General features: G+C 67.9%; 71 protein-coding genes, 5 tRNA genes and 1 rRNA gene (1 of these 77 running past the window's edge). 37 read left to right on the forward strand and 40 right to left on the reverse strand.

The window, feature by feature from the left end:
* Both ilvD and T336_RS0124200 read right to left on the reverse strand, forming a co-directional pair.
* A protein-coding gene (ilvD, locus tag T336_RS0124195) for a dihydroxy-acid dehydratase (protein ID WP_019700096.1) crosses the window boundary here: on the reverse strand, window positions 1–1,761 show its 5' portion. It extends 99 nt beyond the left edge of the window; the window shows 1,761 of its 1,860 coding nt (coding positions 1–1,761); the start codon lies at window positions 1,759–1,761; its stop codon lies off the left edge, out of view.
* Window positions 1,762–1,890: 129 nt separating this feature from the next.
* The gene (locus T336_RS0124200) at window positions 1,891–2,133 is read right to left on the reverse strand and encodes a TIGR04438 family Trp-rich protein (protein WP_019700095.1); all 243 of its coding nucleotides are present in this window, start codon (window positions 2,131–2,133) and stop codon (window positions 1,891–1,893) included.
* A gap of 115 nt (window positions 2,134–2,248) precedes the next feature.
* Here T336_RS0124200 and T336_RS0124205 point away from each other — a divergent pair, with 115 nt between their 5' ends.
* From T336_RS0124205 to T336_RS26430, 3 genes are all read left to right on the forward strand, one after another.
* Window positions 2,249–2,554: a c-type cytochrome gene (locus T336_RS0124205; RefSeq protein WP_026434452.1), complete on the forward strand. Its 306-nt coding sequence runs from the start codon at window positions 2,249–2,251 to the stop codon at window positions 2,552–2,554.
* 361 nt (window positions 2,555–2,915) lie between these two features.
* Window positions 2,916–3,149, forward strand: a complete 234-nt coding sequence (locus T336_RS26425; protein WP_244884022.1) for a BPSL0067 family protein — start codon at window positions 2,916–2,918, stop codon at window positions 3,147–3,149.
* Window positions 3,140–3,391, forward strand: a complete 252-nt coding sequence (locus tag T336_RS26430) for an STY0301 family protein (RefSeq protein ID WP_084151517.1) — start codon at window positions 3,140–3,142, stop codon at window positions 3,389–3,391. The genes T336_RS26425 and T336_RS26430 overlap by 10 nt, the downstream gene beginning before the upstream one ends.
* Before the next feature lie 139 nt (window positions 3,392–3,530).
* Here T336_RS26430 and T336_RS0124210 read toward each other — a convergent pair whose 3' ends face one another.
* Complete coding sequence (locus tag T336_RS0124210; protein ID WP_019700093.1) at window positions 3,531–3,995, reverse strand: hypothetical protein; 465 nt, start codon at window positions 3,993–3,995, stop codon at window positions 3,531–3,533.
* Between the two features lie 143 nt (window positions 3,996–4,138).
* Complete coding sequence (gene acs, locus T336_RS0124215) at window positions 4,139–6,133, reverse strand: acetate--CoA ligase (protein WP_019700092.1); 1,995 nt, start codon at window positions 6,131–6,133, stop codon at window positions 4,139–4,141.
* Window positions 6,134–6,400: 267 nt separating this feature from the next.
* Between acs and T336_RS0124220 the strand changes: the two genes are divergently transcribed.
* The 7 genes from T336_RS0124220 to T336_RS0124250 all read left to right on the forward strand — a co-directional run bounded on the left by T336_RS0124220 (window position 6,401) and on the right by T336_RS0124250 (window position 14,962).
* Window positions 6,401–7,012: a TIGR00645 family protein gene (locus T336_RS0124220; RefSeq protein WP_026434453.1), complete on the forward strand. Its 612-nt coding sequence runs from the start codon at window positions 6,401–6,403 to the stop codon at window positions 7,010–7,012.
* Window positions 7,013–7,536: 524 nt separating this feature from the next.
* On the forward strand, window positions 7,537–8,811 hold the full coding sequence (proV, locus tag T336_RS0124225; protein WP_019700091.1) for a glycine betaine/L-proline ABC transporter ATP-binding protein ProV: 1,275 nt from the start codon (window positions 7,537–7,539) through the stop codon (window positions 8,809–8,811).
* Window positions 8,808–10,169 (forward strand): glycine betaine/L-proline ABC transporter permease ProW, encoded by a 1,362-nt coding sequence (proW, locus tag T336_RS0124230; protein WP_026434454.1) that lies wholly within the window; start codon window positions 8,808–8,810, stop codon window positions 10,167–10,169. Before proV ends, proW begins: the two co-directional genes overlap by 4 nt.
* Window positions 10,170–10,198: 29 nt before the next feature.
* On the forward strand, window positions 10,199–11,242 hold the full coding sequence (proX, locus tag T336_RS0124235; protein ID WP_026434455.1) for a glycine betaine/L-proline ABC transporter substrate-binding protein ProX: 1,044 nt from the start codon (window positions 10,199–10,201) through the stop codon (window positions 11,240–11,242).
* 138 nt (window positions 11,243–11,380) lie between these two features.
* Window positions 11,381–12,940 carry an ATP-binding protein gene (locus T336_RS0124240; protein WP_019700088.1) on the forward strand — a complete coding sequence of 520 codons (1,560 nt, stop codon included), beginning with the start codon at window positions 11,381–11,383 and terminating at the stop codon, window positions 12,938–12,940.
* Complete coding sequence (locus T336_RS0124245; protein WP_026434456.1) at window positions 12,930–13,628, forward strand: response regulator; 699 nt, start codon at window positions 12,930–12,932, stop codon at window positions 13,626–13,628. The genes T336_RS0124240 and T336_RS0124245 overlap by 11 nt, the downstream gene beginning before the upstream one ends.
* A 116-nt stretch (window positions 13,629–13,744) precedes the next feature.
* The gene (locus T336_RS0124250; RefSeq protein WP_026434457.1) at window positions 13,745–14,962 is read left to right on the forward strand and encodes a DNA topoisomerase IB; all 1,218 of its coding nucleotides are present in this window, start codon (window positions 13,745–13,747) and stop codon (window positions 14,960–14,962) included.
* Between the two features lie 12 nt (window positions 14,963–14,974).
* Here the strand turns inward: T336_RS0124250 and fumC are convergent, their stop codons facing one another.
* The gene (gene fumC / locus T336_RS0124255) at window positions 14,975–16,360 is read right to left on the reverse strand and encodes a class II fumarate hydratase (RefSeq protein WP_026434458.1); all 1,386 of its coding nucleotides are present in this window, start codon (window positions 16,358–16,360) and stop codon (window positions 14,975–14,977) included.
* A 241-nt stretch (window positions 16,361–16,601) separates the two neighbouring features.
* On the opposite strand from fumC, the gene T336_RS0124260 reads away from it, so the two are divergent.
* The 6 genes from T336_RS0124260 (at window position 16,602) to paoC (ending at window position 25,280) form a co-directional block, all read left to right on the forward strand.
* Window positions 16,602–18,812, forward strand: a complete 2,211-nt coding sequence (locus T336_RS0124260) for a putative bifunctional diguanylate cyclase/phosphodiesterase (RefSeq protein ID WP_026434459.1) — start codon at window positions 16,602–16,604, stop codon at window positions 18,810–18,812.
* Between the two features lie 81 nt (window positions 18,813–18,893).
* The gene (locus T336_RS0124265) at window positions 18,894–20,453 is read left to right on the forward strand and encodes a fumarate hydratase (RefSeq protein ID WP_019701355.1); all 1,560 of its coding nucleotides are present in this window, start codon (window positions 18,894–18,896) and stop codon (window positions 20,451–20,453) included.
* Window position 20,454: 1 nt separating this feature from the next.
* A complete protein-coding gene (gene murI, locus T336_RS0124270; protein ID WP_019701354.1) occupies window positions 20,455–21,321 on the forward strand; it encodes a glutamate racemase in 867 nt (288 codons plus the stop codon).
* A gap of 129 nt (window positions 21,322–21,450) precedes the next feature.
* Window positions 21,451–22,080 carry an aldehyde dehydrogenase iron-sulfur subunit PaoA gene (gene paoA / locus T336_RS0124275; protein ID WP_026434460.1) on the forward strand — a complete coding sequence of 210 codons (630 nt, stop codon included), beginning with the start codon at window positions 21,451–21,453 and terminating at the stop codon, window positions 22,078–22,080.
* Between the two features lie 3 nt (window positions 22,081–22,083).
* Window positions 22,084–23,034 carry an FAD binding domain-containing protein gene (locus T336_RS0124280; RefSeq protein ID WP_026434461.1) on the forward strand — a complete coding sequence of 317 codons (951 nt, stop codon included), beginning with the start codon at window positions 22,084–22,086 and terminating at the stop codon, window positions 23,032–23,034.
* A 5-nt stretch (window positions 23,035–23,039) separates the two neighbouring features.
* Complete coding sequence (gene paoC, locus T336_RS0124285) at window positions 23,040–25,280, forward strand: aldehyde oxidoreductase molybdenum-binding subunit PaoC (protein WP_026434462.1); 2,241 nt, start codon at window positions 23,040–23,042, stop codon at window positions 25,278–25,280.
* 73 nt (window positions 25,281–25,353) lie between these two features.
* On the opposite strand, the gene T336_RS0124290 is transcribed toward paoC, so the two are convergent.
* From T336_RS0124290 to T336_RS0124385, 20 genes are all read right to left on the reverse strand, one after another.
* Window positions 25,354–25,890, reverse strand: a complete 537-nt coding sequence (locus T336_RS0124290) for a M48 metallopeptidase family protein (protein ID WP_051647443.1) — start codon at window positions 25,888–25,890, stop codon at window positions 25,354–25,356.
* Between the two features lie 93 nt (window positions 25,891–25,983).
* Window positions 25,984–26,616, reverse strand: coding sequence for a DUF6806 family protein (locus T336_RS0124295; protein ID WP_026434464.1), 633 nt, complete (start codon window positions 26,614–26,616; stop codon window positions 25,984–25,986).
* Window positions 26,617–26,629: 13 nt separating this feature from the next.
* A tRNA-Leu gene (locus T336_RS0124300) sits at window positions 26,630–26,721 on the reverse strand.
* Between the two features lie 279 nt (window positions 26,722–27,000).
* Window positions 27,001–29,739 (reverse strand): type VI secretion system ATPase TssH, encoded by a 2,739-nt coding sequence (tssH, locus tag T336_RS0124305; protein WP_026434465.1) that lies wholly within the window; start codon window positions 29,737–29,739, stop codon window positions 27,001–27,003.
* A 71-nt stretch (window positions 29,740–29,810) separates the two neighbouring features.
* Complete coding sequence (gene tssG, locus T336_RS0124310; protein ID WP_019701346.1) at window positions 29,811–30,971, reverse strand: type VI secretion system baseplate subunit TssG; 1,161 nt, start codon at window positions 30,969–30,971, stop codon at window positions 29,811–29,813.
* A complete protein-coding gene (gene tssF / locus T336_RS0124315; protein WP_019701345.1) occupies window positions 30,968–32,842 on the reverse strand; it encodes a type VI secretion system baseplate subunit TssF in 1,875 nt (624 codons plus the stop codon). Before tssF ends, tssG begins: the two co-directional genes overlap by 4 nt.
* Window positions 32,843–32,915: 73 nt before the next feature.
* Complete coding sequence (gene tssE / locus T336_RS0124320; RefSeq protein WP_019701344.1) at window positions 32,916–33,437, reverse strand: type VI secretion system baseplate subunit TssE; 522 nt, start codon at window positions 33,435–33,437, stop codon at window positions 32,916–32,918.
* Window positions 33,438–33,453: 16 nt separating this feature from the next.
* Window positions 33,454–34,242: a type VI secretion system accessory protein TagJ gene (locus T336_RS0124325; protein WP_019701343.1), complete on the reverse strand. Its 789-nt coding sequence runs from the start codon at window positions 34,240–34,242 to the stop codon at window positions 33,454–33,456.
* Window positions 34,243–34,366: 124 nt separating this feature from the next.
* On the reverse strand, window positions 34,367–35,866 hold the full coding sequence (tssC, locus tag T336_RS0124330) for a type VI secretion system contractile sheath large subunit (protein WP_019701342.1): 1,500 nt from the start codon (window positions 35,864–35,866) through the stop codon (window positions 34,367–34,369).
* A 13-nt stretch (window positions 35,867–35,879) separates the two neighbouring features.
* Window positions 35,880–36,428 carry a type VI secretion system contractile sheath small subunit gene (gene tssB / locus T336_RS0124335; protein WP_019701341.1) on the reverse strand — a complete coding sequence of 183 codons (549 nt, stop codon included), beginning with the start codon at window positions 36,426–36,428 and terminating at the stop codon, window positions 35,880–35,882.
* A gap of 160 nt (window positions 36,429–36,588) precedes the next feature.
* Window positions 36,589–37,629: a type VI secretion system protein TssA gene (tssA, locus tag T336_RS0124340; RefSeq protein WP_026434467.1), complete on the reverse strand. Its 1,041-nt coding sequence runs from the start codon at window positions 37,627–37,629 to the stop codon at window positions 36,589–36,591.
* 44 nt (window positions 37,630–37,673) lie between these two features.
* A complete protein-coding gene (gene tagF / locus T336_RS0124345; RefSeq protein WP_026434468.1) occupies window positions 37,674–38,387 on the reverse strand; it encodes a type VI secretion system-associated protein TagF in 714 nt (237 codons plus the stop codon).
* Window positions 38,369–42,001, reverse strand: coding sequence for a type VI secretion system membrane subunit TssM (gene tssM, locus T336_RS0124350; RefSeq protein WP_019701337.1), 3,633 nt, complete (start codon window positions 41,999–42,001; stop codon window positions 38,369–38,371). Before tssM ends, tagF begins: the two co-directional genes overlap by 19 nt.
* A 3-nt stretch (window positions 42,002–42,004) precedes the next feature.
* Window positions 42,005–43,357, reverse strand: coding sequence for a DotU family type VI secretion system protein (locus tag T336_RS0124355; protein WP_081483756.1), 1,353 nt, complete (start codon window positions 43,355–43,357; stop codon window positions 42,005–42,007).
* Between the two features lie 14 nt (window positions 43,358–43,371).
* A complete protein-coding gene (tssK, locus tag T336_RS0124360) occupies window positions 43,372–44,706 on the reverse strand; it encodes a type VI secretion system baseplate subunit TssK (protein ID WP_013593954.1) in 1,335 nt (444 codons plus the stop codon).
* 47 nt (window positions 44,707–44,753) lie between these two features.
* Window positions 44,754–45,320, reverse strand: a complete 567-nt coding sequence (gene tssJ / locus T336_RS0124365) for a type VI secretion system lipoprotein TssJ (RefSeq protein WP_225977264.1) — start codon at window positions 45,318–45,320, stop codon at window positions 44,754–44,756.
* A 58-nt stretch (window positions 45,321–45,378) separates the two neighbouring features.
* Entirely contained in the window at window positions 45,379–46,167 is a 789-nt protein-coding gene (locus tag T336_RS0124370) for a PP2C family protein-serine/threonine phosphatase (RefSeq protein WP_013593952.1), read from the reverse strand.
* On the reverse strand, window positions 46,164–48,488 hold the full coding sequence (gene tagH, locus T336_RS0124375) for a type VI secretion system-associated FHA domain protein TagH (protein WP_026434469.1): 2,325 nt from the start codon (window positions 48,486–48,488) through the stop codon (window positions 46,164–46,166). Before tagH ends, T336_RS0124370 begins: the two co-directional genes overlap by 4 nt.
* A gap of 21 nt (window positions 48,489–48,509) precedes the next feature.
* Window positions 48,510–49,016 (reverse strand): TssQ family T6SS-associated lipoprotein, encoded by a 507-nt coding sequence (locus T336_RS0124380; protein WP_019701331.1) that lies wholly within the window; start codon window positions 49,014–49,016, stop codon window positions 48,510–48,512.
* A 105-nt stretch (window positions 49,017–49,121) separates the two neighbouring features.
* A complete protein-coding gene (locus tag T336_RS0124385) occupies window positions 49,122–51,080 on the reverse strand; it encodes a serine/threonine protein kinase (RefSeq protein WP_026434470.1) in 1,959 nt (652 codons plus the stop codon).
* Between the two features lie 575 nt (window positions 51,081–51,655).
* Between T336_RS0124385 and T336_RS0124390 the strand changes: the two genes are divergently transcribed.
* The 3 genes from T336_RS0124390 (at window position 51,656) to T336_RS0124400 (ending at window position 53,641) form a co-directional block, all read left to right on the forward strand.
* Complete coding sequence (locus T336_RS0124390) at window positions 51,656–52,138, forward strand: Hcp family type VI secretion system effector (RefSeq protein WP_013593948.1); 483 nt, start codon at window positions 51,656–51,658, stop codon at window positions 52,136–52,138.
* A gap of 292 nt (window positions 52,139–52,430) precedes the next feature.
* Entirely contained in the window at window positions 52,431–52,988 is a 558-nt protein-coding gene (locus T336_RS0124395) for a pesticin C-terminus-like muramidase (RefSeq protein WP_026434471.1), read from the forward strand.
* Window positions 52,985–53,641, forward strand: a complete 657-nt coding sequence (locus tag T336_RS0124400; protein WP_026434472.1) for a hypothetical protein — start codon at window positions 52,985–52,987, stop codon at window positions 53,639–53,641. Before T336_RS0124395 ends, T336_RS0124400 begins: the two co-directional genes overlap by 4 nt.
* A 43-nt stretch (window positions 53,642–53,684) precedes the next feature.
* Here T336_RS0124400 and hpnC read toward each other — a convergent pair whose 3' ends face one another.
* Complete coding sequence (gene hpnC, locus T336_RS0124405) at window positions 53,685–54,605, reverse strand: squalene synthase HpnC (RefSeq protein WP_026434473.1); 921 nt, start codon at window positions 54,603–54,605, stop codon at window positions 53,685–53,687.
* 81 nt (window positions 54,606–54,686) lie between these two features.
* On the opposite strand from hpnC, the gene T336_RS0124410 reads away from it, so the two are divergent.
* From T336_RS0124410 to hpnE, 12 genes are all read left to right on the forward strand, one after another.
* Entirely contained in the window at window positions 54,687–55,913 is a 1,227-nt protein-coding gene (locus tag T336_RS0124410) for an efflux RND transporter periplasmic adaptor subunit (protein WP_026434474.1), read from the forward strand.
* Window positions 55,914–55,922: 9 nt separating this feature from the next.
* Window positions 55,923–59,129: an efflux RND transporter permease subunit gene (locus T336_RS0124415; RefSeq protein WP_019701325.1), complete on the forward strand. Its 3,207-nt coding sequence runs from the start codon at window positions 55,923–55,925 to the stop codon at window positions 59,127–59,129.
* A 127-nt stretch (window positions 59,130–59,256) separates the two neighbouring features.
* A tRNA-Leu gene (locus T336_RS0124420) sits at window positions 59,257–59,343 on the forward strand.
* A 68-nt stretch (window positions 59,344–59,411) separates the two neighbouring features.
* A complete protein-coding gene (gene tig / locus T336_RS0124425) occupies window positions 59,412–60,722 on the forward strand; it encodes a trigger factor (RefSeq protein WP_019701324.1) in 1,311 nt (436 codons plus the stop codon).
* A 122-nt stretch (window positions 60,723–60,844) separates the two neighbouring features.
* Window positions 60,845–61,453, forward strand: a complete 609-nt coding sequence (clpP, locus tag T336_RS0124430; protein WP_011794600.1) for an ATP-dependent Clp endopeptidase proteolytic subunit ClpP — start codon at window positions 60,845–60,847, stop codon at window positions 61,451–61,453.
* 102 nt (window positions 61,454–61,555) lie between these two features.
* Window positions 61,556–62,821: an ATP-dependent Clp protease ATP-binding subunit ClpX gene (clpX, locus tag T336_RS0124435; protein WP_019701323.1), complete on the forward strand. Its 1,266-nt coding sequence runs from the start codon at window positions 61,556–61,558 to the stop codon at window positions 62,819–62,821.
* A gap of 138 nt (window positions 62,822–62,959) precedes the next feature.
* The gene (lon, locus tag T336_RS0124440; protein WP_019701322.1) at window positions 62,960–65,386 is read left to right on the forward strand and encodes an endopeptidase La; all 2,427 of its coding nucleotides are present in this window, start codon (window positions 62,960–62,962) and stop codon (window positions 65,384–65,386) included.
* 89 nt (window positions 65,387–65,475) lie between these two features.
* Window positions 65,476–65,551: transfer RNA gene (locus tag T336_RS0124445), tRNA-Gly, on the forward strand.
* Window positions 65,552–65,606: 55 nt separating this feature from the next.
* Window positions 65,607–65,680, forward strand: a tRNA-Cys gene (locus tag T336_RS0124450).
* Between the two features lie 112 nt (window positions 65,681–65,792).
* Window positions 65,793–65,868, forward strand: a tRNA-Gly gene (locus tag T336_RS0124455).
* Between the two features lie 167 nt (window positions 65,869–66,035).
* Window positions 66,036–66,878 carry a presqualene diphosphate synthase HpnD gene (gene hpnD, locus T336_RS0124460; protein ID WP_026434475.1) on the forward strand — a complete coding sequence of 281 codons (843 nt, stop codon included), beginning with the start codon at window positions 66,036–66,038 and terminating at the stop codon, window positions 66,876–66,878.
* Between the two features lie 69 nt (window positions 66,879–66,947).
* Window positions 66,948–68,267, forward strand: coding sequence for a hydroxysqualene dehydroxylase HpnE (gene hpnE, locus T336_RS0124465; RefSeq protein ID WP_026434476.1), 1,320 nt, complete (start codon window positions 66,948–66,950; stop codon window positions 68,265–68,267).
* Window positions 68,268–68,274: 7 nt separating this feature from the next.
* Here hpnE and T336_RS0124470 read toward each other — a convergent pair whose 3' ends face one another.
* Window positions 68,275–69,540, reverse strand: coding sequence for a YihY family inner membrane protein (locus T336_RS0124470; protein WP_026434477.1), 1,266 nt, complete (start codon window positions 69,538–69,540; stop codon window positions 68,275–68,277).
* A 21-nt stretch (window positions 69,541–69,561) separates the two neighbouring features.
* Here T336_RS0124470 and T336_RS0124475 point away from each other — a divergent pair, with 21 nt between their 5' ends.
* Both T336_RS0124475 and T336_RS0124480 read left to right on the forward strand, forming a co-directional pair.
* Window positions 69,562–69,987: a DUF2069 domain-containing protein gene (locus tag T336_RS0124475; RefSeq protein WP_026434478.1), complete on the forward strand. Its 426-nt coding sequence runs from the start codon at window positions 69,562–69,564 to the stop codon at window positions 69,985–69,987.
* A gap of 61 nt (window positions 69,988–70,048) precedes the next feature.
* On the forward strand, window positions 70,049–71,491 hold the full coding sequence (locus tag T336_RS0124480; RefSeq protein WP_026434479.1) for an FAD-binding oxidoreductase: 1,443 nt from the start codon (window positions 70,049–70,051) through the stop codon (window positions 71,489–71,491).
* Window positions 71,492–71,501: 10 nt separating this feature from the next.
* Here the strand turns inward: T336_RS0124480 and T336_RS0124485 are convergent, their stop codons facing one another.
* The gene (locus tag T336_RS0124485; protein WP_026434480.1) at window positions 71,502–72,044 is read right to left on the reverse strand and encodes an Ivy family c-type lysozyme inhibitor; all 543 of its coding nucleotides are present in this window, start codon (window positions 72,042–72,044) and stop codon (window positions 71,502–71,504) included.
* 149 nt (window positions 72,045–72,193) lie between these two features.
* Between T336_RS0124485 and T336_RS0124490 the strand changes: the two genes are divergently transcribed.
* The 4 genes from T336_RS0124490 to xth are packed head-to-tail and all read left to right on the forward strand — an operon-like array spanning window position 72,194 to window position 74,990.
* A complete protein-coding gene (locus tag T336_RS0124490) occupies window positions 72,194–73,033 on the forward strand; it encodes a thymidylate synthase (RefSeq protein ID WP_026434481.1) in 840 nt (279 codons plus the stop codon).
* Window positions 73,034–73,069: 36 nt separating this feature from the next.
* A complete protein-coding gene (locus T336_RS0124495; protein WP_019701314.1) occupies window positions 73,070–73,660 on the forward strand; it encodes a DUF4337 domain-containing protein in 591 nt (196 codons plus the stop codon).
* Window positions 73,661–73,669: 9 nt separating this feature from the next.
* Window positions 73,670–74,167 carry a dihydrofolate reductase gene (locus T336_RS0124500; RefSeq protein WP_019701313.1) on the forward strand — a complete coding sequence of 166 codons (498 nt, stop codon included), beginning with the start codon at window positions 73,670–73,672 and terminating at the stop codon, window positions 74,165–74,167.
* Between the two features lie 46 nt (window positions 74,168–74,213).
* Entirely contained in the window at window positions 74,214–74,990 is a 777-nt protein-coding gene (gene xth / locus T336_RS0124505; RefSeq protein ID WP_019701312.1) for an exodeoxyribonuclease III, read from the forward strand.
* A gap of 110 nt (window positions 74,991–75,100) precedes the next feature.
* Here xth and T336_RS0124510 read toward each other — a convergent pair whose 3' ends face one another.
* The 12 genes from T336_RS0124510 to rrf form a co-directional block, all read right to left on the reverse strand.
* Complete coding sequence (locus tag T336_RS0124510) at window positions 75,101–76,093, reverse strand: ferritin-like domain-containing protein (protein ID WP_019701311.1); 993 nt, start codon at window positions 76,091–76,093, stop codon at window positions 75,101–75,103.
* A gap of 187 nt (window positions 76,094–76,280) precedes the next feature.
* Window positions 76,281–77,939 (reverse strand): nitrogen regulation protein NR(I), encoded by a 1,659-nt coding sequence (gene ntrC, locus T336_RS0124515; protein WP_026434482.1) that lies wholly within the window; start codon window positions 77,937–77,939, stop codon window positions 76,281–76,283.
* Window positions 77,940–77,980: 41 nt separating this feature from the next.
* On the reverse strand, window positions 77,981–79,060 hold the full coding sequence (gene glnL / locus T336_RS0124520) for a nitrogen regulation protein NR(II) (protein WP_026434483.1): 1,080 nt from the start codon (window positions 79,058–79,060) through the stop codon (window positions 77,981–77,983).
* Between the two features lie 2 nt (window positions 79,061–79,062).
* A complete protein-coding gene (locus T336_RS0124525) occupies window positions 79,063–79,581 on the reverse strand; it encodes a hypothetical protein (protein ID WP_019701308.1) in 519 nt (172 codons plus the stop codon).
* Between the two features lie 202 nt (window positions 79,582–79,783).
* Window positions 79,784–81,199 carry a type I glutamate--ammonia ligase gene (gene glnA / locus T336_RS0124530; protein WP_013593927.1) on the reverse strand — a complete coding sequence of 472 codons (1,416 nt, stop codon included), beginning with the start codon at window positions 81,197–81,199 and terminating at the stop codon, window positions 79,784–79,786.
* A 157-nt stretch (window positions 81,200–81,356) separates the two neighbouring features.
* Window positions 81,357–82,178 carry a competence/damage-inducible protein A gene (locus T336_RS0124535; protein WP_026434484.1) on the reverse strand — a complete coding sequence of 274 codons (822 nt, stop codon included), beginning with the start codon at window positions 82,176–82,178 and terminating at the stop codon, window positions 81,357–81,359.
* Window positions 82,179–82,180: 2 nt separating this feature from the next.
* Window positions 82,181–83,065 carry an EI24 domain-containing protein gene (locus T336_RS0124540; RefSeq protein ID WP_026434485.1) on the reverse strand — a complete coding sequence of 295 codons (885 nt, stop codon included), beginning with the start codon at window positions 83,063–83,065 and terminating at the stop codon, window positions 82,181–82,183.
* 34 nt (window positions 83,066–83,099) lie between these two features.
* Window positions 83,100–84,086: a sterol desaturase family protein gene (locus T336_RS0124545; protein ID WP_019701305.1), complete on the reverse strand. Its 987-nt coding sequence runs from the start codon at window positions 84,084–84,086 to the stop codon at window positions 83,100–83,102.
* A gap of 39 nt (window positions 84,087–84,125) precedes the next feature.
* Window positions 84,126–84,962: a polysaccharide deacetylase family protein gene (locus tag T336_RS0124550; RefSeq protein WP_051647451.1), complete on the reverse strand. Its 837-nt coding sequence runs from the start codon at window positions 84,960–84,962 to the stop codon at window positions 84,126–84,128.
* Window positions 84,949–85,935: a YncE family protein gene (locus T336_RS0124555; RefSeq protein WP_026434487.1), complete on the reverse strand. Its 987-nt coding sequence runs from the start codon at window positions 85,933–85,935 to the stop codon at window positions 84,949–84,951. The genes T336_RS0124550 and T336_RS0124555 overlap by 14 nt, the downstream gene beginning before the upstream one ends.
* Before the next feature lie 65 nt (window positions 85,936–86,000).
* Window positions 86,001–86,747 (reverse strand): pseudouridine synthase, encoded by a 747-nt coding sequence (locus tag T336_RS0124560; protein ID WP_019701302.1) that lies wholly within the window; start codon window positions 86,745–86,747, stop codon window positions 86,001–86,003.
* A gap of 67 nt (window positions 86,748–86,814) precedes the next feature.
* Window positions 86,815–86,927 (reverse strand): 5S ribosomal RNA (gene rrf / locus T336_RS0124565).
* Between the last annotated feature and the right edge of the window lie 164 nt (window positions 86,928–87,091).

The following is an 87,091-nucleotide window of genomic DNA, read 5'->3' on the forward strand; positions in this document are numbered from 1 at the left end:
CGGCTTCGCGGGCTTCCAGCCCCTGGCATCCTGCTCGGCGCGGCGGCGGGCCAGTTCCTCGTCGGAAACCAGCACGTCGATGGTGCGGTTGGGAATGTCGATGCGAATGCGGTCGCCGTTGCGCACCAGGCCGATGGCGCCGCCAGCCGCAGCCTCCGGCGAGCAGTGGCCGATCGACAGGCCGGAGGTACCGCCCGAGAAGCGCCCGTCGGTCAGCAGCGCGCAGGCCTTGCCCAGGCCCTTGGACTTGATGTAGCTGGTCGGGTAGAGCATTTCCTGCATGCCGGGGCCGCCCTTGGGGCCCTCGTAGCGCACGATGACGATGTCGCCGGCCTTGACCTTGTCGGCCAGGATGTTCTCCACCGCTTCGTCCTGCGATTCGGTCACGTGGGCCGTACCCTCGAACACGTGGATGGATTCGTCCACGCCGGCCGTCTTGACCACGCAGCCATCCAGCGCGATGTTGCCGCGCAGCACGGCCAGGCCCCCTTCCTTCGAGAAGGCATGCTCGACGGAGCGGATGCAGCCCTCGGCGCGGTCCAGGTCCAGGCTGGGCCAGCGCGTGTTCTGGCTGAACGCCACCTGCGTCGGGATGCCGGCCGGGCCTGCCATGTAGAAATGGCGCACGGCCTCGTCCTGCGTGCGGGTGATGTCCCACTGCGCCAGCGCATCGCCCAGCGTGGGGGCATGCACCGTGGGCGCATCGGTGTGCAGCCGCCCCGCGCGGTCCAGCTCGCCCAGGATGGCCATGATGCCGCCTGCGCGGTGCACGTCCTCGATGTGGTACTTGTTGGTGTTGGGCGCCACCTTGCACAGCTGCGGCACCACGCGCGAGAGGCGGTCGATGTCGGCCATCGTGAAGTCGATGCCGGCCTCCTGGGCGATGGCCAGCAGGTGCAGGATGGTGTTGGTGGAGCCACCCATGGCGATGTCCAGCGTCATCGCGTTCTCGAAGGCCTTGAAGCCCACCGAGCGCGGCAGCACCCGCTCGTCGTCCTGCTCGTAGTACTGGCGGGCCAGCTCCACGATGCGGCGGCCGGCGCGCTTGAAGAGTTGCTCGCGGTCGGCGTGCGTGGCCACCACGGTGCCGTTGCCGGGCAGGGACAGGCCCAGCGCCTCGGTCAGGCAGTTCATGGAGTTGGCGGTGAACATGCCCGAGCAAGAACCGCAGGTGGGGCAGGCGGAGCGCTCCACCTCGGCCACGTCGGCATCGGAATACTTGTCGTCGGCGGCGATCACCATCGCGTCCACCAGGTCGAGCTTCTTGAACTCGATGGTCTTGGTGACGGGGTTGGCCAGGCGCGTCTTGCCGGCCTCCATGGGGCCGCCGGAGACGAACACCACGGGGATGTTCAGGCGCATCGCGGCCATCAGCATGCCGGGCGTGATCTTGTCGCAGTTGGAGATGCAGACCATGGCATCGGCGCAGTGCGCGTTCACCATGTACTCGACCGAGTCCGCGATGATGTCGCGGCTGGGCAGCGAATACAGCATGCCGTCGTGGCCCATGGCGATGCCATCATCCACCGCGATGGTGTTGAATTCCTTCGCCACGCCGCCCGCGGCCTCGATCTCGCGGGCCACGAGCTGGCCCAGGTCCTTCAGGTGCACGTGGCCGGGCACGAACTGGGTGAAGGAGTTCACCACCGCGATGATCGGCTTGCTGAAGTCTTCGTCCTTCATGCCGGTGGCGCGCCACAGGGAGCGGGCACCGGCCATGTTGCGTCCGGCGGTGGAGGTCTTGGAACGGTATGCGGGCATCGTGGATCGGAGAAAGTTTGGAAGGAGGCGGTCGCTCGGCGACGCGGAATTATCCTCCAGTGCCTTCCCCCGCCGGGCGGCATGCCTATCGCCGCTCTGCCGGCAGGCGCCCGGAGCCGGCCAGGGCCCTCAACGGGGCCTGCGCGGCTTCACGCCCATGGCTTCCTTGTGCCGGTCGATGCGGTCCTTGCGGCGCTGGTCGATCTTCTCCATGGCACGGCGCTTGGTGTAGCCCGTGGCATCCGCCCAGGCCCACCAGGCCGCGGTGACGGCGAACGGCGACAGCACCCACCACCAGCTCCACTGCGCGACCGGGCCGATCTCCAGGTACTTGAGCACGACCAGCAGGATTCCGAGGCCCAGGGTATACATGATGGTGGCAACTCCGGCAGGGGGCGCGGGCGGGCTGCGAAAGGCCGGCACGGCACGTCAACCCCGCCCACTACAATTTCATTGAGCCGCATACTAACCCACACGAAAGCACCCCATGAAGCGCACGCTCCCCCTCCTCCTGCTGGCCTTCTCCGCTGCCATGCCGGCCCTGGCCGACCAGGCCCTGGCCACGGCCAAGAACTGCATGGCCTGCCATGCCGTGGACAAGAAGCTCGTGGGTCCCTCCTACAAGGACGTGGCGGCCAAGTACGCCGGCCAGAAGGATGCCGTGGACAAGCTAGCCGCCAAGATCATGAAGGGCGGCTCCGGCGTGTGGGGCCCGGTGCCCATGCCGGCCAACTCCCAGGTGAACGAGGCCGAGGCGAAGAAACTGGCGGCGTGGGTGCTGTCGCTCAAGTAACGCAGGCCTGGCAGGCTGCTGAATACCCCCGCCCGCAGGCCACCGGGGCGCAACCGCCTCCAATCCGTGCGCGGCGCGGACGTCTTCAGCGAGCCGTTGTCCACGGTCAAGCCGCTGGATGGGTTTCATCCCTGGCCAACCGCCCATTGCGCCCGGTGTGGGAGACGGTCAACGATGCGCTGCGGCGCCTGGACCGGGTTGTTCGAGCGCATGCACGGGCCGAGCGACAAGGGAGGCCGTCCGGGCATCGCGCTGATCCAGGCCCGGGCTGGACGCAATAGTTTGCTTGTTTTTCGCTTCTGCACACCGCAGTCTGCGTTCGCTGGCGGCACACATTAAAAAGCCGGAGGATTTATGCCCTATGGCAGCCCCGGTTGGAAAGTGGACGTGCGCCCCGACATCGAATCTTCAGCCATTCGGGGAAGTTCCACCCAGCGACAAGACCAGGGGACCGAACCTCTGTGGCCAGTGCGTGTCTTACGTCAAAAAGGTTTGCCCGTCTCTGCCAAGCACCACGCACTGGCGCAAAGGCGCTCAAGTCAAAGACGATCAAAGCATAGCGCCCGGCACCGCAATAGCCCTTCTATGTCATTGAGTAAGCAAATTGCCGCTTTTCTTCTCTGCCTGCCATCGGACCTCGCAACGCTTGAACCTGACGTGGCAAAGGAGCGATATGGCCACTGGGTTCTCGGCTACATCTACGACAAGGGCCGGTTCGCAACCATACGCTGCAAGTACGCGGACAAGCAAACGCATGATGTAAAGCTGGCAAAACGCGTGGAGCAGTGCAGCTATTCCATCAATGCGAAGAATGTCCTTCGAGTAACTTGCAAATGAAAACGGAAGAAATCGCGCGCGTGCCCACCGTTGCCGCGGCGTAGCTGGCCGCCTTTTATTTCAAGCGCGACAGCACGTGCCGCTGCCCCTTGCGATCACTGCATGGCCAAGGGTTTTTCCAACGATAGAGGACGTTTGCTCACAGCACCGGATCACGGCGTGTACGCAACTGGTCTTCCAGCTGGCCCACATAAGCCGCCGTGGCGTTGTCGGACTCCTGCACCCGGGCCGCGACATGCGACTCCAGCACGTCGATGCGCGCCAGCAGCGCGGCCTGGCCCTGCTGGTGCTGCGATTCCAGGAAGGCCCGCAGTTCGGTGAAGCGCGATGCCTCGGCCCGGTCGGCCAGTTCGCGCTGGGCCTGGAGTTCCTTGGCATGGCGGCGGGTTTCCAGCAGCACGGAGCCCTGCAGGGACAGCACGTAGGCGATGAAGAAAATGCCCAGCAGCACGGTGAGCCCCAGCATCAGCAGGCCGAGCGGCGCCTGGAACGAGGTGAATCCGAGCGAAATGGCCGAGGGCGTGGCCAGGGTGGTCCAGTTGAGCGCGGCGAGCACGGCGATCGCCGCGACGATGAGCAGGATGACGATGGATCGGAAGGCCATGGTGTTCTCCGGGAAGGGTGTCGGGCGCCGCGCCGCGAGGGCCGCGGCGGCGTTGGCACCCGGTTGTAACCCGGCCATGGCCGTCCCGCCGACGCAAGGCCGGCGAAACAGATTCCGTCCTACAGGACGCGCCAGTCCCCGGGTCAGTTGGCCTGGGCCAGCTGATCCAGGATCGCCGGATTCTCAAGCGTGCTGGTGTCCTGCGTGATCGCCTCGCCCTTGGCGATGGAGCGCAGCAGGCGGCGCATGATCTTGCCGCTGCGGGTCTTGGGCAGGTTGTCGCCGAAGCGGATGTCCTTCGGCTTGGCGATCGGGCCGATCTCCTTGGCCACCCAGTCGCGCAGCTCCTTGGCGATGGCCCTGGCCTCGTCGCCAGTGGGGCGCGGGCGCTTGAGGACCACGAAGGCGCAGATGGCCTCGCCGGTCAGGTCGTCGGGGCGGCCCACCACGGCGGCCTCGGCCACGAGGTCGGTCTTGGAGACGAGGGCGGACTCGATCTCCATCGTGCCCATGCGGTGGCCCGAGACGTTCAGGACGTCGTCGATCCGGCCGGTGATGCGGAAGTAGCCGCGGTCGGCACTGCGCACCGCGCCGTCGCCCGCCAGGTAGTAGCCCTTGAGCTCTTCCGGGAAGTAGCTCTTCTTGAAGCGCTCCGGATCGTTCCAGATGGTGCGGATCATGCTGGGCCAGGGGCGCTTGATGACGAGGATGCCGCCCGTGCCGTTGGGAATGTCGTTACCGGACTCATCGACGATGGCGGCGGTGATGCCGGGCAACGGCAGCGTGCAGGAGCCCGGCACCAGCGGCGTGGCGCCCGGCAGCGGAGTAATGACGTGGCCGCCGGTCTCGGTCTGCCAGAAGGTGTCCACGATGGGGCAGCGCTCGCCACCCACGTTCTTGTGGTACCACATCCAGGCCTCGGGATTGATGGGCTCGCCCACGCTGCCCAGGATGCGCAGGCTCGACAGGTCGGAGCTGGACGGGTGGACCGCCTTGTCGGCTTCAGCCGCTTTGATGAGCGAGCGGATGGCCGTGGGCGCGGTGTAGAAGATCGAGACCTTGTGGCGCTCGATCATCTGCCAGAAGCGCCCGGCGTTCGGGTACGTGGGCACGCCCTCGAACACGACCTGCGTGGCACCGGCCGCCAGCGGCCCGTAGGCCACGTAGGTGTGGCCGGTGATCCAGCCGATATCGGCCGTGCACCAGAACACGTCCTCGGGCTTGAGGTCGAAGGTCCAGTCCATGGTCAGCCTGGCCCACAGCAGGTAGCCGCCGGTGGAATGCTGCACGCCCTTGGGCTTGCCGGTGGAGCCGCTGGTGTAGAGGATGAAGAGCGGATGCTCCGCGCCCACGGGCACGGGGGCGCACTCGGCACTCTGGCCAGCCAGGGCTTCATCGAAGGTCTTGTCGCGGCCCGCCACCATGTTGCAGGCCGTGGCCGTGCGCTGGAAGACGAGGATGCTGCGGATCGATTCGCAGCCGCCCATGGCGATGCCTTCATCGACGATGGCCTTGAGCGGCAGTTCCTTGCCGCCGCGCATCTGGTAGTTGGCGGTGACCACGGCCACCGCGCCCGCGTCGATGATGCGCTCCTGCAGCGCCTTGGCCGAGAAGCCGCCGAACACCACGCTGTGCGTGGCCCCGATGCGCGCGCAGGCCTGCATCGCCACCACGCCCTCGATGGTCATGGGCATGTAGATCAGCACGCGGTCGCCCTTCTTCACGCCCTCGGCCTGGAGGGCGTTGGCGAAGCGGCCGACGCGCTCCAGCAGTTCCCTGTAGGTGACCTTCGTCACGGCGCCGTCGTCGGCCTCGAAGATGATGGCTGTCTTGTTCTCGACCGGCGTGCCGATGTGGCGGTCCAGGCAGTTGGCGCTGGCGTTCAGTTCGCCGTCGGCGAACCACTGGAAGAACGGGGCGTTGGACTCATCCAGCGTGCGGGTGAAGGGCCGGGTCCACTGCACGTTCTCGCGTGCCAGGCGCGCCCAGAAGCCTTCGAAGTCGCGCTCGGCCTCGGCGCAGAGGGCCTCGTAGCCCGCCATGCCGGAGATGCGCGCACCCTTCTCGCAGGCGGCGGGCGGGGGAAAGACGCGGTTTTCCACCAGCACGGATTCGATCGTGGACGATGACGCACTCATTTGCTTGTGTCTCCTGGGAGTCGTTGGAACAGGTTTTCGCCGGTACTTTCAGGGGGCCCACTTACATGCCACTGACGCACGCCCGCATGGGGCCGCAGCCCGCTACCGGCACGGCCCACATGCTACTCCCGGCACGGCGCCGCGGCTGGCGCTTCCACCCGCCCGGGCAGGGCAGCAGCCCCACGGACCGCCGGCTCGACGGCAGGCCCTAGAATCCCGCCGCGATCCTCCCGCTCCCCGGTTTCCACCACCCTTTTCCCCACCGATATGGCCTTCCCCCAAGACTCCGCCCCGCGCCCGCAGGGCCCTGCCCTGAGCCCGCTCGCCTCGCTCATCTTCGCGAGCCGCTGGCTGCAGCTGCCCCTGTACCTGGGGCTCATCGTCGCACAGGGCGTGTACGTATGGCACTTCCTGGTGGAGCTCTGGCACCTCGTGGAGGCCGCCTTCGGCCACCAGCCGGCGCTGCAGGCGCTGGTCACGAGCATCGGCTACAAGCCGGGCTTGGAAGTCGTCGCGCTCAACGAGACCGTGATCATGCTGGTGGTGCTGGCGCTCATCGACGTGGTGATGATCTCGAACCTGCTCATCATGGTCATCGTGGGCGGGTACGAAACCTTCGTGAGCCGGCTCAACCTGCATACCCATCCCGACCAGCCCGAATGGCTGGGTCACGTCAACGCCTCGGTGCTGAAGGTGAAGCTGGGGCTGTCCATCATCGGCATCAGCTCGATCCACCTGCTCAAGACCTTCATCAACGCCGCCAACTACGACACCAAGGTGCTGATGTGGCAGACCATCATCCACGTGGCGTTCCTGGCCAGCGCGATCGCCATCGCCTATACGGACCGGCTCCTGCACGTCTCGCACGAGAAGCACTGAAATCCGCCGTGCGGCCGGTACGCGGGGCGCCACGGTCGCGCTCGCGATTAACACATCCGTAAAAACCGGTGTTTTGACTCAAAAACACCGAATGCTTACACTTTGTGGGTGTTTTACCACCTGCAGTGCAGGTAATCCGGTCTCCTCCTCCCATTGCGGAGTGCAGCAGGGCCCGGATCATTGAGTCGGCGCCGCCGCAGCCCTGCCTGCGGTCCGCCGGCGCCACGGCCGGTTCCGGCCCTGATGCCCCACGGGGCACCGGCGGAGTCCTCGCAGCCCCGACCTCTCCGCCGGGCGCCCCTCGCCCTTGCGCACCTTCTCGCGTGCCATGCGGGCCAAACCCCGGGCCACCGCCCATCTTTTTTCCGGCAACGCCGGCGCATGCTTTTTCGCGGCGCCGCGCGGGGCCGCCGCATCAGGTTGCAGCCGATCGACCGGCCCCGTGCCCGGAAGGCGATCCTGCGCCCAGGATCGCCGCCGGGCGTGTTCGTTCAACCCGTTCCAACCGAGGGAGGACCCACGACGTGGCCAAGCAAATCACCATCGACCATGTGTTCAAGGTATTCGGCGACGCGCCCGATACCGCGCTCGAACTCGTGCGCCAGGGCTGCAGCAAGCAGGAGATCCTGGAGCGCACGGGCCAATCCATCGGCGTCTTCGACGCCACCTTCACCATCGAGGCCGGCGAGATCTTCGTCGTCATGGGCCTGTCGGGCTCCGGCAAATCGACGCTGGTGCGCATGCTCAACCGCCTCATCGAGCCCACCGCGGGCCGCATCCTGGTCGAAGGCTCCGACATCAACGTGCTACCGGACCGCGCCCTGCGGGCGCTGCGCCGCAAGGACATCAGCATGGTGTTCCAGTCGTTCGCCCTGATGCCCCACATGACCGTGCTCGACAACACCGCATTCGGCCTGGAACTGGCGGGCGTGGCCCGCGCGGAGCGGGAGCAGCAGGCCGCCGCCGCACTGGAGCAGGTGGGGCTCGCCGCCTGGGCGCAGAGCTATCCGGACGAACTCTCCGGCGGCATGCAGCAGCGCGTGGGGCTGGCCCGCGCGCTGGCGTCCGATCCGTCCATCCTGCTGATGGACGAGGCCTTCTCGGCGCTCGACCCCATCATCCGCACCGAGATGCAGAGCGAACTGCTGCGGCTGCAGCAGATCCGCCGCCGCACCATCGTCTTCATCTCCCACGATCTCGACGAGGCCATGCGCATCGGCGACCGCATCGCCATCATGAAGGATGGCCACGTGGTGCAGGTCGGCACGCCGGACGAGATCCTGCGCAATCCGGCCAACGACTACGTGCGCAATTTCGTGCGCGGCGTGGACGCGGCCGCCGTGTTCAAGGCGGGCGACATCGCTCGCAAGCGGCTGACCGTGGTGCGCGAACACACCGACCGGGGCTGCCGCCCCGCGCTGCAGCTCATCGAGGGGCATGACGACAACTTCGCCTACGTAGTCACGCCGGCGCAGCGATACCTGGGCACCGTGTCCGCCGATTCGCTGAGGGCCGCACTGCAGGGCCACTCGGGTCCGCTGGGGCTGCAGCATGCCTTCATCCCGGAGGTGGGCACGATCCCGTCCGATGCCCCCGTGGCCGACCTGTTCGGCCAGGTCGCGCAGGCTCCCTGCGCCCTCCCGGTGGTGGAGCCCGACGGCCGGTTCCGGGGCGTGGTCAGCAAGACCACGCTGCTGCGCTTCCTGGACCGGGATACCCCGCCCGTGCCGCCGACGGTACCGTCCACCGCGCACGCGACCCGCCCCGCCGCATCCGAACCCGCCAGGAGCCACGCATGAACGCCACCCCGACGCTTCCTCCTTCTTCCACCTCCACGGGTAACGACGCCCTGCAGGCGACCCAGGTGGCCCAGGCCCATCCCGCTCCGGCGCCCGACACCAACCCCTGGGCGACAGCTGGCGACGGCCCCGCCACCGTGGCTCCGCTCGGCACGCAGGCGGATCCTGCCACCGGCACGCCCCCCGCAGCACCCGATGCAGACCCCTGGGCCGCCTCCTCGGCCACCGGACCCGATGCCGGCGGCGCGGACTGGCTGCACGCCGCGCCCGACGCGGCCACCGGCAGCGCCACGCTGCCCCATGACGCCCTGGGCGGCGCGGGCGACCCGTCGCAGGCCGCAGGCGGCCTGCACCTGTCCCAGCTCTGGGACGGATCGCTTCCGGTGGAACACTGGATCAACCAGGGCCTGACCTGGACGGTGGAGCACTTCCGGCCCGCATTCCAGGCCGTGCGCGCGCCCGTGGACGCCACGCTCGCCGGCGTGCATTCGGTGCTCACGGGACTGCCCACCCTGGGCATGGTCGCCGTCGTGGGCCTGCTGGCATGGCAGTTCGCGGGCCGCGCGCTCGCCCTGGGCGCGGTGGTATCGCTGCTGCTGGTGGCGATGCTGGGCATCTGGCAGGAGGCGATGGTGACGCTGTCGCTCGTGCTCACCTCGCTGGCGTTCTGCCTGGTGCTGGGCCTGCCCCTGGGCATCCTGCTGGCCAGCAGCGACCGGGCACAGCGCCTGCTGCGCCCGGCGCTCGATGCCATGCAGACCACCCCGGCCTTCGTGTACCTCGTTCCGGTGGTGATGCTTTTCGGCATCGGCAACGTGCCGGGCGTGGTGGTGACCATCGTGTTCGCGCTGCCGCCGCTGGTGCGCCTGACCAACCTGGGCCTGCGGCAGGTGCGCCCCGACCTGGTGGAAGCCGCCCGCGCCTACGGCGCCTCGCCGCTGCAGATGCTCTGGAAGGTGCAGCTGCCGCTGGCCATGCCGTCGATCATGGCCGGTATCAACCAGGCCCTGATGCTGTCGCTCTCGATGGTGGTGATCGCCTCGATGATCGCCGTGGGCGGCCTGGGCCAGATGGTACTGCGCGGCATCGGCCGGCTGGACATGGGCCTGGCCACCGTGGGCGGCCTGGGCATCGTGCTGCTCGCGATCACGCTGGACCGCATCACGCAGGCCATGGGCCAGCCGCGCCGCGGCGCACGCCACTGGTGGCAGACCGGCCCCGCCGGCCTGGCGGTGGCCGCCTTCACCGCGCTGCGCCCCTCCACGGGGCAAGCCCCCCGCGGCCGCACCGCCGCCGCGGAGCCCGCCCCCGCCCTGCCCGCCGCGGAACAGCCCGCGCTGGCGGGGGCCGCCCGCTGATGCACTCCATCCAGGAACCACTTCACACCATGCACATCACTTTCCAACGCTCCTTTCCCACTCCGGCGGGCATGCCGGCCTTCGCCCGTGCCGCCGCCTGTGCCTTCGCCCTGACCCTGGCCGCGCTGCCTGCCGGTGCGCAGTCCCTGCCCGGCAAGGGCATTTCCGTGCAGCCGCTGCAAAGCTCCAATGCCGAGGAAACCTTCCAGACGCTGCTGGTGTCCCGCGCGCTGCAGAAGCTCGGCTACGAGGTGCAGCCCATCAAGGAGATCGAGTACGCCACGGCCCATCTCGCGGTCGCCAACGGCGACGCCACCTTCATCGCCGACCACTGGGATCCGCTGCATGCCGACTTCTACAAGAATGCCGGCGGCGACGCGAAGCTCTGGCGCAAGGGGGCGTATTCGCCCAATGCGGTCCAGGGCTACCTGATCGACCGCAAGACCGCGGAGCAGTACAGGATCACCCACATCGACCAGCTCAAGGATCCGAAGCTCGCCAAGCTGTTCGACGCCAACGGCGACGGGCGCGCCGACCTCACGGGCTGCAATCCGGGCTGGGGCTGCGAGGCGGTCATCGAGCACCAGCTCAAGGATTTCGGCCTGTCGGGCACGGTCACGCACGTGCAGGGCAGCTACGCGGCGCTGATGGCCGACACCATCGCGCGCTACAAGCAGGGCAAGCCCATCCTCTACTACACCTGGACGCCCTACTGGGTGAGCGGCGTGCTGCGCCCCGGCCGGGACGTGGTATGGCTGCAGGTGCCCCGCTCCTCGCTTCCGGGCGAGCAGGCCGGCATCGACACCAAGCTGCCGGACGGCAAGAACTACGGCTTCGTGCCAAACGTGCAGAAGATCGTGGCGAACAAGGCCTTCACCGGGAAGAACCCGGCTGCGGCGAAGCTCTTCGAAGTGATGCAGTTGCCGGTGGCCGACATCAACGCGCAGAACCTCGCGATGCAGAAGGGCGAAAACCGGCAGACCGACATCGAGCGCCACGTGGACGGCTGGATCCGGGCGCACCAGCAGACCTTCGACGGCTGGATCGCGCAGGCGGCGGCAGCCGGCCACTGAGGCGGTCGCCCACGGGGGCCCGGGTCCATTTTTTCTCCTGAATCGGCGGGCACAGTCGAACCCATCCATACTGGAGGAACACAGACACCCGGCCGGCCCCGCGCCTGCCGGCACCCCTGGACCACGCAGCCCGAACCGATGCCACGACTGACCCTGCAGAGCAAAGCCTTCCTCGCGCTCAGCATCCTGCTGGCCGTGCTGCTGGCACTGTTCGTGGGGTTCTCCCGCCTGGGCCTGCAGCGGGGACTGGGCCCCTACATCGCGGAGATCGAACTCGGCCGGCTGGACTGGCTCGCGGGGCGGCTGGAACAGGTCTACGTGCTGCACGGCGGCTGGCAGACCCTGCGCACGCAGCCCGAGCTGTGGCGCCAGATGCACAAGCCCGGCGTGGCGCTGCCGCGGGCGACCTTCGGGCCCTCCCGGCCCACCCCAACTGCAAAGCATGGTGAGACATGCGACGTGGATGCCTATGCATTCGGCGACGGCAACCCGCCGTCCCCCGCCGGGGCGCCGTCCGGTAACGCCGCGCTCCCTCCCCCCGATCCCAACCAGCACGCGCTGTCGGTCCGCCTGGGGCTGATCGACAGCAACCGCCAGCTGGTCGCCGGCGTCCAGCCGGTGCAGGGCACGGCCCGGCGCGTGCTGCGCGGCCCCCGCGGCGAGGCCATCGGCCAGCTCGTGCTGCTGCCTCCGCTGGATGTGGAAACCGAGGCGGACCAGGCCTTCCTGCGCGAGCAGCTGGTGTTCGTCGCCTGGACGGGCGCTGCCGGCCTGGTCCTGGCGCTCTGGCTGTCCTGGTGGCTGGCGCGGCGCTGGCTGGCCCCCATCGGTGCGCTGGTCCACGGGGCACGCCGGGTGGCCGGTGGACGGCTGGACACGCGCGTGCCGGTGCAGGGCGACGACGAACTGGCGCGACTCGCCTCCACGTTCAACGACATGGCGGAGCAGCTCGCGAACATGGAAGCCTCGCGCCGCCAGTGGATCGGCGACGTGGCGCACGAACTCCGCACGCCCCTGGCGGCCATGCGCGCGGAAATCGAGGCCGTGCAGGACGGCGTGCGCACCTTCGATGACAGGACGGCGCTGCGCCTGCACCGGCAGGTGATGCGGCTGATCCAGCTGGTGGGCGACCTGCGCGCGAGCCTGGACGCCGCGGGCGACGCCACGCCCACGGCCCCGGAACCCGTGCAGCCGCTGCCCCTGCTGTCGGAGGCCGTCGCCTCGATGCAGGCGCGCTTCGACAACACCGGCATCGCCCTGGACACGTCGGCCGTGGACGCCTGCGCGGGCAGCCATCCGCCGCCGGTGGTGAGGGGTGACCCGGCGCAACTGCACCGCGTGTACCTCAACCTGCTGGAAAACAGCCTGCGCTACACCGAGACGGGCGGCCGGCTCTGCATCGCCGCGCGCACCGAACGCAAGGCGGGCGATGGTGCCTGGCTCGTGCTGCAATGGGACGATACGGCCCCCGGCGTCCCCGCACCGGAGCTGCCGCGCGTGTTCGACCGGCTCTACCGTGCCGAAGCCTCCCGCACCCGCGCCGCGGGCGACACCGGCGGCTCCGGCCTCGGGCTGGCCATCTGCCGGGCCATCGTGCAGGCGCACGGCGGACGGATCACCGCCGAGGCCTCGCCGCTGGGCGGCCTGCGCATTCTTCTCACCCTGCCCTTGCTGGAGACACCCATCCATGAACGATGAACCCCAACACATTCTGGTGGTCGAGGACGAGCCCGACATCGCGGATGTCGTCCTGGACTACCTTCGGCATTCCGGCTTCGAGGCCGAACACGTGGCCGACGGCCATGCCGCGATCGCCCGCCTGACCGGGCCCACGCCGCCCGACCTCACCCTGCTCGACATCATGCTGCCCGGCATGGATGGGCTGGAAGTGCTCCGGCAGGCGCGCCGGCGCACCGACCGCCCCATCATCATGCTCACGGCGCGGGTGGAGGAGGTGGACCGGCTGATCGGGCTGGAACTGGGCGCCGACGACTACATCTGCAAGCCTTTCTCGCCCCGCGAGGTCGTCGCCCGGGTGCGCACGGTGCTGCGACGCAGCACGGCCCATCCCTCGCCGGCCTCACCGGACGCGCCCCTGGTGCTGGACGAGGCGTTCTGGCAGGTGCACCTGCGTGGCACCCCCGTCTCGCTCACGCCGCGCGAGTTCCGCCTGCTGCAGGCCCTGGCGAGCCACAGCGGCCGGATCTTCTCGCGTGCCCAGCTGCTCGACATGGCATACGACGACACGCTCGACGTGAACGAACGCGCGATCGACAGCCACATCAAGAACCTGCGCCGCAAGCTGCGCGCCGCCGACGGCAGCGACCACGAATGGATCCGGTCGGTCTATGGCGTGGGCTTCTCGCTGGAGCCGCCGCAGGAGTGACGGGCCGGCCCGCCTGCGCTTCACGCTTCTTTCCCACCGGCGGGCTCTGGCGCTTCCTACAGCGCCGCGGCGCGAAACCGTGTGTGATGGTCCCAGATCCGCACACAGGCCCGTCCATGTACCTCCCTGCCGACCCATCCGCCCGCTCCCGCGACGCCGGGCCCCGCCCCGCCCCGCCGCAGCGCCTGCCCGGCGGCCTGCGCTACGTCCACCCCGACACCCTGCCGGGACTCACCCGGGTGTTGCGCGGCAAGCACTTCAAGTTCCGCACGCCCGACGGGCAATGGGTGACGGACGAGGAGGAGATCGCCCGCATCCGCAAGCTGGCGATTCCCCCGGCCTACACGAATGTCTGGATCTGCCCGCTGCCCGAAGGCCACCTGCAGGCCACCGGGCTGGACGCGCGCGGGCGCCGGCAGTACCGCTACCACCCCGAATGGCGCCAGCAGCGCGACGAGGCCAAGTTCGAACGCATGCAGGCCTTCGGCCGGGCCCTGCCCCGCATCCGGGCCCGGGTGGCGCGGGACCTCCAGCCGCGGCGCGGCGAGCCAGCGCTCTCGCGCGCGGTGGTGCTGGCGACCATCGTCCGGCTCCTGGACACCACCTTCCTGCGCGTGGGCAACGAAGAGTACGCGGCCGCCAACCGCTCCTACGGCCTCACCACGCTGCGCAACCGGCACGCGGGCGTGCGCGGCAGCACGCTGACCCTGCGGTTTCGCGGCAAGAGCGGCGTGGAGCAGCAGGCGACCGTGGACGACCCGCGCGTGGCCCGCGTGGTACGCCGGTGCCAGCAGCTGCCGGGGCAGGAACTCTTCCAGTACGAGGACGAAGACGGCACGCGGCACACCGTGGGCTCGGGCGACGTGAACGACTACCTGCACGAGATCGCAGGCACGGACGACAGCGCGCCGGGTGGCGGCATGCGCTTCACCGCCAAGGATTTCCGGACCTGGCACGGCACGGCGCAGGCCCTGGAGCTCACGCGCATCGCCTGTACCCAGCCCGAGGGCGCCCCGGTCGCGACCGCCAAGCACATCCTGGCGGAAGTGGCGCGCCAGCTGGGCAACACGCCGGCGGTCTGCAAGAAGTCCTACATCCACCCCGCCGTGCTGGAACTCGGTTCGCGACTCGCGTCGGACGCGGGGCCCGGCATGCAGGCGGTGTGGGAGCGCATCGGCGAGCGCGCCGCCGGCGCCCGGGGCCTCAGCGCCGTGGAGCGCCGGCTGATGGCCTTCCTGCAGGACACGGCCCGGGCCCGGGCACGCGCCGACAGGAGAGGCCGCGCCCGGCCTGCCACGCCGGCCCGGCGCACGCGCCGCAAGGCGCAGGCCTGAGCGGCTGCCGCGTCAGCGGCCCACCATGTTGCCGGGCACCACCCACTGGTCGAACTGCTCGCCCGTCACGTGGCCCGAAGCCACGGCCGCCTCGCGCAGCGAAGTCCCTTCCTTGTGGGCCTTCTTGGCGATGAAGGCGGCCTTGTCGTAGCCGATATGGGTATTGAGGGCCGTCACCAGCATCAGGGAGCGCTCCACCAGTTCGCCGATGCGCTCGCGGTTCGGCTCGATGCCCACGGCGCAGTGGTCGTTGAAGCTCACCATGCCGTCGGCGAGCAGGCGCACGCTCTGCAGGAAGTTGTGGGCCACCATCGGGCGGAACACGTTCAGCTCGAAATTGCCGGAGGCGCCGCCGATGTTGATGGCCACGTCGTTGCCGAAGACCTGCGCCGCCAGCATGGTCACGGCCTCGCTCTGCGTGGGATTCACCTTGCCCGGCATGATCGAGGAGCCCGGCTCGTTCTCGGGGATGGTGATCTCCCCGATGCCGCTGCGCGGGCCGCTGGCCAGCCAGCGCACGTCGTTGGCGATCTTCATCATGCTGGCCGCCAGCGTCTTGAGCGCACCGTGGGCATGCACCAGCGCGTCGCACGACGCGAGCGACTCGAACTTGTTGGGCGAGGTGACGAAGGGCAGCCCCGTCAGCCGGGCCAATTCCTTCGCCACGCCCTCGGCGTAGCCCTTGGGCGCGTTCAGCCCCGTGCCCACGGCGGTGCCGCCCAGCGCCAGTTCGCAGAGGTGTGGCAGCGCGTCGCGCACGTGCTTTTCGCCGTGCGCCAGTTGCGCCACCCAGCCGGAGATCTCCTGGCCGAGCGTGAGCGGGGTCGCATCCTGCAGGTGCGTGCGCCCGATCTTCACGATGCCGTCGAACTCCGCCGCCTTCTTCTCCAGGGTGGCGCGCAGCTTCGCGATGGCGGGCAGCAGGCGGTGGGTGAGCGCCTCCACGGCCGCCACGTGCATGGCCGTGGGGAACACGTCGTTGCTGGACTGGCTGCGGTTCACGTCGTCGTTGGGATGGACCGCCCGGCCCTCGCCGCGCTCGCCGCCGAGGATTTCGCTCGCGCGGTTGGCCAGCACCTCGTTCATGTTCATGTTGGTCTGCGTGCCGGAGCCGGTCTGCCAGACGACGAGCGGGAACTCGTCCGGATGGCGGCCGGCGGCCACCTCGTCGGCGGCGGCGATGATGGCCTCGGTCTTCTTCGCGTCCTGCAGGCCCAGGGCATGGTTCACGCTGGCCGAGGCACGCTTGACCAGGGCCAGGGCGTGGAGGATCTCGCGCGGCTGGCGCTCGCCGGAGATGTCGAAATTCTGCAGCGAGCGCTGCGTCTGCGCGCCCCAGAGCCGGTGGGCCGGGACCTCGATGGGGCCGAAAGTATCGCGTTCCGTACGGGTGGACATGGATGGATTTCCGCTGGATGGAAGATGTGAAGACTGGTGCAGCCACGCTGCGTGGGGTGCACCCCGGCAACGGCTGGCGCGTTCTCTACGGGGCCGCGCTGGCGAGGAAGCCTCGCCGCGCAGCATAAGCCAACGGAACGATTCTCATCCCGACCCCTCCTGCCAAGCCCCGGTGGCCTGCAAGGTCTGTAACCAATCGATACACTAATGGACCGCGCTGCATGCTGCGGCCGCCCCCACCATGTCCGCCCTCTCCAGTTACGCCGTCACCGCATTCATGCCATCGCGCTACGATCCGCTGGTGGTGGCGGCCTCCTTCGCCATCGCGGTGCTGGCCAGCTACGTGACGCTGGACCTGGCGCGCCGGGTGCACGTCTCGCAGCGGCACATCGGTGTGGTCTGGTGGGCCGCGGGCTCGGCGGTGATGGGCACGGGCATCTGGGCCATGCACTTCCTGGGAATGCAGGCCTTCCAGCTGCCCATCGTGCTGGGCTTTTCCGGCGGCCTCACGCTGCTGTCCTGGTTCGCCGCGGTGCTGGCCTCGGCCCTGGCGCTGGGACTGGCGAGCCTGCCGCGGTTCGGCCGGTGGCAGATCCTCGTCGGCGCGGCCTTCATGGGCGCGGGCATCAGCGGCATGCACTACATCGGCATGGAAGCCATGAAGATGTCCATCGACATCGTGTGGGACCCGGTGCTGGTCGGGCTTTCGATCGCTGTGGCCTTTTTCGCGTCGGCCACCGCGCTGTACATCTTCCAGTGGCTCATCCACATCCGGCAGGACCGGCGCCGGACGTGGTACCAGGCAGCCTCTGCGCTGGTGATGGGCATCGCCATCTGCGGCATGCATTACACGGGCATGGCGGCCGCATCCTTCCCCGAAGGCGCGATCTGCCTGAGCGCCAACGGCCTGGGCGGGCCCGGCCTCACGGCCATGGTGGTGCTGTCGTCCGGCATGCTCCTGCTGAGCACGCTGTTCACATCCGTGCTGGATGCGCGCCTGCAGAGCACCGCGCGGCAGCTCAACGCATCCCTGCAGGAGAGCAATGCCCGCCTCACCGAGGCCAATGCCCAGCTGCAGAAGCAGGCCTTCGCGGACCCCCTGACCCTGCTGCCCAACCGGCTGCTGTTCGAGGACCGGCTGTCCCACGCCCTGCTGCGCCTGGACCGCCTGCGGCGCCGCGACGCCGGCCAGCGCCTGGGCGTGATGTTCGTGGACCTGGACGGCTTCAAGCCCATCAACGACTCCTTCGGCCATGCGGCGGGCGACGCCATCCTGCGCAGCGCCGCCGAACGCTTGCGGCTGCAGGCCCGCGAGAGCGATACCGTGGCCCGCGTGGGTGGCGACGAATTCCTGCTCCTGCTGGAAAACGTGAACGGCCCGGCCGACTGCCTCGCGGTGGCGCACCGGCTGCTCAACTCCCTGGGCCAGCCGTTCGAGGTGGCCGGCAAGACGGTGCAGATCGCCTGCTCCATCGGCATCGTCGTGTACCCGGACCACGGCGAGCGCGACAAGCTCGTCGCGAACGCCGACGCCGCCATGTATGCCGCCAAGCGGGCCGGCGGCAACGGCTACGCGATGTTCGAGTCGCACATGGATTCCGACGCCACGGCCCAGCTGTCGCTGCAGCACGACCTGCGGCAGGCGATCCCCCGCGGCGAACTGGCCCTGCACTACCAGCCCAAGATCGATGCCCGGCGCGGCCGCATCAACGGCGTGGAGGCGCTGCTGCGCTGGCGGCATCCGGAGCGGGGCAATGTCAGCCCGGTGGAATTCATCCCGGTGGCCGAGCGCTTCGGCCTGATCGCGCAGCTCGGCAACTGGGTGATCGAGGAGGCCTGCCGGCAGATGGCCGCGTGGACCTGGGACGGGTTGCGCATGCGCGTGGCCATCAACCTCTCGGCCTACCAGCTGCGCGAAAGCGGGCTCGCCGACCGCATCCGCGACGCCCTGCAGCGGCATGGCGTGCCGGCCTCGCACCTGCTGTGCGAGATCACGGAATCGGTCGCGATGGAAGACACGCGCGCCACCCAGCGGGCCATCGAGGAACTGGGGCGCATCGGCGTGTACCTGTCGATCGACGACTTCGGCACCGGCTACTCCAGCCTGCACTACCTGCGCAGCCTGCCGGCGCGCCAGCTGAAGATCGACCGCAGCTTCGTGCGCGACCTGGAAGAGCAGGAAGACGCCCGTGCCGTCGTGGATGCGGTGGTGCGGCTGGCGCACGCCCTGGGCCTGCGCGTGGTGGCAGAAGGCGTGGAAACGGAAGGCCAGCGCGACATCCTGGCGGCCATGCACTGCGACGAGCTGCAGGGTTTCTACTTCGCCCGGCCCATGCCGGCCGACACCCTGCTCGCCTGGGCCGTAGGCGACAAGCCCGAAGGCGCGGCGGACTTCAGCCCCTCGATCATCGACCTGCAGGCGATCGGCCCGGCTGCGGACGCACCGGCCTGAGGTTCCACCGCCCGCACGCCCCTCGCCGGGGCGCGGCGCGATAATCACGGCCGTCAGTCCTACCTACAACGCATCCCCACCATGAGCACCACCATCCGGTACCACGACCTCGTGGAATCCGTCGCCGCGTCCCTGCAGTACATCAGCTACTACCATCCCGCCGACTTCATCGCCCACCTGGCCCGCGCCTACGAGCGCGAGCAGAGCCCGGCGGCCAAGGACGCTATGGCGCAGATCCTCACCAACAGCAAGATGAGCGCCACCGGCCAGCGCCCCATCTGCCAGGACACCGGCATCGTCAACGTGTTCCTGAAGATCGGCATGGACGTGCGCTGGGAAGGCTTCCCCGCCGGCCAGGGCCTGGAAGATGCCGTCAACGAGGGCGTGCGCCGTGGCTACAACCACCCGGACAACACGCTGCGCGCGAGCGTCGTGGCCGATCCGCAGTTCCTGCGCAAGAACACGAAGGACAACACGCCCGCCGTGATCTTCACGCAGATCGTGCCGGGCAGCACCGTGGACATCACCGTCGCGGCCAAGGGCGGCGGCAGCGAGAACAAGTCCAAGATGGTCATGATGAACCCCAGCGACAACCTGGTGGACTGGGTGCTCAAGACCGTGCCCACCATGGGGGCCGGCTGGTGCCCTCCGGGCATGCTGGGCATCGGCATCGGCGGCACGGCCGAGAAGGCCGTCCTGCTGGCCAAGGAAAGCCTGATGGACGACCTGAACATGTACGAGCTGCAGGCCAAGGCCGCGCGCGGCGAGAAGCTCGACCAGGTGGAGGAACTGCGCCTGGAGCTGTTCGACAAGGTCAACGCCCTGGGCATCGGCGCGCAGGGCCTGGGCGGCCTCACCACCGTGCTGGACATCAAGATCAAGATGTACCCCACGCACGCGGCCTCCAAGCCCGTGGCCATGATTCCCAACTGCGCCGCCACGCGCCACGCGCACTTCGTGCTGGACGGCTCCGGCCCCGTGTACCTGGAGGCCCCGTCGCTGGACCTGTGGCCGAAGATCGACTGGGCACCCGATTACAACAAGAGCCGCCGCGTCAACCTCGACACGCTCACGCGCGAAGAGGTCGCGAGCTGGAAGCCCGGCGACACGCTGCTGCTCAACGGCAAGATGCTGACCGGCCGCGACGCCGCGCACAAGCGCATCCAGGACATGCTGGCCAGGGGCGAGAAGCTGCCCGTCGATTTCGCCAACCGCGTCATCTACTACGTGGGCCCGGTCGATCCGGTGCGCGACGAGGCCGTGGGCCCTGCAGGCCCGACCACGGCCACGCGCATGGACAAGTTCACCGAGATGATGCTGGCCGAGACCGGCCTCATCGCGATGATCGGCAAGTCCGAGCGCGGCCCGGTCGCCATCGAGGCGATCAAGAAGCACCAGTCGGCCTACCTGATGGCGGTCGGCGGCGCCGCCTACCTCGTCAGCAAGGCGATCAAGACCGCGAAGGTGGTCGGCTTCGAAGACCTCGGCATGGAAGCGATCTACGAGTTCGACGTGGTGGACATGCCCGTCACCGTGGCGGTGGATGCGGGCGGCACCAGCAAGCACATCACCGGCCCGGCCGAGTGGAGCCAGCGCATCGCCACCGGCGAATTCAAGTCGATCGGTCTCGTGGCCGCCTGACGTGCCGTCCGCCACGCAGCGCCCCATCGGTGTGTTCGACAGCGGCGTCGGCGGCCTGAGCGTGCTGCGCGCGCTGCGGGCCGAGCTGCCGCACGAGCGATTCGTCTATCTGGCCGACAGCGGCCACGCACCCTATGGCGAGCGTGGCGATGCCTACGTGGCTGCACGCACCCATGCCATCACGACGCACCTGCAGCAGGCGCACGGCATCAAGGCCCTGGTGGTGGCCTGCAACACCGCGACCGCGGCCGCCATCCATGAGGTGCGAGCCAGGCATGCCGGCATGCCGCTGGTCGGCGTGGAGCCGGCACTCAAGCCTGCGCTGGCGCTCACGCGCACCGGCCGCGTGGGCGTGATCGGCACGCGCGGGACACTGGCGAGCGCGAAGTTCCAGCGCCTGCAGGCCTCGCTGCAGGGTGCCGTCGAGTTCGTGGTGCAGCCCTGCGACGGGCTGGCCCACGCCATAGAGCGCAGCACGGCCGACACCCAACCCGACGCGCCGGCCACCGCCGAGATCCGCGCGCTCTGCGCCCGGTACACCGCGGCGCTCGGCCCGTTCGGCACCGCCCCCGGCGAGATCGACACGCTCGTGCTGGGCTGTACCCATTACATCTTCGCCGAGGATGCGCTGCGCGCGCACACCGGCCCGCAGGTGCGCCTGGTGGAAACGGGCGAACCCGTGGCGCGCCAGACACGCCGGCTGCTCGAGGCGACCGGCACCCTGGCCGCAGCCCACGGGCCGGCCTCGGGCACGGCGAGCCTCTTCACGACCGGGTCCCTGCCCCTGCTGCAGGCGGCGGCACACCGCTGGCTTCAATTGCCCGCATCGGCATGCGCCATGGTGGAGATGCTCCAGGAAGCGGCCTGAACCAGAACCCACGGCGGTTTCAGCGCACGGCCTACACGGCGGGGCCAGGGACTGTACGAGGCTGTGGAATCCGCGCGTGCCGTGTGCACGCAGCGCTTTCCCGGCCTTGCAGCACCCCACGGAACCACGATGGAACACCACGCCCAGCCCCCCCTCTCGCGGCGCGATCTGCTGATCGCCAGCGCTTCATCGGCGGCGGCATCCGCCATGCCGGCCTCCGCGGCAAGCGCGCCGGAGGCGGCCCCGGCGCCGGTCCACGCCGCAGTCCGCCTCAGCGTCAACGGTACGGCGCATGAGCTCCACCTCGATACCCGCACCACCCTGCTGGACGCGCTGCGCGAGCATCTGCGCCTGACCGGAACCAAGAAGGGCTGCGACCATGGCCAGTGCGGAGCCTGCACGGTGCTGGTGGACGGCCGGCGCGTGGTGTCGTGCCTCAGCCTGGCGGTGATGCACCCGGGCGCGAGCGTGACCACCATCGAAGGCCTGGGCACGCCCGCCGCGCCGCACCCGTTGCAGGCCGCCTTCGTCAAGCACGACGGCTACCAGTGCGGCTACTGCACGCCGGGCCAGATCTGCTCTGCCGTAGGCGCGCTCGACGAGTTGCGCCGCGGCGCACCCAGCCATGCCAGCGCCGACATCGTGGCCCAGCCCGTGCTGTCGGCCGAGGAGCTGCGCGAGCGCATGAGCGGCAACCTCTGCCGCTGCGGCGCCTATTCCAACATCGTGGATGCCATCACCGAAGTCGCGGAGGCTTGAGACATGAAGCCTTTCAGCTACGAACGCGCGACCTCGCCCGCGCAGGCCGCGGCCGCCATCGCCGCCCGGCCAGGCGCCAAATTCATCGCCGGCGGCACCAACCTGCTGGACCTGATGAAGCTGCAGATCGAGGCGCCGGCCCACCTGGTGGACGTGAACGGCATCGGCCTGGACACCGTGGAGCCCACGCCGCAGGGCGGGCTGCGCATCGGCGCGCTGGTGCGCAACAGCGACCTGGCCGCCCATCCGCGCGTGCGGCGCGACTACGGCGTGCTCACGCGCGCCCTGGTGGCGGGTGCATCGGGCCAGCTGCGCAACATGGCGACCACCGCCGGCAACCTGCTGCAGCGCACGCGCTGCCCGTACTTCTACGACACCCACATGCCCTGCAACAAGCGCCAGCCGGGCAGCGGCTGCTCGGCCATCGGCGGCTTCAGCCGCCAGCTCGCGGTGCTGGGGACCAGCGACGACTGCATCGCCACCCACCCGAGCGACATGGCCGTAGCGATGCGCGTGCTCGACGCCACGGTGGAAACCGTGCGCGCCGATGGGGCGACACGCGTCATCCCCATCGCCGATTTCCACCGGCTGCCGGGCAACACCCCGCACATCGAGACCGCGCTGCAACCGGGCGAACTCATCACCTCGGTCACGCTGCCCGCGCCGGTGGGAGGCACGCACATCTACCGCAAGGTGCGCGACCGGGCCTCCTACGCCTTCGCGCTGGTGTCGGTCGCTGCCATCGTGCAGCGCGACAGCACGGGCCGCGTGGCGCTGGGCGGCGTGGCGCACAAGCCCTGGCGGGTGGAAGCCGCCGAGGCCGCCCTGCCGCAGGGCGCCAAGGCCGTGGCGGACCAGTTGCTGGCCGGCGCCCGGCCCACGCACGAGAACGCCTTCAAGCTGCCCCTGGCCGAGCGTACGCTGGCCGCAGCCCTTTCCCAGGCCCGGAGCTGACCGCCATGAAGTTCGACACCCCCGCCACCGCCAACCCCATCGACCAGCTGAAAGTGGTGGGCCGGCCGGTGAACCGCATCGACGGCCTGCTCAAGACCACCGGCACCGCGCCCTACGCCTACGAACGGCACGACGTCGCACCCGGCGCGGCCTACGGCTTCGTCGTGGGGTCCGCCATCCCGCGCGGCACCATCCGCCACATCGACCTGGAGCGTGCCCGGCATGCCCCCGGGGTGCTGGCCATCGTCACGGCGCAGTCGGCCGGCAAGCTGGGCCAGGGCAGGATGAACACCGCGCCGCTGCTGGCCGGCCCGCAGGTCGCTCACTACCACCAGGCCGTGGCGCTGGTGGTGGCCGAAACCTTCGAGCAGGCCCGCGCCGCCGCGCAGCTGGTACGCGTGGAGTACGACCGCCAGCCCGGACGCTACGACCTGGCCGCCGCCAAGGACACGGCCACCCCACCCAAGGACATCAACGGCGACGCGCCCGACACCGCCGTGGGCGACTTCCCGGGTGCCTTCGCGGCCGCCCCCGTGCAGATCGATGCCACCTACACCACGCCAGACCAGTCGCACGCCATGATGGAGCCGCATGCCACCATCGCAGCCTGGAAGGGCGACCAGCTCACCGTGTGGACCTCGAACCAGATGATCGCCTGGGGCCAGGGCGAACTCGCGAAGACACTGGGCATCCCGAAGGACAAGGTGCGGCTGGTGTCGCCCTTCATCGGCGGCGGATTCGGCGGCAAGCTCTTCCTGCGGGCCGATGCGCTGCTGGCGGCCCTCGGCGCCCGCGCGGCGAAGCGGCCGGTCAAGGTGGCGCTGCAGCGCCCGCTGATGATGAACAACACCACGCACCGGCCGGCCACCATCCAGCGCGTGCGCATCGGCGCCGATGCCGGCGGCAAGATCCTCGCCATCGCCCACGAGTGCTGGTCGGGCGACCTGCCCGGCGGCGAGGCCGACGGCGCCGTCGATCAGACCCGCAAGCTCTACGCCGGCGCGAACCGCATGACCGCCACGCGCCTGGCCGAGCTGCACCTGCCCGAGGCCAACGCCATGCGCGCGCCCGGCGAGGCCACCGGCCACATGGCGCTCGAAGTCGCCATGGACGAGCTGGCCGAGAAGCTGGGCATGGACCCGGTGGAGCTGCGCATCCGCAACGACACGCAGGTCGTGCCCGATACCACCGGCGAAAAGGGCAGCGGAGGCAAGCAGGCGGAGAAGCCTTTTTCGCAGCGCCAGCTGGTGCAGTGCCTGCGCCTGGGCGCCGAACGCTTCGGCTGGAGCCAGCGCAGCCCGCAGCCGGCGCAGCGCCGCGACGGCCGCTGGTGGGTGGGCCTGGGCGTGGCGGCGGCCTACCGCGGCGCGCCGGTGATGAAGTCCGCCGCCCGCGTGCGGCTGGACGGGCAGGGCCGCATCGCGGTCGAGACCGACATGACCGACATCGGCACCGGCAGCTACACCATCATCGCCCAGACCGCCGCCGAGATGATGGGCGTGCCGCTCTCGCGCGTGGCGGTGCGGCTGGGCGATTCCGACTTTCCCGTCTCCGCCGGTTCCGGCGGGCAGTGGGGGGCGGCCAGCGCCACCTCGGGCGTCTATGCCGCCTGCGTGAAGCTGCGCGAGGCCGTGGCGCGCAAGCTGGGCCTGGACCCGGCCGCCGCCCGCTTCGAGGGCGGCCAGGTGTCGGCCGCAGGCCGCAGCCTGGCGCTGGCCGATGCCGCGTCCGGCGGCGAGCTGGTGGCCGAGGACGGCATCGAATTCGGCGTGCTGGAGAAGGAAACCCAGCAGTCCACCTTCGGCGCCCATTTCGTCGAGGTGGCCGTGGATGCATTCACTGCCGAAGTGCGCGTGCGCCGCATGCTGGCGGTGTGCGCGGCGGGCCGCATCCTCAACCCCCTCTCGGCGCGCAGCCAGGTGATCGGCGCCATGACCATGGGCGTGGGCGGCGCGTTGATGGAAGAACTCGCGGTGGACACGCGCCTGGGCTTCTTCGCCAACCACGACCTGGCCGGCTACGAGGTGCCGGTGCATGCCGACATTCCGCACCAGGAGGTCGTGTTCCTGGACGAGCCCGATCCCCGCGCGTCGCCCATGAAGGCCAAGGGCGTGGGAGAGCTGGGCATCTGCGGCGTGAGCGCGGCCATCGCCAATGCCATCTACAACGCGACCGGCGTGCGCGTGCGGGATTACCCCGTCACGCTGGACAAACTGATCGCCGGGCTTCCGCGCACGGCCGGCTGAGCACGGCGCTACCCGCGTGTCCGGTTTTTCGGGACCGGCACCGTGAATGGGTGGAGGGCCTTGCCGTGCCGGGTCAATCCCGCCAGAGCGGCGCCCCGCCCCCTTCCAGGTAGGTCAGGTACACGCGGGTATCGAACTCGTACTGGTGGTAGCCCGGCTCCATGGATTCGCACAGCTGGTAGAAGGCCTTGCCATGGTCCCGCTCGCGCAGGTGGGCCAGTTCATGCACCACGATCATGCGCAGGAACTCGTCCGGCACCTGCTTGAACATGGACGCCACGCGGATCTCGTGGCGGGCCGCCAGCCGGCCGCCCTGCACCCGCGACGAGGCCGTGTGCAGGCCCAGGGCATGGCGCATGACGTGGATCTTGCTGTCGAACACCACCTTGTTGACCGGCGCCGCATGGCGCAGGTGGCGGGCCCGGAGGTCGGCCGCATAGCGGTAGAGGGATTTGTCGTCGCGCACGGCATGCGGGCGCGGATACCTGCGCAGCAGCACGCTGCCCAGTTCCGAGGCCTCGGCCAGCGCGGCCACCTGGGCACGCAAGCCCTCGGGATAGCCCTGCAGGTAGGGCATGGGATGGCGGGGAGGAAGGGAAGATGCAGGCATGCGGAAATCACGTCCCGGGGCCGCCGCGGTACCGGAGGACGCGGCACCCCGCCGGGCAGCAGGAACAGGCGCGAAACAGGAAGCGCCGCGCGATCAGTGCAGGTGGCGGGGCCTGCGGCCGCCGCCGCCGTGCCCCCCGCCGCCGGGGCCGCCAGACCCGCGCGGGGGCTTGCCGATCTCCAGCGAATTCACCAGGGCGTCGAAGCGCTGCGAGAACAGCTTGTCGATCTCGGCCACCACGCCGCCCAGCTCGGCGCCGTCGAAATGGCGCTCCATCATGTGGACCACGTCCTGCACCAGCAGGTCGCGCTGCACCTGCATGATGGCCGCGGGCGTCGGGCCCACGAAGAGCATGACGAAATCATCGCGCGCCTCGGTGCCGTCGTCTTCCTCGTCCTCGTCGAACTCGGTGTCGTAGAAGGTCACCTCGAGGGCGGCCCCCTGCTCGGACAGTTCGTTGAGGCTCATGCACATCTCGTCGAGCGACTGGCGGAAATCCTCGTCGCCGTGCACCGTCCAGCAGATGTTCAGCACGTGCTCCTTGGCATCGAACTCGATGCCGGGCTCTTCCTCGTAGGCGCTGGCCGCGCCGTCGGCCAGCGAACGGGCGCCCGCGTACTTCCAGAGCGGCTTGAGCGCGTCCTGCAACTGCTCGAACGTGGTGTCGGCACGCATCTGCACCTGGCCGTGGACATGGATTTCAAAAGGAGCGTTGTAACTTGACATGATCGAATCGTAGTGGTGCCCCGAGCCGGGATCGAACCGGCACGCCCCTTCGCAGGAAGCGGCGGATTTTAAGTCCGCAGTGTCTACCAATTTCACCATCGGGGCGCCGGCTGCGCCGCCCGGGCTCCGGACCTGAGCGTAACCCCGGAGCGGGGTGCGTGCAATGTCCGCATGGCCTCCCGGGGGACAGGCAGGCGATGCCTGCCTGCACGGCAAAGTGAAAAGGGAAGCCGCAGCTTCCCTTGTATCGACCGAAATGGGTGCCGTGCGTTCCGGCAGTTGCGCCGCGGCCGCAGGGCACCTCACCCTGGCCGCGGAAACCGTCCATTATGTACCAAGTCGGGCGAAGCCCTCTCTCCGGGGGCCTCGCGCACCGGAGACGCTTCAGGCCTCCTCGTACTCGATGGCGAAATCGCTGTCCGCCACGCCCAGGCGGATGTGGCGGATCGACTTCGAATCGACCGAACTCTGCAGGAAGCGCATGGCCAGCCGCGGCAGCAGGTTCTGTGTGATGATCCCGTCCACCATCCGGGCGCCGGATTCCACCTCGGTGCAGCGCTGGCGGATGAGCTGCACGGCGGCATCGTCGATGTCCAGCACGGCGCCGTGGCGCTCGGCGATGCGCGTCTGGATGCGCTGGAGCTGCAGGCGGATGATCTGCTCGAGCATCGCATCCGAGATCGGGTAGTAGGGCACCACCACCAGCCGGCCCAGCAGCGCGGCCGGGAACTTCTCCAGCAGCGGCTTGCGCACCGCCTGGGCCAGCGCCTCGGGCTGGGGCGCCAGCTCCGGGTCCCGGCACATGCCGGCGATCAGTTCCGAGCCCACGTTCGAGGTCAGGATGATGACTGTGTTCTTGAAGTCGATGTAGCGGCCCTCGCCGTCTTCCATCCAGCCCTTGTCGAACACCTGGAAGAACAGCTCGTGCACGTCCGGGTGGGCCTTCTCGATCTCGTCGAGCAGCACCACGCTGTAGGGGCGGCGGCGCACCGCCTCGGTCAGCACGCCGCCCTCGCCGTAGCCCACGTAGCCGGGCGGTGCGCCCTTGAGCGTGGAGACCGTGTGCGCCTCCTGGTACTCGCTCATGTTGATGGTGATGAGGTTCTGCTCGCCGCCGTACAGCGCCTCGGCCAGCGACAGCGCGGTCTCGGTCTTGCCGACGCCCGAGGGGCCGGCCAGCAGGAACACGCCGATCGGCTTGCCCGGGTTGTCCAGCTGGGCACGCGCGGTCTGGATGCGCCGCGTGATCGCCTCCAGGCCGTGGCGCTGGCCGATCACCCGCTTCTCCAGCGTATCGGCGAGCGTCAGCACGGACTGCACCTCGTCGCGCACCATGCGGCCCACGGGAATGCCCGTCCACTCGGCCACCACCGCGGCCACCACGCCTGCGTCCACCACGGGCTGCAGCAGCGGGTCCTCGCCCTGCAGGCGGGCCAGATCCTGGCGCAGCGCGCCCAGCGCCTCGGAGGTGGCCGCCCCCTGGGGCGCCGCCGCGCCCTCCACCGCACCGGTGGCAGCCGCCTCGCCGCTGCCGGCTTCTCCGGATGCCGGCGCCGCCCCGGTTCCGGCAGGCTGGCCGGCCGGCTTCAGCAGCGCGGCCTCCGCGTCCACGATCTGCTGCACCAGCACCTTCTCGCGCTCGAACCGCTCCTGCAGTTCGGCCTTCTCGGCCAGCAGGCGCTCGATCGCCGTGCCGATGTCGGCGAAGCGGCCCGCATCACCGACGCCCAGGCCCAGTTCGCGCTGCACGATGCCCTTCTCGACCTCCAGCGCCTCCAGTTGCCGCACCACCGACTCCAGTCGTGCCGGCGTGGCATGCAGCCCCAGCGCCACGCGCGAACAGGCCGTGTCCAGCAGGCTCACGGCCTTGTCGGGCAGCTGGCGCGAGGGGATGTAGCGGTGCGACAGCGTGACCGCGGCGGCCACGGCGTCCTCGCCGATGCGCACCTTGTGGTGGCCCTCGAGCTTGGCGGCCACGCCGCGCAGCATGTGCACAGCCTTGGCCTCGTCCGGCTCGTGGATCTGCACGAGCTGGAAGCGCCGGGTCAGCGCCGGATCCTTCTCGATGTATTTCTTGTACTCGGCCCAGGTGGTCGCGCCGATGGTGCGCAGCACGCCGCGCGCCAGCGCCGGCTTGAGCAGGTTGGCGGCATCGCCCGTGCCCGCCTGCCCGCCCGCGCCGACCAGCGTGTGCACTTCGTCGATGAACAGCACGATCGGCACCGTGCTGGCCTGCACCTCGTCGAGCAGCGAGCGCAGCCGGTTCTCGAACTCGCCTTTCATGCTCGCGCCGGCCTGCAGCAGGCCGATGTCCACCACGCGCAGCTGCACGTCCTTGAGCGGCGGCGGCACGTCGCCCGCCGCGATGCGCAGCGCCAGGCCCTCCACCACCGCGGTCTTGCCCACGCCGGCCTCGCCGACCAGGATGGGGTTGTTCTGGCGCCGGCGCATGAGGATGTCCACCATCTGGCGCACTTCCTCGTCGCGGCCGGTGACCGGGTCGAGTTCCTGCAGGCGCGCGCGCTCCGTCAGGTCCACCGTGTAGCGCTTCAGCGCCTCGCCGGGCCCGGCCGCCTCGGCGGTGGCGCCGCTCGCCTCGCCGGGCACGCCGCCCAGGCCGCTGCCGTCCGCCGCCTTCAGGCGCGATTCCGGGGAATCCGGCAGCAGGCGGCCGAACACCTCGCTCAGGGCGGGCTCGCCCAGCTTGTTGAACTCCGCCGAGATCGCGCGCAGCTCGTTGGCCAGCACGCGCGTGCGCAGCATGCCGGAGAGCCAATACGCGCTGCGGATCTGCGATTCGCCGTACATCAGCGTGGCATACACCCAGCCGCGCTCGATCGAGGATTCGATCTGCGCCGAGAAATCGCTGATCGACGTCGCGCCGCGCGGCAGGCGGTCCAGGCTCTGCAGCACGTCGGTGGCGAGCCGGTCGGAATCCACCGCGAAATGGCGCAGCAGACGGATCAGGTCGGAATCGGTCTCCTGCAGCAGCTGGTGCAGCCAGTGCACCAGCTCCACGTACGGGTTGCCGCGCAGCTTGCAGAACACGGTCGCGCTTTCCAGCGACTTGAAGAGCAGGGGATTGAGCTTGCCGAAAAGGGCTTGCCGGCTGATTTCAGACATGGGACCTCGCGGATGGAAATGGAAATCGGTGAAGGGGTGAAAAGGTACGGAACAGGCAACGGTGCCCCACGCTAGGACGCCTCGGCCTCGGCAACAGGGGCCGGCCCGGCCTGTGCACCCCGGTCGGGCCGCCTGCGCGACGCCAGCCACAGTTCGGGATCGAGCCGGAAGTCGTCCGGATCGCGCTGCGCGGGGCCGGAGAACGACCACGTCGTCCATCCCAGGCGGACGCTGCCGCCGAGCTGGCAGGGCGGGACATCCTCGCGGCGCAGGATCAGCTCGTAATCCCAGGCGAACTCGATGCCGACGTAGTTGCGCACCCAGTCCACCAGCGCCCGGAAATCTTCGCCGCCCGGCAGGAAGCGCTCGTACTGCGCGAGCGGCAGCGGCCCGATGCGCAGCCGGAACTTGCCCTGCGCGTCGGGCACGCGGCTGCCCACCACCGTGTCCACGCCCAGGCGCGCGTTGCGCGGCACGCGCGACAGCGTGGTCTGCTGCTCCGGGTCCAGCTCCAGGTAATGCAGCGTGAACTCGACCAGCTCCACCGGCACTTCGAAGAAGATCCGCAGGGCCGACACCAGGCCTTCGGGATTGCGTGTCCAGCGCGTCCAGTGGCCCGCCAGGTACTGCTTGGCATGGTCCGGCACGGTGTCGCGATCGCGCTGCGACGCCTCGCCATAGCCGATCAGGCTGCGCAGGTGCCGCCCGAACAGGTCGTTGTCCGGGCGGTCGAGCGAGGTCACCGGCTGCGCGTCGGACCACGCCCGGAAGAACAGCAGCAGCAGCCGGTGGTGGAAGATGTCCGAGAAGCGCGCGATCGTCGGGTCGTCGTGCTGCCGCAGCCGCTCGCGCACGTACTCGGTCAGGTGCGTGGGCAGCGGCCCGTTGGGACCATAGAGGCCGAAGTTCCAGACCGTGAGGCGCTCGGGCTGGCCGGCCGTGGCCGGCAGCACTTCCGCGAGGGTCGCGGGCGCGAAGGCCAGCGACGGATCCTGGCCCAGGCGCAGCGGCTCGTCCCGCGGCCGCAGGGCCTTGCCGAAGCGCGGATGCCCGCGGCTTCGCGCCTGCAGCACGCGCAGCGCGAAGAAGAGGTCGAACGGATGCGGATCGCGCCGCAGCCGCTGCCAGAACCCCGAGGCATCCAGGCCGGCGTGCGGCGCCGTTCCCGGCCCCGGCTGCGGTCCCGGCTCCGGCATCGCGGAGGCCTCCGGCGCGGGCACGCGCTCGCTCATGCCGCGGGCCTCTGGCCGGGACGCACCTTCCAGCGCGCGATCGATCCCCGCTGCCGCGACCGCAGCGACAGTTCGGTGTAGCTGTTGACGCCCACGTGCCGGGCGAAGAAGCGCTCCAGGATCGACGCGAGGGGCCAGGGGCTCACGCCCGCGAGCGGCCCTTCGTCCACCCCCAGGGTGATGCCAACGCCGCGGCCATAGACCAGTTGCCCGTGCTGCGGAAGCCGGCGCGTGACCGGCGCGATCGCCAGCGAGCGGATCGCCGCGATCTGCCCGGACAGGTCTCGGTCCCCATGGTCGATGTAGAGCCGCAACAGATCGCGCAGCGTCGCCGCGCCCTCTTCCTCCGACAGATCGCTCATCGCGAGGTAGTTGAGGGACAGGTGCGAGATCAGCCGCCAGGTCATCTCGTTCTCGGCGATGCTGGCCGTGGGCCGCGTCGGGCCGGCCACCGTGCGCACCGAGGCCACGGGTGCGGATTCCACCAGGGTGAAGTCGCTCTGCTCGCCCTTGCCTGCCATGAGCAGCGGCAGGTCGCGGTTGGTGCACAGCACCCGCACGCTGAGCTGCTTGAGATCGTCCGCGAACGGCGCCGCGCGCTGGTCCACCAGCGAGATGAACACCTCGCTGCCCAGGTACTGCGTGCGCGGCCCGAAACGGGTCGCATGTTCCGAAAAGAGGCGCGGCTCCCTGCGCACGGCGAAATAGGCCTGTTCGCTCGCGCGCAGGCCGTGCACCGATGCGAAGAACGGCACGAAATCCTGATCCTTGAGCTGGCCTTCGCGGTGGCCCGTCACCGCCAGGACGGAATAGACCTCGAAGTCGCGCGGCCGCGTCCGGTCCGGCACCACGTGGTATTCGTTGACGCCCGGGGACACATGGATGCGGTCGGCCGGACGCTCGAACAGGTTGATCGCCGGCACGCAGTGCAAAAGGAACTTGTGGCGGTCCACCTGCGCCTCCAGCGAAGGCTGTGCGCGCCGCAGCAGCAGCGTGATCCCGACCTGCGCACCCGGCACGCGGTCGAGCGCTTCCCGCAGCCCCCGGATCGAGAAAAAGCGGAACCGCGCGGGGAACGCGAAATACTCGTGCAGCAGGCGGTGCCCCTGGAACGCCCGGTGCGTGTAGGGCAGCAGGGCCTGGGACTGCTCATGCCCCTCCGGCTGCACGGACTCCGCCGGCAACTGGGCCCAGACCTTGGAAGCGTCCTGCGGGTCGTGCACGATCACGCCCATGACGGACTCGTGGATCAGCTCCTGCAGGTGCGACGCCACGGCGTCCCCCGCCGAAATGTGCAGGTCGAGCCGGTCCATGCGCAGGTTGCGCCACTGCGCGGCGCCGCGCACCGACAGCGTGAAACGCAGGTGCCCCGCGGCCTCCTCCGCCAGGCCGAAGCGCGACAGCGGCAGGTCCAGCGGAGGCCCTCCCAGGCGGGCCTGCAGCAGGTCGATGGGCCAGAGCGTGACCGCGTGCCCGGTGCGGAAGTCGCACGGCGTCTGGTCTTCCGCGGTCTTGCGCCCGCGGATCACGCTGCCGGCCTCCAGGGTGTAGCCCTCGACCAGGCTGCCTTCCGTGCCGCTGGGCTCCATCTGGACGACCACCATCGACGGCGTCGGCGCCAGGTAGTGGGGGCAGACCATCTCCAGGATGCGTTGGGAGAGGCGCGGAAACTCCGCGTCCATCTTCATCTGGATGCGCGCCGTGAGGAAGCTGAAGCCCTCGAGCAGCCGCTCCACGTACGGATCGGCCACCTCCAGTTCGCGCAGCGACAGGCGCCCGGCGACCTTCGGGAAGGCGGCAGCGAACTCCGCGCCCAGTTCGCGCAGGTAGCTCAGCTCCCGGTTGTAGTACTCGACCAGCCGCGGATTCATGTCAGAAAAGCTCCAGGCCGCGCCACCGCGGCCATCAGTCGGGCCTGCCCGGGGCAGCCCATTGCATGCAGCCTCACCGCTGCTCGGAGACGGACACCTGCCCGGTCTCCAGGTCGAGGCTGGTCTTGAGCAGCAGCTCCAGCGGATAGGGCGACGACCAGAACTGGCACCGGATTTCGAACTGCAGGGTGTTGTGGTGGTTGAACAGCTTGCTGGAGGGCGCCAGCGTCACGCTCAGGGTATGGGGCAGGATGCGGGGCTCGTGCTGGAGGATCGACTTCAGGATGGCCGCTTCCACGTCCTTCCAGTCCAGCTCCGACAGCAGTTGGCCGGCCAGCGGCTTCATGCCGAAGTTCAGCACGGACCGCTCGGCGTGGGGCAGTCCTTCGAAATCGATGTGCGACGACGCGTCCGACGCGTTGAGCAGCCAGTTCAGGTCGCGCAGCAGCGCCTGCCGCAGGCGCGCCTCGGTCACATAGACCGCTTCGGCCCGCTCCGTGCGCCGGGAGGGCTCGTGGTCGGTCAGCCGGTCCAGCAGCGCCGGCTGCAGCCGGTCCTTCCCGTGCCCGTACTTCTCCCTGCCCTGCGTCGCCATGGCCCGCGCGCCCCGGTCAATGGGCCAGCTTCACCCGGCGCACATCGAGCAGCGCGGCATCGCCCTGGTCCGTGGCCCATACGCGCTGGCCCCAGCCCGTCGCCTGGTCGTCTCCCAGGTCGCGCCATTCGGTGGCACGCGCCAGCCGGATCTCGTCGCGCTCCGCGGTCTCGGAGCCCGGATAGCGCGTGGGAATGAAGCCATGCATCACCCCGCCGTTCTGGAGCGTGACCTCGCAGGCCGACCAGACGAGGTCGCGCAGGTCCTGCGGCTTCTCGAAGGCGATCTGGGACACGCTGGAAAACGGCACCCAGTAGTAGCTGCCGTTGGCATACAACTCGCAGACCGGGCCCAGGCGTGCGTCGGAGTCTGCGATCCACTCGAACGCCTCGCCGTCGATTTCACCGGCCGAGGCCGGTGCCTGCTCGAACGCTGCGGCGCGCAGTTCCGCGGCCTGCCCGGCACGGCCCTCGGCCAGGCACTGCAAGCCTTCCACCATCCATCCGAGCCATTCGGGCGGCTCCCCGACGATATTGGGCGTGCGCTTGCCCGCGAACACATCGCGGCGCGCCACCTCGCAGAGGATCACCTCGCGGTAGGCACGCGCCATGGCCTCCGCCTTGCGGTCCAGCTGGGCACAGATCTGCAGCTGGTCCAGCGCTTTCTGCCATTCGCCGTACACCGCCAGGACCTGGAAATAGAACACGCGCAGCGACGCATCCTGCGGCTTGGCCCGGATCGCGTCCTTGAGCTCGGCCAGCTGGCGGTCCAGCGGGCGCTTGAAATCGAAATTCATGGATTGCATGCGGTGGTCCGCAAAAGTAGTTATGGGTTCTCCGCGGGCGGGGAACCGGCGGCAGGGGCGCGCCCTGCCACGCCACCCTGCCGCCAAGCAGGCGCGGCAGGAGGCTGCCGCACGCCCCGAAGGGTCAGTTGCCCGCCTGCTTCACCGACGGCAGCTTCGAGACCAGCCGCAGGGACACGGTCAGGCCTTCGAGCTGGTAGTGCGGGCGCAGGAAGAACTTGGACGTGTAGTAGCCCGGGTTGCCTTCCACTTCGGCCACCTGCACCTCGGCCGCGGCCAGCGGCTTGCGGGCCTTGGTCTCCTGCGAGGAATTGGCCGGGTCGCCGTCCACGTAGTTCATGATCCAGTCGTTGAGCCAGCGCTCCATGTCGGAGCGCTCCTTGAACGAGCCGATCTTGTCGCGCACGATGCACTTGAGGTAGTGCGCGAAGCGGCAGCACGCGAACATGTAGGGCAGGCGCGCGGACAGGTTGGCATTGGCCGTGGCGTCAGGATCGTAGTATTCGGCCGGCTTGTGCAGCGACTGCGCGCCGATGAAGGCCGCCACGTCGGAGTTCTTGCGGTGCACCAGCGGCATGAAGCCGTTCTTGGCCAGTTCGGCCTCGCGCCGGTCGCTGATGGCGATCTCGGTCGGGCACTTCATGTCCACGCCGCCATCGTCCGTCGGGAAGGTGTGCGCCGGCAGGTTGTCCACCGCGCCGCCGGACTCCACCCCGCGGATCGAGGTGCACCAGCCGTAGTACTTGAACGAGCGGTTGATGTTCACGGCCATGGCATAGGCGGAGTTGGCCCATGCGTACTTGCTGTGGTCGCCGCCGGCCGTCTCCTCCTCGAAGTCGAACTCGTCCACCGGGTTCGTCTTGGCGCCGTACGGCAGGCGCGCGAGGAAGCGCGGCATCGCGAGGCCGATGTACTTCGAGTCGTCGGAGTCGCGCAGGCTGCGCCACGCGGCGTACTCGGTGTTGGTGAAGATCTTGGTCAGGTCGCGGGGGTTGGCCAGCTCCTGCCAGGAGTCCATCTGCATCATCGCGGGAGACGCGCCGGCGATGAACGGGCAGTGCGCGGCTGCGGACACCTTCGCCATCTCGCCGAGCAGCTCCACGTCCGGCGGGCTGTGGTCGAAATAGTAGTCGCCCACCAGGCAGCCGAACGGCTCGCCGCCGAACTGGCCGTATTCCTCTTCGTACACCTTCTTGAAGATGGGGCTCTGGTCCCAGCCCACCCCCTTGAAGCGGCGCATGTTCCGGTGCAGCTCCTTCTTGGAGATGTTCATCACGCGGATCTTGAGCAGCTCGTCCACCTCGGTGTTGTGGACCAGGTGGTGCAGGCCGCGCCAGGCGCCCTCGAGCTGCTGGAACTCGCTGTGGTGGATGATCAGGTTGATCTGCTCGGAGAGCTTGCGGTCGATCTCGGCGATGATGGCCTGGACGGTTTGGTAGGCGTCGTCGGACAGCGTGGCTGAGGCGGCCAGGGCCTGCTGCGCGAGCGTCTGCACGGCCGATTCGACCGCCTCGCGCGCCTGGTCGGTCTTGGGCTTGAACTCCTTTTGCAGCAGCGAGGTGAATTCGCTGCCCTCGAGCGTCTGGGTGCCCTGCACCGCGTCCAGAGAAGTCGTCGTGTTCATGCGGCTGTCCCTTTCACTGAGCGTCGTCGGTCTTCTCGGTCACGCCGCCGGCGGGCCGGTTGGGCATCGCGGCCAGCGACTTGAGCAGCGCCGGGTCCTTCAGCACCTTGCCGATCAGTTCCTCGGCGCCCTGCTTGCCGTCCATGTACGACAGCAGGTTGTGCAGCTGGGTGCGGGCTTCCAGCAGGGAGTTGAGGGCGCCCACCTTGCGCGCGATCGAGGCGGGGGAGAAGTCGTCCATGCTCTCGAACGTCAGGTCGATGTGCAGGCGGCCGTCGCCCGTCAGCGTGTTGGGCACGTTGAAGGAAGCGCGCGGCTTGATCGACTTCATGCGTGCATCGAAGTTGTCGATGTCGATGTCGAGGAACTTGCGGTCCGCGATCTCCGGCAGGGGCTCCACCGGCTTGCCCGAGAGGTCCGCCATCACGCCCATGACGAAGGGAATCTGCACCTTCTTCTCGGAGCCGTAGATCTCGACGTCGTACTCGATCTGCACGCGCGGGGCGCGGTTGCGGGCAATGAACTTCTGACCGCTCTTGCCGGTCTTGCTTAAGGTCACCATAGTGAAATCTTCTCTCTCGTAAGGCTAAAAACAGAGATCGGCCGGCTTCACCGCCTGTGCTGGCGCACGACGGGCCCTCCACCGCCTCTTCCGGCAGCGTGCCTGCTGAACAAGTATCCGGCCGGCAACAAAATACCGCTGTTACATTTCGTTTTCCAAATCAGGACGACGGGTTTTGCCCTCCCGTGATCGTCTCGACCTGGCCCACGCTGTCCGGCGACAGCTCGCGCAGGATGTCGAGGAAGCTCAGGCCCATCAGCTTGGCCGCCCGGCGGATCAGCAGCGGCGCGGGATTGGTGGGCTCGGTGCGCTCCAGGAACTCGGCCACCAGCAGCAGCTGCGCCAGCGCGTCGTCCCGGGTCCGCAGTCCTGCCGGCCTGGCGGCCACCCCGGCGGGCTCGACAACCGGGCCGGCATCCGCCGAGGCCGCGCCGGCGCCGGGAGCAGCGCCCTCTTCCACCGGCGCTGCAGCGGCATCGGCCATCCCGATGGGCGCATGCGGCACCAGGTCGTTCAGCACCACCAGCAGCGACTGGAACTGCTCCAGGTCCGGAACCTGCGAACTCTCCAGCCGGTCACGGAATGTCGTCTGCAGGCTGCGCAACGCTTCGCTGGCCGTGCTCCAGGCGCGCAGGGACTCGTCGCCCTGCTGCCACGCCTGCGCCAGCGCCACCCGGAGTTGATCCAGCGATATGCGCACGCCGCCTTCGCCGGCCGTGCCGCGCGCCACCGCCTCCGCATCGCGCACGCTGATCGTGCCCCCGGGCAGCCGCACGAAATCCTGCTGGCGGAGATCGCGCAGCAGGCCGGTGATCTCGTTGAGCGACGACACGGCGTTCATGCGCATGAAGTAGTCGCCGTCCTCGGGCAGCGGATGCAGGTCGTCCCAGTACCGCGCGAACATCCAGGCCATCAGCTGCACGCCCTGGGACATGCCGCGCACGCCCTGGATGTTGGTCAGCGCACGGCACAGCAGGGCAGCGACGCGCGCATCCTTCGTGCGCACGAGCAGCGCGCGGGCGCGCCGCTCCACGTCCCGCCAGTCCGGCGGCTCGGCGGGAATCACCATTTCCCCGAATTGCTGCTCCGGCTTGCCTGTGGCCGCGGTCTCCAGGGCCAGGAACTCCGCGTCGTAGGTCAGATCCTGGCCGCAGGGCGGCGTGTCCGCCGCAGGTTCAAGAAGCGCTTCGATGTCGATCATGATGGAGTTGTCGGTCAGTGTGCCCCGCGCCATGGCGTGGGGCACTATGCATTCGGGCCTCCGCCGAAAAGACGCAGGAACAGGCTTTCGTTGGGGTCGCCCCAGTGCTCGCAGCTGCGGCCCCCGGCTCCGGGTGGATGGGACCACCAGAAGCTCGCGGCCTGCCCCGCGCGCAGGATGTCGCGCCCCCGGGAGAACATCGCCTCGCCACGGCCGACGGCCCCGCCCATGCCGAGGTCGGAGAGGATGCCCGCCATGTCGCCGCCCTGCCCCTTGCCGTCCGCCGCGGCAGCGGTGAACGGCCAGGGCAGGCGGGAAAGGCGGGTGTCGAGCGCATCCGCCGGCAGGGCCAGCCTGCGTGCCTCGATGACCGCATCACAGGCTTCCGAGAAGAACTGCCCGAGCACGCCATCGGCGGCCAGCGCCTGCCGGCCGTTCTCGCCCACCGCCATCACGGTGAGCGGATAGCAGCGCCCCACGCGGTCGATACTGGGCGCGAGCACGCCGCACGACGGCGCGGCACCCTTGCTGCCGCTGGCCACGAACGACCACAGCGGCGCCTGCGTGAACGTGCGTTCCCAGTCGCCATGCGCGGTGGACCGGAGGTGCCCCAGGCCATGGCTCAGCCACTCGTCCCAGGCACCGCTCATGGCCCGCGGCATGCGCCGGCCCACGAAGTCCCCCTGGCCGGGCAGCTTCCCGAACCAGGCCACGCGCGGCTGCGCGCGGGACCACGGCATCAGAGATTGCCAGGACACGCGAATTCCTCCATGGCCTTGAGACGGAACGGGTTGAGCACGCTGCCGGTGGTGACCTCGAAGCGCAGCTTGCGTCCGCCGATGTCGAAGGCGGCGACGAAGCGCTCGGGCGTGCTGCCCGGCAGGATCTGGGCCTTGTCGAAGAAACGGTGCACGGCCCAGGGCCCCTCGGTCACCAGGCCGGTGTTTTCGGCCCCGCCGCCGGTGAGCTGCAGGCGGACCTGTCCCGTGCCCCGGGTACCGGGCCAGGTCATCGACTTCGGGATCTGCGGGCCGTGCTGGTAGCGCAGCACCTCGCCGTCGATGTCCAGCACCATCTGCGAAATGGAGGCATCCATCTCCAGCGGCTTGATGTCCATGCGGATGGACGGGACCTTGCCGCCCGCCCGGAAATACACGTCGCGGATGGTCGCGGCGCGCTGGAACGACGCCAGCGCGGCCGACCCGCCGACCGGCGTTCCATCGACACCCTGGCGGAAGCGCCAGGGCGTGGCGGAGATGTCCACCATCGGCTGCAGGGTGTTGCGGAAGAACTCGTCCATCATGCCGCCCGGCGAGAACAGGCTGGCGAAGTCATCGCTCGTCACGTCGCTGGACGATCCCTTGGTGAAGGGATAGCGCCCGCCGATCGCGCGGCGGCAGAACGTGCCGATCGTGGCATTGAGATTGCTGCCCACGGTCGCGCGCACATCGCGGCCGACCAGCGCCGACGTGGACGATGCCAGGTCCTCGTACATGGTGTTGAGCGGTGGGGGCACGCGCTTGGCTTCCATGCGCACGCGCTCCAGGGCCGGCGACAGCGATGCGGGGACGGTGCCGCCGGCACTGATCTGCTGGCGCGCGGACGAGATGACTGCAGCCGCTTCGTTGAGCACCTGCAGGCTGGCGGTGATGGGCGCGGGGCCCGACCCATTGGAAGCGGCGAGGCGGCGGTATTCGCGGAAGCGGAAATCCACCAGATCGGCTTCCAGGTTGCTGCTGGTGGCCGCGAGCCCGCCGACGTTCACCCGCTTGCCGGTCAGGCGGCTGAGCTGCTCCTGCTCCTCCTTGATGCGGTTGATCTTCTCGCCCAGCCAACTGCTGGTGCTGCTGCCCCCCGCGCCGGGCTTCTGCCCCAGCGTGGTTTCCTTGGCCACGGCGCGGATGAATTGCTCGAGGCTGGAATTGGCGGACGAATACAGCCGCGCCTGCTCGCCGGCCTGGTCGAGCGACGCCATCTGCACGGGCCGCACATCGGCGAGGAAGTCCTCCCAGACCTTGGCGTATTCCATGAGGTAGAGGCGCTTGACCTCCAGCGCGAGCTGGCCGGTCATGACCTCGTTGGCCACGCTGCGCTGCCCCTGCGCCTTGCCCAGCACCCAGGTTTCCTCCTGCGCCAGCAGCGCGGTCACCTTGGGCAGCTCATGCGAGAAAACGCCGTAGTAGCCGTCATAGGTGAACAGGCCCGAGATACCCTGCGTGAGCGGCTTGCCGCTGCGCCGGGTGAAGACCTGTGGGGCCTCCGGGCCGGCCGCGCGCACCAGCGTGAAATCCGGCGGCAGCGCGGTGCCCGTGGTCAGCAGCTGCTTGAGCCGGCTGTAGGCCCGCTGCGCGGGCGACAGTTGCGCCAGCCGCTGGCGCACCTCGTCCACCAGCGGCTGGTCGATCGGGATCGGCGACACCAGGGCGCGGTCTTCCATGAGCCGGTCGAGGTGGTGCGCCAGCTGGTCCAGCATGCCCGACTGCACCAGCGCCGGAGGCAGCGTGGATTCCCACTCGTTGAGCATCCAGGCCTTGACCACGCGAGGGTTGAAGCGGTCCGGATCGTAGAGCATCAGGTAGACCTTGAGCGCCTCGTAGCTGGCTTCCGGGTTGGCCGTCGAAGCCTGCTGCAGCGAATTGCGCAGGTGCCGGGCCAGGCGGGGCAGCCAGGCATCCTCCAGCAGGCGCATGTAGGTCGCGTCGGCAGCGGTCTGCACCTTGGGCACCTGCAGCAACCCGTAGCGCCAGCTGAGCGGCGGGGAGTCGCCGGTGTAGCGCTGGCTGGTCGCCAGGGATTCGGCGTGGTTGAGCAGCGGCAGCAAAGCCACCATGTTCTCGGGATCCGCGTCGCGCGACTCCTCCACGGCCTGCTTGAGCGTGGGCACCTTCGCGGCCACCTCGTCCAGGTACTTCTGGTTGTTGCCGTGGCTGATCGTCCAGGCGATGGTGGCGCCCGCCAGCCCTGCAGCAAGGGCGAAGAAGCCGGCGGCCTGCAGCAGCCGCAGCTGGCGCTCCTTCTTGGCATTGCGCCCCGTCAGCCCGGCCTCGTTGAAGATCACACCCTTGAGCAGGGTCTCGATGAAGTAGCTCTTGCCCGCGCGCCCTTCCCCGGCCAGGTTGGCCGGAGGCGACACCGAAAAGCGCCGCGACAGGGCCGACAGCACCCGGTCGAACGGCATGCCTTCCTGGGTGCCGCTGGTGAAATAGACGCCGCGGAACAGCGGCTTCTCCTTGAACCGCGAAGAGGCGAAGATCGTCGAAAGCGTCTGCTGGACCACGTCCCGCAGCCCGACGAACTGCTGCGGCAGGCCGTAGATCTGGCCGCGCCGCGCCAGGTCGGGCTCGGCCAGCAGCCGCTGCGGCAGCAGCCGGTTGATCTGGTCGGCCAGGCCGTCGAATTCCTTGCGGAACTGCACTCCCGGATCTTCCTGCGCCTGCCCTTCCACGTAGGGATTGGTGAAGCCCCAGACCTGGGCCCGCTCCTCGCGGGTCATGTTCCCGAAGAACTCGTTGAAGCCCGCCAGCAGGTCGGTCTTGGTGACCAGCACGTACACCGGGAACTTGATGGACAGGCCCTCGCACAGCTCGGCCAGGCGCAGGCCGATCAGCCGTGCCAGGCGCTCGCGCTCCGCATCGCCGCCGCTCAGCAGCTCCTGCACGCTGAGCGTCACCAGCACGCCGTTGATGGGCTGGCGGCCGCGGAAGCGCCGCAGCAGGTTCAGGAAGCCCGACCAGGCGGCACTGTCCTGCGCCGCGTCGCTTTCCTGCGTGGTGTAGCGGCCGGCGGTGTCCAGCAGCACGGCCTGGTCGGTGAACCACCAGTCGCAGTTGCGCGTGCCGCCGACGCCGCGGATCGATGCCTTGCCGAACTGGGCGGCCAGCGGAAAATCGAGGCCCGAGTTGACCAGCGCCGTGGTCTTGCCCGAACCCGGCGAGCCGATGATGAGGTACCAGGGCAGCTGGTAGACATAGCGCCGCGACAGGCGGCCGAACCATCCCTGCTCCGTCTGTCCGAAACGGGTCTTGCCCAGGACATCGACCGCCTCCTTGAAGCGCTTCTCGAGTTCGGCCACCTCTTCCTTGCCGGGGCCGGCCTCGGGAGTGGAGGCATCAGACGCCCCGATGCGGGCCAGCTGGCCCAGCAGGCGCGCGTTCATCTCCTTGGCACGCCACCAACGGATGAACAGGCGCAGGAACCAGATGCCGAACAGCGCGGCGATGATCCAGCCACGCACCGCCTCGCTTTCGAGGGGCTGATAGGGCTTGATATAGACCAGCGGACCGACGAACCAGACCAGCAGGCTGAGCAGCACCAGGCCGCACAGCACCAGCGTGATCCGGTTGAAGAAGAAAGAAAAGATCTTGCGCAGCATGTTTTAGTTCTTCGGTGTGCCGGGAGCGGGCGTGCCGGCGGCAGCCGGGCCGGGGGTCAGCTGCAGCTCGGCATCGCGGGCCTGGGGCGGAACCAGCAGCACGATCTCCACCCGCCGGTTCAGCGCCCGGCCCTCCGGCGTGCTGTTGGGGGCGATCGGATCGCTCTCGGCACGGCCTTCGGCCTTCACCCGGGAGCCGTCGGCGATGGTCCTCTGCAGCATCGCCGCGACGGCCTGGGCGCGCTCCTGCGACAGGTGCCAGTTCGAAGGGAAGCGTGCCGTGCGGATCGGCTGGTTGTCGGAATATCCGTTCACCACCACCTTGCCGGACACTTCATTGAGCGCGGACGCGACACGCTGGATCACCGCGACATAGCGCGGCTTGACCTCGGTGGAGGCCGGCTCGAACAGGCCGTCCCCGCGCAGGGTCACGGTGCTGCGATCCGCCTGGTCATTCACCTCGACCAGGCCTTCGCGGATCTCGGGCTCCAGGAACTGGCGCAGGCGCGGCTTCGGCGGCGCCACGGCCACCACGGAAGGCATCTTCGGCAGGCGGATCGCATTGATCGCGGCGAACAGCTCGTCCGAACGCGATGCCAGCCGGTAGTTGAACCAGAGGAAGATCAGGAAGGCGATGAGCAGGGTCAGCGCGGCCGCCACCCAGAATGGCACCAGGCTCCAGGGCGGCACCGCCGCGCGCTGCACGCCGCGCCAGTGCAGGGACAGCGCGCCGCTGCGGTCCCCGCGGGTGCTCTCGATCACCTGCAGCAGCCGGGCCTTCAGGCTCTCCAGCTGGCTGCGCCCGTTGTCGATGACGTGATAGCGCCCCTCGAAACCGAGCGTCAGGCAGAAGTACATGAGCTCGATGAGGTCGATGTGCTGGTGGGGCGTCTGCACCAGCTTGGACAGCAGCTGGAAGAACTTCTCCCCGCCCCAGGTCTCGTTGTGCAGTGCCACGAGCAGGCTGTACTGCGGCCACACGCCCGAGCCGCCCCATGGGGTCTGGGCGGCCGCCTCGTCGATCGCGGTGCAGATGCAGTAGCGCGCGCCGATGATGGTTTCCATCGGCACGCCCGCCCCGCCCGCCCGGCTCTCGAAATGCCGGATGCATTCGAGCAGGTAATGCTGGAATGCCGCGGGATCGGGATTGGTCGCCATGCGGCGGATCTGCGGAATGAGGTTCAGCAGGGTGTTGGCCGCGGCCACGAGCGGATTGCCGCCGCTCACGACATCGGGCAGGCCCGATGGCTTGGCGCCGGACTCGGCACCGGTGCCGCCGGGCGGCGCGGACGCGGGCACGGCCCCGGTGGGCTGGCCCGGATGGCCGGAGGCGAAAACGTTGACGGAATTCTGCATGGACATGTCCGCTTTCAGCGCCGTATGGCCCACATTTCGAGCTGCAGTTCAGGAAAGCCCCCCGAGACATGCAGCGCCAGGCCCCCCGAGTTCTGCAGCTGGCGCCACAGGTCGTGCCCGGTGTCCAGCTCGAAATAGGAGTAGCCCGCGTGGTAGGGAATCTCGCGCGGCGCGACGGGCAGCGAACGCAGCGGCACGCCGGGCAGGTGCAGGTTCACGAGGTCGCGGATGCGTTCCACCGGGCCCATCTTGATCTGCGTGGGGAAGTGCGCCCGCAGGAACTCCACGGCGGTCTGTGCGTGCACGGCCAGAACGAAGTCGCAGCTGGTGAGCAGCTCGGTGCTGGGGATGAGCGCCACGTGCACGCCGTACTGGCGTTCCTGCAGCTCGATCTGGATCGCGTTCTGCTCCAGCACCGAGGACAACCCCCGGCGCAATTCGAGCATCAGCGGCAGGAAACAGCTGCGCAGATCGTCGTGGTCATAGGTCGGCATGGCCGCGGGCCGGCGCTGTTCGCGGGTGAACGTCGCCAGTTCGCCGGCCATCTTCAGCAGGTCGTCGAACAACCGCTCGGGATGGATGGCCCGCACGCGGACCCAGTGCTCCACCGCCGGCTCCCAGCGGTTCAGGAACTGCAGCATCAGGAAATCGCCGACCTCGCCCACGCCGCCGCGGCCGGGCTGGCTCAGCCGCTCTTCCAGCGCCGCACCCCGCTGCCGCAGCAGGCCGAAAAGCTCGCGGCAGAACGTGGCCAGGCCCGACATCTCGGAGTTGTTGACCACGGTGGGAATGAAGGACGGGTCCAGCAGCAGGGATCCATCCGCCCGGCGCTCCACCACCTGGGCCACGGGCAGGCTCACCCACCCATCGGTGACATCCTGCGCGGCACGCAGCGACAGCTGGATGTTCCCGATCTGCACCTCGGCCGCCTGCGCGCCCATGTCGTTGGCATCCTGGACCTCCGCCACCTCGGCCGCATAGCGCACCGACGCGCCGCCGGGGGCGCCCAGCGTCACCTCCGCGCCTGCCCGGCGCCGCATCGGCAGGGCCAGGTGGATGACCGTGTCCTTGACATCCTTGCCGATCGCCAGCGCGGCGGGGGCCTGGTCATGGTGCGGAAAGCTGAACGGCGTGCCGTCCGGCAGCACGCCCTCTGCGGACAGCAGGCCCAGCTTGCCCAGTCCCAGGAGCTCCGTGTCGAGCGCCAGCTTGGAAAACCCCCAGAAGAAGAACTGCGCCGGCAATGTGCGGGACTGCACGAGGAAATCGGTGTAGCGGTCCTGTTGCTGGAAATGCTGCGGGCGAAGGAACATCCCTTCGGCCCAGACGACCTTGCGCTGCCAAACCATGGTGGATTTCGGGCTTTCTTTGTGTTGTCGTTCGTCGATGCCTGGACTCAACGAGCGGGAGCGGGAGCAGGGGCGGTCTGGATCTTCACCGCGTCCTTGCCCACCGTGATGCTGTACTGCACGGGCTTGAGCCGCTCGGTCTCGCCCAGGCCCCACCAGCGGCGGCGCATTTCCACGGAGTTGGGAGCACCCGCGGTCGCGCGCCAGGTGCTGCGCTCCAGGTCGCGGTAGCCCGCGAACACCGCGAAGGTACGGACATCCGCACTGCCCTTGCGCTCGATCGTGCGCCGCTCGCCCGGCTGCAGCAGGATTTCCTCGCGCCGCACGAAATCGGCCCCCAGCTGGGCCTCGTCCTTGTCCTGCAGGTCCAGGTAGCTGGCCCGGTCGAAGGCCGCCGCCGCGCGCAGCTCGTAGATCCTCAGCAGGATGGGCTTGGGCGTGCCGTGGATATCGGGGTTGACGCCGGGGTCCGCGACGATCTCGAAGACGGCCGGCGGCACCGCCGTGGGCGCCTCCTGGGGGCGGTTCAGGTTGCTGATCATGCCGCAGCCGCCCAGCAGCCATGCCGCCACCGCAGCCGCGAGCCCCGCCCTGATGAATCCCTTCCGTGCCATCGCTTCCCGATGCATATCCGACTCCTTAGGTTCCGGTGAAAACGCCACATCCGCCCTGTCAGGCGCCATCCTCGCTGTCCGCGACCCAGACCGCGAGGGCGCTGAAATTGTCCTGGTAGGACTTGGCCTGGGCCCGCACGGCCGCCTCCATTTGCTCCAGCCACTCCTGGGGCGACTGGCTGTGGCGCAGGGCGCTCTCCATCTGCTCCTCGTGCAGGCCCTCCCAGAGCCCGTCCGAACACAGCAGGAACGCATCGCCGGCCGCCAGTTCGATCGGCCGAGGAAGCACCGTGGGCGGGATCTGCGACTCCGCGCCGATGGCGCCCGCCAGCACGCTGCGGTTCGGCAGGCGGCGCGGGTCCTGGTTGCGGTACACGCCCGCGTGCAGCAGCTGCTGCACCACGCTGTGGTCCTCCGTGATCTGCCGCACCTTCTGGTCCCTGAACCAGTACAGCCTGGAGTCCCCCCAGTGCGCCCAGAGCGCGCGCCCTGTCTTGCGGTCGATGCACAGCAGCACCACCGTGGCGCTCATGTGCTTGCGCGAGACCGAGAGCGGCTGGGCGCCGGCCACCGCATGCTCCGCCAGCGAAATGAGCGAGGCCAGGCCCGCGGGCGCGAACAGCGGGTTGTGCCCGAACCCCTCGAGCACCGCATTCACGGTGATCCGGGCCGCCAGCCCGCCGTGCCCGTGCCCGCCCGCACCGTCGGCCAGCACGCAGCACAGGCCGCGGTGGCCCATGTCCACCAGCCCCAGGAAATCCTCGTTCACATCCCGGCCGCCCTTTTCCGACAGCGAAGCCGCCATCACCCGGAACCGGAACTCTTCGCCTGCGATATGGAAGATCACGTCCTGGCCTTCGCTGCCGCCTCGGCGTTTTCGTAGGCCTCCAGGAAAGCCTGGCCGGAGAAAGCCGCCAGGTCGTCCTCGGCGCCACGCCGGATCTCGGCGAAATTGCGCTTGTACTCGTCCCACAGCGCCGCCTTGCGGCTCGTGGCCGACAGCTTGCCGAACACCCCTCCGGTCACGTCGGTGCGCTGCTCCAGGGCCGCCGGATCGAAGCGCTCCAGCGCCTCGGCATAGGCCGCACGCAGCCCGGCCATCAGGGCCACCTGGTGGACACGCAGGTCGTCGTAGGCCTCCTGCATGGCGGGAATGGGCTTCATGAATCCCGGGAAGTTCTGCCCGATCATCTGCATGACCACGCCCTCGGGCGTCGGCAGGAACTTCAGCGGATTGTTCGCGCCGGAGGAAATCACCGTCACGCCCGCACGGAACTCGCGCTTGATCTCGGAGCGGGCCGCCAGCAGGTCGATCGTGCCCTGCACGGCCACGCGGAATGCTTCCCCGAAGGACCGCATGAACTCGGGACTGAGCTTCTGCGGCTCGACCTTCTTCTGCAGCACGCCCGCGCCATCCAGAAAGGCGGCGATCAGGGACTGCAGCTCGGCCGGCGAAGCGGCCTCCAGCTCCGGCAGAACCGGAACCAGGGGCGACTTCGCGGCGCCCTCCTCTTCGCGTACAGGACCATGGGGTGCGGCGGGCGCAGGAGCAGCCGCTGCCATGGCGGGGGCGGGCGCCGGGGCGGGGGCGGGCGCCGGGACTGGAGCCGGCATGGCGCCCGCCGCGGCGGGCACGTGGGCCAGCGCCACTTTCTCAATGGGTACCGCTTTCGCATCGCCTGCAGCCAGCCCAGAATGCGTGGCCTGCGGCAGCGCGGCCCCGCTCTCCACGGGCGGCCAGCCGAGCGGATCGGCCGAAGTGGAGCCGGAGCCGAAGGCGCCCAGGTCAAGGCCTTCCACGCGTTGCAACCCATCCAGCGGAGGGGCCGATGGCGCGGCGGATGCCATGCCCGGGCCGGTGCCGGCTCCCTGGGCGGCCGGCGCGGGACTTCCAGGCACCTGTGCCGCGCCGGGAAGTCCCTGGCCCACCGGGGCCTGCACGCCCCGGGGAAGGCTGAACGACTGGGACAGGTCGGACCCCGAACCGAGCGCCATCGCCGAACGTTCGGGCACCAGTGCCGGCGCCGCGTCCGAGTCGCCCGTGAAGAGCCGCAGCGGGTCGAGCTCGTCGCGCGGGTCCAGCGCCTTGGGCAGGCCGGCATGGGCCGGGTTGTCCATGTCGTGCGCGAACTTCGCGCCGCTGGCCGGCAGCGACTGCAGGAGCTCGTCGTGCCGCATGTTGGCGATCTCGCTCAGGCTCTTCGCCTGCAAGCCGCTCCCCCAGGCGTCCTTCTTTTCCTCGCTCTTGCGGGGGTCCGCCGCGAAAAGATCGAAGTCCTCCGGAATGACGAGGGCCCGGGGTGCCGCGGCGGGCTTGTCCTGGGGCACCGCCGGTGGCCAGGCATTGCCCTGCCCGCCAGGGCCGGCAGGTACCGGGGCGGGAGACGCGGCGGAGCCTTGGGCCTCCTCCGGGACGGGAATGGGCGCGGACCCGGATGGCGGCACGGATGCGCCGCTGGGAACAGGGCTGAACGCAGGCGCCGATGCAGGAGCAGGAGCAGGCGCGGCCACCGGCACCGGCACCTGGGACGGGGCCGCGGCGGCGATGGCCGGTCCCTCCACGCGACCGAGCATCGCGAATGGGTTGTCGTCGTCCTCCGCGGAAGACGCAGCCATCGCCAGACCGTCGCCCATGCCGATCACAGGCACCGTCACAGGCTGCGACGGCGCCACGGGTAGGACTTCTCCCTGCGGCACGTTCGCCACCGGAGCAGCCGCGGACACAAGCTCACTGGCGGCGGCAACCGGAGACGATGGAATCGCTACCGGAGCGGGTGCAGATACAGGTTCGGGAGCGGGAGCCGGAACTACTGCTGCAGGAGCAGCCGCCACGGGAACGAAGGGCGAGCCCGGCACGACGGAATGCAGGACATAAGGTCCGATGCAGACCTCGTCCCCCACGGACAGGCGGACCTCTTCGCCCGAGCGCACTTCGGCACCCGCCACGAAGATCGAGCGGCGCTCGCAGAGATTGGCGATGAAGGCGGCCTCCGACTCGATGCGCACCATTGCATGCACGCGGGCGACACCGGCATCGCTGTCGGACAGCACGAGCTTGTTCTGCCCCCCGCGGCCAATCGTTCCTCCCGCCACGCCGAATACCGCCGTCCATAGGCGGTCCACCGCTTCGTCCGCATGGCGGATGACCCTGAGTTCGACTTTATCCATGTCCGGTACGGCCCGTCGGGGTCAGGGTGTCTTCTTGGCCGGGACGGCGCGCTTCGCACGCGCGGCGACTGCCGCACGAGCGGTGTTGAACTCCTTGCCCCATACCGGATGACCCTTCTCGACATCGCTCAGCTGGAAGTTGGGATCCTGCTGCAGTGCGGTTTCGAAATTCTGCCGGCACTGGCGCAGACGCCCCAGGGCGCAATGGCTGAACGCAATGAACTTGTAGGCCTTGACCTGGGAGGCGGAGGACAGTTCGGGAGCGGTGCTCAGGGGCGTGAGGGCGGCGATCGCCTCGTCGTAGCGGCCGTCGGCATAGATGTCGAGGGCCTGGGCCAGCGCCTCTTCCTTCAAGGCCGCGGGGTCCTTGGGTTTCGCGGCCTCCTTGGCATCCGTGCCCGCAGCGGTGCCCTCCGTCTGCGCAGGGTTGCCGCCCGCGCCCGTCTGGCCCGCAGGGGGCGTCTGGCAGCCGCTCAGCAAGATGCCCACCAGGCACATTCCACCAATGAGCTTCGTCTTAGATGCCATGCTTTCCTCGTCAAAATGGCAGATGCCCCGGCGCCTGCCGGCCGCCGGACACCCTTCTCGTATTTCCACGTCCCGCCGGCAGCACGACCTGCCAGCGGAACGACATCATTCGAATTTGTGCGTGAGCACCACGGATTCGCCCCGCCGCACCTGCACCATCCGGGTCACCGTTTGGGACGCAGGATTCGATATCTCGATGCGGTGAAAGCCCTCCGACAGGGTCAACTGGGTCAGCGGCGGCGTGGTGCCGGCGGGAATCCGGTCCACGGTGACATTGCCCCACGGCATGACGCGCAGGATCACCCTGCCGGTGTTTTCCGCCTCACGGCCGGACGTCCGCTGGGACCGCGCGGGGTCTTCCGCCGCAGGCACCGAAGCCGCAGGCGCCGGGCCCGCATGCACCGCCGACGCCGGAGGCAGAGCCGCCACGACGGGGGCGCTGGCCCGCGCCGCGGGCTCCGCCGGGGGCGGCACGGCGGACGCCGCCACGGTCGGTGCAGAAGCCGGCGCCTGCTCCGCAGCCGGAACAGCCGTCGCCTGCAGCGAACGCGCCGTCAGCTGAGTGAGCGCCTCCTCCGCCTGCATGCGGTGGGCGCCGTTCGGGAACGCGCTCAGATAGGCCTGCACGGATTCCACGGTATTGATGCGGGATGCCAACTCCCACTGGCTGGCCTCCTGCACCGCCATCCTCTCGCGCGCGGCCGCCTCGCTGGAGGCTTGCACCGTCCACCATACCCCGCCGACCAGCAGCAATGCGAGAAACGCCAGCAGCGGAACGAGCCACGCAGGCCGCTGACGCCTCGAAGGCACGGGGATGGATGCCGCCACGGCAGGCGCGGCAGCGGCACGGGGGGAAGCCCGCTCGGCCCGGTTGACGGCCTCCGGATGCGCCACCGGCACGGTAGCGGCGGCTGGCGGCTCCAGCGCTGCGGGACGGGTGTCCGGCAAAGGCATCGGCTGCGTGGTCTGCAGATAGGCCGGATCCTCGGCCAAGCGGTGCTCCGCGCCGGCGCTCTGGGCGCCTGCATGGGACAGGTGCGAGGGAATGATGGAGGCCACGGCCTCCACGGGGCGCAGCGTCGGGGCGGCAGCGGACGCCTCGGGCAACGGCTCCGAGGCACGGACCGCCACTTCCGCGCCAGCGGCCGCGGCGGACGCATGCGGCCAGGAAATGGTCACCGTCTTGAGGCCCAGCAACTGCCGCAATTCGGCAATGCTCTGCGGCCGCTCCTGCGGCTTGACGGCGAGCGCGTTCTGCACGCCGTGCAGGAAACGCGCGCTGAAACCCGGGCAGTTCTCCGGCGTGAGCCGGGCCAGCGGGTCGTTGATCATCCGGGCGACCGACGTCGCGGGCGGACGTCCGGTGATCGCCTGGTAGAGCACCGCGCCCAACTGGTAGATGTCCGTCCAGGCGCCCTGGGGCATCGCACCGTCGTCCACGTACTGCTCGATGGGAGCGAAGCCGGGCTTGAGCACCATGGTCAGCGCCTGGGTCATGTCGCCGATGATGCGGCGCGCCGCGCCGAAATCCAGCAGCACCGGCATGCCGGACTCCTGCAGGAAGATGTTGTCCGGGGCGATGTCGCGGTGATAGCAGTCCGCCGCGTGGAGCATCTCCAGCACGTCGAGGATGGGAACCAGCACCGCCGACAGCCATGCCTCGTCCACCGTATGCTGCTGCGTCAGGAAGGAGCGGAAGGTCTGCCCCTCGTAGTACTGCATGACCATGTAGGCCGTGCCGTTGGCTTCGAAGAACCGGTACACGTGCACCAGCGCCGGATGGGAGAACTTGGCGAGGAGCCTCGCCTCGTTGATGAAGCTGCGCAGGCCCGCATCGAACGCGCCGCGGTGCTGCGACCGCACATGCACCTCGTTGCCGTCCTTGCGGCCCGCCAGGGTGGCAGGCATGTACTCCTTGATCGCCACGATGCGGTCAAGGCTCAGGTCGCGCGCCTTGTAAACAATGCCGAACCCGCCCTCTCCCACGACATCGTTCAGCCGGTATTCACCGACCTGCACACCGGGACCTAGGCAGTTCGCCGAGCCACTGAATTCCTTGTCCATGAGTTCACGCTTCCAAGCACCGCTGCCGACGGCGCGAGCGTCGCCCGCCGCCGGGCACTGCCCTGCCGCGAAATCCCGTCTCCTGCACATCGAGCACCAAAGTCAAGGCATCACTCCCAGGCGGCTGTGTTTCTAATCTGTATGGAGATGGCGGAAAAGCGGTTCGCCGGCCGCCGTCCCGCTGGCTCCCGCCGGCCTACTGCGCAAGCGGCTCGACGGGGACCGGCAAGTGTAACGGGAACATGTGACACAGCCCTGTCATCCCGCACCCCGTCGAGAAAAAAGACAAATTGTTTCCTTTGTTTCTCTCGGCTGAACAATGTTGAAAATTGGAGTATTTCCAAATGCATTGCCCCTCCCTATGATCGGCGGCGCAACTAGGCATCCGGAGAAGCCTGCCTGAGTGCTTTCGCGCAGCCCCTGGGAGGGGGGACGTCTGAAGGCGATTATGGTCAGGGCATCTCCTGGCGAAAGGCCCCGTTCGTGAGGAGCAGGCCCCGCACAGCAAGAGCGGACCGGTTCCATTTCTATCTCTCAAAGCGCATCTGCGCAGTCCACCAAAAAGGAAGCATTCCATGTCCGTCGATATGTTCATGAAGGTTGAAGGTGCCAGCGGCGAATCTCAAGACGCCAACCACAAGAGCTGGACCGACATCCGTTCCTTCACCTGGGGCGCTACGCAGCCCAACTCGATGGCCACGGGCAGCGGCGCCGGCGCCGGCAAGGTCACCTTCCACGACCTGAACGTCGTGGCGAAGATCGACAAGGCTTACCCGGCCGTCCTCAAGCACTGCGCGACCGGCAAGCACCTGGGCCAGGTGGAGATCTCGATGTGCAAGGCGGGTGGCACGCAGATCGAGTTCGGCAAGATCACCCTCACCGACGTCCTCGTCACGAGCGTGACGGTGAGCGGCACCGACGGCAGCGACGCCGTGCTGGTGAATTACGCCTTCCAGGCAGCCAAAATCAAGACCCAATACTGGGAACAGACGAACCAGGGCGGCAAGGGCGCCGAAAGCCAGGCCGGCTACGACATCAAGGGCAACAAGGAAATGTAATTCCTTGCGCCCCAGCGCAAGCCGGATGCCTCATGAGGCTCCGGCTTTTTTTTATGTCCAGAATATGGCGGCAGCGTCAACTACGTCTTTTGCATGAATCGATGCACAAAATGCCTGCGCCAGATCCTGGACCGTCGCGGGAATACCGATTCCACAGCCGAATCCGCCACGCCTTGATTTTTGGCAGCGCCTGCCATTCGCAGGCCAGCCAAACTTTTTTATCGGCACGGGCATCACGAGACTTCTCCAAAAATCTGCAAATACGATAAAATTACCACATTCATCAAATAACATGCCAGAACAAATCGATTACGCATTTTTGAGTGCCCTGGAGGGGGGCTCCCAGACGACCGGGTACGTGCCTGCGGCAAATGTCAGCAAGAGCGGCGTAACCATCGCGACGGGATTCGACCTCGGCCAGCGGTCCGAGAACGACCTCAAGAACCTGGGACTGGCCAGCAATCTGATCGAAAAGCTCAAGCCCTACCTGGGTTCCAAGGGGGCCGATGCCAAGAAGCTCGTGGAGAAAACACCCTTGACCATCTCCGCCGCCGAAGCCGAATCCATCGACAAGGCAACCAAGGCCAGCCACATCGCCAGCCTGAAACTCAAGTACGACTCGGCCACCACCGACAAGAAGCACTTCATCGACCTGCCTGCGCAAGCGCAGACCGTCATCGCGTCGGTGTCGTTCCAGTACGGCGTCAACCTGGACTCTGCCACGCCCAAATTCTGGAAGGCCGTGACAGGGCAGGACTGGACCGAGGCCGTGAAGCTGCTCAAGAATTTTGGCGACGTGTACCCTACCCGACGCGGCAAGGAAGCCGCCCTGCTGGAGAAGATCAAATGAAGCGTTGGATCGCACTCGCTGCCGCCGTCCTGGGCTCCGTGGCCGCGCATGCCGCGGACGGTGCCGCGCATATCGCCAACGCGGAACTGCTGGCGGCACTGCAGGACCCCAAGGCGTCGCTCACGGCAGCGCGCACGCCGCTCGCATTCGACAACGGCGCCTCGGCGAAGAACTGCCTCGACTACTCGGAACTCCTGGGCAAGGCCCAGCCCGTCGAGTCCACCCGCAATTTCGAGATCCGGAGCGAATACCTGCTCTGCGACAGCATCCGGCAGGTAGGCGGAAGGCCATTCGTGGCTGCAGAGGCTTCGGCAGCTGCAAGGCAGGCCAAAGCTCTCTACCAGAGACTGGATCTGCGCTCCTTCCCGTCGTCCCTGCGCAATCGGGCCGATGCCGGCAAACACTCGCCGAAGGCGTTGCTGCCAGGTGTGCCCCGCTTCGATGGCAATGCCGTCCAGGTGGATACCCCTGACCAGTTCTTCCGCCTGGAGGTCGTGGGCCTTATCGACAATGGCAAGGCCGGCAAGCAGGACCTGCTCGTCTGGGTGACCGACGAATCGAAGACCGGCACCTACCGTGGGTATGCCAGCATGGTCGTCCACCCACCGCGCACGGCGACGGGCTCCTATATCGCGGCAGCTCCGGCCCGGTGATCCCGCAGGAGCAGGCCCGGTGCATGCCTGGCCTGCCCCACACCTACATCGCCACGGCGCGCACCGCCATGCGCAGCCAGTCGCCGCCCCCCAGGACAGGACGTCTCCACAGGCTGTCACCACGCATGGCCTCCACCTTGTCGAGGACGCGCAGCCCGCCCTGGACGACCAGGCGCAGTTCCCATCCCATCCGCCCGGGCAACTGGTGCACGAGCCCGGCCCCTTCGACCATGAGCGCCCGCGCCCAGAGCGCACAGTCGGCCACCAGGGCCCGGGCCTGCGGGGAAGGCGGCCGCCGCTGCAGCAGCGCGCGGTCGATCCCGAAGCGGGCCAGGTCGGCATCCGTGACGTAATGCCGCCCTCGCGGAAGGTCCACGCTCAGGTCCTGCCAGAAATTGACGAGTTGCAAGGCCGTGCAGATCGCATCGCTGCGGCGCAGTGCCAGGGGATCCGTGATTCCGTAGAGGTGCAGGAGCAGGCGCCCCACGGGATTCGCCGACCGCCGGCAGTAATCCAGCAACAGCGTCCGGTCCGCGTAGGTCAACCCCTCCGACGTCCGGAGAACGTCCTGGGTGAAGGCACTGAGCAGGTCCTCCAGCAGCGCGACGGGAAGGGAATGGGTGCGGATGGCAACCTGCAGGGGCCCGAACACCACCGCCCACCGCGCCTGCGGCGGTTCTCCTGCGGCAACGCGGTGCAACTCCCGGGTGTACTCGTCCAGCGCTTTCAGGCGCTCGGCCGCGGTGGCATCACCTTCGTCGGCCAGGTCGTCCGCCGTGCGGGCGAACGCATAGATGGCGGCAACGGGCTCCCGCAGGGCGGGAGGGCAGAGCCACGAGGCCACAGGAAAGTTCTCGTAGTGCGTCACCGGCTGGGCGCGCGCGGAAACCGGGGGCGAATCCTGGCGTCCCGAAGGAAGGTCTCGGGACTCGGGTTGCTTCGTCGGGGATGGGGGCTTGGACACCCCTCGATTGTCGCTTGACAGCCGGCGAGGCTTTCACCTAGATTACTAACCAGTCAGTCATTAACAAACTTTGGGATCGCCATGCCGCCTCTCGCGCCGCCCCACGTTCACCGCCTGCCCCCGCCAGCCCAGCCCCTCCGTGGGGCTTTTTCGTGGAAGCGGCTTCGTGCAGGCCGGAAGCGGGCTGCGCTGGCGGTCCTGGCGGCCACCTTCGCGCTCTTCGGCTGCTCCAAGCCTGCGCCCGCCCCCGAGCCGGAGCGCTCCGTCAAGCTGCTGACCGTGGGCACGGCCCCGCTGCAGACGCGGCTCGAATACGCCGGAGAAGTACGGGCACGGGTGGAATCCCGCCTGGGCTTCCGCGTGGCAGGCAAGATCGTGCAGCGCCAGGCGGAGCTCGGCCAGCGAGTGCAGGCGGGACAATTGCTGGCGCAACTCGACCCGCGCGACTACCAGCTGTCTTTGGAAGCCGCGCGCGCCCAGGTGGCGTCGGCGCAGACCCAGCGGGATCTCGCGGCCGCCGACTACCAGCGCTTTTCCGCACTGAAATCCCAGAACTTCATCAGCGGGGCGGAGCTGGACCGCCGCGCAGCCACGCTGAAGGCCGCCGAAGCATCGCTCGAGCAGGCGCGGGCGCAGTCAGCCTCCCAGGGCAACCAGGCGGGCTATACGCGCCTGCTGGCCGACGCGGCCGGCGTGGTCACGGGCATTGATGCCGAGCCGGGCCAGGTCGTCGCGGCGGGCACGCCCGTCGTGCGCATCGCGCAGGACGGCCCCCGGGACGTCGTGTTCTCCGTCCCCGAAGACCGGGTGACCAGGGTGCGCCCGGGCCAGTCCGTGTCCGTGCGGCTCTGGTCGGGCGGACCCTCCGCGCAGGGCCGCATCCGGGAGGTCGCGGCCAGCGCAGACCCCGTCACCCGCACCTTCCTCGCCAAGGTCGCCCTGGCGTCGGACACCCCGCCGCCTTTGGGCGCCACTGCCTACGTCACGCCCGACATGCCGGACCAGGACGGCGCGCAAGCCATCAAGCTGCCGACCAGCGCGCTGCGGCAGGAAGGCACGCAAACCGCGGTGTGGATCTATGAACCGTCGAGCGGCACCGTGCGCTCGCAGGTGATCCAGGTCGCGCGGGCCGACGGCAACGAAGTGGTGGTCGGTGCCGGGCTCACGCCGGGCATGCAGGTCGTCGCCACGGGCGTGCACGTTCTCTCGCCGGGCCAGAAGGTACAGATCTACCGGCCCCGCGTTCCCTCCGCCGACACTCCCGCACCTGCCGCCCTGCCCGCCTCCGCGGCCGAATCCCCCCGCTGAGAACACCCCATGGAACAAGCGACACCGCAACCGCAGCCGTCCGGGGGCTTCAACCTGTCCAAATGGGCCCTGGACCATCCCGCGCTCACGCGCTATCTCATGGTGGTGCTCATGGTGCTGGGCATCGCCGCCTACTTCCAGCTCGGCCAGGACGAAGACCCGCCCTTCACGTTCCGCGCCATGGTGGTGCGCACCTACTGGCCCGGCGCCACGGCGCAGCAGGTGGCGGAACAGGTCACCGACAAGCTCGAGCGCACCCTGCAGGAGGTGCCCTATGCGGACCGCATGCGCAGCTACTCCAAGCCGGGGGAGTCGCAGATCATCTTCGAGATCAAGGACTCCTCCCCGCCCGGCGAAGTGGCCGGCGTCTGGTACACCGTGCGCAAGAAGATCGGCGACATGCGCGCCACCCTGCCGCAGGGCGTGCAGGGGCCGTTCTTCAACGATGAATTCGGCGACGTCTATGGCGTGATCTACGCGATCGAGGCGGAAGGGTTCAGCCCGGCCGAGCTCAAGACCTTCGCCGACGACATCCGCCAGCAGCTGCTGCGCGTCAAGGACGTGGCCAAGGTCGAGCAGTTCGGCATCCAGGACGAGAAGATCTACATCGAGATCTCGCAGAAGCGGCTCGCCCAGCTCGGCCTGGACATGAACCAGGTCCTGAACCAGCTCGGCCAGCAGAACGCCGTCGAGAGCGCGGGCATCGTCCAGACCCCGCAGGACCAGGTGCAGGTCCGCGTGGCCGGACAGTTCGGCGCCGTCGAGGAACTGCGCGCGATGCCGATCCGGGGCGCCTCGGGCGCACAGCTGCGGCTGGGCGACATCGCCGAGGTGCGCCGCGGCTACATCGACCCGCCCTCCATCAAGGTGCACCACCAGGGCCGGGACGTCGTCGCGCTGGGCGTGTCGATGGCCAAGGGCGGCGACATCATCCGCCTCGGCGAAGCGCTGCATGCCGCCGCGCGCCGCATCGAGCAGACCCTGCCGGCCGGCGTGCGTCTCGTGAACGTGCAGGACCAGCCCCGTGCCGTGTCGTCGTCCGTGAATGAATTCGTGAAGGTGCTCATCGAGGCCGTGGTGATCGTGCTCGCCGTGAGCTTCCTCAGCCTCGGCCTGCACACGCGTCCCGGCCGCCAGCCGCTGTGGCGCCGCTGGACGCTGGACATCCGCCCCGGCCTGGTGGTGGGCATCACGATCCCGCTGGTGCTGGCCGTGACCTTCCTGGCCATGTGGTACTGGAAGATCGGGCTGCACAAGATCTCCCTCGGCTCGCTCATCATCGCGCTCGGGCTGCTGGTGGACGATGCCATCATCGCCGTCGAAATGATGGTGCGGAAGATGGAAGAAGGCTACGACAAGGTCCGCGCCGCCACCTTCGCCTACGAGATCACGGCCATGCCGATGCTCACCGGCACCCTGATCACCGCAGCGGGCTTCCTGCCCATCGGCATCGCCAAGTCGGTCACCGGCGAATACACCTTCGCGATCTTCGCGGTCACCGTCATCGCGCTCGTGCTGTCGTGGTTCGTCTCGGTGTACTTCGTGCCGTACCTGGGCACACTGCTGCTCAAGGTGCCCGAACACCCGAGGGCGGAAGACCATCCGGCCGGAACCGCCCCGGGGGCTGCGCAAGGGCCGCACGAGGTGTTCGACAGCCCTTTCTACAACACCTTCCGCCGCGCCGTGGATGCCTGCGTGGAGCATCGCTGGATCACCATCGGCGTCACGCTGCTGCTCTTCGTGCTGGGCATCGTGGGCATGGGGCGCGTCCAGCAGCAGTTCTTCCCCGACTCCAGCCGCCCGGAAATCCTGATCGACGCGTGGTTCCCGGAAGGCACTTCGTTCGCCGCGAACGAAGCCGTGCTCAAGCGCATGGAAAAACGCCTCATCGAGGAGCCTGGCGTGAACTCGGTCAGCACCTGGATCGGCTCGGGCGTGCCGCGGTTCTATCTGCCGCTGGACCAGGTCTTCCCGCAATCCAACGTGTCGCAGATCATCCTGCTGCCCCAGGACCTGGCGCAGCGTGAAACGCTGCGGCGCGCCCTGCCGGCGATCCTGGCCCAGGAATTCCCCGAAGTGCGTGCCCGCGTCAAGCTGCTGCCCAACGGCCCGCCCGTGGCCTATCCGGTGCAGTTCCGCGTGATCGGCAACGACCCGGCGCGACTGCGCCAGCATGCGGACGAAGTGCGCAAGATCCTGCGCGAACATCCGCAGATGCTCGGGGTGAATGACAACTGGAACGAATCCGTGAAGACCATGCGCCTGGAGATCGACCAGGACAAGGCACGCGCGCTCGGCGTCACCAGCCAGTCCATCGCCCAGGCCGCACGCACCGTGTTCACCGGCACCACCGTCGGCCAGTACCGCGAGGGCGACCGGCTGATCGACATCGTGTTCCGGCAGCCGCCGGACGAGCGCCAGGCCATCACCGACATCGCCAACGCCTACCTTCCCACCGCGTCGGGCAAGGCCATTCCCCTGACCCAGATCGCGCGCCCCGTGTTCGCCTGGGAGCCCGGCGTCATGTGGCGGCAGAACCGCGAGTACGCCATCACCGTGCAGGGCGACGTGATCGAAGGCCTGCAGGGTGCCACCGTCACCGAGGCGCTGCTGCCCGGCCTGCGCCAGCTGGAAGGCCAATGGCATGCATCGGGAGACGCCGGCTACCGGATCGAGGTCGCCGGCTCCGTGGAGGAAAGCTCCAAGGGCTCCGCCTCCATCGCGGCGGGCGTGCCCATCATGCTGTTCATCACCTTCACGCTGCTCATGCTCCAGCTGCACAGCTTCAGCCGCGCCCTGCTGGTGTTCCTCACGGGCCCGCTCGGCATCGCCGGGGTGGCGGGCGCGCTGCTGCTGCTCGGCCGGCCCTTCGGGTTCGTGGCGCTGCTGGGCGTGATCGCGCTCATGGGCATGATCCAGCGCAACTCCGTCATCCTCATCGACCAGATCGAGAGCGACCGCGCGCGCGGGGTGCCGGCGTGGGATGCCATCGTGGAATCCGCGGTGCGCCGGCTGCGCCCGATCGTGCTCACCGCCGCTGCCGCCGTGCTGGCGATGATCCCCCTGTCGCGCAGTGTCTTCTGGGGCCCGATGGCCGTCGCCATCATGGGCGGGCTCATCGTCGCGACGGTGCTCACGCTGCTGGCGCTGCCTGCGATGTACGCCGCATGGTTCCGCGTGCGGCGACCCGAAACCCGGCCGCCGCAACCCGCCTGAACGGGGACGCCTCGCCGACAGGGTAAAATCGAAGGTTGACCAATTTCACGCAGCGGCGGTCCCCCGGGTCCGCCGCTTTTTGTCGGTAGCCCGCTGGGAACAGCAGGCGGAAAGCCAAGTGGAAAAAGCGCGGGTGGCGAAATTGGTAGACGCACCAGGTTTAGGTCCTGACGCCAGCAATGGTGTGGGGGTTCGAGTCCCCCCCCGCGCACCACGAACAACACGGTGAGGCGGTCCCGCCACGGGACGGCCGTCACGGTCCCATTACCTAGAGGAAGAGCCATGGCCGTTACTGTTGAAACCCTTGAAAAGCTCGAGCGCAAGATCACGCTGAGCCTGCCCCTGACCGCCATCCAGTCGGAAGTGGACTCGCGCCTCAAGCGCCTGGCCCGCACGGTGAAGATGGACGGCTTCCGTCCCGGCAAGGTGCCGATGAACGTCGTGGCCCAGCGCTACGGCTACTCCGTGCAGTACGAAGTGCTGAACGACAAGGTCGGCGAAGCCTTCGCCCAGGCCGCCAACGAGGCCAACCTGCGCGTCGCGGGCCAGCCCCGCATCACCGAGAAGGAAGGCGCCCCTGAAGGCCAGGTGACCTTCGACGCCGTGTTCGAGGTGTTCCCGGAAGTGAAGATCGGCGACCTGTCCACGGCCGAGGTCGAGAAGATCTCCGCCGACGTCACCGACGCAGCCATCGACAAGACCATCGACATCCTGCGCAAGCAGCGCCGCACCTTCGCCCAGCGCGCCCAGGGCACGCCCGCCGAAGACGGCGACCGCGTGACCGTGGACTTCGAAGGCAAGATCGACGGCGAGACGTTCTCCGGCGGCAAGGCCGAAGACTTCCAGTTCCTGGTGGGCGAAGGCCAGATGCTCAAGGAATTCGAGGATGCCGTGCGCGGCATGAAGGCCGGCGAAAGCAAGACCTTCCCCCTCGCCTTCCCCGAGGACTACCATGGCAAGGACGTGGCCGGCAAGACCGCCGACTTCCTCGTCACCGTGAAGAAGATCGAGGCCGCCCACCTGCCCGAAGTCAACGAGCAGTTGGCGAAGTCCCTGGGCATCGCCGACGGCACCGTGGAAGGCCTGCGCGCCGACATCAAGAAGAACCTCGAGCGCGAAGTCAAGTTCCGCCTGCTGGCCCGCAACAAGCAAGCCGTGATGGAAGCCCTGGTGTCCAAGGCCGAACTGGACCTGCCCAACGCCAGCGTGCAGGCCGAGATCGCCCGCCTGCTGGAAGGCGCCCGCGCCGACCTCAAGCAGCGCGGCATCAAGGATGCCGACAAGGCCGAGATCCCTGAGGACGTGTTCCGCCCGCAGGCCGAGCGCCGCGTGCGCCTGGGCCTGGTCGTGGCCGAACTCGTGCGTGCCAACGACCTGCACGCCACCCCCGAGCAGTTGAAGGCGCACGTGGACGAGCTTGCCGCCAGCTACGAGAAGCCCGAGGACGTGGTGCGCTGGTACTTCGGCGACCGCCAGCGCCTAGCCGAGGTCGAGGCCGTGGTCATCGAGAACAACGTCACGGCCTTCGTGATGGACAAGGCCAAGGTCACGGACAAGGCCATTTCCTTCGACGAACTGATGGGCCAGGGCTGAAGCCGCGGCGCCGGCGCATGCATCCGCAGCGCGCCGGCTCCTGCCTGCCATCCGGGGCTTGTGCTGGCGAGCACAGGCCCCAATTCATTTCTCGGTACAGTATCTGCATGACTGGAGAAAACATGAGCGCACTGGAAACACAGGCCCTGGGCATGATCCCCATGGTGATCGAGCAGTCGGGACGCGGCGAGCGGTCCTACGACATCTATTCGCGCCTGCTCAAGGAGCGGATCGTCTTCCTGATCGGCGAGGTGAACGACCAGACCGCCAACCTGGTCGTGGCACAGCTGCTGTTCCTGGAGAGCGAGAACCCCGACAAGGACATCTCCTTCTACATCAACTCCCCCGGCGGCAGCGTGACGGCCGGCATGGCCATCTACGACACGATGCAGTTCATCAAGCCGGACGTGTCCACCATGTGCCTGGGCTTCGCGGCCAGCATGGGCGCCTTCCTGCTGGCGGCCGGCGCCAAGGGCAAGCGCTTCTCGCTGCCCAATTCGAAGATCATGATCCACCAGGTGCTCGGCGGTGCCCGCGGCCAGGCCACGGACATCGAGATCCATGCACGGGACATCCTGCGTACCAAGGACCAGATGAACCGCATCCTGGCGGAACGCACCGGACAGCCGCTGGAAAAGGTCAAGGCCGACACCGAACGCGACTATTTCCTCACTGCCGACGAGGCCAAGGAATACGGCCTGGTCGACCAGGTGGTGACCCAGCGTCCCTGACAGGCGGCGTTGCCTCCGGCGGCGCTTTTCTCCCGGGAAAGGCGCCGCCCCCATTTCGTTATCATCCCGCCAACAGTTCCCGCAACACGAGGCAATGCCCCCATGGCCGAGAAAAAAGGCTCTTCCAGCGAAAAAACCCTTTACTGCTCCTTCTGCGGCAAGAGCCAGCACGAGGTGAAGAAACTCATCGCTGGCCCGTCGGTTTTCATTTGCGACGAGTGCATCGACCTGTGCAATGAGATCATCCGCGACGAGCTGCCTTCCACCGAAGGAGCGCGGGATTCCCGCGGCGACCTGCCGACCCCGTCGGAGATCAAGAGCAACCTCGACAACTATGTGATCGGCCAGGAAATCGCCAAGCGCACCCTGGCCGTGGCCGTGTACAACCACTACAAGCGCCTGCGCCACAAGGACAAGGCCGGCAAGGACGAGGTCGAGCTCGCGAAAAGCAACATCCTGCTGATCGGCCCCACCGGCTCGGGCAAGACCCTGCTTGCGCAGACCCTCGCCCGCATGCTCGACGTGCCCTTCGTGATGGCCGACGCCACCACCCTCACCGAGGCCGGCTACGTCGGCGAGGACGTCGAGAACATCGTCCAGAAGCTGCTGCAGAGCTGCAACTACGAGGTGGAGCGGGCCCAGCGCGGCATCGTCTACATCGACGAGATCGACAAGATCTCCCGCAAGTCCGACAACCCGTCCATCACGCGCGACGTCTCCGGCGAAGGCGTGCAGCAGGCGCTGCTCAAGCTGATCGAGGGCACCATGGCCAGCGTCCCTCCCCAGGGCGGCCGCAAGCATCCCAACCAGGACTTCCTGCAGATCGACACGACCAACATCCTGTTCATCTGCGGCGGCGCCTTCGCCGGCCTGGAGAAGGTCATCGAGAACCGCACGGAGGCCTCGGGCATCGGCTTCGGCGCTGCCGTCAAGAGCAAGAAGCAGCGCTCGCTCACCGAGGTGTTCACCGAGATCGAGCCGGAAGACCTCATCAAGTTCGGACTCATACCCGAGCTGGTGGGCCGCATGCCGGTGGTCACGGCGTTGGCGGAACTCAGCGAGGACGCCCTGGTGCAGATCCTCACGGAGCCCAAGAATGCCCTGGTCAAGCAGTACAGCAAGCTGCTGGCCATGGAAGGCGTGGAGCTGGAGATCCGCCCTGCCGCCCTGAAGGCCATCGCCCGCAAGGCCCTGGCCCGCAAGACCGGCGCCCGCGGCCTGCGCTCCATCCTCGAGCAGTCCCTGATCGGGACCATGTTCGATCTTCCCAATACCAGCAACGTGGAGAAGGTCGTGGTGGACGAATCCACCATCGAGGAGAACAAGGCCCCGCTGCTCGTCTACCGGGAAGCGGCCAAGAAGGCCTGAGCCGCCCTCCCCTGCGGGGGAGGTGCGCGACCGCGGCCGGCCCCCCTGCCGCGGCCCCGGTCATCCAGGATGGATGGTGCCCCGGGTTGAAAATACCGGCTGGTGGACCATATTCCACTCAGTTTCACAAGGATTCCCATGTCCGGACATACCCCCCTGCCAGCCACCCCCATCGACCTCCCATTGCTGCCCCTGCGCGATGTGGTGGTGTTCCCCCACATGGTGATTCCGCTGTTCGTGGGCCGGCCCAAGAGCATCAAGGCCCTCGAGCTGGCCATGGACGCCGACCGGCGCATCATGCTGGTGGCCCAGAAAACGGCGGCCAAGGACGAGCCGCTGGTTTCCGACATGTTCGACGTCGGCTGCGTCTCCACCATCCTGCAGATGCTCAAGCTGCCCGACGGCACCGTCAAGGTGCTGGTGGAAGGCCAGCAGCGCGCCCAGGTCGCCTCCATCGAGGACCATGAAAGCCACTTCACCTCCACCGTGACGCCGGTGCCCGCCAGCGACGGCGACCACAAGCCCAGCGAGATCGAAGCGCTGCGCCGCGCGGTGATGCAGCAGTTCGACCAGTACGTCAAGCTGAACAAGAAGATCCCGCCCGAGATCCTCACCTCCATCGCGAGCATCGACGATCCGGGCCGCCTGGCCGACACCATCGCCGCCCACCTGCCCCTCAAGCTGGAGAACAAGCAGGCCGTGCTGGATCTGGCCGACGTGAAGGAACGGCTCGAGAACCTGTTCGAGCAGCTCGACCGCGAGGTGGACATCCTCAATGTGGACAAGCGCATCCGCGGCCGCGTCAAGCGCCAGATGGAGAAGAACCAGCGCGACTTCTACCTGAACGAGCAGGTCAAGGCCATCCAGAAGGAACTCGGCGAAGGCGAGGAAGGCGCGGACATCGAGGAGATCGAGAAGAAGATCAAGGCCGCGAAGATGCCCGCGGACGCGCGCAAGAAGGCCGAGAGCGAACTCAAGAAGCTCAAGCTGATGTCGCCCATGTCGGCGGAAGCCACGGTCGTGCGCAACTACATCGAGGTCCTGACCGGCCTGCCCTGGAGCAAGCGCACGAAGATCAAGCACGACCTCGCCAATGCGGAAGAAGTGCTCAACGAGGACCACTACGGCCTGGACAAGGTCAAGGACCGCATCCTCGAATACCTCGCGGTGCAGCAGCGCGTGGACAAGGTCAAGGCCCCCATCCTCTGCCTGGTGGGCCCGCCCGGGGTCGGCAAGACCTCGCTTGGCCAGTCCATCGCCAAGGCGACGGGCCGCAAGTACGTGCGCATGGCGCTCGGCGGCATGCGCGACGAGGCGGAGATCCGCGGCCACCGCCGCACCTACATCGGCGCCATGCCCGGCAAGGTGCTGCAGAGCCTGAACAAGGTCGGCACGCGCAATCCGCTGTTCCTGCTCGACGAGATCGACAAGCTGGGCACTGACTTCCGCGGCGACCCGTCCAGCGCGCTGCTCGAGGTGCTGGACCCGGAGCAGAACCACAAGTTCGGCGACCACTACGTAGAGGTCGATTTCGACCTGAGCGACGTGATGTTCGTGGCCACGTCGAACTCCATGAACATCCCGCCCGCCCTGCTGGACCGGATGGAGGTCATCCGGCTCTCGGGCTACACGGAAGACGAGAAGGCAAACATCGCCATCAAGTACCTGCTGCCCAAGCAGATGGCCAACAACGGCGTCAAGGACGAGGAACTGCGGGTCGAGGAAAGCGCCGTGCGCGACGTGATCCGCTACTACACCCGCGAGGCCGGCGTGCGCTCGCTGGAGCGCGAACTCTCCAAGATCTGCCGCAAGGTGGTCAAGGGACTGCAGCTCAAGAAGCTGGAGCCCCAGGTGGTGGTCACGGCGGACAACCTGGCCGACTACCTCGGCGTGCGCAAGCACACCTACGGCCGCGCCGAGCAGCAGAATCAGGTGGGCCAGGTGGTCGGCCTCGCGTGGACCGAGGTCGGTGGCGACCTCCTCACCATCGAAGCCGCGACCATGCCCGGCAAGGGAACCATCACGCGCACGGGCTCGCTCGGCGACGTGATGAAGGAATCCGTGGAAGCGGCCCGCACCGTGGTGCGCAGCCGTGCGCACCGCCTGGGCATCAAGGACGAGGTGTTCGAGAAGCGCGACATGCACATCCACGTGCCGGACGGTGCCACGCCCAAGGACGGCCCGAGCGCCGGTGCGGCCATGACGACGGCCTTCGTGTCCGCCCTCACGGGCATCCCCGTGCGCAGCGACGTCGCCATGACCGGCGAGATCACCCTGCGCGGCGAGGTCACGGCCATCGGCGGCCTGAAGGAGAAGCTGCTCGCGGCACTGCGCGGCGGCATCAAGACGGTGCTGATTCCCGAGGAAAACGTCAAGGACCTGCAGGAGATCCCGGACAACGTGAAGAGCGGCCTCGAGATCATTCCGGTCAAGTGGATCGACAAGGTGCTGGAAGTCGCCCTCGAGCGCAAGCCGATCGCGCTGACGGAAGAAGAGATAGCCGCGTCCATCACCGCCCGGGAAAACCGGCAGGCGCAGGGCTCCACGGACTCCGTGAAGCACTGAACGCGAAATTTTTCCGGAACCACCCAAAAAGTGCGCTACAATTCACTTCATCGACGCCAAACGTTGTAGAATGCAAGGCTTCGATAAATGCGGGAATAGCTCAGTTGGTAGAGCGCAACCTTGCCAAGGTTGAGGTCGAGAGTTCGAGACTCTTTTCCCGCTCCATACTCCAAAAAAGGGGAAGCCAAAGCTTCCCCTTTTTGCCAAGGGAAGCATCTTCGGCGCGGTAGCAAAGCGGTTATGCACCGGATTGCAAATCCGTGTAGGTCGGTTCGACTCCGGCCCGCGCCTCCAGATACGGACAGTGGCTTGCACATCGATCGGTGTTCAAGCCGTCTTGGCAAAGCACCAAAAAATGGTGCTACAATTCAAGGCTTGTTGATGAGGCAACGAATCGACAGCAAATGCGGGAATAGCTCAGTTGGTAGAGCGCAACCTTGCCAAGGTTGAGGTCGAGAGTTCGAGACTCTTTTCCCGCTCCATACATGGAACATGCGCAATGCGGGTGTTCAAAACAAAAGGCCCTTCGGGGCCTTTTTTGTTTTTCACCTGGCCGGTATGCCCCTTCTTCCGGCATCCGCGGTCCACGCCTCTTTTTGGCGCACGGACGGGCTCGGGATGCCGTTTCTGCATGGGACAATCTTCCTTCATGACACCGGAACAGTACGTCCAACAAAAAGCCGCGGCGTCCGGCAGCAGCTTCTATTACGCATTCCTGTTCCTCCCGCCCGCCAGGCGGGCCGCCATCACCGCCTTCTATGCGTTCTGCCGCGAGGTGGACGACGTGGTGGACGAGGTGTCGGACGCCGGCGTCGCCCGGACCAAGCTGGCCTGGTGGCAGGCGGAAGTCGCCCGCTCGTTCGCAGGCCAGCCCCCGACGCATCCCGTGATGCAGGCCTTGATGCCCCACACCGGCACCTATGGCATCGAGGAACGCCACCTGCTGGCCGTGATCGAGGGGTGCCAGATGGACCTCGAGCAGACCCGTTACCTGGACTTCCAGGGCCTCTCGCGGTATTGCCACCTGGTGGCCGGCATCGTCGGCGAGGTGGCGGCGCGCATCTTCGGCCCTTCCGACGAACGCACCGTGGAATACGCCCATACCCTGGGCCTCGCTTTCCAGCTGACGAACATCATCCGGGACGTCGGCGAGGACGCGATGATGGGCCGCATCTACCTTCCCGTGGCGGAGTTGCAGCAGTTCGATGTCAAGGCCCACGAAATCCTGAAGCGGCAGTATTCCGACCGTTTCACGGCGCTGATGCGCTTCCAGGCCGAACGCGCCCATGGCCTTTACGACAAGGCCCTGTCCCTGCTCCCGGACGAACAGCGGCGCGCACAGAAACCTGGCTTGATGATGGCCAGCATCTACCGGACCCTGCTGCGGGAAATCGAGAGGGACCAGTTCCAGGTCCTGCACCAGCGCATCGCGCTCACGCCCCTGCGCAAGCTGTGGCTGGCGTGGAAGATGCAGGCGCTGGGCCGGATGTGATGGCGATGCGCCGCTTCTTCCGGCCGTGTCCATCCCTGGCCCCCTCCACTCGCACTGTCGGCTGACACCATGCAGGTGGCCATCATCGGTGCGGGCTGGGCGGGCCTGGCAGCGGCCATCGCTGGCGCGCAGGCAGGCCATAACGTTTACGTTTTCGAGGCAGCCCGCATGCTGGGAGGCCGTGCCCGCGCCCTGGCTCCTGCGGAAGGCACGGACGCGCAGGCTCCTTGCCGCCTGGACAACGGCCAGCACATCCTGATCGGAGCCTACACCGAATGCCTGCGGCTGATGCGGCTGGTGGGCATCGATCCCGATGCCGCGCTGCTGCGCACTCCGCTCGCGCTCGTATTCCCGGATGGCAACGGACTGCGCTTTCCCGACGCGCCGCCGCCCTGGGATGCGATCCGGGGCATCATGGGGGCCCGTGGCTGGTCCCTGGCCGACCGGATGGCCCTGCTGCGCCGTGCAGTGCGATGGCGGCTTTCCGGCTTTCGCTGCCCGCCCCGAACCACCGTGGAACAGCTCTGCCAGGGACTGCCCGAGCGGCTCCTGCGCGAATTCATCGATCCACTGTGCGTCTCCGCGCTCAACACGCCGATCGGTGCTGCCAGCGGCACCGTGTTCCTGCGGGTGCTGCGCGACAGCCTGTTCAGTGGACGCGGTGGCTCCCACCTGCTGCTGCCGCGCCGGGACCTGAGCGCGTTGTGGCCCGAGGCCGCGGCTGCATGGCTGCGGAACCACGGCCATGCCGTGCATGTCGGCCGGCGCATCCCGTCCATCGAGATCGCTCACGATAGCGCGGGGCCGTCCTGGCGCGTGGATGGCATGCCATTCGACGCCGTTGTCGTGGCCACCACAAGCACCGAGGCCGCACGGCTGGTGGCAGCGGCCGCGGATACCGCCCCGCCCCGACCCGCCGCAGCCATGCGGGCATGGGCGGCTACTGCAGCGGCCCTGCGCTTCACCGCCATCGCCACCGTGTACGCGCGGGCGGCCGGGCCTCTACCCCCTGCTCTGGCAGGAAATGTCCCCATGCTGGCCCTGCACAGCGGCCCCGGGGCTCCGGCCCAGTTCGTGTTCGACCGCGGTCGCCTGGGCGGCGAGCCAGGACTGCTCGCGTTCGTGGTCAGCGCATTCGAAGGCGAGCGGGCGGTGCTGGAGCAGGCCGTACTCCGGCAGGCGCGGGAGCAACTGGGTCTGGCAGGCCTGGAGGTGCTGAGAACGGTGGTCGAGAAGCGCGCCACCTTCGCCTGCGTGCCTGCACTGGATCGCCCTCCGCAGGACATCATCACGGGCCTGGTGGCCTGCGGCGACTATGTCGCGGGCCCCTATCCCGCCACCCTCGAAGGCGCCGTGCTGTCAGGCACGGCGGCCGGCCGCAGCCTCTGAGGGCGATTCAGGACGGCGCAGAGCCGCCGGGCCGGGGAAGCACGTCGGCGAGCTTGAGCACGGCCATGCCGGTGTTGCCCCAGAAACGCTCCAGGCTCTCTCCGCGCTCGATGAGCAGCCGCTGCACCAGCGGCTCCAGGAAAGTGGTGGCGGGTTCCGCCAGCAGCACATACCGCGGAGCCTCGTCGTCGGCCGCCCCATGGGCCGCCTCGTTGACCTGCACGATCCAGTCCAGCCCCGTCAGCGCTTCCAGCACCGGTTCGAGCTGCAGTACATCCACGCGCAGCGCCTGGGCCAGCCCGCCGGCATCCAGCCCGCGCTGTGACGTGTGGCGGGCCGCATGCAACTGCTGCAGCACCTCCACCGCCAGCTGGAAGCTCCACCCCTGCTCGGTGGCCGTTCGCTCCACCCCCGTGAGCAGGCTGGGCAGGTAGGCCGCCACCACCGCGCCGAGCAGCACGATCACCCACGCCACGTAGATCCAGACCAGCAGGATCGGCAGGGTCGCGAAAGCACCGTAGAGCACCGAATAGGTGGGCACGGACGCGATGTAGAGCCCCAGCACCTTCTTGGCCACCTCGATGCCCACCGACACGAACACCCCGCCGGACCAGGCATGCCGCCAGCGCACCTGGGTGTTCGGTACATAGCGGTACAGCGCCGCCGTGCCCCCGGCCAGCAGCAGGAATTCGATGGAGTCGAACAGCAGCCGGGCGCTGTCAGGCAGCGCACCTTCGAGGCCACGCGATGCGCTGGAGGCGACCGACGTGGTCAATGCCAGGCTCGCGGCGAGCACCAGCGGCCCGAGCGTGATGACGGCCCAGTAGATCAGCACCCGCTGCCCCAGCGGGCGCAGGCGGGGCACGCGCCAGATGTTGTTCAGCGTGCGGTCGATCGTGAGGATGAGCGCGAGGGCCGTGGCCAGCAGAATGGAGAAACCCGCCACCCCCAACCCGCTCGCCTTGGCGGCGAACTGGGTCAGGTACCCCAGCACCTGCCGGGAAATGCTGTCCGGCACGAGGCTGTCCACCAGCCAGCGCTGCAACCCCGTCTGCAGCGTGCGGAAGATCGGGAAGGCCGTGAAGATGGCCAGCGCCACCGTGAAGAAAGGCACCAGGGCCAGCAGCGTGGTGAACGTCAGGCTGCTGGCCGTCAGGCCCAGGCGGTCTTCCCGGAAGCGCTCGCGCAGCGTGTGCGCGGTCGTCCGCCAGGGAAAGCGCGACAGGTCCGACAGCACGGCTTCGAAGCGCTGCGCGAGGTGGGCAATGGACATGGCCGATATGATGCCATCCCGATGCCTGCATCCTCCGCGCCCATCCCCGCCCCATCGGCCCCCACCGTCGCCTTCACCCGCTGGCTCGCCGTGGGCAGCCTGCTGGGCCTCATCGTGCTTTGCCTGGCCTGGGAGCTCTGGCTGGCGCCGCTGCGCCCCGGCGGCTCCTGGCTGGCGCTCAAGGCCCTGCCGCTCGCCCTGCCGCTGGCGGGCCTGCTCAAGCGCCGCATGTACACCTACCGCTGGGTCAGCCTGGTGGTGTGGCTGTACTTCACCGAAGGGGTGGTACGTGCGTGGAGCGATGCACCGCCGGGACGCTGGCTGGCGTGCGCGGAGATCGTGCTCTGCCTGGGCCTGTTCACGGCGTGCGCCCTGCACGTGCGGCTCCGGCAGCGCCATGCAGGCGTCTGTACGGGCCGGCAGCATCCTGCCTCGCGCCCCGGCTGATCCCGGCCTGCCGCTGCCATCCTGCGTTCCTGTTCCGTTTCGTTGCTGCGAGAAGACTTCCATGACCGCCTCCCTGATCGACACCCTGCGCCAGATCGTCGGCGCCCACCACGTCCTGGTCGATGGCGACCTCACGGCCTGGGAACAGGACTGGCGCCGGCGCGCCCGTGGCAAGGCCCTGGCCGTGGTCCGCCCCGCCAGCACCGCCGAGGTGGCCTCCGTGGTGAAAGCCTGCGCCGCCCACGGTACCGCGCTGGTGCCCCAGGGCGGCAATACCGGCCTGGCGGTGGGCTCCATTCCCGATGCATCGGGCACGCAGGTGGTGCTGAGCCTCACGCGCATGAATGCAGTGCGCAGCGTCGATGCCGACAACCTCACCATGACGGTGGAGGCCGGCTGCATCCTGCAGAACCTGCAGGACACGGCCGAAAAGGCCGGCCTGCTCTTCCCGCTCAGCCTGGCAGCCGAAGGCAGTTGCACCATCGGGGGCAACCTCGCCACCAACGCCGGCGGAACGCAGGTGGTGCGCTACGGCAACACGCGCGACCTGTGCCTGGGGCTGGAAGTGGTCACGCCGCAGGGCGAGGTCTGGAGCGGACTGAAGGGCCTGCGCAAGGACAACACCGGCTACGACCTGCGCGACCTGTTCATCGGCAGCGAGGGCACGCTGGGCATCATCACCGCCGCCACCATGAAGCTCTATCCGCGCCCGGCAGCCAGCCTCACGGCCTGGGCCGCGGTACCGTCCATGGCGCACGCGGTGCAGCTGCTCGCACTGGCCCACGGCCACCTGGGTGCCAGCCTGACGGGCTTCGAGGTCATGGGCCGCTTCGCACTCAGCCTCGTGAACAAGCACATGCCGCAGTTGCGCGTGCCCTTCATCGACCAGGACGACGTGCCCTACGGCGTGCTGCTGGAAAACAGCGACAGCGAATCCGAGGAGCACGCCCGCGCCCGCTTCGAGGCTCTGCTGGAAACCGCCTTCGATGCCGGCTGCGTGGTGGATGCCGTGGTGGCGGAGAACCTCGCCCAGGCGCACCAGCTGTGGCACATCCGCGAAAACATCCCGCTCGCACAGGCCGAGGAGGGGCTGAACATCAAGCACGACATCTCCGTGCCCATCTCGCGCATCCCGGCCTTCGTGGAGCATGCGGATGCGCTGCTGCAGCGGGAGATCCCGGGCGTGCGCCTGGTCAACTTCGGCCACCTGGGGGACGGCAACCTGCACTACAACGTGCAGGCGCCGGCGGAGGGCGATGCCAAGGCCTTCCTGCGCGACCAGGAAGACCGCGTGAACCACCTCGTCTACGAGGCCGTAGCCGCGTTCGGCGGTTCGTTCTCCGCCGAGCACGGCGTGGGCGCCCTCAAGGTGGACAAGCTGCAGCAGTACCAGTCTCCCGTGGCGCTGGCGATGATGCGGTCCATCAAGGGGGCGCTCGACCCCCAGGGCCTGATGAACCCGCACTGCATGCTGCCGGTCCGGGCAGACCAGGCCACCATCTGACGGCAACGGCTCAGCGCCGCGCGTTCTCCATCATCGTGCGCACTTCGGCTGGCATCTGCACGCCGCGGCCATAGTCCTGCACGTCCCACTCCTCACCGTCCGTCTGCAGCCACACGCGCATCGCATCGCGCGCGGGATCGAGCACCACGGCAGCGGACTCCGACCCGCCCTGGTGCGGCCGGTTGCCGGTGATGTAGAGCAGATTTCCTTCCTTGCGCAGCGGGCCGCTGGTGCCCATGTTCTGCAGGAGCACGGGATAGTTCACGGGGCCCAGCAGGCCCTTCAGGCGTTCGGCCATGGGCCCGGTGCGCAGGAAATCCACACTGTCGGTGGGATAGCGCCCCACCAGTGCCTGCATGCCGGCCCAGTGGTCGGCCGCCGCAGGAGTGGCGGCAGCGGCAGGAGCCGCAGCGGCCGGGGCAGGCGGCGGGGTGGTGGACGGCTGGGCAGGAGACAGGGGCACGTTGCTGGCGCAACCTGCCAGCGACAGGAGGGCAGCCAGCGACCACCCGGCGAGGAAAGGGAAGGAAAATCGCGACGATGTATGGGGCATGTTGGCAAAGCCGGCCCGGTGGGCCTGGGAATGGTGCGACACCCGAGCTTAGCTCTTTCACGAGCTCCAGCCCCGGCTCCGGCAGCCTGCCGGCCCAGACCCTAGAATCCACGGCTCCATAGTTGCGAACGCGCTTGCGCCTGCTGCCCATGAATGCCCCCGCCCGCCCCGTGCGCTCCCAGTACGAAGACTTCATGCGCCACGTCCATGCCCATGGCGTGGCCAAGGGCGACCGCACCGGCACCGGCACCCGCAGCGTGTTCGGCTACCAGATGCGGTTCGACCTGAACGAGGGCTTTCCGCTGGTTACCACCAAGAAGGTCCATCTCAAGTCCATCATCACGGAGCTGCTCTGGTTCCTCACCGGCTCCAGCAGCAACCACTGGCTGAAGGAGCGCGGCGTCACCATCTGGGACGAATGGGCCCACGAGGATGGCGACCTGGGCCCGGTCTATGGCGTGCAGTGGCGCAGCTGGCCCACGCCGGACGGCGGCCATATCGACCAGATCAGCCAGGTAGTCGAAACGCTCAGGACCAATCCCGACTCGCGCCGCATCATCGTGAGCGCCTGGAACGTGGCCGACCTGGACAAGATGGCCCTCATGCCCTGCCACGCGTTCTTCCAGTTCTACGTGGCACCGCCTAAGGCCGCCGGAGAGCGGGGCCGGCTGAGCTGCCAGCTGTACCAGCGCAGCGCCGACATCTTCCTGGGCGTGCCCTTCAACATCGCCAGCTACGCGCTGCTGACCCACATGATGGCGCAGCAGTGCAACCTGGACGTGGGCGACTTCATCTGGACCGGCGGCGACTGCCACATCTACAGCAACCATTTCGAGCAGGTGGAACTGCAGCTGTCGCGCGCTCCCCACCCCTACCCCACGCTGCACATCCTGCGCCGGCCGGACAGTCTCTTCGACTACCAGCTCGAAGACTTCGAGGTGCGCGACTACGAGCACCACCCCGCCATCAAGGCGCCGGTCGCGGTCTGATCCTTCCGTTTTTCCAAACGCTTCCAGCCTCTCACCATGTCCTCCCACGGCTTCCACGTCCATGGGCCGCACGACCACGCCGTCGAGCATGCCGCCCAGCACGCCCATCCCGATGCCGACCACGGCGCCATGACCAACCGCATCGCCATGGCGACGGCCATCATCGCCACGGTGGGCGCCATCTTCTCGTACATGGGCGGCGCCACGCAGGCCAATGCCGGTCTGATCAAGAACGATGCCGCCATCAAGAAGACCGAGGCAGCCAACCAGTGGGCCTACTACCAATCCAAGAGCACCAAGCAGTCGGTCACCGAGCTGGCACGCGACCTGGCGCCGGACAATCGCAAGCCCGAACTGCAGACCCGGCTGGACCGCTACGAGCAGGAGAAAAACGACATCAAGCGCAAGGCCGAGGCACTGGAAGCCCAGTCCATGGCGCTGGATGAGCAAAGCGAACAGCAGATGCACCAGCACCACCGGTGGGCGCAGGCCACCACGGTGCTGCAGGTCGCCATCGCGCTGGCCGCCATCGCCCTGCTCACGCGCCGCAAGTGGCTGCAGTGGGGCATGTACGGCGTAGCGGGCCTGGGCATCGCCATCGGCGTCCTGGCGGCCCTCCATCTCTGACACGGCGCCATGGCACTGAAACTCATCTACGCACGGGCCGCCAATGGCGGTATCGGCCTGCACAACGCCATGCCCTGGCACCTGCCCGAAGACCTGGCGCATTTCAAGCAACTCACGCTGGGTGCCACGGTGGTCATGGGGCGCAAGACCTGGGACTCCCTGCCTGCCCGCTTCCGTCCCCTGCCCGGCCGCACGAACATCGTGGTCACGCGCCAGACCGGCTGGCACGCAGAGGGAGCCCTGCCCGCCTCCAGCCTGGCGCAGGCGCTGGAACTGGCCCGGCCACATGGCGATACGGTATGGGTGATGGGCGGTGCGCAGGTCTACGCCCAGGCCCTTCCGATGGCGGACGGCGTGGAGGTCACAGAAATCCACCGGGATTTCGAAGCAGACGCCTTCGCCCCCGTGCTGGGCTCCGAATGGGAGGAGACCGCCCGGACCCCCGTGCAGACCTCTGCCGGAAGTGCGGCCCTTCCGTTTTCCTTCGTCAGCTACCGTCGCCGCTGAAGCCGTCGCCGGCAAGCTCCGTCTTTCTTCGCATCGATCTCATCCCATGAAGCTGGCCACCTGGAACGTCAACTCCCTCTCCGTACGGCTGCCCCAGGTGCTGGCCTGGCTGGCCGACAACCCCGTGGATGCCATCGGCCTGCAGGAACTCAAGCTGGTGGACGAGAAATTTCCCCACGATGCCTTCGAATCCGCCGGCTACCACGCCGTGAGCTTCGGGCAGAAGACCTATAACGGCGTCGCCATCCTGAGCCGCACGCCCGCGCGCGACGTGGTGCGCAACATCCCCGGCCACGAGGATGCCCAGGCACGCGTGATCGCAGCGACGCTGGACACGCCCCAAGGCCCGCTCCGGTTCATCAATTGCTACTTCGTGAACGGCCAGGCCCCAGGCACGGAGAAGTTCGCATACAAGATGCTCTGGCTGGCCGCACTGCACCGGTGGGTCGGGGAAGAACTGCTCGCCCACCCCCGGCTGGTGCTCGTGGGCGACTTCAACGTGGCGCCTGAAGACCGCGACTCCTTCGATCCCGTGGGCTTGAAAGACACCATCCACCACACCGTGGAAGAGCGCACCCACTTCCAGAGCCTCCTGCAACTGGGGCTCACCGATGCCTACCGCATGTTCGAGCAGCCCGAGAAGAGCTTTTCGTGGTGGGACTACCGCATGCTGGGCTTCCAGAAGAACCGGGGCCTGCGCATCGACCACATCCTGGTAAGCGAAGCGCTGCGCGGACAGGTCACCGCCTGCGCGATCGACCGACAACCTCGCAAGAACCCGCAGCCCAGCGACCACGCGCCGGTCGTCGCCACGCTCGGCTGACACGGCCCGCAGGCACCGGGCGTGGAAAGCGCCGCGGCCCGCAGCAGGACTCCCGCTGCAGGCCGCGACCTATCGCCTGCACGCAGGCAGGCGATGCGTACCGGCCGAACTCAGGGCATGGCCTTGTAACGGTCCCGCAGGTCGCGCACTTCGTCGTGGTTGCGCTGGGCCCCCTCCGCCTGGCGCTCGACCAGGCTGCGCACGGAAGCGGGCAACGAGGCCTTCAGCGCCTTGCGGTAGCGTGCCACCGCGGCGTCCTCGCCGCGCTCGCACTCCTCCAGCACGGCCTTGTCGTCCCGGGTGCTCAGGGCGGTCTTCACGGACACCCAGCCCCGGTGCAGCGCTCCGGACATGGAACCGCCGCTCGACGGCTCGCCGCCATGGTTGCGGATCTCGCGTTCCAGTTCCGCAGCCGCGGAGGCGCACTCGCTGGCATGGCGCAGCAGGATGCCCTTGAGCTCGGGGGATTCGGCATGCTCGGCCGATGCGCGGAAGCCGTACTCGCCATCGCGGCAGGATTCCAGCAGATCGTCCAGCACGTCCACCACGTCGTCGTTGTCCACCAGTGCGGTGTCACCCGTCGTGGATTGCGTCATGCTGCCCACGGCGGCGCCCACGCCGGCCCCGCCGACGGTGGTGGCACTGCCACTGCCGGCGCGCTCCCAGGCGGCGCGCGTGGCCGGACGGGCCTCGTCCCACTCCATGCCGCTGGTGCCCCGCGCCTGGCCCCAGTCACGCGCCAGATGGGGCTCCACCGTATCGAAGTCGCCTTCGTAGCGCCCAACGGAACTCCATCCCAGTTCATAGGCAGGACGGTACTCGTCGTACGTGCGGCCATTGCGGTAGTACGGCTCCCGCTGGTAGCTTTCGCGCCAGTAGGCGTCTTCCACCGTGGGGTTCACGGACTCCGCAGCAGCCTTGCCTGCGAGGCCGCCGACCACGGCGCCTGCGACGCCGCCCACGGCCGCGCCGATCGGCCCGCCGAAGGAGCCCGCCGCCGCACCGGCCACCGCACCACCCGCGGCGCCCACGCCGGTACCCACGGGATGGGCGCCAGGCTCATTGGTCAAAGGGTCGCGGTTTGCATCGTTGAAATCCGACATGAATTCGCTCCGGTTGGTTGAACAGTGCCTTCATTCTGGAAGGCGCCGCTTGTCCGGAGGGTCGGCGCGTGCGTGGCTGCGCTGTAGGAGATACGCCAGCGCAACGGATGAGCAAACACCCGTCCAATCTCATCTTTTTGCTACAAAAATGAGAGCTTCGCTTTCACGACGGCAACTCCGCCTCGTCTCAGCCCGCGGGATCGTCGGAGGGTCCGAGCCCCAGTTCCTGGATCTTGCGGGTGATGGTGTTGCGGCCGATGCCGAGGCGCTGAGCAGCCTCCATGCGACGCCCATGGGTGGTGGACAGCGCCGTGCGGATCAGGCGCGATTCGAACCGGCGCGTGAGCACGTCCCACACTTCCGGCTGCCCCGTGGCCAGCAGCTTCTGGGCCTCCGCCTCCAGCGCATGCTCCCATCCGGACGGATCGCCCGCAGCGGCATGCGGCGCCAGCGCCTGCACTGCAGGGGCGGTACCCGGCAGGGACACGACGGCACCCGTGGCCACTGAACCGCCAGCCAGCCCCGCGGGCCACCCGGCACCGCGGTCATCGCGCAGCACCGTGCCTGACGGCATGCCGGAGCCGGACACATCGGCTATCCCCGCCGACTGCGCCGATGGATCCGGACGTGCCGCCTCCGCCACCGGAAGCGACGCATCGGCAGACGCAGGACCGTCGAGCACCTCGGGAGGCAGGTCCTGCAGCGAAATGACCTGCGCTGGCGCCATCACGGTCAGCCAATGGCAGATGTTCTCCAGTTGCCGCACGTTGCCGGGGAACGAGAACTGCCCCAGCCGGGACAGTGCCGCATCGGAAATGCGCTTCGGCTCCACGCCCAGCTGGCGCGCGCTCTGCTGCAGGAAGTGCCGCGTCAGCATCGGCACATCCTCGTGCCGCTCGCGCAATGCGGGCAACCGCAGCCGGATCACGTTGAGGCGGTGGAAAAGATCTTCGCGGAACACCCCGTCCTTGACCCGCAGCTCCAGGTTCTGGTGCGTCGCGGCAATGACGCGGACGTGCGCCTTGACGGCTGCATGTCCCCCCACCCGGTAGAACTGCCCGTCCGACAGCACCCGCAGCAGGCGCGTCTGCAGGTCGAACGGCATGTCACCGATTTCATCGAGGAACAGCGTCCCCCCTTCCGCTTGCTCGAAGCGGCCGCGGCGCTGGGTCTGGGCACCGGTGAATGCACCCCGCTCATGGCCGAACAGCTCGCTCTCCAGCAGGTCCTTGGGGATCGCCGCCGTGTTGATCGCGACGAAGGGCCCTTCGGCCACCGGCGAATGCTTGTGCAGCGCGCGGGCCACGAGTTCCTTGCCGGAGCCGGACTCCCCGGTGATCAGCACCGTCACCTGGCTCTGGCTCAGCCGCCCGATCGCACGGAACACGTCCTGCATGGCAGGGGCCTGGCCCAGCATCTCGGGCGTGGCGGTCTGGCGCTCCTCGGTGACCTCCTCCCGCTGGCTTTCCTCCACCGCCCGGCGGATCAGCTCCACGGCCTTGGGCAGGTCGAACGGCTTGGGCAGGTACTCGAACGCGCCGCGCTGGAATGCGGACACGGCACTGTCCAGGTCGGAATACGCAGTCATGATGATGACCGGGAGGCCGGGCTGCTGCTGCCGCACCTGCTCCAGCAATTGCAGACCCGAGCCCCCGGGCATGCGGATGTCGCTGACCAGCACCTGCGGCCCCTGCCGCGCCGGGTCTCCGGCCGCTACGTCGGCGAGCGCATCGAGCACCTCGCGTGGGTGGGTGAAGCTGCGCGTCGGCAGGTTCTCTCGGGCCAGCGCCTTTTCCAGGACGAAGCGGATCGAGGGGTCGTCATCTACTATCCAGATCGGCTTCATGTGTGAGTTCTACCTTGTCTCGAAGTGAATGTCTCCGGACCTCAGGGCAAGGGAATGAGGATGCGGAAATCGGTGCGACCCGGAACGCTGTCGCATTCGATCAAGCCGTGGTGCCGCTGCACGAAAGTCTGTGCGAGCGTCAGCCCCAGCCCCGACCCTCCATCGCGCCCCGTCACCAGCGGATAGAAGATCCGCTCCTTGATCGCTTCGGGTACGCCCGGTCCGTTGTCGATGACATGCAATTCCAGTGCCAAGCGATACCGCTGCCGCCCGAAAGTCACCTGCCGCGCGACGCGCGTGCGCAGCGTGATGACGGCATCGCCGGCGCCAATGCGTTCCGTCAGCACCTGCGCCGCGTTCTGCACGATGTTCAACACCGCCTGGATGAGCTGCGCCCGGTCACCCCGGAATTCCGGAATCGAGGTGTCATAGTCGCGCTGCACGCGCAGGCCGTGCGGGTATTCCACCAGGACCAGCGAACGCACCCGCTCGCACACCTCATGGATGTTCACGTCGCCCACGAGGTGCGGATGCCGGTGGGGCGCCAGAAGCCGGTCCACCAGGCTCTGCAGGCGGTCGGCCTCGTGGATGATGACCTGGGTGTATTCGGTAAGCTCCGGATTGTCGAGTTCCATCTCGAGCAACTGGGCCGCTCCGCGGATGCCCCCGAGCGGATTCTTGATCTCGTGCGCGAGGTTGCGGATCAGCTCCTTGTTGGCCAGGGCCTGCTCTCGCAGGCGTTCTTCCCGGTCCTGCCGAGCCTGGGCTTCCAGCGGCCACATCTCCACCAGGATCTCGCCGGTCTGTTCCGCCACCGCCACGTTCACGTGGACGGGTATCTGCTCCTGAAGAGGCCCGCGCCGCAGCCCCGCCTCGAAGCGCAATGCCGCGAAATCCTGCTCGCGGGCGCCCGCCAGGGCCGTCTGCAGCAACGCCGGATCCGTGAAGAAGGAACAGAAGTCGGCGCTTTCCAGCGTGCGGCGCGACAGGCCCAGCATGTTTTCCAGCGATGCGTTCGCGAACATCACGGAACCGTCCTGATGCAGCACCGCCACCAGCGTGGACACGAGATCCAGGGCGACATAGCGCGTGGCCGGACGCGCGGAAGAGCTCGGGGCCACGCTCAGCGGCCTGCCGGCGCGGGCAGGCGTGCCAGCTCGCGCTTGATGCCCGCCACGTCGCTCTCCGCACGGGACACGGCAGCCTTGAGTTCGGCGGTCCGCTCGATATAGACCTGCGGGTTGCGCAACTCCAGCGCCGTGCGCTGGGGTTCGCCATTGTTGTACTCGCGGGACAGGTCCGCCAGCCGGGCCTCCGCCTTGCGCAGTTCCGCCTCCAGGATGGACCGCGCGTCGGAGTCGCGGGCACGTTGGTCATTGGCATCCACGCGCGGAGCGCTGGAAGGCGACGCGGCGGCATTGCCGCCTGCCGGTGCTGAGGAGTGCGCAGCACCGCCGCCCCCTGAAGGCCGCGATCCCTGCACCACGGTCACATTGCCGCCCTCCACGAGCTTGCAGCCCTTTTCCCGGGCCTGGCTCACGTTGTTGGTGTATTCGTTGCCGCAGCGGTAGATGCGGTCCTGCGACCAGGCGGCCGGTGCCAGGGCCGCCAGGGCCATGAGCGCACAGACAATTCTTTTCATTCAAGTCCTCGCGATGCGTGCGAGCGGCACGCGGAAGCTGACCGGAAGTATCCCCCAATCGCTCCGGCACCGCCATGCATGGCCCTGCGTCGCAGGGTATTGGGCAGCCCTGACATGCGATCGTCACGGCCATGAAAAAAGGCGGCCGAAGCCGCCTTGCGTTCCTGGACAGGGGTCTCCGGCAGCGCCGGAGACCGCCTGATCACAGCGAATAGTACATGTCGTATTCCACAGGGTGCGGAGCCATGCGGAAACGCGTGACTTCCTGCATCTTGAGTTCGATGTAGGCATCCAGCATCGAGTCGGTGAACACGCCGCCCTTGGTCAGGAAGGCACGGTCCTTGTCGAGGTACTCCAGCGCCTGGTCGAGGCTGTGGCACACGGTCGGCACCAGCTTGTCCTCTTCCGGCGGCAGGTGGTAGAGGTCCTTCGTGGCGGCTTCGCCCGGATGGATCTTGTTCTCCACTCCGTCCAGGCCGGCCATCATCAGGGCCGAGAAGCACAGGTACGGGTTGGCGGAAGGATCGGGGAAGCGCGCCTCGATGCGGCGACCCTTCGGGTTGGCCACGTACGGAATGCGGATCGATGCCGAACGGTTGCGTGCGGAGTACGCCAGCTTCACGGGAGCCTCGAAGCCGGGCACCAGGCGCTTGTAGCTGTTGGTGCCGGGGTTCGTGATGGCGTTCAGGGCACGTGCATGCTTGATCACGCCGCCGATGTAGTACAGCGCGAAATCCGACAGGCCGGCGTAGCCGTCACCGGCGAACAGGTTCTTGCCGTCCTTCCAGATGGACTGGTGCACATGCATGCCGGACCCGTTGTCGCCGGCATAGGGCTTGGGCATGAAAGTCGCCGTCTTGCCGTAGGCATTGGCCACGTTCCACACCACGTACTTGAGCACCTGGGTCCAGTCGGCGCGCTCGACCAGCGTGCTGAACTTGGTACCGATCTCGTTCTGCCCCGCGCCGGCCACTTCATGGTGGAACACCTCGACCGGGATGCCCAGCGATTCGAGGATCAGGGACATTTCAGCGCGCATGTCCTGCGTGCTGTCCACGGGAGGCACGGGGAAGTAGCCGCCCTTGACCGTGGGACGGTGGCCGCGGTTGCCGCCTTCCAGCTTCGCACCGGAGTTCCAGGGCGCTTCGTACTCTTCGATCTCGAACATGACCTTGCCAGGCTCGTTGCTCCAGCGCACCCCATCGAAGATGAAGAATTCAGGCTCCGGACCGAAGAAGGCCGTGTCGCCCAGGCCGGAGGCCTTCAGGTAGGCTTCAGCGCGCTTGGCGATGGACCGCGGATCGCGGTCATAGGCCTTGCCGTCGCCCGGCTCGATCACGTCGCACTGCAGGAACAGCGTGGTTTCCTCGAAGAACGGATCGATGTTGGCGGTGTTGGGATCGGGCATGAGCTGCATGTCCGAAGCCTCGATGCCTTTCCAGCCCGCCACCGAAGAACCGTCGAAAGCGTGGCCCGACGAGAACTTGTCTTCGTCGAAATGGGACACCGGCACGGTGACGTGCTGCTCCTTGCCGCGGGTGTCGGTGAAGCGGAAGTCCACAAACTTGACTTCGTTCTCCTTCACCATCTTCATCACGTCTGCAACGGTCTTTGCCATCAGGATCTCCAGGATTTAGCGTTTGTTGAAAAAAACACGGCCTACAAAAAGCAGATAACGTGCCAGCATGCACTAACGCGGAGCATGCACGTCTTCCGCAACAGCCCGCCGCCCGGCATGCACCAGAAACGGGCCTCACTCTCTCCAGGGCCTTGCGTCAGGTGCTCCGCACCAATTCAGGGCCAAGGCTTGCACCAAAATCGCGCAGACCCTGGAGCAAATCGCTCCAGGCCGGCGGAACCAGGGCCGAGTCGCCCTTGACTCCCAATTCGATATGCCGGCCATGGACCGGATGGTCCACGCTGGGAAGACTGAACACCTTCACGCCGGCATGGCCCGTCTCCACTTTCTCCATCAGCGGGGTGAGCGCTGCCTCCATGGCTCCGTACACGACCACCGAGCGTTCGGTCTGCGGCCGGCGGTTGAACCACTGCCGGCAGTGCTCGTCGAGCACCCACTCCATCATGGGCCAGGCCATCACCGGAAAACCCGGGAAGAAATGCACCGTCCCCCCCCCCTGGGCGTCGCACGAGAAGCCGGGAATCTTGTTGTAAGGATTGGGGATGATCCGGGCGCCCCGGGGGAAGACACCCATGTTGAGCCGATGCACGTTGTCTGCACGGTCTGGCTCGTAAGGCACGCCCTGCTCCCGGGCCACATCCCGCATCCTCTCGCGGATCAGCTCTGCAGCCTCGGGGTGCAGTGCCAGCTCCGCGCCGAGCGCGGTCGCGGCACACTGGCGGGTGTGGTCATCGGGCGTGGCACCGATGCCGCCGCAGGAGAAAACGACATCGCCTGACCCGAACGCCCTTCGCAGCGTGGCGGTGATGCGCGCAGGGTCGTCCCCGACATAGTCCGCATAGGCCAGTGGAATGCCGCGTGCCCCCAGCAATTCGATGGCTTTCGCCAGATGCTTGTCGGCGCGCTTGCCGGAAAGGATCTCGTCGCCGACGATGATGAGACCGAACGATGGAACCATGGTCATGGATGTTGCCCAGGAGGGGAAGTCGGAGAAACGGCAGGTAGCGGGCTGCCCGGCGCACCCGGCGCCGCGGCCGCCGCCCGGCCCCCGGCGCCGGATGTCCGCAATTGCTCCAGCGCGGCCAGGCAATAGTGCGCGAACCACAGGGATGAAAAGGCGAACACCAGTGTGTAGATCCAGACGGCCACGGGGATGAGCACCACGAAAGCGGCAGCGAACACGACACCCGAGGCCCAGACGATACCGGGAGCGGCGCCCAGGTAGCCCGTGACCACGCCGATGCCGAGCAACTGCATCCGGTACTGCCGCATGATCATCTCGCGCTCCGCCTTGTCGGCATGTTCGCCGAGTGCATCAAAAGCCATCACGCGGTAGGTCAGCCATCCCCAGATCAGCGGCGGAAGCACCAGCACCAGGGGCGGAATGAACCACAGCGGAATGGAAAGGGTCAGCGCCACCAGCGCTGCCACGGTCGAGCCCAGCGACCAGGCCACGCTGGCCAGAAAGGAACCGTTGCCCCGGCGTTCGAGCGACGGAAACCGCCGTTGCGCGACCAGGGACACCAGCGCGGGCGCCATCAGTATCGCCACAGCGAGCACCGACAGCACGACGATGGCGGGGGTGACCAAAACCACCAGCAGCACGGGCGCCAGCAACGCCGGCCCCTCCACCCCGAATCCCTGCAGCCATCCCCAGAGGAATGACATCCACCCGGAACCAGCAAGCAGTGACCCGATGGAAGACACCGCACCGTCCCACCACAGGTACCAGAACAGTCCGGTCAGCAGGGCAATCACCAGCAGCGGCAGCAACGAGAGGGCGATCACCCGTGGGTGCAGGCAGTAACCCACGGCGCGCCAGAACGAATCGATGAGCAGCCTCATGGTTGCAAGCATAGCGCCGAAGGATGAAACCCCTTCAATCCTTGCCAGCCAGCCTCATCAATCCACGCCACTGCTGCCGCCAGAAGCCTCTGCCATAGTCGCGCACCCGGCCTTCCGAGTCCGCCTCGACCTGGTCACGGATACCGGTGGGGTCGTACCGGAGTTCGAAGTTGGCGGTTCGAAACAGCATGTCCCACCAGGGCAGGAGCACCCCGAAATTGTGACCTCCCAGCGCCGGCGTCCGCTCCCCGCTCCTGGCGGGCCCCTCATGGCCCAGGCCGATGGAGTGGTGCAGGCGATGGAAGCGTGGGCTCACCCACAGGCGTTCGCCCCACCGCCCGAACCACACCCGCAGGTTGGCATGGTGGAAGTTCTCGCTCAGTTGGGTCACCGCCACGATGGCGACGAACTGGCCCGGCGGCACCCCGATCAACTGCGCCACTATCACGATGATCGCATCCGTCAGCACGTCGTCCAGCAGGTGGTTGCGGTTGTCGCTCCACATGGTCATCTGCCGCTGCGAGTGGTGCAGCGCATGCAGCTTCCACCACCATTCGAAATGGTGCTGTCCCCGATGGATCCAGTAATTCAGGAAGTCGAAGACCACGAGGTAGATCAGCAGGCTGACCCAGGGCACGTCGGTGACGCCCGGCCATACCTCATCCAGGTGGAAGGTGCTGAAGCCTTCGACCCGCAGGGTGCCGAACAGCGAATCCCACAGCGGATCCACGCTGAAAAACAGCGCGAGCCGGAAAAGCCCCAGCCGGTGGATCAGCGTGTAGAGCACATCGGTGCGAATGGACGCACGGTCGGTCACCGGCTCCACGGGCCTCCACCGCTGCAAAGGCGCGATGAGGCACAGCATGACGCCCAGTTGCAGGATGCCCACCAGCAGCCAGCCGGTGGCCGCGTAGCCATCCTCCAGCAGGTTGGCCATCCCGAGGGAAAACATCGCCGGCTGCACGATGGTCTCGAACAGCCATTGCTGCGCCATATCGAATACTTGACTGAGCCCGTCCATAGCCTTCGCTCCGATCCACCCTGATCGCCCAGGTTCCCGTCACCGCACGGGATGAGCGGCAATCCAGCCCTGGTACTCCGGATGCTCCCGTAGCGTGCGGAAGCAGAATCCGCGGGACTTGAGTCCCTCGATCAGAGGCTCGAGCACCGCGGGAGCCCACGGGTCCTTGCGAGACCAGATTCCCAGGTGCGCCAGCAGGATGTCACCCGGCCGGATATGTTCCAGCGCCTGCTGGAGCAGCGCCGCGTTGCTGTAGCGCTCGCTCGGGAGCTCATCGCCCAGGAAGCCCGCGGGAGACCATCCCACATGGGCATAGCCGCAGCGCCTCGCTGCTTGCAGCAGACGAGCGGAAGTCTTGCCTCCGGGAGCCCGGAACAACGGCAAAGGCGCCTGTCCCGTGATTTCCTTGAGGCGGGCTTCCGACTTGGCGATCTCCTCGCAGTACTGCTGTGCCGTGACAGTGAACTCACGGCCCGCCTGCGGCCCGGCCGATGGGCGCACCCTGAAGCTCGGGGCTTGCGCCGAACCGGCATCCGCACGCCAATAGACATGGTCGTAGGTATGGGATGCGAATGCATGGCCCTCGGCCGCGCGCGCCTTCCACCAGCCCGCCCAAAAATTGCCCAGGCTGCCATCGCCTTCCTGGGTCTTCTCGTTGGCGGCAAAAAAAGTCACGAGCACATGCTGGCGCTTCAACACATCGGCGATGAGGGGAGCAACGCCCATGTGGCCCGTGTCCAGGGTCAGATAGACCGGCTTGTCGCATGCCGCCCTCGCCGCACCCGCAGGCAGTACCAGGGACGCGGCGACCGTACAGATGAAGCCCGCGCGCAGCACATGGCCCGCTCGCGGCGTCCAGACCTTATCGGGGCGCATGCTGCAGTGTCCACACGCCGTGCGGAGACTTGCCTACGTTGATGCGCTGCACCACCTTGCGCTCGACGGTATCGATGACCAGCATCTTCTTGGCCCAACGGGCGCTGACGTAGATCCACCGACCATCCGGGGAGACATCCATGCAGTCCGGTCCGCCAGGGGCCGGGTACACATCCACCACCTTCTGGGTAGTCATGTCGATCTTGCTGATGGTGTTGGCCACGCGATTGCTGACGAAGATGTGGCGCTTGTCCCCGGCCCCGCGGAACGCATGCGCTCCGCTGCCGGTCTTGATGCGCTGGACCAGCTTGGGCTCCGCACCCGAGACATCGAACACCTCGACGCCATCACCACCGGTGAGTCCCACGAAGAGGAACTTGTCATCCGTGGATCCGTAGATGTCCGCGGGCATGGGCCCCGTCTTGGTGCGCCAGCGAATCTTCTGGGTGGCGATGTCGATGGCCACCAGTTCGTCACTATCCTGCATGGTCGAGTACACCACGCGGCTGCCACTGTCCACCCAGAGATGACTCGGCGTGCGCCCCGTGGCCACGCGCTGGACCAGGGTCAGGTCCTTGCCGTCCCAGCGATAGAAATCCACATGGTTCAGCCGGTTCGCCGCCGTGATCAGCCACTTCATGTCGGGCGTGAAGCGGAGGTGGTACGGATCGACGATATTCCTTACCGTTCGCTGGACCTGGGCCGTGCGCGGATCGATGAAGGTCAGGCTGTCGGCGAGCGCGTTCGCGACGACGAGCGATTTCTCGTCGGGCGTGAGATACATGTGGTGCGGTTCCTTGCCCGTGGGAATCCTGCGCACTTCCTGCCACGTGGCTGGGTCGATGATGCTCACATCGGCGTCGAGGGAGTTCAGCACGAACACCGGAGGGGGTGTGGTCGAAGCCAAGGCGGCACCGGTCCATAAGAGGCCGGAGCAAACGATCGAGAAAAGCCACCGAGGGCACTTGCGCATATTCATATCCAACCCGTTACCACCGACACTGTCTTCACCGCACACCCAGGCACCACGCCCGGAGCTCAACCTTCAAAGATCCTGCGGACATCCTCTTCGCCAAGCCACCGCCAATCGCCGGCCCGCAAATCCTCGGGCAGATGCAAGCCCCCGATGCGGATACGGTGCAGTTGCTCCACACGGTTGCCCACGGCAGCTACCATCCGCTTGATCTGGTGGTACTTGCCCTCCGTGACCGTGAGGTCGAAGATCGAACCTTCCTGCAGCACACAGTCCGCAGCGATCACTGGCTTTGGATCATCGTTCAAGACGACGCCTTTCAGCAGCTGATCCTTCTGCTGTTGAGAAAGATCATACTTGGCGTGCACTCTGTAAGTCTTTTGTATTTGTTTCTTCGGAGAACTCACGCGGTGGATGAAACTGCCGTCATCGCTCAGCAGCAACAGTCCCGTCGTATCCTGGTCCAGCCTGCCGATGGTCTGCACTCCGAGGATCTTTCCCGGCCCCGGCCGCTGCCGCAGAGGATCGGGCAACAAGGTATACACGCTGGGATAGGTGGACGGCTTCTGCGAGCACTCCACGGCCGCGGGCTTGTTCATCATGACGTAGGCGCGTTCGTGCCATTGCCACATCTTGCCCTGGACGTGGAACGTCAGACCCTCAGGATCGATTTCCAGACTTGCATCGGTGCAAACCCACGCATCGCCTGTATCGTTCTTCTCGCGCAGTTGCACATGACCGTGCTGAATCAGGCCTGCGCACACCCTTCTGGTGCCAAACCCTTGGGAATACAGGATCTCTTGCAACTGCAATCTGGATCTCCGAAAAGCAAAACGCCCCCAGACCGGTGAGGATCTGAGGGCGGCTTGGGCTGTAGGAGCCTGACGATGACCTACTTTCACACGGGAACCCGCACTATCATCGGCGCAAAGTCGTTTCACTGTCCTGTTCGGGATGGGAAGGAGTGGGACCAACTTGCTATGGTCATCAGGCATAAAGGGTTGCTGTCCTGGTTTGTGGTCAGGACGGCGAATTCATAGAGCAAATCAGCTTTTGGTTTTGATTGCGTCACTTGGCATAACAACCTTGACGGTGTTGTCAAAGTTATAGGGTCAAGCCGCACGAGCAATTAGTACTGGTTAGCTTAAGCGCTTGC

The sequence above is a fragment of the Paracidovorax oryzae ATCC 19882 genome, assembly GCF_000687165.1.
GTDB classification, from domain to species: domain Bacteria; phylum Pseudomonadota; class Gammaproteobacteria; order Burkholderiales; family Burkholderiaceae_C; genus Paracidovorax; species Paracidovorax oryzae.

What these genes read in the sequence shown, in the direction of transcription:
- T336_RS0124200 (WP_019700095.1), bottom strand. Translation starts at nt 2,133, where the DNA reads ATGTATACCCTGGGCCTCGGAATCCTGCTGGTCGTGCTCAAGTACCTG.
- T336_RS0124205 (WP_026434452.1), top strand. Translation starts at nt 2,249, where the DNA reads ATGAAGCGCACGCTCCCCCTCCTCCTGCTGGCCTTCTCCGCTGCCATG.
- T336_RS26425 (WP_244884022.1), top strand. Translation starts at nt 2,916, where the DNA reads ATGGCAGCCCCGGTTGGAAAGTGGACGTGCGCCCCGACATCGAATCTT.
- T336_RS26430 (WP_084151517.1), top strand. Translation starts at nt 3,140, where the DNA reads ATGTCATTGAGTAAGCAAATTGCCGCTTTTCTTCTCTGCCTGCCATCG.
- T336_RS0124210 (WP_019700093.1), bottom strand. Translation starts at nt 3,995, where the DNA reads ATGGCCTTCCGATCCATCGTCATCCTGCTCATCGTCGCGGCGATCGCC.
- acs (WP_019700092.1), bottom strand. Translation starts at nt 6,133, where the DNA reads ATGAGTGCGTCATCGTCCACGATCGAATCCGTGCTGGTGGAAAACCGC.
- T336_RS0124220 (WP_026434453.1), top strand. Translation starts at nt 6,401, where the DNA reads ATGGCCTTCCCCCAAGACTCCGCCCCGCGCCCGCAGGGCCCTGCCCTG.
- proW (WP_026434454.1), top strand. Translation starts at nt 8,808, where the DNA reads ATGAACGCCACCCCGACGCTTCCTCCTTCTTCCACCTCCACGGGTAAC.
- proX (WP_026434455.1), top strand. Translation starts at nt 10,199, where the DNA reads ATGCACATCACTTTCCAACGCTCCTTTCCCACTCCGGCGGGCATGCCG.
- T336_RS0124240 (WP_019700088.1), top strand. Translation starts at nt 11,381, where the DNA reads ATGCCACGACTGACCCTGCAGAGCAAAGCCTTCCTCGCGCTCAGCATC.
- T336_RS0124245 (WP_026434456.1), top strand. Translation starts at nt 12,930, where the DNA reads ATGAACGATGAACCCCAACACATTCTGGTGGTCGAGGACGAGCCCGAC.
- T336_RS0124250 (WP_026434457.1), top strand. Translation starts at nt 13,745, where the DNA reads ATGTACCTCCCTGCCGACCCATCCGCCCGCTCCCGCGACGCCGGGCCC.
- fumC (WP_026434458.1), bottom strand. Translation starts at nt 16,360, where the DNA reads ATGTCCACCCGTACGGAACGCGATACTTTCGGCCCCATCGAGGTCCCG.
- T336_RS0124260 (WP_026434459.1), top strand. Translation starts at nt 16,602, where the DNA reads ATGTCCGCCCTCTCCAGTTACGCCGTCACCGCATTCATGCCATCGCGC.
- T336_RS0124265 (WP_019701355.1), top strand. Translation starts at nt 18,894, where the DNA reads ATGAGCACCACCATCCGGTACCACGACCTCGTGGAATCCGTCGCCGCG.
- paoA (WP_026434460.1), top strand. Translation starts at nt 21,451, where the DNA reads ATGGAACACCACGCCCAGCCCCCCCTCTCGCGGCGCGATCTGCTGATC.
- T336_RS0124280 (WP_026434461.1), top strand. Translation starts at nt 22,084, where the DNA reads ATGAAGCCTTTCAGCTACGAACGCGCGACCTCGCCCGCGCAGGCCGCG.
- paoC (WP_026434462.1), top strand. Translation starts at nt 23,040, where the DNA reads ATGAAGTTCGACACCCCCGCCACCGCCAACCCCATCGACCAGCTGAAA.
- T336_RS0124290 (WP_051647443.1), bottom strand. Translation starts at nt 25,890, where the DNA reads ATGCCTGCATCTTCCCTTCCTCCCCGCCATCCCATGCCCTACCTGCAG.
- T336_RS0124295 (WP_026434464.1), bottom strand. Translation starts at nt 26,616, where the DNA reads ATGTCAAGTTACAACGCTCCTTTTGAAATCCATGTCCACGGCCAGGTG.
- tssH (WP_026434465.1), bottom strand. Translation starts at nt 29,739, where the DNA reads ATGTCTGAAATCAGCCGGCAAGCCCTTTTCGGCAAGCTCAATCCCCTG.
- tssG (WP_019701346.1), bottom strand. Translation starts at nt 30,971, where the DNA reads ATGAGCGAGCGCGTGCCCGCGCCGGAGGCCTCCGCGATGCCGGAGCCG.
- tssF (WP_019701345.1), bottom strand. Translation starts at nt 32,842, where the DNA reads ATGAATCCGCGGCTGGTCGAGTACTACAACCGGGAGCTGAGCTACCTG.
- tssE (WP_019701344.1), bottom strand. Translation starts at nt 33,437, where the DNA reads ATGGCGACGCAGGGCAGGGAGAAGTACGGGCACGGGAAGGACCGGCTG.
- T336_RS0124325 (WP_019701343.1), bottom strand. Translation starts at nt 34,242, where the DNA reads ATGCAATCCATGAATTTCGATTTCAAGCGCCCGCTGGACCGCCAGCTG.
- tssC (WP_019701342.1), bottom strand. Translation starts at nt 35,866, where the DNA reads ATGAACACGACGACTTCTCTGGACGCGGTGCAGGGCACCCAGACGCTC.
- tssB (WP_019701341.1), bottom strand. Translation starts at nt 36,428, where the DNA reads ATGGTGACCTTAAGCAAGACCGGCAAGAGCGGTCAGAAGTTCATTGCC.
- tssA (WP_026434467.1), bottom strand. Translation starts at nt 37,629, where the DNA reads ATGATCGACATCGAAGCGCTTCTTGAACCTGCGGCGGACACGCCGCCC.
- tssM (WP_019701337.1), bottom strand. Translation starts at nt 42,001, where the DNA reads ATGCTGCGCAAGATCTTTTCTTTCTTCTTCAACCGGATCACGCTGGTG.
- T336_RS0124355 (WP_081483756.1), bottom strand. Translation starts at nt 43,357, where the DNA reads ATGCAGAATTCCGTCAACGTTTTCGCCTCCGGCCATCCGGGCCAGCCC.
- tssK (WP_013593954.1), bottom strand. Translation starts at nt 44,706, where the DNA reads ATGGTTTGGCAGCGCAAGGTCGTCTGGGCCGAAGGGATGTTCCTTCGC.
- tssJ (WP_225977264.1), bottom strand. Translation starts at nt 45,320, where the DNA reads ATGGCACGGAAGGGATTCATCAGGGCGGGGCTCGCGGCTGCGGTGGCG.
- tagH (WP_026434469.1), bottom strand. Translation starts at nt 48,488, where the DNA reads ATGGATAAAGTCGAACTCAGGGTCATCCGCCATGCGGACGAAGCGGTG.
- T336_RS0124380 (WP_019701331.1), bottom strand. Translation starts at nt 49,016, where the DNA reads ATGGCATCTAAGACGAAGCTCATTGGTGGAATGTGCCTGGTGGGCATC.
- T336_RS0124385 (WP_026434470.1), bottom strand. Translation starts at nt 51,080, where the DNA reads ATGGACAAGGAATTCAGTGGCTCGGCGAACTGCCTAGGTCCCGGTGTG.
- T336_RS0124390 (WP_013593948.1), top strand. Translation starts at nt 51,656, where the DNA reads ATGTCCGTCGATATGTTCATGAAGGTTGAAGGTGCCAGCGGCGAATCT.
- T336_RS0124395 (WP_026434471.1), top strand. Translation starts at nt 52,431, where the DNA reads ATGCCAGAACAAATCGATTACGCATTTTTGAGTGCCCTGGAGGGGGGC.
- T336_RS0124400 (WP_026434472.1), top strand. Translation starts at nt 52,985, where the DNA reads ATGAAGCGTTGGATCGCACTCGCTGCCGCCGTCCTGGGCTCCGTGGCC.
- T336_RS0124410 (WP_026434474.1), top strand. Translation starts at nt 54,687, where the DNA reads ATGCCGCCTCTCGCGCCGCCCCACGTTCACCGCCTGCCCCCGCCAGCC.
- T336_RS0124415 (WP_019701325.1), top strand. Translation starts at nt 55,923, where the DNA reads ATGGAACAAGCGACACCGCAACCGCAGCCGTCCGGGGGCTTCAACCTG.
- tig (WP_019701324.1), top strand. Translation starts at nt 59,412, where the DNA reads ATGGCCGTTACTGTTGAAACCCTTGAAAAGCTCGAGCGCAAGATCACG.
- clpP (WP_011794600.1), top strand. Translation starts at nt 60,845, where the DNA reads ATGAGCGCACTGGAAACACAGGCCCTGGGCATGATCCCCATGGTGATC.
- clpX (WP_019701323.1), top strand. Translation starts at nt 61,556, where the DNA reads ATGGCCGAGAAAAAAGGCTCTTCCAGCGAAAAAACCCTTTACTGCTCC.
- lon (WP_019701322.1), top strand. Translation starts at nt 62,960, where the DNA reads ATGTCCGGACATACCCCCCTGCCAGCCACCCCCATCGACCTCCCATTG.
- hpnD (WP_026434475.1), top strand. Translation starts at nt 66,036, where the DNA reads ATGACACCGGAACAGTACGTCCAACAAAAAGCCGCGGCGTCCGGCAGC.
- hpnE (WP_026434476.1), top strand. Translation starts at nt 66,948, where the DNA reads ATGCAGGTGGCCATCATCGGTGCGGGCTGGGCGGGCCTGGCAGCGGCC.
- T336_RS0124470 (WP_026434477.1), bottom strand. Translation starts at nt 69,540, where the DNA reads ATGTCCATTGCCCACCTCGCGCAGCGCTTCGAAGCCGTGCTGTCGGAC.
- T336_RS0124475 (WP_026434478.1), top strand. Translation starts at nt 69,562, where the DNA reads ATGCCTGCATCCTCCGCGCCCATCCCCGCCCCATCGGCCCCCACCGTC.
- T336_RS0124480 (WP_026434479.1), top strand. Translation starts at nt 70,049, where the DNA reads ATGACCGCCTCCCTGATCGACACCCTGCGCCAGATCGTCGGCGCCCAC.
- T336_RS0124485 (WP_026434480.1), bottom strand. Translation starts at nt 72,044, where the DNA reads ATGCCCCATACATCGTCGCGATTTTCCTTCCCTTTCCTCGCCGGGTGG.
- T336_RS0124490 (WP_026434481.1), top strand. Translation starts at nt 72,194, where the DNA reads ATGAATGCCCCCGCCCGCCCCGTGCGCTCCCAGTACGAAGACTTCATG.
- T336_RS0124495 (WP_019701314.1), top strand. Translation starts at nt 73,070, where the DNA reads ATGTCCTCCCACGGCTTCCACGTCCATGGGCCGCACGACCACGCCGTC.
- T336_RS0124500 (WP_019701313.1), top strand. Translation starts at nt 73,670, where the DNA reads ATGGCACTGAAACTCATCTACGCACGGGCCGCCAATGGCGGTATCGGC.
- xth (WP_019701312.1), top strand. Translation starts at nt 74,214, where the DNA reads ATGAAGCTGGCCACCTGGAACGTCAACTCCCTCTCCGTACGGCTGCCC.
- T336_RS0124510 (WP_019701311.1), bottom strand. Translation starts at nt 76,093, where the DNA reads ATGTCGGATTTCAACGATGCAAACCGCGACCCTTTGACCAATGAGCCT.
- ntrC (WP_026434482.1), bottom strand. Translation starts at nt 77,939, where the DNA reads ATGAAGCCGATCTGGATAGTAGATGACGACCCCTCGATCCGCTTCGTC.
- T336_RS0124525 (WP_019701308.1), bottom strand. Translation starts at nt 79,581, where the DNA reads ATGAAAAGAATTGTCTGTGCGCTCATGGCCCTGGCGGCCCTGGCACCG.
- glnA (WP_013593927.1), bottom strand. Translation starts at nt 81,199, where the DNA reads ATGGCAAAGACCGTTGCAGACGTGATGAAGATGGTGAAGGAGAACGAA.
- T336_RS0124535 (WP_026434484.1), bottom strand. Translation starts at nt 82,178, where the DNA reads ATGGTTCCATCGTTCGGTCTCATCATCGTCGGCGACGAGATCCTTTCC.
- T336_RS0124540 (WP_026434485.1), bottom strand. Translation starts at nt 83,065, where the DNA reads ATGAGGCTGCTCATCGATTCGTTCTGGCGCGCCGTGGGTTACTGCCTG.
- T336_RS0124545 (WP_019701305.1), bottom strand. Translation starts at nt 84,086, where the DNA reads ATGGACGGGCTCAGTCAAGTATTCGATATGGCGCAGCAATGGCTGTTC.
- T336_RS0124550 (WP_051647451.1), bottom strand. Translation starts at nt 84,962, where the DNA reads ATGCGCCCCGATAAGGTCTGGACGCCGCGAGCGGGCCATGTGCTGCGC.
- T336_RS0124555 (WP_026434487.1), bottom strand. Translation starts at nt 85,935, where the DNA reads ATGCGCAAGTGCCCTCGGTGGCTTTTCTCGATCGTTTGCTCCGGCCTC.